This window comes from Acinetobacter ursingii DSM 16037 = CIP 107286 (assembly GCF_000368825.1).
Lineage (GTDB): Bacteria > Pseudomonadota > Gammaproteobacteria > Pseudomonadales > Moraxellaceae > Acinetobacter > Acinetobacter ursingii.
The window spans coordinates 300,726-416,068 of sequence record NZ_KB849717.1 but is presented as its reverse complement, the minus strand read 5'-3'; the positions used below and the strand labels follow the sequence as shown (position 1 = coordinate 416,068).

99 protein-coding genes and 4 pseudogenes are annotated in these 115,343 nt (G+C 39.9%); 66 read left to right on the top strand and 37 right to left on the bottom strand.

Annotation, left to right across the window (positions count from 1 at the left end; all coding sequences use genetic code 11):
- Positions 1-543: 543 nt before the first annotated feature.
- Positions 544-1,170 carry a hypothetical protein gene (locus F944_RS09490; protein ID WP_004989814.1) on the bottom strand — a complete coding sequence of 209 codons (627 nt, stop codon included), beginning with the start codon at positions 1,168-1,170 and terminating at the stop codon, positions 544-546.
- 90 nt (positions 1,171-1,260) lie between these two features.
- Positions 1,261-1,950, bottom strand: a complete 690-nt coding sequence (locus tag F944_RS09485; protein WP_004989808.1) for a putative quorum-sensing-regulated virulence factor — start codon at positions 1,948-1,950, stop codon at positions 1,261-1,263.
- A gap of 201 nt (positions 1,951-2,151) precedes the next feature.
- Here F944_RS09485 and F944_RS09480 point away from each other — a divergent pair, with 201 nt between their 5' ends.
- From F944_RS09480 to ahpF, 7 genes are all read left to right on the top strand, one after another.
- On the top strand, positions 2,152-3,387 hold the full coding sequence (locus F944_RS09480; RefSeq protein WP_004989806.1) for an alpha/beta hydrolase: 1,236 nt from the start codon (positions 2,152-2,154) through the stop codon (positions 3,385-3,387).
- Positions 3,388-3,542: 155 nt separating this feature from the next.
- On the top strand, positions 3,543-4,796 hold the full coding sequence (glyA, locus tag F944_RS09475) for a serine hydroxymethyltransferase (RefSeq protein ID WP_004989804.1): 1,254 nt from the start codon (positions 3,543-3,545) through the stop codon (positions 4,794-4,796).
- Between the two features lie 144 nt (positions 4,797-4,940).
- Positions 4,941-5,345 (top strand): nucleoside diphosphate kinase regulator, encoded by a 405-nt coding sequence (rnk, locus tag F944_RS09470; protein WP_004989803.1) that lies wholly within the window; start codon positions 4,941-4,943, stop codon positions 5,343-5,345.
- A gap of 212 nt (positions 5,346-5,557) precedes the next feature.
- Entirely contained in the window at positions 5,558-6,349 is a 792-nt protein-coding gene (locus tag F944_RS09465) for a hypothetical protein (RefSeq protein ID WP_004989800.1), read from the top strand.
- The gene (locus F944_RS09460) at positions 6,349-7,494 is read left to right on the top strand and encodes a toxic anion resistance protein (protein WP_004989797.1); all 1,146 of its coding nucleotides are present in this window, start codon (positions 6,349-6,351) and stop codon (positions 7,492-7,494) included. Before F944_RS09465 ends, F944_RS09460 begins: the two co-directional genes overlap by 1 nt.
- 42 nt (positions 7,495-7,536) lie before the next feature.
- Positions 7,537-8,451, top strand: coding sequence for a hypothetical protein (locus tag F944_RS09455; protein ID WP_004989793.1), 915 nt, complete (start codon positions 7,537-7,539; stop codon positions 8,449-8,451).
- 115 nt (positions 8,452-8,566) lie between these two features.
- Positions 8,567-10,126: an alkyl hydroperoxide reductase subunit F gene (ahpF, locus tag F944_RS09450; RefSeq protein WP_004989791.1), complete on the top strand. Its 1,560-nt coding sequence runs from the start codon at positions 8,567-8,569 to the stop codon at positions 10,124-10,126.
- Between the two features lie 178 nt (positions 10,127-10,304).
- Here ahpF and F944_RS09445 read toward each other — a convergent pair whose 3' ends face one another.
- Complete coding sequence (locus F944_RS09445) at positions 10,305-10,559, bottom strand: YfhL family 4Fe-4S dicluster ferredoxin (RefSeq protein ID WP_004989788.1); 255 nt, start codon at positions 10,557-10,559, stop codon at positions 10,305-10,307.
- 2 nt (positions 10,560-10,561) lie between these two features.
- A pseudogene (trhP, locus tag F944_RS09440) lies at positions 10,562-11,929 on the bottom strand (prephenate-dependent tRNA uridine(34) hydroxylase TrhP).
- Positions 11,930-12,119: 190 nt separating this feature from the next.
- Between trhP and F944_RS09435 the strand changes: the two are divergent.
- A complete protein-coding gene (locus F944_RS09435) occupies positions 12,120-12,944 on the top strand; it encodes a DODA-type extradiol aromatic ring-opening family dioxygenase (RefSeq protein ID WP_004989780.1) in 825 nt (274 codons plus the stop codon).
- Between the two features lie 305 nt (positions 12,945-13,249).
- Complete coding sequence (locus F944_RS09430; protein WP_004989775.1) at positions 13,250-13,918, top strand: isochorismatase family protein; 669 nt, start codon at positions 13,250-13,252, stop codon at positions 13,916-13,918.
- A 292-nt stretch (positions 13,919-14,210) separates the two neighbouring features.
- Here the strand turns inward: F944_RS09430 and F944_RS09425 are convergent, their stop codons facing one another.
- On the bottom strand, positions 14,211-14,990 hold the full coding sequence (locus tag F944_RS09425) for a ferredoxin--NADP reductase (RefSeq protein ID WP_004989772.1): 780 nt from the start codon (positions 14,988-14,990) through the stop codon (positions 14,211-14,213).
- Between the two features lie 104 nt (positions 14,991-15,094).
- Here F944_RS09425 and tsaA point away from each other — a divergent pair, with 104 nt between their 5' ends.
- A complete protein-coding gene (gene tsaA, locus F944_RS09420; protein WP_004989771.1) occupies positions 15,095-15,808 on the top strand; it encodes a tRNA (N6-threonylcarbamoyladenosine(37)-N6)-methyltransferase TrmO in 714 nt (237 codons plus the stop codon).
- A gap of 11 nt (positions 15,809-15,819) precedes the next feature.
- Here tsaA and F944_RS09415 read toward each other — a convergent pair whose 3' ends face one another.
- Positions 15,820-16,758, bottom strand: a complete 939-nt coding sequence (locus F944_RS09415; RefSeq protein WP_004989769.1) for a sensor domain-containing diguanylate cyclase — start codon at positions 16,756-16,758, stop codon at positions 15,820-15,822.
- A gap of 147 nt (positions 16,759-16,905) precedes the next feature.
- Here F944_RS09415 and F944_RS09410 point away from each other — a divergent pair, with 147 nt between their 5' ends.
- The 4 genes from F944_RS09410 to F944_RS09395 all read left to right on the top strand — a co-directional run bounded on the left by F944_RS09410 (position 16,906) and on the right by F944_RS09395 (position 21,263).
- Entirely contained in the window at positions 16,906-18,663 is a 1,758-nt protein-coding gene (locus F944_RS09410) for a type IV pilus assembly ATPase TfpB (RefSeq protein WP_004989767.1), read from the top strand.
- Between the two features lie 105 nt (positions 18,664-18,768).
- Positions 18,769-19,128, top strand: a complete 360-nt coding sequence (locus F944_RS09405; protein WP_004989766.1) for a NirD/YgiW/YdeI family stress tolerance protein — start codon at positions 18,769-18,771, stop codon at positions 19,126-19,128.
- Between the two features lie 116 nt (positions 19,129-19,244).
- Positions 19,245-19,901 carry a response regulator transcription factor gene (locus F944_RS09400; protein WP_004989765.1) on the top strand — a complete coding sequence of 219 codons (657 nt, stop codon included), beginning with the start codon at positions 19,245-19,247 and terminating at the stop codon, positions 19,899-19,901.
- Positions 19,902-19,904: 3 nt separating this feature from the next.
- A complete protein-coding gene (locus F944_RS09395) occupies positions 19,905-21,263 on the top strand; it encodes an ATP-binding protein (RefSeq protein WP_004989763.1) in 1,359 nt (452 codons plus the stop codon).
- 137 nt (positions 21,264-21,400) lie between these two features.
- On the opposite strand, the gene hemP is transcribed toward F944_RS09395, so the two are convergent.
- Positions 21,401-21,571, bottom strand: coding sequence for a hemin uptake protein HemP (gene hemP / locus F944_RS09390; protein ID WP_004989761.1), 171 nt, complete (start codon positions 21,569-21,571; stop codon positions 21,401-21,403).
- Positions 21,572-21,709: 138 nt separating this feature from the next.
- Here hemP and F944_RS09385 point away from each other — a divergent pair, with 138 nt between their 5' ends.
- On the top strand, positions 21,710-22,606 hold the full coding sequence (locus F944_RS09385) for an NUDIX domain-containing protein (protein ID WP_004989760.1): 897 nt from the start codon (positions 21,710-21,712) through the stop codon (positions 22,604-22,606).
- Between the two features lie 43 nt (positions 22,607-22,649).
- Here F944_RS09385 and F944_RS09380 read toward each other — a convergent pair whose 3' ends face one another.
- Both F944_RS09380 and mrcB read right to left on the bottom strand, forming a co-directional pair.
- Positions 22,650-23,204, bottom strand: coding sequence for a hypothetical protein (locus F944_RS09380; protein WP_026039936.1), 555 nt, complete (start codon positions 23,202-23,204; stop codon positions 22,650-22,652).
- A gap of 32 nt (positions 23,205-23,236) precedes the next feature.
- Positions 23,237-25,633 carry a penicillin-binding protein 1B gene (mrcB, locus tag F944_RS09375; RefSeq protein WP_004989756.1) on the bottom strand — a complete coding sequence of 799 codons (2,397 nt, stop codon included), beginning with the start codon at positions 25,631-25,633 and terminating at the stop codon, positions 23,237-23,239.
- 331 nt (positions 25,634-25,964) lie between these two features.
- Between mrcB and F944_RS09370 the strand changes: the two genes are divergently transcribed.
- Both F944_RS09370 and F944_RS09365 read left to right on the top strand, forming a co-directional pair.
- Positions 25,965-26,885: an NAD(+) kinase gene (locus F944_RS09370; RefSeq protein ID WP_004989753.1), complete on the top strand. Its 921-nt coding sequence runs from the start codon at positions 25,965-25,967 to the stop codon at positions 26,883-26,885.
- Entirely contained in the window at positions 26,882-27,148 is a 267-nt protein-coding gene (locus F944_RS09365; RefSeq protein WP_004989751.1) for a YeaC family protein, read from the top strand. Before F944_RS09370 ends, F944_RS09365 begins: the two co-directional genes overlap by 4 nt.
- Before the next feature lie 22 nt (positions 27,149-27,170).
- On the opposite strand, the gene F944_RS09360 is transcribed toward F944_RS09365, so the two are convergent.
- On the bottom strand, positions 27,171-28,178 hold the full coding sequence (locus tag F944_RS09360) for a glycosyl transferase family protein (RefSeq protein WP_004989749.1): 1,008 nt from the start codon (positions 28,176-28,178) through the stop codon (positions 27,171-27,173).
- Positions 28,179-28,620: 442 nt separating this feature from the next.
- Between F944_RS09360 and F944_RS09355 the strand changes: the two genes are divergently transcribed.
- Both F944_RS09355 and F944_RS09350 read left to right on the top strand, forming a co-directional pair.
- The gene (locus F944_RS09355) at positions 28,621-29,952 is read left to right on the top strand and encodes a dicarboxylate/amino acid:cation symporter (protein WP_004989747.1); all 1,332 of its coding nucleotides are present in this window, start codon (positions 28,621-28,623) and stop codon (positions 29,950-29,952) included.
- 314 nt (positions 29,953-30,266) lie between these two features.
- Entirely contained in the window at positions 30,267-32,504 is a 2,238-nt protein-coding gene (locus tag F944_RS09350; protein WP_004989744.1) for a TonB-dependent receptor, read from the top strand.
- Between the two features lie 87 nt (positions 32,505-32,591).
- Here F944_RS09350 and F944_RS09345 read toward each other — a convergent pair whose 3' ends face one another.
- The gene (locus F944_RS09345) at positions 32,592-34,046 is read right to left on the bottom strand and encodes a SulP family inorganic anion transporter (protein ID WP_004989740.1); all 1,455 of its coding nucleotides are present in this window, start codon (positions 34,044-34,046) and stop codon (positions 32,592-32,594) included.
- An 852-nt stretch (positions 34,047-34,898) separates the two neighbouring features.
- On the opposite strand from F944_RS09345, the gene F944_RS17095 reads away from it, so the two are divergent.
- The 3 genes from F944_RS17095 to F944_RS09330 all read left to right on the top strand — a co-directional run bounded on the left by F944_RS17095 (position 34,899) and on the right by F944_RS09330 (position 37,896).
- Positions 34,899-35,105: a hypothetical protein gene (locus tag F944_RS17095; protein ID WP_010588781.1), complete on the top strand. Its 207-nt coding sequence runs from the start codon at positions 34,899-34,901 to the stop codon at positions 35,103-35,105.
- 410 nt (positions 35,106-35,515) lie between these two features.
- The gene (locus F944_RS09335; protein WP_004989736.1) at positions 35,516-36,835 is read left to right on the top strand and encodes an NCS2 family permease; all 1,320 of its coding nucleotides are present in this window, start codon (positions 35,516-35,518) and stop codon (positions 36,833-36,835) included.
- 62 nt (positions 36,836-36,897) lie between these two features.
- On the top strand, positions 36,898-37,896 hold the full coding sequence (locus F944_RS09330; RefSeq protein ID WP_004989733.1) for an adenosine deaminase: 999 nt from the start codon (positions 36,898-36,900) through the stop codon (positions 37,894-37,896).
- A gap of 70 nt (positions 37,897-37,966) precedes the next feature.
- Here the strand turns inward: F944_RS09330 and F944_RS09325 are convergent, their stop codons facing one another.
- A complete protein-coding gene (locus F944_RS09325) occupies positions 37,967-38,521 on the bottom strand; it encodes a cytochrome b (protein WP_004989731.1) in 555 nt (184 codons plus the stop codon).
- A 226-nt stretch (positions 38,522-38,747) separates the two neighbouring features.
- Between F944_RS09325 and F944_RS09320 the strand changes: the two genes are divergently transcribed.
- Together F944_RS09320 and rnhB are read left to right on the top strand one after the other, a co-directional pair.
- Positions 38,748-39,137 carry a hypothetical protein gene (locus tag F944_RS09320; protein ID WP_004989728.1) on the top strand — a complete coding sequence of 130 codons (390 nt, stop codon included), beginning with the start codon at positions 38,748-38,750 and terminating at the stop codon, positions 39,135-39,137.
- 6 nt (positions 39,138-39,143) lie between these two features.
- A complete protein-coding gene (gene rnhB / locus F944_RS09315; protein ID WP_004989723.1) occupies positions 39,144-39,716 on the top strand; it encodes a ribonuclease HII in 573 nt (190 codons plus the stop codon).
- Between the two features lie 67 nt (positions 39,717-39,783).
- On the opposite strand, the gene csrA is transcribed toward rnhB, so the two are convergent.
- From csrA to alaS, 3 genes are all read right to left on the bottom strand, one after another.
- Positions 39,784-40,038, bottom strand: coding sequence for a carbon storage regulator CsrA (gene csrA, locus F944_RS09310; protein ID WP_004989721.1), 255 nt, complete (start codon positions 40,036-40,038; stop codon positions 39,784-39,786).
- Positions 40,039-40,285: 247 nt separating this feature from the next.
- A complete protein-coding gene (locus F944_RS09305; RefSeq protein WP_004989716.1) occupies positions 40,286-41,566 on the bottom strand; it encodes an aspartate kinase in 1,281 nt (426 codons plus the stop codon).
- A gap of 66 nt (positions 41,567-41,632) precedes the next feature.
- A complete protein-coding gene (gene alaS, locus F944_RS09300; protein ID WP_004989714.1) occupies positions 41,633-44,269 on the bottom strand; it encodes an alanine--tRNA ligase in 2,637 nt (878 codons plus the stop codon).
- A gap of 422 nt (positions 44,270-44,691) precedes the next feature.
- On the opposite strand from alaS, the gene F944_RS09295 reads away from it, so the two are divergent.
- The 6 genes from F944_RS09295 (at position 44,692) to F944_RS09270 (ending at position 50,291) form a co-directional block, all read left to right on the top strand.
- Complete coding sequence (locus F944_RS09295) at positions 44,692-45,714, top strand: type I glyceraldehyde-3-phosphate dehydrogenase (RefSeq protein WP_004989713.1); 1,023 nt, start codon at positions 44,692-44,694, stop codon at positions 45,712-45,714.
- Between the two features lie 230 nt (positions 45,715-45,944).
- Entirely contained in the window at positions 45,945-46,286 is a 342-nt protein-coding gene (locus F944_RS09290; protein WP_004989711.1) for a hypothetical protein, read from the top strand.
- A gap of 152 nt (positions 46,287-46,438) precedes the next feature.
- Positions 46,439-47,605: an ATP phosphoribosyltransferase regulatory subunit gene (locus tag F944_RS09285; RefSeq protein ID WP_004989709.1), complete on the top strand. Its 1,167-nt coding sequence runs from the start codon at positions 46,439-46,441 to the stop codon at positions 47,603-47,605.
- Between the two features lie 69 nt (positions 47,606-47,674).
- Complete coding sequence (locus F944_RS09280; protein ID WP_004989707.1) at positions 47,675-48,994, top strand: adenylosuccinate synthase; 1,320 nt, start codon at positions 47,675-47,677, stop codon at positions 48,992-48,994.
- Positions 48,995-49,089: 95 nt separating this feature from the next.
- Positions 49,090-49,401, top strand: a complete 312-nt coding sequence (locus F944_RS09275; RefSeq protein ID WP_004989705.1) for a hypothetical protein — start codon at positions 49,090-49,092, stop codon at positions 49,399-49,401.
- A 107-nt stretch (positions 49,402-49,508) separates the two neighbouring features.
- Complete coding sequence (locus F944_RS09270; RefSeq protein ID WP_004989702.1) at positions 49,509-50,291, top strand: M48 family metallopeptidase; 783 nt, start codon at positions 49,509-49,511, stop codon at positions 50,289-50,291.
- Between the two features lie 57 nt (positions 50,292-50,348).
- On the opposite strand, the gene F944_RS09265 is transcribed toward F944_RS09270, so the two are convergent.
- Complete coding sequence (locus tag F944_RS09265) at positions 50,349-51,395, bottom strand: NADP(H)-dependent aldo-keto reductase (protein WP_004989699.1); 1,047 nt, start codon at positions 51,393-51,395, stop codon at positions 50,349-50,351.
- Positions 51,396-51,543: 148 nt separating this feature from the next.
- Positions 51,544-52,251 carry a cAMP-activated global transcriptional regulator CRP gene (gene crp / locus F944_RS09260; protein ID WP_004989690.1) on the bottom strand — a complete coding sequence of 236 codons (708 nt, stop codon included), beginning with the start codon at positions 52,249-52,251 and terminating at the stop codon, positions 51,544-51,546.
- 149 nt (positions 52,252-52,400) lie between these two features.
- On the opposite strand from crp, the gene F944_RS09255 reads away from it, so the two are divergent.
- The gene (locus tag F944_RS09255) at positions 52,401-52,823 is read left to right on the top strand and encodes an OsmC family protein (protein WP_004989689.1); all 423 of its coding nucleotides are present in this window, start codon (positions 52,401-52,403) and stop codon (positions 52,821-52,823) included.
- Between the two features lie 95 nt (positions 52,824-52,918).
- A complete protein-coding gene (locus tag F944_RS09250) occupies positions 52,919-53,353 on the top strand; it encodes a GNAT family N-acetyltransferase (protein ID WP_010588778.1) in 435 nt (144 codons plus the stop codon).
- Position 53,354: 1 nt separating this feature from the next.
- On the opposite strand, the pseudogene F944_RS09245 reads toward F944_RS09250, so the two are convergent.
- Positions 53,355-54,157, bottom strand: a pseudogene (locus F944_RS09245) (peptidoglycan DD-metalloendopeptidase family protein).
- Between the two features lie 309 nt (positions 54,158-54,466).
- Between F944_RS09245 and clpB the strand changes: the two are divergent.
- A complete protein-coding gene (gene clpB, locus F944_RS09240; RefSeq protein ID WP_004989684.1) occupies positions 54,467-57,046 on the top strand; it encodes an ATP-dependent chaperone ClpB in 2,580 nt (859 codons plus the stop codon).
- 185 nt (positions 57,047-57,231) lie between these two features.
- A complete protein-coding gene (locus tag F944_RS09235; RefSeq protein ID WP_004989682.1) occupies positions 57,232-57,675 on the top strand; it encodes a hypothetical protein in 444 nt (147 codons plus the stop codon).
- A 59-nt stretch (positions 57,676-57,734) separates the two neighbouring features.
- Here the strand turns inward: F944_RS09235 and rlmKL are convergent, their stop codons facing one another.
- Positions 57,735-59,936, bottom strand: a complete 2,202-nt coding sequence (gene rlmKL / locus F944_RS09230; protein WP_004989680.1) for a bifunctional 23S rRNA (guanine(2069)-N(7))-methyltransferase RlmK/23S rRNA (guanine(2445)-N(2))-methyltransferase RlmL — start codon at positions 59,934-59,936, stop codon at positions 57,735-57,737.
- Positions 59,937-60,079: 143 nt separating this feature from the next.
- On the opposite strand from rlmKL, the gene F944_RS09225 reads away from it, so the two are divergent.
- The 13 genes from F944_RS09225 to F944_RS09170 all read left to right on the top strand — a co-directional run bounded on the left by F944_RS09225 (position 60,080) and on the right by F944_RS09170 (position 74,584).
- Positions 60,080-61,096, top strand: coding sequence for an aspartate carbamoyltransferase catalytic subunit (locus F944_RS09225; RefSeq protein WP_004989675.1), 1,017 nt, complete (start codon positions 60,080-60,082; stop codon positions 61,094-61,096).
- A gap of 12 nt (positions 61,097-61,108) precedes the next feature.
- Positions 61,109-62,344 (top strand): dihydroorotase, encoded by a 1,236-nt coding sequence (locus F944_RS09220; protein WP_004989673.1) that lies wholly within the window; start codon positions 61,109-61,111, stop codon positions 62,342-62,344.
- A 151-nt stretch (positions 62,345-62,495) separates the two neighbouring features.
- Positions 62,496-63,515: a hypothetical protein gene (locus tag F944_RS09215; protein WP_004989672.1), complete on the top strand. Its 1,020-nt coding sequence runs from the start codon at positions 62,496-62,498 to the stop codon at positions 63,513-63,515.
- A 94-nt stretch (positions 63,516-63,609) separates the two neighbouring features.
- The gene (locus tag F944_RS09210) at positions 63,610-64,386 is read left to right on the top strand and encodes a Rossmann-like and DUF2520 domain-containing protein (RefSeq protein ID WP_004989670.1); all 777 of its coding nucleotides are present in this window, start codon (positions 63,610-63,612) and stop codon (positions 64,384-64,386) included.
- Positions 64,387-64,514: 128 nt separating this feature from the next.
- The gene (locus tag F944_RS09205; RefSeq protein ID WP_004989667.1) at positions 64,515-65,189 is read left to right on the top strand and encodes a class I SAM-dependent methyltransferase; all 675 of its coding nucleotides are present in this window, start codon (positions 64,515-64,517) and stop codon (positions 65,187-65,189) included.
- A gap of 243 nt (positions 65,190-65,432) precedes the next feature.
- Positions 65,433-66,113 carry a paraquat-inducible protein A gene (locus tag F944_RS09200; protein ID WP_004989665.1) on the top strand — a complete coding sequence of 227 codons (681 nt, stop codon included), beginning with the start codon at positions 65,433-65,435 and terminating at the stop codon, positions 66,111-66,113.
- Positions 66,110-66,913, top strand: coding sequence for a paraquat-inducible protein A (locus tag F944_RS09195; RefSeq protein WP_004989663.1), 804 nt, complete (start codon positions 66,110-66,112; stop codon positions 66,911-66,913). Before F944_RS09200 ends, F944_RS09195 begins: the two co-directional genes overlap by 4 nt.
- 14 nt (positions 66,914-66,927) lie before the next feature.
- Complete coding sequence (locus F944_RS09190) at positions 66,928-68,592, top strand: PqiB family protein (protein ID WP_035245736.1); 1,665 nt, start codon at positions 66,928-66,930, stop codon at positions 68,590-68,592.
- Complete coding sequence (locus F944_RS09185) at positions 68,582-69,289, top strand: PqiC family protein (protein ID WP_004989654.1); 708 nt, start codon at positions 68,582-68,584, stop codon at positions 69,287-69,289. Before F944_RS09190 ends, F944_RS09185 begins: the two co-directional genes overlap by 11 nt.
- 358 nt (positions 69,290-69,647) lie before the next feature.
- Positions 69,648-73,484, top strand: coding sequence for a phosphoribosylformylglycinamidine synthase (gene purL, locus F944_RS09180; protein WP_004989652.1), 3,837 nt, complete (start codon positions 69,648-69,650; stop codon positions 73,482-73,484).
- Between the two features lie 69 nt (positions 73,485-73,553).
- Positions 73,554-73,985, top strand: a complete 432-nt coding sequence (locus F944_RS09175; RefSeq protein WP_004989651.1) for an NUDIX hydrolase — start codon at positions 73,554-73,556, stop codon at positions 73,983-73,985.
- Between the two features lie 106 nt (positions 73,986-74,091).
- Positions 74,092-74,208, top strand: coding sequence for a KGW motif small protein (locus F944_RS17465; RefSeq protein ID WP_004989648.1), 117 nt, complete (start codon positions 74,092-74,094; stop codon positions 74,206-74,208).
- Between the two features lie 61 nt (positions 74,209-74,269).
- Positions 74,270-74,584 carry a YqfO family protein gene (locus F944_RS09170; protein WP_004989647.1) on the top strand — a complete coding sequence of 105 codons (315 nt, stop codon included), beginning with the start codon at positions 74,270-74,272 and terminating at the stop codon, positions 74,582-74,584.
- Here F944_RS09170 and F944_RS09165 read toward each other — a convergent pair whose 3' ends face one another.
- Both F944_RS09165 and F944_RS09160 read right to left on the bottom strand, forming a co-directional pair.
- Positions 74,585-75,370, bottom strand: a complete 786-nt coding sequence (locus F944_RS09165; RefSeq protein ID WP_004989646.1) for a nitroreductase family protein — start codon at positions 75,368-75,370, stop codon at positions 74,585-74,587. It abuts the gene before it with no gap.
- Positions 75,371-75,605: 235 nt separating this feature from the next.
- Positions 75,606-76,406 (bottom strand): enoyl-CoA hydratase-related protein, encoded by an 801-nt coding sequence (locus F944_RS09160; RefSeq protein ID WP_004989642.1) that lies wholly within the window; start codon positions 76,404-76,406, stop codon positions 75,606-75,608.
- A 101-nt stretch (positions 76,407-76,507) separates the two neighbouring features.
- Between F944_RS09160 and F944_RS09155 the strand changes: the two genes are divergently transcribed.
- Positions 76,508-77,074, top strand: coding sequence for a nicotinate-nicotinamide nucleotide adenylyltransferase (locus F944_RS09155; protein ID WP_004989640.1), 567 nt, complete (start codon positions 76,508-76,510; stop codon positions 77,072-77,074).
- A gap of 38 nt (positions 77,075-77,112) precedes the next feature.
- Entirely contained in the window at positions 77,113-77,694 is a 582-nt protein-coding gene (locus F944_RS09150) for a YceI family protein (RefSeq protein WP_004989637.1), read from the top strand.
- A gap of 62 nt (positions 77,695-77,756) precedes the next feature.
- On the opposite strand, the gene F944_RS09145 is transcribed toward F944_RS09150, so the two are convergent.
- The 5 genes from F944_RS09145 to dapD form a co-directional block, all read right to left on the bottom strand.
- Positions 77,757-78,224: a peroxiredoxin gene (locus tag F944_RS09145; RefSeq protein WP_004989636.1), complete on the bottom strand. Its 468-nt coding sequence runs from the start codon at positions 78,222-78,224 to the stop codon at positions 77,757-77,759.
- Between the two features lie 63 nt (positions 78,225-78,287).
- A complete protein-coding gene (locus F944_RS09140; RefSeq protein WP_004989635.1) occupies positions 78,288-78,698 on the bottom strand; it encodes a hypothetical protein in 411 nt (136 codons plus the stop codon).
- Between the two features lie 16 nt (positions 78,699-78,714).
- The gene (gene queC, locus F944_RS09135) at positions 78,715-79,383 is read right to left on the bottom strand and encodes a 7-cyano-7-deazaguanine synthase QueC (RefSeq protein WP_004989634.1); all 669 of its coding nucleotides are present in this window, start codon (positions 79,381-79,383) and stop codon (positions 78,715-78,717) included.
- Between the two features lie 39 nt (positions 79,384-79,422).
- A complete protein-coding gene (gene queE / locus F944_RS09130; RefSeq protein ID WP_010588773.1) occupies positions 79,423-80,133 on the bottom strand; it encodes a 7-carboxy-7-deazaguanine synthase QueE in 711 nt (236 codons plus the stop codon).
- Positions 80,134-80,225: 92 nt separating this feature from the next.
- A complete protein-coding gene (gene dapD / locus F944_RS09125) occupies positions 80,226-81,047 on the bottom strand; it encodes a 2,3,4,5-tetrahydropyridine-2,6-dicarboxylate N-succinyltransferase (RefSeq protein ID WP_004989632.1) in 822 nt (273 codons plus the stop codon).
- 268 nt (positions 81,048-81,315) lie between these two features.
- On the opposite strand from dapD, the gene carO reads away from it, so the two are divergent.
- Positions 81,316-82,062 (top strand): ornithine uptake porin CarO, encoded by a 747-nt coding sequence (gene carO, locus F944_RS09120; RefSeq protein ID WP_004989626.1) that lies wholly within the window; start codon positions 81,316-81,318, stop codon positions 82,060-82,062.
- 91 nt (positions 82,063-82,153) lie between these two features.
- Here carO and F944_RS09115 read toward each other — a convergent pair whose 3' ends face one another.
- The 3 genes from F944_RS09115 to epmB are packed head-to-tail and all read right to left on the bottom strand — an operon-like array spanning position 82,154 to position 87,054.
- Entirely contained in the window at positions 82,154-84,289 is a 2,136-nt protein-coding gene (locus F944_RS09115) for an EAL domain-containing protein (RefSeq protein ID WP_004989624.1), read from the bottom strand.
- Complete coding sequence (locus F944_RS09110) at positions 84,271-86,022, bottom strand: hypothetical protein (RefSeq protein ID WP_004989622.1); 1,752 nt, start codon at positions 86,020-86,022, stop codon at positions 84,271-84,273. The genes F944_RS09115 and F944_RS09110 overlap by 19 nt, the downstream gene beginning before the upstream one ends.
- 15 nt (positions 86,023-86,037) lie before the next feature.
- Complete coding sequence (gene epmB / locus F944_RS09105; protein ID WP_004989619.1) at positions 86,038-87,054, bottom strand: EF-P beta-lysylation protein EpmB; 1,017 nt, start codon at positions 87,052-87,054, stop codon at positions 86,038-86,040.
- A gap of 70 nt (positions 87,055-87,124) precedes the next feature.
- Between epmB and efp the strand changes: the two genes are divergently transcribed.
- The 10 genes from efp (at position 87,125) to F944_RS09055 (ending at position 97,771) form a co-directional block, all read left to right on the top strand.
- Positions 87,125-87,694: an elongation factor P gene (gene efp / locus F944_RS09100; protein WP_004989617.1), complete on the top strand. Its 570-nt coding sequence runs from the start codon at positions 87,125-87,127 to the stop codon at positions 87,692-87,694.
- Positions 87,695-87,861: 167 nt separating this feature from the next.
- Entirely contained in the window at positions 87,862-89,967 is a 2,106-nt protein-coding gene (locus tag F944_RS09095; protein ID WP_004989616.1) for a carbon starvation CstA family protein, read from the top strand.
- Complete coding sequence (locus F944_RS09090) at positions 89,967-90,269, top strand: YbdD/YjiX family protein (protein ID WP_171063279.1); 303 nt, start codon at positions 89,967-89,969, stop codon at positions 90,267-90,269. Before F944_RS09095 ends, F944_RS09090 begins: the two co-directional genes overlap by 1 nt.
- 81 nt (positions 90,270-90,350) lie before the next feature.
- Positions 90,351-91,310 (top strand): AAA family ATPase, encoded by a 960-nt coding sequence (locus F944_RS09085; RefSeq protein ID WP_004989608.1) that lies wholly within the window; start codon positions 90,351-90,353, stop codon positions 91,308-91,310.
- A 15-nt stretch (positions 91,311-91,325) separates the two neighbouring features.
- The gene (locus F944_RS09080) at positions 91,326-92,231 is read left to right on the top strand and encodes a DUF58 domain-containing protein (protein WP_004989606.1); all 906 of its coding nucleotides are present in this window, start codon (positions 91,326-91,328) and stop codon (positions 92,229-92,231) included.
- 546 nt (positions 92,232-92,777) lie between these two features.
- On the top strand, positions 92,778-93,764 hold the full coding sequence (locus tag F944_RS09075) for an ABC transporter substrate-binding protein (RefSeq protein WP_004989605.1): 987 nt from the start codon (positions 92,778-92,780) through the stop codon (positions 93,762-93,764).
- A 43-nt stretch (positions 93,765-93,807) separates the two neighbouring features.
- Positions 93,808-94,629, top strand: coding sequence for an ABC transporter ATP-binding protein (locus tag F944_RS09070; RefSeq protein ID WP_010588771.1), 822 nt, complete (start codon positions 93,808-93,810; stop codon positions 94,627-94,629).
- Positions 94,622-95,416 carry an ABC transporter permease gene (locus F944_RS09065; protein ID WP_004989603.1) on the top strand — a complete coding sequence of 265 codons (795 nt, stop codon included), beginning with the start codon at positions 94,622-94,624 and terminating at the stop codon, positions 95,414-95,416. Before F944_RS09070 ends, F944_RS09065 begins: the two co-directional genes overlap by 8 nt.
- On the top strand, positions 95,416-96,852 hold the full coding sequence (locus tag F944_RS09060; protein ID WP_004989602.1) for an amidohydrolase family protein: 1,437 nt from the start codon (positions 95,416-95,418) through the stop codon (positions 96,850-96,852). The genes F944_RS09065 and F944_RS09060 overlap by 1 nt, the downstream gene beginning before the upstream one ends.
- Before the next feature lie 130 nt (positions 96,853-96,982).
- Positions 96,983-97,771 carry an alpha/beta fold hydrolase gene (locus F944_RS09055; RefSeq protein WP_004989601.1) on the top strand — a complete coding sequence of 263 codons (789 nt, stop codon included), beginning with the start codon at positions 96,983-96,985 and terminating at the stop codon, positions 97,769-97,771.
- A gap of 114 nt (positions 97,772-97,885) precedes the next feature.
- On the opposite strand, the gene F944_RS09050 is transcribed toward F944_RS09055, so the two are convergent.
- The gene (locus F944_RS09050; RefSeq protein WP_004989600.1) at positions 97,886-98,542 is read right to left on the bottom strand and encodes an epoxyqueuosine reductase QueH; all 657 of its coding nucleotides are present in this window, start codon (positions 98,540-98,542) and stop codon (positions 97,886-97,888) included.
- A 444-nt stretch (positions 98,543-98,986) separates the two neighbouring features.
- Between F944_RS09050 and F944_RS09045 the strand changes: the two are divergent.
- A pseudogene (locus tag F944_RS09045) lies at positions 98,987-99,604 on the top strand (TenA family transcriptional regulator); the annotation flags it as partial.
- Between the two features lie 57 nt (positions 99,605-99,661).
- Here the strand turns inward: F944_RS09045 and F944_RS09040 are convergent.
- The 7 genes from F944_RS09040 to F944_RS09010 form a co-directional block, all read right to left on the bottom strand.
- Positions 99,662-101,665, bottom strand: coding sequence for a lipase family alpha/beta hydrolase (locus tag F944_RS09040; RefSeq protein ID WP_004989598.1), 2,004 nt, complete (start codon positions 101,663-101,665; stop codon positions 99,662-99,664).
- Between the two features lie 126 nt (positions 101,666-101,791).
- Positions 101,792-102,721, bottom strand: coding sequence for an ABUW_2363 family tetratricopeptide repeat lipoprotein (locus F944_RS09035; RefSeq protein WP_004989597.1), 930 nt, complete (start codon positions 102,719-102,721; stop codon positions 101,792-101,794).
- A 111-nt stretch (positions 102,722-102,832) separates the two neighbouring features.
- Positions 102,833-103,645 carry a serine O-acetyltransferase gene (cysE, locus tag F944_RS09030; protein ID WP_004989595.1) on the bottom strand — a complete coding sequence of 271 codons (813 nt, stop codon included), beginning with the start codon at positions 103,643-103,645 and terminating at the stop codon, positions 102,833-102,835.
- A complete protein-coding gene (locus F944_RS09025; RefSeq protein WP_004989593.1) occupies positions 103,638-104,498 on the bottom strand; it encodes an RNA methyltransferase in 861 nt (286 codons plus the stop codon). Before F944_RS09025 ends, cysE begins: the two co-directional genes overlap by 8 nt.
- A 19-nt stretch (positions 104,499-104,517) precedes the next feature.
- Positions 104,518-108,081: a DNA polymerase III subunit alpha gene (gene dnaE / locus F944_RS09020; protein WP_004989591.1), complete on the bottom strand. Its 3,564-nt coding sequence runs from the start codon at positions 108,079-108,081 to the stop codon at positions 104,518-104,520.
- Between the two features lie 186 nt (positions 108,082-108,267).
- Positions 108,268-109,335 carry an asparaginase gene (locus tag F944_RS09015; protein WP_004989587.1) on the bottom strand — a complete coding sequence of 356 codons (1,068 nt, stop codon included), beginning with the start codon at positions 109,333-109,335 and terminating at the stop codon, positions 108,268-108,270.
- Positions 109,336-109,450: 115 nt separating this feature from the next.
- The gene (locus tag F944_RS09010; RefSeq protein ID WP_004989585.1) at positions 109,451-110,881 is read right to left on the bottom strand and encodes a pyridoxal phosphate-dependent aminotransferase; all 1,431 of its coding nucleotides are present in this window, start codon (positions 110,879-110,881) and stop codon (positions 109,451-109,453) included.
- A 228-nt stretch (positions 110,882-111,109) separates the two neighbouring features.
- Between F944_RS09010 and msrB the strand changes: the two genes are divergently transcribed.
- The 5 genes and pseudogenes from msrB to F944_RS08985 form a co-directional block, all read left to right on the top strand.
- Entirely contained in the window at positions 111,110-111,529 is a 420-nt protein-coding gene (msrB, locus tag F944_RS09005) for a peptide-methionine (R)-S-oxide reductase MsrB (RefSeq protein WP_004989584.1), read from the top strand.
- The gene (locus F944_RS09000) at positions 111,526-112,011 is read left to right on the top strand and encodes a glutathione peroxidase (RefSeq protein WP_004989581.1); all 486 of its coding nucleotides are present in this window, start codon (positions 111,526-111,528) and stop codon (positions 112,009-112,011) included. The genes msrB and F944_RS09000 overlap by 4 nt, the downstream gene beginning before the upstream one ends.
- Positions 112,012-112,031: 20 nt before the next feature.
- Positions 112,032-112,856, top strand: a complete 825-nt coding sequence (locus tag F944_RS08995; protein ID WP_179943801.1) for an AraC family transcriptional regulator — start codon at positions 112,032-112,034, stop codon at positions 112,854-112,856.
- 72 nt (positions 112,857-112,928) lie between these two features.
- Entirely contained in the window at positions 112,929-113,549 is a 621-nt protein-coding gene (locus F944_RS08990) for a LysE family translocator (RefSeq protein ID WP_004989576.1), read from the top strand.
- Between the two features lie 277 nt (positions 113,550-113,826).
- Positions 113,827-115,251, top strand: a pseudogene (locus tag F944_RS08985) (TonB-dependent receptor); the annotation flags it as partial.
- Positions 115,252-115,343 lie beyond the last annotated feature (92 nt).

Here is a 115,343-nt window from a genome sequence, read left to right as displayed (position 1 = left end):
ATGAGTTTTAAATTTTCTTTTATTAATCATTTCTTACTAATGCTAGGCATGTTTTGCAATTGAAAAAAACATTCATCTTTAGAGCTTGAGCGCAAGAATAAAAAATATTTGGCGGGTGATATTGAATGTATTAGAAATTAAGATAAGGCTGGATCTGGTAAAAATAGGTGATTTTTCTATTAAAAAACGAATTTACTTCACTGAAGTTTTCTAAGCCTGATTTGTTGACAAAAAAAAGCCCACCGAAGTGAGCTAAAGGGCTAAACCTATAGACTTCTTTCATCATTGTTTAAACCCGCTTTATTTTTCTCCCGTAAGAGAAATAAAAGCGACTTATGAAAGGAGTCTTATATAACGCTGAGAAATATATCATATTTATTATATGTATCTATAATACTTTGGATTAGATCAAATAGGTTTAATCTTTAGTCGTAGGCGTAGCAAAATTATGAACGGCACAGTCATCGTGCATTCAATAGTCGAAGTTTTAGAAAAAACAGTGTAGTTTTTTAATTTTTCGATTTATCTGATGATTTAATCTGTTTATTGCTCAAGCTGAAGATGTTGTAAGGCAAAATTGACTTGTTGTAATTGTTGATTCAATTGCTGCGGAGGAATGCGGGTTTCCTGTAAGTGAGTAATCCATTGCATTTGGCAAATCTTAAGCTGCTTAACATTGCTTGCATTTTTAATTTGTTCTAAAAGTTGTCTTGCCAGTAAACCACAATAGCTGGACAAGGTTTCTGCCATTAAAGTTTTGATTTCGTCAAAGGCCATTATTGCCATTGGGGTAATTTCAACTTGTTGCTGCTGAATCAAGTCATCCGAAACTCGATATTCTTGACTAGGACAAGTTGGATGATTGATAGCATCTTGAACATTGGCAAGTTCATTCTGGCGAGATAGTGCGTTACTGCTAGAGGGTGGAATGTTAGCTTCTGGTTTAGACGTGGTGATAGAGCTCGAAAACGTTTGAGATTGGATGAGTCCCATTGCTTCAAGTTGCTCTAGCAATTCAGGAGATGCAATTTTTTGCCTGAACTGATCACTTAACTTATTAAAGTCTTCAGTGCCGATTAAGAGTAATAAGCGTCGTTGTCTTACATTCAGATTAAATTGACGGTTTTCAAGCGCAGTATGACCTTGCGCAGTTTTATAATAATGAGACATCCCCAATTTATCCCTTGTTATAAATTGGTGATACCATAAAACGAGAAAATTACATTAATATGAAATAAGTTATAAATCAAAAAATTAGTTTCAAACGAGAGTCTTCTCTAGCGCTTTTTTGAGATAAGGATCAAGATCATCTTGACGAAGTAACCAATTGATATAGTCATGGGGGAGGTCTTGGATCAAGCTACCTTTATGTTTGCCGAAATTAATTTTAGTGGGAATACGTGCTTGTTCTGATGCCAGATAAAGATCATCAATATTGTGAATATTCAAATGATGTACAATATGCATCAGGATATTCGCAGTTAAAATGATATCCGCGTCGGCACGATGCGCACCTTTTAGTAGTTCTCGTGCTTTATCGCTGCCTTTAGAGATCAGATAAATTAAAGCAGAAATATTATGCGCATCTGCCTGCGGCCAAACTTTTCGTGCCAGTGCTAAAGTACAAATCGCTTTAATATCTTGTGTTTCTACACCGCAGCGCGCGATGGCAGCCATATCATAATCAACATTATGCCCAATAATATAAGTGGTATCAGCAGGCAACTCAAAAGAGGTATATAAAGGTTGATCGACGAGATCGGATTCTAAAATATGATGTACCGCCATAGCCGCATAAGAGATTGGTTGATTGACTTGATATAGCTGATCAAATAGCTGACTTTTATCCAGACTGAGTTTTCCTGCATGAACTTCTACAGGTGCGTAAGCAATTTCAATCGGTAAACCATTGAGGGTATGGGTTTCGGTGTCCAGAATAATGGCAGTCATTAAATGAATAATCTCGATGCGACAGCAAAAGTTAAATGTAGCATCTCTGATAAATTGTGAAAAGATTCAACTGTATTCATGAATGTTATGTTTCACTTTGTATAACTGTCTTGTTTATACGGTTAAACAAGGCATAATTTATAAATTGCATTACTGTGCAAAACAACAAGAATGTTGAATACCTTCAAAAGGATAAGAAAAATGAAAAAGACGTTGCTCGCAGTCTCTACGCTCAGTTTAACTCTATTTTTATCAGCCTGTAATGATGACAATGACTGGGATGATTTTTTTAAACCACCCTCAGATATTCCTGAAAATAATATTCAAAACCCTGTTGTTCGCACGGATAGCTATGGCTTAACCGATATGAGCGCTATTGCTGGTGAAAGTCTGGTAATGACTTATAAGATGTTGGGGATTAATAATAAAGAAGTGCAGGCGACAGCGCTAGTTTTCACGCCTAAAGGAGCGGCACCCGTTGGAGGTTGGCCAATTGTTGCGTGGGCGCATGGCACAACAGGCGTTGCTGATAAATGCGCACCAAGCCGCACGGCAATGAATGATTATATTAAAGGGATGATTGCTGCACTACTTGCCAAAGGTTATGTGGTGGTAGCACCTGACTATGAAGGTTTGGGCGAGCCAAGCGGACAGGAATTGCATCCATTTTTAAATGTAAAAAGTGAAGCATTTTCAATAACCGATGCGGTCGTTGCTGCACGCAATTATTTGGGCAGTAAAGTAAATAATAAATGGGTGACCGTTGGGCATTCACAAGGTGGACAAGCAGCTTTAGGCGCTGCTCAATATGCATCACGGGCCAAGCTCGATTATAAGGGAACCGTTGCTGTTGCACCTGCATCTAACCTTGATTTGATTTTGACTTTGGGCGAAGCCTCAGTTGCAAATCAACCTGTAACTACACAGATTCCTGTATATGCAAGTTTGGATACCTTTACGGCACTGATTACCGCAGGATTGCGTAATCCAAATCCGGATTTTAAATATACTCAGGTTTTTAAAGATCCAACTGCGCAGATTGCCCAAACCTACGCAGAAACAGAATGTTCAGGCGATATTGGCAATGCCTTTGCTGGCAGTATGGGGTTATATGCTCAATCTACTGGAAGTCTGAATGGTTATGGGCGTACTCAGGATAATTTCCTGAATATCCCAGTGGTGAAAAACTTTACTTCTAAAGATGGTCAGCCTTTAACGGTTAAAGTGACGTCGCCAATTACCATTTATCAGGGCAGTAATGACACCACCGTACCGCGAATCGCGACCAATACACTGGTCGGTTCAGCCCAGCAAAAGGGTACAGCTATTCAATACATTACCGATGATGGTAATGCAGTGAAATGGGATCACGGGACTGCTTATGTGTTAAATATTCCAAATATTGTGCAAGATGTTGGAACGATGCTTTCCAAATAAATCATGATGGTTCTGCCGTATGGCTCATGTATATCACATGAGCCATTTTTATTTAAAACTGAGTAAAGTTCATTCTGCTTAATCCTAAAGTTCATGCTACAATAGCGCCCAATCTTAGCACGGCTTAAAAGCCCTAATTCATAGGACCCTCGCTAATGTTTGCCAACATTTCTCTTTCTGAATTTGATCCAGAATTGGCCAAAGCAATTGACGCTGAAGACGCGCGCCAAGAAGCGCATATTGAGCTGATTGCATCTGAAAACTATTGCTCTCCTGCGGTGATGGAAGCGCAAGGTTCAAAACTGACTAATAAATATGCAGAAGGTTATCCTGGCAAACGCTATTATGGCGGTTGCGAATATGTCGATGTGATTGAACAATTAGCCATTGACCGTGCTAAAGAACTTTTTGGTGCTGATTATGCCAACGTTCAGCCACATGCCGGTTCACAGGCAAACTCTGCGGTATACCTAGCATTATTAAATGCAGGTGATACAGTATTGGGTATGAGCCTTGCACATGGTGGTCACTTGACTCACGGTGCAAAAGTAAACTTCTCTGGTAAAACTTATAATGCCATTCAGTACGGTTTAAATCCTGAAACTGGCGAGATTGATTACGAAGAAGTTGAACGTTTAGCTTTGGAACATAAACCACGCATGATCGTGGCAGGTTTTTCTGCATATAGCCGTGTGGTGGATTGGCAGCGTTTCCGTGATATCGCGGATAAAGTTGGTGCTTATTTGTTTGTTGATATGGCGCATGTTGCTGGTTTGGTTGCAGCAGGTGTTTATCCAAGTCCGGTTCAAATCGCTGACGTGACAACGACTACTACGCATAAAACACTTCGTGGCCCACGTTCTGGTCTAATCCTTGCCAAAGCAAATGAAGAAATTGAGAAAAAACTTCAATCTGCGGTGTTCCCAGGTAACCAGGGCGGTCCTTTGGTACATGCAATTGCAGCTAAAGCAGTTTGTTTTAAAGAAGCAATGGCTCCTGAATATAAAACGTATCAACAACAAGTGGTCAAAAATGCTCAAGCCATGGCTGAAGTATTAATTTCACGTGGTTATGATGTGGTTTCAGGCGGTACAGATAATCATTTATTCTTATTGTCTTTAATTAAACAAGACATTACAGGTAAAGATGCTGACGCATGGTTGGGCAACGCCAATATTACGGTCAATAAGAATGCAGTTCCAAACGATCCACGTTCTCCATTTGTGACTTCTGGTATTCGTATTGGTACTCCAGCAGTGACGACTCGCGGTTTTGGTGAAGCTGAAGTTCGTGATTTAGCGGGCTGGATTGCGGATGTATTAGATAGCAAAGGTGATGAAAGCGTCATCGCTGATGTTAAAGCAAAAGTTGAAGCAGTATGTGCAAAATTCCCTGTATATGCTAACTAAGCAAATTGCTTGAGAAGAAGCTCCCTCAAGGGAGCTTTTTTTATCTGTGAATATTTTAATCATCAGAACTAAACTCTGATATAACAATAAAATTATATTTAAGTCATTTGTTTTGAAAATTGATAGATTTAAGGAGTTTATAACATGTCTCAGCCTAATATTATTATTTCCTCGCAAGATCTACATCGTTTAGAAACGATGCTTGAACATCAAACGACTCAAAGCTCGACCATGCAGCATTTAGAAAATGAACTGGCGCGAGCAGAAGTGGTTGATCCTGAAAATATTCCAAAAAATGTGGTCACCATGAACTCCCGAGTGAGTATCACCATTGCACCTTCAACAGATTCTGTTGAGATTGTTTTAGTCTATCCACATGATTTTACAGGCGATAAAAGTCAGGTTAATATTTTGGCACCTGTCGGTGCGGCGATCTTGGGACTGACAGAAGGGCAAAGTATTGAATGGCCACAGCCTGATGGTCAATTGATGAAAATTAAAATTGAAAAAGTCATTTATCAGCCTGAACGAGAAGGAAAATATCTGTAATAGACTGCTTTCTCATGGTTTAAACTCTTTTTATTTTTCTCTCAATAGGGAGAAATAAAAAGGATTGATGAATGACGTCTAATGTCTATTTGCAAAATGGTGAGATGAAAAATTTAAGATTTAACATAAAATCATCATGTTGATATAAAAAATAGACTTTGCACTATATCGATTTGTGCCTATGATGAATTGACAAAATATATTGGTTGATTATGACTCAATTTAATTCATTGATTCCGCTAGATCAGATTGAAGTTGATCCAAAAGCAATATTGGCGATCAAACGCAATGATCTGGTGCCTTTACTGGATAATCAATATCAGCTCAATCACTATGCCGATCAACTGATTCAATCGCAGTCGGTATTGCTCAATGGTGTTGATCCCAAGCTCAATCAAGAATTGAGCAAGGTCATTTCTCAATTGATTGAAAAGTTGGCGAAATCTAACAAAGTGCTCAAGAAACGTAAATTTAATGCATTACAAAAATGGTTAGGCATTGATATCGAATATGATCATGGGCAGTTGAATTACTTAAATGAATTGGAACGTCTGATTGACCAAGCCAGTTTTTTAATTCAACGCTTGCAGATTGAAATTCAAAAATCACAGGCGCGTGTCCAACAGGTACTGGGTTTACGTGAACAGATGGCGAGATATATCGTTGCGGCTCAAGAATTTTTGCAGGAATATCCTGCTTTTATTCAGCAGCGACATCCACTGGATAATTTTGCAGAACGACTATCTAAAAAAATAAACACATTACAAACTTTGCAAGCGAGTAATGATATCGCTATTACACAGATGCAATTGGCCGAGCAACTTTCCTTTACCTTATTGGATCGTTTTAAGGAAGCGCAACAAGTCTTGATTCCTGCTTGGCAATATCACCTCAAACAGAGCATGCAAGGCAATTCAGTTGCAGAATTGCAAAAGCTGGATCATAGTCGTGAAATATTGATGAATACTTTAAAAAAATCATTAGATAAAAATAGGGTGGAATAATGTCACAATCCGAATCTAACCATAAAAATGTATTGGTTGAACAATCTACAGAGCTTCAGCAGCAAGAGTTTGAGCGTTTAAACTTAAAAGAGCTAGGTTTACGGCCTGAAGATTTTGCTCAGGTGATGGATGCACATCAGACATTGACTGATATGACGCACAGTAGTGTTTCTGAATATGGTAAGGATATTGCGACCAAAACTTCAACCTACACCGATGAACTCCTGAATCTGGTTCAAAATAAAGATTTGGATACGACAGGTCAAAAGTTAAATGAAGTGGTTCAAGTTGCCCAGCAACTCAATACATCGAGCATCTTGAATAAACCGAAAGGCTCATCGATTCCGATTTTAGGCGGTTTGTTGAATAAAATTAAAGGTGCCAAACAAAGCTTTGATCAACATTTTAATACCACGAAAGAACAAATCGATGCTTTGGTCAAAGAAATTGAACAATCACAAAACGGACTAAAATCCCGTGTGAATACTTTAGATAAAATGTTTGATGCGGTGCAAGACGAATATAAACAGCTTGGTGTTCATGTTGCTGCGGGTAAGATCAAACAGCAGGAAATTCAGCAACAGATTGCTCAATTAAATCAGCAAGAACAGAATCAACAAATGACTCAGCAGATCTATGATCTGAACCACCTTGCGAATAATTTAGAAAAACGGGTCAGTGATTTACAAGTTCTACAGCAGTCTGCCATGCAAACTTTGCCAATGATTCGTATTATTCAGTCCAATAATTTAATGTTGGTGGATAAATTTTATGCGATTAAAAATATCACTTTACCTGCATGGAAAAATCAAATCAGTCTGGCGATTTCTTTACAGGAACAAAAAAACAGCGTGCAATTGGCAAAAAGTATTGATGACGCAACCAATGATTTATTACGTCGAAATGCTGATTTATTACATCAAAATTCAGTTGATACAGCTAAAGCCAATCAACGTTCGGTGATTGATATTGAAACCCTTGAACATGTGCAAAATACCCTCATTAAAACGGTTAACGATGTGATTCAAATTCAAAAAGAAGGTATGCAAAAGCGCGATGAAGCGGCAACGAGATTACGTACACTTCAGCAAAATTTAAATCAACTGGTCATTGAGTCGAGTCATGATACTGCTTTAAAGCAGTAAATAAATTGGTACTCTTAGGTCAAACAGTATGAGGAGAGTAGGTTGCCACCCATCGAAAATGCTCCGATGAATATTCAGTCGATACAGTCTCGATTGACCCAACTCAAAAAGCGTCAACATCGTGTGATGCTGTTGAGTCTAACGGTAACAGGGATTTTTATCATTGCGTTGGTTGCATCATTTACTCAACAGGCGTTGGTCTATAGTTTTTTTGATTTAAGCCAACAAGTCGAGCAATTGCATATTCCTGTGGCGATGGCTGATCAGTTACTGCTGGATCAACAGTCTGATTATTTTAGCAATCTATTGTCATGGTTCGGTTGGCTGTTTTTAAAAATTTTCACTGCATTTTTTGGTGCTTTTATTTTTGTCCGAATTTTAAAAAAATTTAAATTTTTTCAGTTACGTTTTCGTTCACTAATTTTACGCTTTGTGGCGTGGTTAATTGGATTTATTCTTATCTGGTCAGGTTTGACTTACTTGCAATATGACCGTACTAGTGACCAAGCCAAAGCGTATGCTGAATTGGTGGCTTATGATCAAAGTATTCAGCAAAGCCAAATCGCGCATGAGTTGAAAAATGTGGATACACCTGATGCAGTGAAAGATTATCTTTTAGCGCAAACCGCTTTATTACACCGACCAGTGGATAAAGAGACAGCATTACCTTATGTTTCACATTTGATCCGTGAAGAACGTCAGGATCCGCATTTTATGGAATATAGCTTTAAACCTGAACAGCTTTGGATCATGCAGCAGCAACTTTATGGGAAAGCGGTCACGCCATTGTCACAAAGTGTTCAAAAACAAGCGGATCAAGCACAACAACTTTCTGAAATGGTGAAATTCTTATGTTGGGGAATCAGTTTATTGGCTGCATTTATTGCAATGATGACCTATGCTATAGCCTTAAATCTTAAAAATAGAACAGATCGGATTGAGCAAAAAAGTGAATAATGATTTTATGTTCGGCTAAACCGATTAAAATTATAAAAACATACTGTTTCACCTATTTAAAGTTTTATCGTAATATTCCCAACAAGTTAAAAATTTTCTCCTTTGGAGCTTGATTATGTTAGATCAAAATATCAAAACTCAGTTAAAAGCCTATTTAGAACGTTTAGAAAGTCCTATCGAATTGGTCGCTGCTCTGGATGATTCAGACAAAGCTGCCAAAATCAAAGAATTGGTCACTGAAATTGCGGAACTCTCTGATCAAGTCACGGCCCGTTTTGATGGTCAAAATACACGCCGTCCAAGTTTTGGTATTGCTAAAGTCGGTGAGCAACCACGTGTGTTCTTTGCTGGCTTACCGATGGGTCATGAGTTTACTTCATTGATCTTGGCCTTGTTACAAACTTCAGGTTATGCACCGAAAGTCTCTGATGGGGTGCTCAACCAGATTAAAGGTTTGAATCTTAAAGCAGACTTTGATGTATTTGTGTCTTTGAGCTGTCATAACTGTCCGGATGTGGTTCAGGCACTGAATCTAATTGCGATTTATAACCCCAATACCACTGCGACCATGATTGATGGTGCCTTCTTCCAGGATGAAGTGGAACAACGCAAAATCATGGCAGTTCCGATGGTATTCCAAGATGGCAATCATATCGGTCAAGGTCGTATGACCTTAGAAGAAATTGTGGCAAAACTGGACAGTGGAGCTGCTGAAAAAGATGCGGCGGCAATTAATGCCAAACAGGCTTTTGATGTATTAGTGGTCGGTGCGGGTCCTGCGGGCGGTACTGCGGCGATTTATGCAGCACGTAAAGGCATTCGTACAGGCATGATCGCAGAGCGTTTTGGTGGTCAGGTCATGGACACCATGGACATTGAAAACTTTACTTCTGTACAAAAAACTGTAGGTCCACAGTTTGCTGCGGATATGGAAAAACATGTACGTGAGTACGATGTGGACATTATGAATCTGCAACGTGTCAGTAAAATTGTCGGTGCCGATCAAACTGCTTCAGGTCTGGTGGAAGTTGAACTGGAAAATGGTGCCAAAGTTGAATCGAAAACCGTGATTTTATCGACAGGTGCGCGCTGGAGAAAGATGGGCGTTTCGGGTGAACAGGAATATGCGACTCGTGGTGTAGCGTATTGTCCACACTGTGATGGCCCATTATTCAAAGGCAAAAAAATTGCGGTAATTGGTGGTGGTAACTCGGGTGTTGAAGCGGCAATTGATCTGGCAGGTATTGTGGAGCAGGTGACTTTGGTTGAGTTTGATACCAAACTTCGTGCAGACCAAGTGTTACAGGACAAATTAAATAGCTTGCGGAATGCGACTGTAATCACCCATGCACTTTCAACTGAAGTCGTCGGTGATGGTGCTCAGGTGACCGCTTTGAAATATAAAGACCGTGCCACAGATACAGAACACAGTATTGAACTGTCAGGAATTTTTGTACAGATTGGTTTATTGCCAAATACAGATTTCTTGAAAGGTTCAGTCGAGTTAAGTCCACGTGGTGAAATTATTATCAACGAGCGTAACGAAACCAATGTAGCAGGTGTATTTGCTGCGGGTGACTGTACCACTGTGCCATATAAGCAGATCATTATTGCCACGGGTGAAGGGGCGAAAGCATCTCTGTCAGCGTTTGATTATATTATTCGGAATAGTTAAACGCACCTTTTAAAATCATGGAAAGCAAAGCAGTTTTGATTGTTTTGCTTTCTCATTTAACGGCTTGTCAATTTAAAGGCATTCATATTTAAGAGCTTTCAGATTTAGATTTATTCTAAAATTCATTTTATAGGAACTTGATCCTCTAACAGTCAAGTTCCTTTTTTTTATTTTTCAATTAATGCGAAATTATATTGAGTTGTTTAAACTTATCCATGAGCTGTGTTTGATCTTCAATATGTGCAGGATCCACTATGATGCAGTTGATCGGACAAACTGCAATACAAGTGGGTTCAGGGTAAAACCCGACACATTCTGTACAGCGATTTGCATCAATTTCATAGACCTTTTTTCCTTCAAAAATTGCAGTGTTTGGACATTCTGGCAAACACATATCGCAATTAATACATTCAGATGTGATCAATAAAGCCATTATTACTCCGCAGCATATGCCAAAGCAGAAGATGAAATCTGTTCTGTGGCATGTGGTAGGTTTCGAATCAGGAGTGCATATTTGATATCAATACTCGGATCTAATGGAATTTCAACCACATGTCCCGAGCCTTTGGCACTCTCGATTTGCTGACCTTTATTGTCCAAAATTTCACTTAGGACAAAACTTATGTTTCCTTGTGGGGTCATGAGCTCTAATGCATCACCGACATCAAAACGGTTTTTGACATCGATCTTGATATAATTGCCATTACGTTCCAGAACTTCACCACAAAATTGCTGATAATCAAAATGTGAAGAACCATCAGCATAATTTTGATAATCGCTATGCACATGACGACGCAAGAAACCTTCGGTGTAGCCGCGATTTGCTAAACCTTCGAGCAGTTTCATCAAACTTGGATCAAAAGGTTTGCCCGCCAATGCGTCATCAATGGCTTTACGATAAATCTGTGCTGTACGCGCACAATAAAAATAAGATTTGGTACGACCTTCAATTTTTAAGGAGTGAATACCCATCTGACTTAAACGCTCTACATGCTGTACCGCACGTAGATCTTTAGAGTTCATAAAATAAGTGCCGTGTTCATCTTCCTCAGCAGCAAACATTTCCTCATCATTGCGTTGTACCAAAACGGGTTGCGTTAACGGAGCTTGATGATCTTGTGGACGACAGCAACTGTGTGTGGAGGCGAGTTGCTGGGTAGGAATCACATCTCCAGTTTCATTTTCCATGGCATTATGAATTTTTTATTCCCAACGACAGGCATTGGTACACGCGCCCTGATTGGCATCACGTTTATTCATATAACCCGAAAGCAAACAACGGCCCGAATAAGCCATGCATAATGCGCCATGTACAAACACTTCAAGTTCAATATCTGGAACATGCTTTTGTATTTCCGCAATTTCCTCAATGGAAAGTTCGCGTGACAGAATGACACGAGTAAGACCGTAATCTTTCCAGAATTTTACCGTTGCCCAATTGATGGCATTGGCTTGTACCGATAAATGAATAGGTATCTGTGGAAAATGCTCACGAACCAACATGATTAAACCTGCATCAGACATAATCAGTGCGTCTGGTTGCATTTTGATAATAGGCTCTAAATCGGCGATAAAATTTTTGAGTTTACTATTGTGTGGCTGAATATTGACCACCACATAAAACTTTTTGCCTAAAGCATGTGCTTCATGAATTCCAATGGCCAAGTTGTCATGATCAAATTCATTATTACGAACACGTAAACTATAGCGCGGTTGACCTGCGTAAACTGCATCGGCCCCATAGGCAAAAGCATAACGCATATTTTTTAATGATCCAGCAGGAGAGAGCAACTCAGTTTTCATGGCAATTGAAAAGGCATAGTAAATATAAGTGATTATTTTAAAATTACTCAGTGTTTTGCTCAACCTAGCAAATTAGTCAGGATTAATCGTTCTAAAAATGCATCTGATTGTTCTGTTTTTATTATTGTTGTTGCATTGGTAAGCTTATTAAATATTAGACAATGATTGAATAAAACCTGAGGGAATATCCATGAAAATTGCAAATCATCGACAGCCTGTATTTTTTATCTCGCACGGTGGTGGACCATGGCCGTGGATGCCTGAGTATCTAAATACAGTTTATGCCAATCTGGCCCAATCACTGGGTGATTTGTTAGATTCTGTGGTAGTACGACCTAAAGCCATTTTGATGATTTCTGCGCATTGGGAGGCGGCAGAATTTACGGTTCAGACGGCATCGCAACCCGATATGATTTATGATTATGGTGGTTTTCCTGCACATACCTATCAGGTACGTTATGAATCATCTGGATCACCAGAACTGGCTGAACGTGTTGTGGAATTGCTAGAACAAGCGAATATTTCAGTGGCGACCGATGCACAACGTGGCTACGATCACGGCATGTTTTCGCCAATGCAGATCATCAACCCTGCGGCGGATATTCCAGTGGTACAGTTGTCTTTGAAAAAAGGGCTAAATCCGCAACAACATATCGAGATGGGACGTGCTTTAGCGCAGTTACGTGATGAAAATGTGTTGATTGTGGCGAGTGGACTCAGCTATCACAACTTGCGTATGTTTAATGCTCATGCGGCAGAGCCTTCACGTGCCTTTGATCAGTGGTTGTTTGAAACAGTGGTTGAGCATCAGGGCAATGCACGTAATGCATTATTAAACGATTGGGAACATGCTCCTGCGGCGCGCGTTGCGCATCCTCGTGAGGAGCATTTATTGCCATTGATGGTGGCTGTAGGTGCCGCAGAGCAGGAATCAGCTACACGTAATTATCATGAAGAGCAATTTATGGGCGGTTTGTCGGTTTCTAATTTTGCTTTTGGTGAGCTTAAATCATAGACTCAATGTATTGATCTACTCTTGAATCTTATAAGCGTAGTCAAATCAATTAGAAGCGATCTGGAGAATTCAACAGATCGCTTTTTTTCATCTTATCAGTATTTTATTTTTTGGTTGATGATTCATGTAACAACTAAAATAAATTGATATTTCTTTACAAAATTAAGCTTTTATCATTCTTTTTTGACATTACCATCAGTTGATAGCCACACTAATTCTAGACTGTTGGCTGTGTCATCAAATGAAAAATTATTAATCTAAATAATGGTTTTCATTTTTAATTTCGTAAGAATAAGGAGTGATCTATGGCTGCTACAAATGGAATGTTAGATCCAGACGATTCAGTTATTTTACTGATCGATCATCAAAGCGGTTTATTCAATACAGTAAGAGATGTTCCGGTCCCAGACTTACGCAATTACGTCATTGCCATTGCAAAGGCTGCATCATTATTAAATATCCCCGTTATTACAACGGCGTCTGTACCTGATGGACCAAATGGGCCATTAATTCCAGAAATACATCATTATGCTCCTCATGCAGTCTATGTTCCACGTACAGGGCAAATTAATACATGGGATAATCCATTATTTGTAGATGAAGTTAAAAAGACTGGTAGAAAAACACTGATTATTGCAGGTACGCTTACCAGCGTATGTTTGGCTTTTCCGGCAGTGAGCGCCCGTCAGGAAGGATACAATGTTTATTGTGTGATTGATGCTTCAGGTAACTGGAGTAAATTAGCAACTGACACAACAATTGCACGTGTGACTCAAGCTGGTGCAATTCCAACAGATACCTTTGCGATTGTGGCCGAGTTAATGCGTACTTGGAATCGACCTGAAGGCTCTCGTTTTGCTGGAATTCTTGCTGATCATGTATGTCCAGAATACAAGTGCTTAATGGAGAGCTTCGATAAAGCACAAGCGGTTGTTCGCGATGGTCCAGAAACCAACTTGGATAAATATCAATAAGATATATTAATTTTATTTGATTATAAATATAGAATCATGAGCCCAAATTCTTGCTAAGAATTTGGGTTTTTTATTTAATATTGAATAGTTTTGATAGCACCTTACAGAAAAAATTGTTTTGATCTGGAAAAACAGCAATAATTTCGGTGGTGGATGCAGCAACTTTTTAGATAAACAGACAGATACCAAGTCGCCAAATCTAGTGGATATCTTTCAAAATAAAAAGCTTCAAAAATAATGAATATAAAAAAACCGAGAAATTTTTCTCGGTTTTTTGGGTCATGAAGGCAGATTATTTTTCAACGAATGCACGTTCAATTACGTAATCGCCTAAAACGCCCATACGCGGAGATTCTTTAAGACCCGCTTTGTCTAAAAGTGCAGCTACATCAGTTAAGAAATGTGGGCTACCACAAAGCATCGCACGGTCAGTTTCTGGGTTAAATGGTGGTAAACCAATTTTTTCAAATAATGCGCCCGTTTCAATGGCAGTGGTGACACGACCTTCATTTTCAAATGGTTCACGTGTCACAGTTGGGTAGTAGATCAATTTGTTTTTGATGTCTAATTCTTCAAACCATTCATTATTTGGCAATTCATTCAAAATTAGATCTTGGTAAGCCAATTCACTAATCCAGCGTGTACCATGAACCAAAATCACTTTTTCAAATTTTTCATAAGTTTCAGGATCACGAATTAACGATAAGAATGGTGCAAGACCTGTACCTGAAGAAAGGAAATACAGGTTTTTACCTGGATTAATATCATCATGTACCAAAGTACCTGTCGGCTTTTTAGAAATCAAAATTTCATCGCCCACTTGTACTTTTTGTAAAATCGAAGTGAGTGGACCGTCTTGAACCTTAATTGAGAAAAACTCAAGTTCTTCTTCATAATTAGCACTGGCAATTGAGTAGGCACGCATTAATGGTTTGCCATTGACCTCAAGCCCGATCATGACGAACTGACCATTTTTAAAACGCAGTGCGGTGTCGCGTGTGGTTTTAAAACTAAAAAGAGTGTCATTCCAGTGGTGAACATGGGTGATGCGTTCAACGTTAAAAGCAGCCATTAAAGGTCTCAATCACGATCAAAAGAAAACAGGTTGCTATTCTAATCTAAAATCATTCTCGATAAACTGAATATATTTAATTGTGTTTATAAGAAAAAGTGATGATGAATTCTGTAAATTTGCCAATCATTGGCAGCATGCATTCGCCTTACCGTGAAAAGTTTGGTATTCCGCGCCAGCCTAATCTGGTGCAGGTCGAATCGTATATTGAAATGTATGAACCCTATAATGATCCATTGGCATTTGAAGGTATCGAGGAATTTAGTCATTTGTGGCTGATTTGGCAGTTTCATGACAATAAACATCAGCAGGAGCTTGAAAAATTTCGTCCGCAAGTGCGCCCACCGCGTTTGGGTGGTAATAAAAAAATCGGTGTATTTGCGACCCGTAGTATGTATCGACCTGCGCCGATTGGGTTATCTGTGGTGCAATTTAAATCAATTGAAAAAATAGACAAAACACTTCGTATTTATGTGACAGGCAGTGATTTACTGAATGGAACGCCTATTTTAGATATTAAACCTTATATTCATTATTCAGATGCCATCGAAAATGCGCAAAGTGGCTATGCACAGCATGAACCCGCGAGAAAAAAAGTCATGTGGACAACGGATGCTGATGCGCTACGACAAAAATATTTAGATGAGAAAAAACTGACGGTTCAGATTGTGGATGAGCTTGAACAAGTATTGTCTCTTGACCCACGACCTGCGTATCAGGACGATCCTGAGCGGATTTATAAAATGAAATTTGCTCAGTTTGATGTCAGTTTCAGTGTGAATGAACAATACATTGAGATTGTTCATTTTACTGAATGAGCAGCATTATTTTAGTCTGCTTTACACTGTTGCTTATGGATATACATTTGCTGATCAGCGTATTTACATGCGTCTTCCAGCCCCTGACTTGGATGGCGCATTGCATAACCAATCGCAGCACTGATTTTAGCATCTGCCAAATGTTCCAGTAAGCGTTGTTTTAATTGTTCCAGATGATCATGGTCATGACCCAGTATCAGGATTCCAAATTCATCGCCACCTAAACGTGCCAGTAAATCTTCCTGACGTAGTGAATTTCTTAAAATAAAAGCAGCTTGTTCAATAAAACGATCACCCTCGGCATGGCCTTGTTGGTCATTGATTGCTTTTAAGCCATTCAAATCAATCATGAAAACAGCAGCAGGATGTCCATAGGTTTTACAACGTTCTTCTTCTGTACAAATGAATTGATTCCAGCCGCGGCGGTTATAGACACCCGTCATGGCATCAATGACAGCTTCGTTTTGTAGGCGTTCATGTAAACGAATTTGTTCATTTTCGCGGATTTCACGCTGTAAAATATGGCTGAGTAAATTACCAAATAATTCAACCAAACCACCATCTTCAATAATTTTTTCAGACTTGGGCTCTGGATCAATCGCACATAAGGTACCAAATAGACTGCCATCTTCTTTAACCAGAGGTTGTCCGATATAGGCTTTAATATTGACTTGTTGGGCAATGGGTGCAGAAGCGTAAAGTGGAACATCTTCAGAACGTGGCGCAATTCGTGGTGCGTGTCCTTGTACCATATGTGAGCAAAACGAATCTGCCCAGTTAAAAACGCGGCCAGGTTTGACATCATAACCATGATCTTCGGCCTGTAATACGATCCAGTCATTGCCCTCTACACGCGTGATCATCCATAAATCAAATCCAAATTTTTGACGTAAAAAATGCAGTACTGCTTGTCCTGCGTCATGAAAGTTTTTAAATGCAATTGAACTCATTTAGCCGCCTATGATCTGGATATTTTATTGGTGCTTTTTATGGCACTTTAAAACAATTTTGGGCGGCTGCATATCCCTAATTTAAAGACTAAAAAATACATTGCAAATGAACTCTGCTATATTGTGTAGAGTGTTCGGGGTATAACAATGAAGTTTAATTTTGAAATAGATACGGTTTGGTGTTTAGAACAACTATTAAAAGATGGGCGCATCACTGAGCGTGATAAATTATTGATTCAAACCACACATCGTCAGAAAGATCAGTTGAAATGGCACCCGATTCAATGGATTGCCCAATTCAATCTTAAAGACCAACAATCACCAGATAAAGTATTAAACAGCACGCGTTTAAGTCAATGGCTCGCGGAAAAATCAGGGCTGGCATTTTATGTGATTGATCCACTAAAAGCTGATGTTGGTAAATTAACCTCGGTGATGTCACAAGAGTTTGCTTTACGCAATAAAATTTTGGCCGTAGGCATTACAGCAGATTCAGTTTTAATTGGGACAGACCAACCATTTATGACTGACTGGTTGGTCAATCTTGAGCGTAGCTTGAGTCCGAAAAAAATTGAACGGGTGATTTTGAATCCTGAACAGTTACATCGTTATCTGGTTGAATATTATCAGGTCAGTCGCGCGGTCAATTCATCGCAAAATTCGGGTAGTTATGATCGGGAAAATAAAGGCGTCGAAGCACTTTTACAATTAGGCGATACGCAAACCCCTGATGCTAATGATCAGCACATCGTCAAGCTAGTCGATTGGGTGTTGCAATTTGCTTTTGAACAGGGTGCCAGTGATATCCACCTTGAACCCCGTAAAGATACAGGTAAGGTTCGTTTCCGTATTGATGGTGTTTTGCACACCATTTATAACATGCCTGCAAATACTCTAACTGCGGTGATTGCGCGGATTAAAATTTTAGGACGACTCAATGTTGCAGAAAAGCGTAAACCACAGGATGGACGATTAAAAACCCGAACACCTAAAGGACAAGAAACAGAGCTACGTCTTTCGACTTTGCCGACTGCGTTTGGTGAAAAAATGGTGATGCGTATTTTTGATCCAGAAGTTCTGGTACGCAGTTTTCAGCAATTGGGCTTTGAAGGACGTTTACTCAATGACTGGAATACACTCACTCAGCACAGTCACGGCATTATTTTGGTTACGGGGCCGACAGGTTCAGGTAAAACCACGACACTTTATTCATCATTAAAACAATTGGCAACTGAACAGGTTAATGTCTGTACCATTGAAGACCCCATTGAAATGTTGGAACCCAGTTTTAATCAGATGCAGGTCAACCCTGCCATCGAACTTGGTTTTGCCGATGGTGTTCGAGCTTTAATGCGTCAGGACCCCGATATCATCATGGTGGGTGAGGTGCGTGATCAGGATACCGCCAATATGGCAATACAAGCAGCATTAACAGGTCATTTGGTACTTTCCACCTTACATACCAATGATGCACCCTCCAGTTTAACTCGATTGCATGATCTTGGTGTCCAGCCATTTCTGACTGCCGCAACTATTTTGGGTGTATTGGCACAACGTCTGGTCAGAAAGTTATGCCCGCATTGCAAAGTGCAAACCGAGATTAATGAACAGGATTGGGAACACCTGACTTTTGATTACATTATGGATATGCCTGAAACTGTCTATTGTGCAGTGGGCTGTGAAGCATGTCGTAACACGGGTTACAAAGGACGTGTTGGTATTTATGAGTTTATGCCTGTGAGTACTGAAGTTAAACATTTAATTAGTGCCCATGCGACCTTAAATGAATTACGTGCCCAAACTAAAAAAGAAGGTGTAGAACCATTACGCATTGCAGGTGCGCGTAAAGTGATTGAAGGCGTTACCACGCTAGAAGAGGTTTTGCGTGTTGTTCCACTCAGCTAAATAGCCTAAGCGCAAATTTTCCTAAGATTCACCTCATGTTGTTTGTTTAATTTATGCGTATTGAATGAATCAACTCGATACACCGACACCAATGAGGTCATTAAAATGAATATGATGCGTAATATCTTATTAGCTGCAACTTTAGCAACCACGGGTTATGTATCTGCACAGACACCTGTTAATCAGTCTGCTTTAGCGCCAACAAAAATGACAAGTGTGAAGCAAGCTTTGACCATGAAAGATGATGCGCCTGTAATGCTTAAAGGGCAGGTGGTTAAATCTTTGGGAGATGAAAAATATCAATTCCGAGATGCTACAGGCACGATTACAGTCGATATTGATGATGAATTATGGCAAGGTCGTGCAATTTCACCCACTACGACCGTCACTTTGATTGGTGAAGTTGATATTGACCGTATCCCGACAAAACGTGTTGAAATTGATGTGGATAGCGTTCAATTTTAACACTAGACCCTAAATGTTCTCCTCCAGAGAAACCGCATGTCTGATTTTGGATTTGCGGTTTTTTTACTTTATAGTGAAAACAGATCTATTTAATGATAAAGCACTTGAGATCGCACATGCGCATATTAATAGCTGAAGACGATTGTTCCCAAGCCGAAAGTATCAAATCATGGCTCGAAATGGATGGCTATCGTGTGGATTGGGTTGAACGTGGCGATTATGCGATTGCTGCCATTGAACAACACCAGTATGACTGTATTTTGCTAGATCGAGGTTTACCTAAAGCGACAGGGGATGATGTATTACTCGCCTTACGCAAGCATCAGCCGATCACGCCCGTTATTTTTATCACTGCCAAAGATACGATTGAAGATCGAGTGACAGGGTTGGATTTGGGGGCAAATGACTATCTGGTTAAGCCTTTTAGTCTGGATGAACTTTCTGCTCGCGTACGCGCTCAGTTACGTTCCCAACAACGTGCAAATAGCCATATTTTAGAATGGAAACAACTCAAACTGGATACCCATGCTAAAACGGTATTGCTAGATCAGCACATTGTGGATTTAACCGCTAAAGAATTTCAGATTTTATATAAATTAATGCAATACCCTGAACGGATTGTAAGGCGTGAACAACTTGAAGAATCGCTTTATGCATGGGGTGAGGAAATCGAAAGTAACGCGATTGAAGTTTATATTTATCAGTTGCGTAAAAAAATCGGTGCAACTTTGATTAAAACCATTCGTGGTTTGGGCTATCGAATGGGTGAGTAAATAATGAATCGTCCCGTCTCTTTGTCATTACAGTCCAAACTAATCAGAACAACGCTATGGAGTGGCGTGATTGCAGGCGTAATTGCTTTTATGTTGCTGGTGTTTTTGACCTGTTATCACACCATGAAAGTACAAGATGAAATCATGGACGAAGTTTCAGATATGTTGCTGCTTTCTGATGTGCATTTACCTTCAGGTCAGCAATTGGATGAATTAAGTGATGAGTTCGATCTGCAATATGTCTTGTATTGGAATCATCAACTGCTCAGCCAATCCGCAGATCATGATGCTTTAGCTCTAAATTTAGACGCCGAAACAGATTTTTCCTTGCGATGGAAAGATGGACAGCTTTGGCGTATTTATCGGCAGGATAAAGCTGAAACAGGACTCATATCTATTGTGATTCAGCCTTTATCTGCGCGCTTTGATGAGCTATGGCAAAGCCTGATCTGGTACTTGGTGGTTCTGATCATTTTATGGTTATTACAATGGGGATTGATGCGGTGGGGGATTCGCCGTGATCTGGCGAGTTTACGTAATTTATCTCAATCTATAGAACACAAATCGGCGCAGGCTTTACAACCCATTGTCACGCCACACATGCCTACAGAAATTCAACCTGTAATCAACTCTTTAAATCAACTCCTGCATCGATTGGATCGGGCATTATTGGCAGAGCAGGCATTTACTGCGGATGCTTCACATGAATTACGTTCTCCTTTATCTGCCATACAAATGCGCCTGCAATTGATTCAGCGAAAATATCATGATATTCCTCAACTTAAACAGGATTTAAGCCAAATTCAAAATGATGTCGATCGCAGTACGCAGGTTTTGGAAAATTTACTGCTTTTAGCACGTTTAGATCCTGCCCATGAACAACAACTCGCAAAAACGCGGTTATCTCTAGATGAAATTATAATAGAAGTCATCACCGCATTGTCTTTGTTTGCAGAAAATCAAGGTATTGAAATTATTTCAGATTTTAACGTATCACAGATTCAGATTTATGCGAATCATGAGCTGGTTTTTACCTGTATCCGTAATCTGCTGGATAATGCCATTCGTTATTCACCTAGTGATTCTCAAGTCCATATTCAACTTGAAAATATACCACCACAGCGCATTCGTTTAAGCATTCACAATCATGGCGAGAAAATGGATCAGCAAATTTTTGAACGTTTAGGGCAACGTTTTTTTAGGGGTTTGGGAACAGGGCAGCGCGGTTCGGGATTAGGGCTTTCCATCACGCGAAAGATTGTGATGCTGCACCATGCACAATTGGATTTTCATATCGTTGAGCAGGGTGGTTTAACGGTAGAACTTGTGTTTACTTTAGCAGAAGATTTAGATCTTTCTTAAAGTGGGAGATGCTGTTTTAAAAAGTATTTAGTAGGTAATATTTAGACTATTCACAAAGAAAAACAGTATGGCTCAAGCCATACTGTTTATATATTTTATTTGCCCACGAGTGTTATTATTTTAGACGGTTTTTCTAATTATTTAGTTAGAATCAAACGGTTGTTACGAGTTAAGCGTAAGCGGTATTCTTCACCGGCATGCATAATGCGAATTTCACGACCTAGGGCAAATAGATTGTTAGAATGCAACATTGGCAAAGATTGAGCTGTTTCGTTGCTACGAGTAAATAGGTTAAAAGGTGCGTTCATTTGTTGTGCTCCGTGGTGTTTTAGCTAACGATTCAAATGATAATCATTATCGAATAGGCCTGTCAATCAAAAAATGAATATTTTATAAAAAATAAAATTTGCTTACACTTGGGTAAAATTGAGGAAGATCTAAACGCTATGTCAAAACCTGTGATCGATATTGCTATTGGGCTGTTATTACATCGCGGAAAAGTATTGGTAGGCTGGCGCCAAGCAAAGCAACATCAAGGCAATAAATATGAATTTCCAGGTGGCAAGGTTGAATCAGGAGAAAGTCCTGAAGAGGCGTGTCGCCGTGAGATTTATGAGGAAGTAGGTATTGGGTTATCGCAGTGGTATGCGTTTGATCGTATTCAGCATGAATATGACGATATTGTGGTTAATCTTCATCTGTTTTATGCCTATGTCCCTGACGACTTAATGCAGCTGATTCAGCAACCGTGGACGTGGTATGCACGTGAACAATTAACGAAGCTCAATTTCCCCAAAGCCAATGATTCGATTATTCAGCGTTTAGTTTGGCCGCATTACATCAAAATTAGTCATCAATTATCCGACTTTCGACCAGAGGCAAAGTCACTTTTTTACTGGAGGGTAGAACCAGATCAGTTTTTAGCTGAAGATTTGCATCGATACTCATCAGAAAATTTACAAAAACTGATAATCAATATTGAGCATTTTCAAAAAATGCCCAGCGATTTAACACCCTCGATAAAGACTTTGCATCTTAAGCAACATCAATTGATGCAACTGCGAAAAGGGGATTTGCAACAAAGTAAGCGTTATATCGCTGCCTGTCATGATCTGGTTGCGTTGCAACATGCCGAGCAAATTGGCTGCGATGCGGTGTTGATCAGTCCAATCCAGACCACACAAACCCATCCAGAGCGCAAAGCTTTAGGATGGGAAACTTTGGCGCAATGGACGAAACACACTCATATTTTAGTTTTTGCACTGGGCGGGTTACATCCTGATGATCTTGTCAAAGTACAGCAGGATGGCGCTTACGGAATTGCAGGTATTCGTAATTTTTAAATTAATATAAAATTTCAGATGCTTGCAATATCTACAACAAGCCTTAAAGTGAATTTAAGGCCTGTTGAGCTTGCTGTACCGTTTGTACATGATTTTGCTTTTGCCCAGCGACTAAAATAGCTTGCCAAAGTTGTTTTTTCATTGGCGCAGATTGAGCATAACTTAAACCGCGTCGTGCCAGTGATTCTGCCGAACTGTATTGTCCTTTTTGATTGGCGACTAAAGCCAGATACATAAAGGTTTCTGCCGCTTGTGGCGCTAAACGCTGAGCCTGTAAAGCAAACCGTTCAGCATCGTCCCATTTTTGCTGACGATATGCCGTCTGAGTCTGTTGTATCAGATTTTTAAAAGCAGGAAGAGATCGTCCATCATTAAATTGCTGTTTTGCCTTTTGTTCAGGAACGACAACACGTAGTGGTTTACGTTTGATTTCTTCCTGTTCATAGGGTGTGATTTTAACCCCATCAGGTGTTTCTACCGTTTTCTTGGCAGGTTCAGCAGGCTTTTGTGGTGCTTTTTTCTGTTCTTCATGTAAAGGGAATGTCGAACATCCCACAAAAGCAGCCATTATTAATACTAAAAAACCTTGCTTCCACATACGTTTTAAATCTCTTTTACCAACCGTGATCATTAGTTTGAATAACTACCACTAGAAATGACGCGATTATTGGACAGATCATTTTGCATTTGATCTTCACTGTCACGAATATAGTTGTCCATGCTATCGTTCGCAGGGGCACTTGTATCACCGTTTTCCGTATCAGAATTGTAAGTTGGCTCAACCTGATAATGTGGTAAGCCACACACAGTTGCCTGACGCGGGACATTGTTACGCATGAGTGGGATGTACATCGCACCTTCGCAACCCTGAGCGGATAAATGACCTGTAGCAGAGTCAATCCATTGCCATTGCACATCATCTGTTTGACGTAAGTTAACGGGCTGTTGACGCAATTGTTTCATGACATTGGTCCAGACAGGTAATGCACCTGATGAACCTGTTAAACCCGTGATTTTATTGTCATCCAGACCCAGCCATACGACAGCCAGATAATTACCAGAATAACCTGCAAACCATGAATCACGTGTATCGTTGGTTGTTCCTGATTTCCCTGCAAGATTCAGATCAGGAGATAAAGTATTATAAGCGGCTTTACCTGTACCTGAACGCATGACTTGTTGCAGACCATAATTCAAAATGTAAGCAGCAGATGGATCAATGGTTTGTTGAACATTTAAGCCAAAACGTTCTAATACATGACCGTTGGCATCAACCACAGAACGAATTGCACGAGTCGGGTATTTAAAACCGCCTGTTGCGAAGTTTCCATAGATACTGAGCATTTCCATAGGCGACATATTTACCGCACCTAAAAATGCAGATGGATAGTTTGGAATATCTGAGGTGACGCCAAATTTTTTCAGGTTATTGCTAAAAGTGGATAAACCAAATTCCTGACCTAAACGCACAGCTGAAAGGTTATATGAGTGTGCCAATGCTTGTTGCAATGTAACAACACCATGCTCACCGCCACTATAGTTCTTAGGTGTCCAGCTTTTATCGCCGCCTACTGGGATATTGACCGCTGCATCTTGAATTTGACTCGCCCAGTTATAACGTCCAGACTCAATTGCACTTAAATAAATGACAGGTTTAAGCAATGAACCGACTTGACGTTTAGCATCTACTGTACGATTAAATCCTGTAAAGTCCTGAGTCGAACCAACAGCAGCAATTAACTCTCCATTTTCTGGATGTTGAACCAATACAGCGCCTTGTAAATCTTTAAGACGAGCTGGATTACGGTTTGCAATTTGTTCTACAGTCGATTTAAAGGCATTTTGAATACGAGTTTGAGCAATTGGATCAAGTGTTGTGAAAATACGTAATCCCTGATTGGTTAGGTCATTTTCCTGATATTCAGAACGGAGTTGGCGACGAACAATGTCCAGAAAATCTGGGAATTTCGCTGGCCCAAGACTTGGTTTAGCCACCACGCCTAAAGGACGTGCACTTTCTTTATCGTATTGATCCTGAGTTAAGTAACCCATCACCAACATATTATTTAGCACGATATTACGACGTTTAAGTGCTGCTTCAGGATTACGCCACGGATTATATAACGAAGGTCCTTGTACCAAACCCACCAGATAAGCTTGCTGCGCGATGTTTAATTCACGTAGGGGGAGGCCAAAATAAAACTGTGAAGCCAAGCCATAGCCATTAATAGAATAGCTGCCATTTTGCCCGAGATTCACTTCGTTTAAATAGGCTTCCAGAATTTCATCTTTACTATAATGTAGCTCTAGCAACATGGCCATAAACGCTTCATTGGCTTTACGTTTGAGTGTGCGTTCTGGACTCAAATAGAAGTTTTTGACTAATTGCTGTGTCAAGGTCGAACCACCCTGACGTCGACCACCTGTGACATTACTCACCAAGGCACGCGCAGTTCCACGTATAGAAATACCATGATGACTATAGAAGTTACGATCTTCTGTTGCGACCAGTGCTTCAATCAAGGTTTTTGGCACTTTGTCCAGTTTAATCAGGACACGGTCTTCATTGTGTTGCGGATAAATGCCGCCAATTAGGAGCGGTTCAAGTCTGGCAATGCCTGTTGATGATGGCTTGGTGGCGCGAATATCTGAAATTTGATCATTGGCAAAAGACACCTGCAAAACTTGTTCAGGTTCAGTGCTATCACCAAAGTCAAAACCACGTGTATGCACATACATGGTATTGCCCTGAACCACGTAACTCCCAGATTTAGTGTAATTCTGGGTGCTTTTATAGCCAAGCAATCCTAGCTCCTGACTAAAGTCAGTCTGAGTCACAGGTGCATTGGTATAAAGTTCCAGAGGTCGTGCAAAAACCTTTGCGGGGATGTCCCAGCGTTTACCTTCAAATTTCTCGCGAATAATATTATCCAGTCGAATTAAATAAATACTAAATGCAAGAAAACCGCCAATAATGATCACTGAAAAAATAAGCGCAAAAAAGCCGATGCCACGTTCAAACTTCATAAATCTGTCATAAAAGCCAACAAAGTGTGCTAATCATGCGATAGCTTTTATACATTTTGCAATGATAAATCTGTGAACAAGCTAAAAAACTCATTTTTTCTGCTAAAGCTTCAAATTCTTTAGATATTATTGATTGATAATCAACATTTTTATAGAGATAGATGGGGTAGATTGATTCGAGACGATTTTAGAATTACTGTGTTATATTAGTCGCACAAATCGCATATGATATGTTGATCTTAGGGTTCATCGTGATTTTGCGATGGATGAGCCTCATGTATATGATGCTTCACAGACCAACCCTATACTGGCTTTAACTTATAGGCATCCAATGCAGTCTGCAAATCTTTCAGCCAAATCTTTTCGTAATATCGGTTTAATCGGCCGTCCTGATAAATCATCAGTCGTTGAAACATTAAGTCTGATTCACGACCATCTTTTGCATTTGGGATTACATCCTGTTTTTGATCAGGAAACGGCAGCACTTGTACCTGACAATAACACGCAAAGTGTAAGTCGTAGTTTATTGGGTGAAGTGGTCGATCTCGTGATTGTGGTGGGCGGTGATGGTTCACTGTTACATGCTGCACGTGCATTGGTTCGACATAATACCCCTGTAATCGGGGTCAACCGTGGTCGCTTGGGATTTTTAACCGACATTAAACCGTCTGAGGTGATCTTTAAACTTGATCAGGTATTACAGGGACATTTCCAGTTAGATCGACGTTTTTTACTGGAAATGGAAGTCCGTTCCAAAGGTGAAACTATTTATGATGCGATTGCGCTCAATGATGTGGTTTTACACTCTGGCCGCTCCGTGCATATGATTGATTTTGAGCTGAATATTGATGGTCAGTATGTTTATCGTCAACATAGTGATGGCCTGATTGTCTCGACACCAACAGGTTCAACCGCGTATGCACTGTCAGGCGGCGGTCCGATTTTGCATCCGGGTATGGATGCGATTGCTTTAGTTCCAATGCATCCGCATACCTTATCTTCACGTCCAATCGTGGTCAGTGGACACAGTGAAATTAAACTCACGATTCGCGAAAATCGTGTTCTCCCGATGGTGAGTGCTGATGGACAAAACAGTATTTCCTTGAATGTCGGTGATACAGTGCATATCCGAAAGCATCCATTTAAGTTAAACTTATTACATCCACCCGGTTATGACTTTTATATGGCTTGCCGTACAAAGCTTGGCTGGAATCAGGATTTTGACTCATTTCAACAGCAGGATGACGCATGAATATTGAACAAATGCTTGCCGTTTTAGATCCAGATATCGTGGAGCGTTTAAAAACGGCAGTGGAAATTGGCAAATGGCCAAATGGTATCGCATTAACTCAAGAACAACGCCAAATTTGTATGCAGGCGGTCATTGCGTGGGAACATGAGAATGTCCCTGAAAAAGAGCGTACAGGCTATATTGATAAAGGTAAAAAGGAAGAAGGTGAGGAGTGCGATTCACACCTGCCAGAACCTGAATTTAAACCGATTCGTTTTATTTAAAACGTATCGGTTTTCATGGTATTTAAAGTGCTTTGTCGAATCTAGTATTCCAAAGCACTTTTGCTTTTTGCATCGCTTGAGCATAATCGTCAACCACATTCATGGTATATAGCGCGATACCCATCGTTTCAATAATTGCCATTTCACCATATTCATGACTCGTCTGACCCAACCACACTTGTTTAAATGTGGCTAAATCAAGCTCATCTTCAGTTGGGCTACGTTCTGGAGTCAATTTAGGCAATTCGTATTCATACAATTCACCATTTTTAATACCACAAATAAGCGTTTTTGCATCAGGATTACGCTCAAATTCACCGCCTTCGCCTTTAATCACCGCACTATTTTTATAGCCCAGTTGATACGCTGCTTGTTGGTGTGAATTACGGTAGGCAGGATGAAAAATGGCTTGCAGGGTAGCTTTGGCATTAAAGGGATTAATTAAGCGCGCTAAAGTATGAACAGGTGAACGAAGCCCCATGACATTCCGTAAATCGATCATATCACTCAGGACAGGGGAAATTACGTCCAAAGGTAAATAAGCAAAATGTTGTTGCTGTAACTGCTGCTGAACATCTTGTTCAGACTGACAAATTGCATAGTCCAAATATTGTAGAACTTGTTCAGTATACACACGGTTAATGGTATGACCCGCAGCGCCATGCATGACAATGTTATAGCCATGCTTTGCTAAGGTGAGTGCAGATAAGAGAAACCACGGATAATGTTTACGTTTACCCGCATAAGATGACCAATCCAGATCGACATCTAATGGCTGAAAGTTCAGTTGATCTTTGGTGGCTTGTACAAATCCAGTGAGTTCTTCAACAGATTCCTCTTTCACCCTTAGCAACATCAAAAAAGCACCCAACTGAACATCCAAGACTTCTCCTTTCAAAATCATGGAAAAAGCAGCATAAGCTTCTTCATAATTTAATGATCGTGAACCTGTTTTTCCTTTGCCGAGTATTCTTACATATTGGGCAAAAGGATGTTCACTGTCTTTATATAGATTTTTCTTAGTGTTCATATGCGGTCAATATTTCGTTGAAAAATGAATAGCATCACTATGACATAAAAATAAAATGAAAGAATTATTCTTAAGGGTATTAGACTAATGTCTACACTATTTTTGATTAAAAAATAGCCGAAAAATGGATTTTGTAACCGATAAAAAGAGGAATTGCAGTAAACTCTCGGCATTTTAGTACTGTTTAATTTTTATTAACGATTTATTCGTTACCTCCCATTTTTCTTTAAACAGATTAAGTTCTAGTTTGATCGAAACGTTTTAAGTCGTGAGACTGTTTTGAAAAACATATTGTTTTTCATCTTAAGGAAAGTTTTCTTGTAAAAGAACTTCCGCCATGAGTCATTCAGACAAGTGGGCTAAAGGGCTGTCTATAAATTTTTTATAGATATTTTTATAGATATATTTCTAAGGGCTTAGAAATATTTGTTGACGTAAAGTTATGGCTAAAAAACCGATTTACAAATCACTTTATTTTCAAGTGATCATTGCCATTATCGCAGGTGTTTTGGTTGGACATTTTTATCCAAGCACAACCCAAATCGTAGATGGTGTCAAAGAAAATATTCCGGGGTTAGGAGAACAACTCAAACCTCTGGGGGATGCATTTATTCGTCTGATTAAGATGATTATTGCACCTGTCATTTTCTGTACGGTGGTCAGTGGTATCGCGGGTATGGAGAGTATGAAATCTGTCGGTAAGACTGGCGGAATTGCATTACTTTACTTTGAGATCGTTTCAACCATCGCACTGATTGTAGGTCTTTTGGTGATTAATATTGCCAAACCAGGTGTGGGGATGAATGTCGATCCAGCGACACTCGATACAGCAGGGATTGCGAAATACGTTGCCTCTGGTCAGTCCCAGTCTACCGTCGAATTTTTGATGCATATCATTCCTGAAACGGTAGTAGGCGCATTTGCCAATGGTGAAATTTTACAAGTTTTACTGTTTGCTATCCTATTCGGTTTTGCACTGCATAAATTAGGTGATGCAGGTAAACCAGTTTTGAAACTGATTGATCAAATTTCACATGTATTTTTTAACATCGTGAATATGATCATGAAGCTTGCGCCGATCGGTGCTTTTGGTGCAATGGCTTTTACCATTGGTAAATATGGTGTTGGTTCTTTGGTACAACTTGGACAACTTATCTTGTGCTTCTATGTCACGTGTTTGTTGTTTATTTTTATTGTATTAGGCACGATCAGCCGTGTGTGTGGTTTCAGTATTTTCAAAATGTTACGCCTCATTCGTGAAGAATTACTGATTGTACTGGGGACATCTTCGTCAGAATCTGTGTTACCGCGGATGCTGAAAAAGCTCGAAATCGCAGGTTGCGAAAAGTCAGTGGTCGGTTTGGTTATTCCGACAGGTTATTCATTTAACTTGGATGGTACTTCGATTTACCTGACCATGGCTGCAATTTTCATTGCTCAGGCCACCAACACCCAGCTAGATATTCAACATCAGATTACGTTGCTAATTGTGCTATTGATTTCATCGAAAGGTGCAGCAGGAGTCACAGGTTCTGGATTTATCGTCATGGCTGCAACTTTGTCAGCGGTGGGGCATATTCCAGTTGCGGGACTTGCCTTGATTTTAGGTATTGATCGCTTTATGTCTGAAGCACGTGCTTTGACGAATTTAACGGGTAACAGTGTAGCAACGATTGTCGTTGCGAAATGGGTCGGTGCATTGGATATGCAAAAACTTCAGAATGCATTGAATAACCCTGAAGAAGTTGATCGTCAAATGCTTGAAGAAAAATAAGCCTTCAGTTACTTAACTAAGCCAAAAATGTAGAAAAAGGGATGAGATTGATCATCCCTTTTTTATTGGAAATTTTGGGGTGTAATGAATGTTTTATCGCGGATGCTTCGAAGCTTAGTGCGATATTTGTTTTGTAATTCTTAAAAATATAGTGGAATTTTCAACTTTAAAGTCAACATTATTAAAATCATCTTAATTATTTGTATCTAAAATAATCAATTTGTATAAAAATATTAATGCAAATGAGAATATTTTTTATTAGTATTCGCTTGTTTTTATTTTACTAAATATTTTAAGTCTGAGTAATTTTTCTAATGAATCATTTAAATTTAAAAATGAAGCAAGTCGGGGCTTTTAAACTGAGTTTGTTGGCTATGATGATTGTGCAAAGCCAAGTGGTTTTTGCCAAAGATATTGAAGCATCATCACATTCAGAAATGCTAGAAACGGCTAAGGCGGTATTACCGACAATTAAGATCGAAGCGATGAGTGAGCTTGATCCTATCAAAAGTTATATTGACTACGACGAAGCTAATGTTACTCGTAATGGGCTAAAAAAGAAGGATATTCCGCAAACCATCGATACCATTGATGTGCAAAAATATAAAATATATGGCGCCAATGATCTGAGTATTATGCTGCAAGGGACACCAGGCGTTTCAACAAGTTATGATACTCGCGGTGATGGTATTTATTTACGTGGTTTTGCCGCAGATGCAGGCGATATTTATCGTGATGGTGTGCGTGAAAGTGGACAGTTACGCCGTAGTACCGCCAATGTTGAACGAATCGAGATACTAAAAGGGCCAGCTTCTGTTCTCTATGGTCGAAGTCAGGGTGGTGGCGTGATCAATATGGTCACAAAATTTGCCAATTTTGATTCGAAAAGTACGCTAGGGCTTTATACAGGATCTTATAACAATGTGGGAGCAACTGTAGATCTCAATCGAGTTTTAAATGATCACTGGGCAGTCCGTTTAACAGGTGAAAAGGCCGATACCAATAGTTTCCGTAAAGGAATTGGTTCGCAAATAGAAATGCTTTCACCGAGTATTAGCTATCGCAATGATGATCAAACTTTGTTATGGACGACACAATATACCTACGATAAATTGGACCGTACTCCTGACCGAGGGCCAAGTTATGAAAACTTGCCGAAAGATGTCTCATTAAAAACAGGTTTTGCGCGTCCAACCGATTATATAGAAGATGAACTTCAAACTATTCGTACAGATCTCAAATATGAATTTGCACCTGAGTGGAAATTCCACTGGGCGGCTAGTTACCGCCAAGCCTATCAAAATTTTGACAATTTCTTTGGCGGAACATGGTGTGATTTGAACGGTAAACAAATCACGGGTGCAGCGTGTACTTGGAAGGGATATTTACGCCAAAGTTATGCATGGCAAGAAACCATGAATAAAACATTACTTAATACTTTTGATATTACAGGCAAATTCAATACAGGTCGTCTTGAACATCAAATCATGTTTGGTAGTGATTGGACACATGAGGATCGAGATCCAAAGCTTGGTAACTATTCAAGCGGTAGTCAAAGTTATTATGGTTATATCAATCCTTATAATCCTTCAGATTATTATGATGATTTGCCTGTAAATGCCCATAAAGCAACCACGACCATTAACCATCACGATGCAGAAAATCTAGCGTTTTTCTTACAGGATTTAGTGACACTTACTCCAACTTTAAAAATGATGCTCGGTATTCGCTACGATACATTTGAATTTAAAACACAGGCACAGGTTGCAAATAGTAAGCCTGTAAATGTATCGAAAAGCTATGATGGCGAAAGCTTAAGCCCAAATGTTGGCTTTGTCTGGCAGCCAACAGATCAGCATAGTTTTTATAGCTCATATAGTAAAAGTTTTGCACCTTATGGTGGGCGAGGCATGATCAGTATTGATCCAAATGTGAATAATACCAGTGTCTATGATGCAAAACCTCAATACAATGAACAATACGAAGTCGGGGTTAAAAGTGATTGGTTCGAGCAGCGTTTAAATACACAGTTATCGGTTTTTGATATTACCAAGAATAATATTCGCTATCAGCCAGATCCAACAAATCAACCTAATGAATGGCAAGTCGGACAGCAACAACAATCAAAGGGTGTTGAATTCAGTTTTATTGGTCGTGTCTTAGAGAATGTCTTTGTACGCGGTGGATATGGTTATACCGATGCCAAATGGAAAAAAGATACTCGCGCTACAGTAGCAGAAACCAGCCGCTTGAAAGGTAATCGTCTTGCCAATATCTCTGAAAATACAGGTAATTTATTTATACGTTATTTACCCGTTGAAAGAGTCTATGCTGAAATTGGTGGCACCTACGTGGGATCATTTTATACCGCAGATAACAATCTGAACAAGATTGAGGGTTGGACACGCCTAGACGCAGCTTTGGGTTATAAAGATGAGCATTGGGGGATTACTTTCGCGGTAAATAATCTCACCGATAAAGAATACTGGCGCTCTAACGCGATGCCAGGTGCGCCACGAAATTATTTGGTTCGTCTTAATTATCAGTTCTAAAGTTTCAGTTTTAAATCTCAAATAAGCTTTTAATAAAAAACCGTGCAAATGATTTGCACGGTTTTTTATCTCTTAGAGTGAGCGTTTTTAAATTCTGGCGTGTTTACCGTACTTATCGATCATGATCGAACTTGCTTCATTTAGGCCTTTTACAGTGACCTGTATATTATTTTTCTGAAACTTTTCAATAATGCTATCGAGAGAAGCGACTGTCGTCACATCCCATATGTGAGAATGCGTTAAATCAATAACGACTTGTTTAACATTTTCCTGAGAATCAAAAGCCTGAGAGAAACGTTCCGAAGAGCTAAAGAATAATTGACCACGTACATCATAAATGCGTGTGTCGCCATGACGTGAAGTTTCAATATGTACATCATTTTCAAGTTTTTGCGCCAAAAATAATGCAGAAAGGAGAACCCCAACCAAAACCCCAATTGCCAAATTATGAGTTGCAACCACCACGATGACTGTGGCTATCATGACAATATTGCTGCTTTTAGGATTATGTTTAAAGTTTTTAATCGATCCCCAATCAAAAGTGCTGATAGACACCATAATCATCACGGCAACCAATGCCGCCATAGGAATGACCCGCAACCAATCACTGATAAACACGACTAATATCAGTAGAAAAACACCAGCAACGAGAGTTGAAGGACGTTTGCGCGCGCCAGATTTTACATTAATCATGGATTGCCCAATCATGGCACATCCCGCCATACCGCCCATAAAACCAGTCACGATATTGGCAAAACCCTGACCTTTACACTCACGATGTTTATCGCTCGAGCTATCCGTCAGTTCATCCACAATAGTCGCGGTCATCATCGATTCTAATAATCCTACTGCTGCCAATGCACAGGAATAAGGTAAAATAATCCATAAAGTTTCAAGATTCCACGGAATATCTGGAATAAAGAAATGCGGTAGGCTATTGGGCAAATTGCCCATATCACCGACGGTTCGTACATGTGAGTTTAAAAATAGCGCCAAGAATGTAATGACAATAATACAGACCATGGGTGAGGGAATTAACTTGCCAATCTTGGGAACATAAGGAAATAAATAAATAATGGCGAGCCCTAAAATCACAAATACATAAACCTGATACGAAACATGTAATAATTCAGGAAGTTGTGCCATAAAAATTAAAATAGCCAAAGCATTTACAAAACCAACCACCACAGATTTGGAGACAAAGCGCATCAGTTTGGCGAGTTTAAGTTGTCCCGCAATAATTTGAATAATACCTGTCAAAATTGTTGCTGCAAGAAGGTAGTTTAGTCCATGTTCTTTGACTAGGCTAACCATCAATAATGCCATAGCGCCTGTAGCTGCGGAAATCATGGCAGGTCGACCGCCCATAAAAGCAATTACAACCGCCATGGAAAACGAGGCATATAAGCCAACTTGAGGGTCAACACCTGCGATAATGGAAAATGCAATTGCTTCGGGAATAAGAGCAAGTCCAACGACTAAGCCTGCAAGAACATCCCCGCGAATATTGGAGAACCATTCTTGACGAATTTGCTGAAACATAAATAGCCTGTAAGAGTATTTGTATATGATTAAAGGCTAGTGATGTGATATTTACACACACGACGACACCACATCACTAGACAGTGATGAATTGATAAATAAAAAACAATCAATTAAGGTGGCGTGATTTGCATAAAATGAAAGAGATTTTGAAACGAGTCGCTAGTGTAGCACCATTAGCCAGAGAAACCAAAGCGAGCAGATGAGTCACTATGTGATTGCTAAACTTGAACTTAAAAAAGTGAAGAATAAAAAAAGATGTATCTGCTGACAAAAAAAGTCACTTTATGCCAATCTGAATCATCCTAAAAATATCATGATATCAGACTGAGAATTTATCATTAAAACGGCAGAATAGTGATGCATTCATTATTTTGTCACGATAATACAATAATTTATTAGTTGAGGTATTGTAGGACATACGCTGAGTATATTTGTATTTCCCAGCTTAAGTCCTCATAATTTAATACCTAAAGATCATTTGTTGTGCTTTTAAAAGTCTAAAAATGATAGTTTTGATACTTAAGTAACCAAAATTATACGAATACAATGAATAGCGAAACAATGAAAAGTTTTTAAATTATCCGAAGGAGTTTAAGAATCAGATTGATGTTGACGCGATGGTTATCATAAATAGTTCTAAACTATTTAAATAATAATTTTAAATCAAAAGATTAACAATAAATGAGCGATCTGAATGCTGTATTGTCCAGATTAGATCATGATGCACAAAGGGTTAAAAATTTCAAAAATGCATCACATATAAAGTATCAAGAGAATGTTTTATGTGTCGCTTTTTGTTCATTTTTGGTAAAATAAATCACAAATATGTGGATAACAAGAATATCGCTTATGAGAAATATACTTATTTTGATTTTTGCGAGCCTAGTGATTCTGCTTGGTTACAGTATTTATCTTGATTCTAAAGTAAAGAAAAGAGAACAGGTGAGTCGAGTAATCACAGAAGCAGAGCATAGTCTCAAGACACTTGAAGCGAATCCAAACTACAATCAGCATTCGTCGCTTTCTGGTGTTCATCGTCAGGGTCTAATACAATAGCTTTAAAATTTTGATTTCAAGCTCATGATTTTAAATAAATTTTATAAATGTATCGAATTGGATTGCTAAAACAAAAATATAAATAATATGATATAATCTTTTCGTGGGAAGGCATTAAAGATATCAATTTATATTTTTAACATCATATTCCTTCAATTATATGTGAAGCTGCATACATCTATGCGGCTTTTTTGTGTTTTGGTCAGATGATTAAACCTTATACTTTGTTACTAATAGTGTGTATTTGGAAATAGGGAATTGCTTTTTAATAATAAGCAAATGGCATATTGATTGCTTAATCCATTATACAATCGCAATGCGTCTTAAAAGTGTATTCAAATAAATATTTCCTTTAAGACCATATACATATAGCAACACAGTATGCTCAAACTTTTTGTAGGGACTATGTTATGTCAACTCCTAACCCTTCAGCAGACTTGTTAGAGCGCTTATTTAAACTAAGCGAAAATAAGACAAGCTTTAGAACTGAAGTGCTTGCAGGTGTAACGACCTTTTTGACGATGTGCTATATCATTATTGTCAATCCACTAATTTTGTCTGAAACTGGAATGGATCATGGTGCGGTCTTTGTCGCAACCTGCTTGGCTGCCGCAATTGGCTGCTTGGTCATGGGGCTAATCGCCAATTATCCAATCGCACTTGCTCCTGGTATGGGGTTAAATGCTTATTTTACCTACTCAGTTTGTCTGGGCATGGGTGTGCCGTGGCAAACTGCCTTAGCCGCAGTTTTTATTTCGGGTCTTATTTTTCTGGCAATCAGCTTTTTAAAAATTCGTGAAGCGATTGTGAATGCCATCCCGATGTCACTCAAATTTGCGATCGGGGGGGGGATTGGCTTATTCCTTGCGTTGGTGGCACTCAAAAATTCGGGCATTATTGTAGCAAACCCAGCGACACTAGTCGGTTTGGGTGATATTAAACAGCCAACAGTTTTATTGTCACTACTTGGGTTTTTGATGATTGTAGTGATGCATCACTTTCGAATCCGTGGTGCGATTATTATCAGTATTCTGGTCATTACAGCCATTTCAACATTCATGGGTTTGAATCAATTTAAAGGTGTCGTTGGTGAGATTCCATCATTAGCGCCGACTTTCCTACAAATGGATTTTGAAGGACTATTTACCGCAAGTTTGATTGGCGTTATTTTTGTCTTCTTCTTGGTCGATTTGTTCGACAGTACTGGAACACTGGTTGGTGTTTCACATCGTGCGGGTTTATTGGTCGATGGTAAATTACCGCGTTTGAAAAAAGCCTTATTTGCAGATTCGACTGCGATTGTTGCAGGGGCTGCTTTAGGAACTTCTTCGACTACACCATATATTGAGTCTGCATCAGGTGTGGCCGCAGGTGGTCGTACGGGTTTGACTGCGGTGGTAGTCGCTTGTTTATTCCTTGCTTGTTTGTTTTTGGCTCCTCTTGCTCAATCAGTCCCAGGTTTTGCCACTGCTCCAGCACTTTTATTTGTTGGTGTGTTGATGATTCAAGGGATCACCAATATTGATTGGGAAGATATTACAGAAGCTGTTCCTGCATTTTTAACCATTGTCTTTATGCCATTTGCTTATTCAATTGCAGATGGTATTGCGATGGGCTTTATTAGCTATGCTTTGATTAAATTACTGACAGGCAAAGCTAAAACTGTCCCATATATGGTTTGGATCGTGGCAGTACTTTGGGCATTTAAGTTTGCTGTATTTGGCGGATAATTTTTATTGAAGAAAAAAGGGTGCAGGGTGTTTTCTGCGCCCTTTGCTATTTTGGAGTTATTATGAATCAAGTTGAGTTAATTCGTGTTTTACCCAAAGCCGAATTACATGTGCATATTGAAGGCACGTTTGAGCCTGAATTGATGTTTGAAATCGCACAGCGCAATCATATTCAGATTCCTTATCAGTCGGTCGAAGAAATTAAACAAGCTTATAATTTTCATAATTTACAGTCATTTTTAGACATCTATTATGCAGGCGCAAATGTTTTGGTACATGAGCAGGATTTTTACGATCTGGCTTGGGCATACTTCGAAAAATGTGCTGAAGATAAAGTCGTGCATACTGAAATGTTTTTTGATCCGCAAACGCATACTGAGCGTGGAGTTGAGTTTGCGACAGTCTTGAACGGGTTAAAACGCGCTTGTACTGATGCAAAAGACAAACTAGGCATTAGCTCTCAACTGATTATGTGTTTTTTACGTCATTTAAGCGAAGAAGATGCATTTAAAACGCTCGAACAAGCATTGGCATTTAGAGATGACATTATTGCGGTTGGATTAGATTCTAGTGAGGTTGGGCATCCACCGTCCAAGTTTGAACGTGTTTTTGCTAAAGCACGTGAAGCAGGTTTTTTAATTGTCGCACATGCAGGTGAAGAAGGTCCGCCAGAATATGTGTGGGAAGCACTGGATTTGCTTCGGGTCAATCGTATTGATCATGGCGTGCGATCAGACGAAGATCCAGCTTTATTGCAGCGTTTGATTGATGAAAAAATGCCGTTAACGGTTTGTCCGCTCAGTAATTTAAAGCTTTGTGTCGTAGAGGATATGGCTGAACACAATATTCACCGTTTACTCAAACAAGGCGTACATGTCACCATTAATTCAGATGATCCCTCTTATTTTGGTGGTTATATGAATGATAATTTTCTTGCGGTTCATACAGCTTTGAATTTATCCAATGATGAGCTAAAACAATTGGCGATCAATTCATTTGAAGCATCTTTTATCGATTCTGCTGAAAAGCAGAAATGGATTGCAACTATCCAACAGCTATAAAATAAAAATAGAATATTGAATTAAAAAACGCATCTGAATAAGATGCGTTTTTTATGGAATCTGTTTGAGATTATTTGGGTTGTCTGGTCATACTGATCAACACATGATCTTTGTCAATAAAATGATGTTTAAGTGCTGCCAAAATGTGTCCAACGACAAGAAGCCCTGCAAACCATGACAGATAAATATGCATCGGTTTCACGATCGCCATCACTTCAGGATTTTCACCAATCAGTTGAGGGATATTAAACAGGTAAAGCACAGGTGCAGGGTGTCCAGCACTCCAGCTAAACAAGCAGCCAGTAATGGGTAACGCCAATAAAATAAAATATAGGGCTAAATGACCTGCATGTGCCAGTTTTTTCATCAAAGGGGACATGCTGTCTGGAAGTTGTGGCACAGGATGGGTGTACCGCCAAAAAAGTCGAATCATGACAAGGAAAATAATGGTCGTTGCAATATTCTTGTGAAGAGTAATGACATCACCTTTAAAGCTGCCGTCAGTTTCATAGCTTAAAAAATTACCACTATAAAAACCAATGATCCACGCCGTAATAAAGATAATAGCCATAATCCAGTGTAAATATTGTGCCGTTCTGGTGTAGTACTGGCTAGAGTTAGACATGAAATGATGCCCTTTTACAATTGCGAATTATCACGCGAGAATAGACGAGAAGACACTTTGGAAAAATGGGGCTACTGTAACGAAGCGTTTTTTTAATGAAACGATCAAAACCGCTATACATATTGAGCTAGTGGTGATTGATTTAATTTAGCGCTTTTCTACAAATTAGTTATTTCATCGTAAACAGGCTTTAGGCAAAATAGCTAAAACTTTTTTGGAAACAGCGATGAAAAAATCACTATTCGGTTTGACTGCATTTGTCTTGCTTTTAACAGGTTGTGCAACAGATGGTTCGATGAATACAGCGACAAATACTACTGAGCAATTAGGCATGACTGCCTTGAAAATTGCGGTAAATAACAAATGTATGAATGAAATCAATACTATTCCTGCTTGGCAAACTGCTTCTAAACTGATGACTGATGATCAAAAACAGGATATTCAAACTGAAATTTGTGGCTGTGTCAGTGAAAAAGCACCTTATAGCGTTACTGCTGCTGATTTGGCAAATGCCACCTTTGATCCAAATGCAAGAGCCGCAATGGTAGGTCAAGTGGTGTCGAAAACGGTAACCGCCTGTGTAAATGAAACGTTCCAACAAACTTTGACGAAATAAATCATTATGATGATTGCTGGTGTAGATGAAGCAGGGCGAGGGCCATTAGTGGGGTCGGTGGTCGCTGCGGCGGTTATTCTAGATCCGAATAACCCGATTCAAGGCTTAAATGATTCTAAAAAACTGACTGAAAAAAAACGTGAAAAACTGTTTGTTGAGATACAGGAAAAAGCGTTGGCTTGGTCAATTGCGGAAGCAACGCATACTGAAATTGATGAACTCAATATTTTACAGGCGACTTTTCTGGCCATGAATCGCGCTGTAAATAACCTGAAAATTCAACCAAGTAAAGTGATTGTGGATGGTAATCAAATTCCAAAAGGAATGAGTATCAGTTGTGAGGCGATTGTTGGAGGTGACGCAAGCCATGCTGAAATTAGTGCGGCCAGTATTTTAGCCAAAGTTGCGCGAGATCGACAAATGAAGGCATTGGATGAGAAATATCCTGTCTTTGGTTTTGCCAAACATAAGGGATATCCTACCAAAGCTCATTTTGAAGCCATTGCCAGTCATGGGGTGATCGATGAACATCGTCGTAGCTATGCACCTGTAAAGAAAGCACTCGCACTGGATGTTTGATCATCTAGGCTATAGAAATATTTAAAGCGGCTTGTAAGCCGCTTTAATCATCAACAACAATATATTCTTAACGATTAAAATTGTTTTGAGAGAAATTATCATCTTCAAATGAAGGCTGATAGTCTTGATCAAGATGTTGAAGGTGTTCATGCATGGCACGTTCGTGTTGAATACGTTGGTAGATTTCTTCACGGTGCACAGATACTTCTTTTGGTGCATTCACACCAATACGAACCTGATTACCTTTAACGCCAAGCACAGTTACACTGACTTGATCCCCAATCATTAATGTTTCTCCGACACGACGGGTCAGAATCAGCATGTTTATCTCCTTGCTAAAACGCTAAACCTGCGATAGTGGTTTAAGAAACCGAAATTACAACCTCAGAATTAGAGAAATAATTAACAGAATCAATAAAAAAGATGTTGTATTTAATGATGCTGCTTAATTTTTCTAAATACATAGGTGCTAATATAACAGAGCCACTATAGAAAAAACTACAGTGGCTCTATTTTTTTGACACAAATTGTTGAAAAGTGATCTATTTCACAATTTGTTTGATCAAAGTTTATGCACGTGCACTACTTTCACCATGTTCACGATCCAGACCAAATGCGGTATGTAGCGTACGAACTGCGAGTTCCAAATAGTTTTCTTCAATCAAGACAGAAATTTTGATTTCTGAAGTCGAAATCATCAAAATATTGATACTTTCATCTGCAAGAGCAATAAACATTTTACTTGCAACACCCGCATGAGAACGCATACCCACACCGACGATTGATACTTTGACGATATCATCACGTGTTGCAACTTCACGCGCGCCAATATTTGCTGCGGTTTCTTTCAGAATTTTTTCAGCTTTGGCAAGATCACCACGATTGACAGTAAATGTGAAATCAGTCGTACCATCTTCTTCGACATTTTGGATGATCATATCGACTTCAATATTAGCAGCACTGATTGGAGCCAAAATTTTAGCAGCAACACCTGGCTCATTAGCTACACCTAAAATGGTCAGCTTAGCTTCATCACGGTTAAATGCGATACCTGAGATAATCGGTTGTTCCATATCGTCTTCTGCCTCAGTGGTAATTAAAGTACCTACGTTTTGTTTAAAGTCTTCATCAAATGCACCGTCGTCGTCATTGTCAAAACTAGACAAGACACGCAGCGGTACTTGATATTTACCTGCAAATTCAACTGAACGAATCTGAAGGACTTTAGAGCCTAAAGAGGCCATTTCCAGCATTTCTTCAAAAGAAATACGATCCACTTTTTTGGCTTTTGGTGCAACACGTGGGTCAGTGGTATAAACACCATCCACATCGGTATAAATCTGGCATTCATCTGCTTTTAAGGCTGCTGCAAGCGCAACACCCGTGGTGTCAGAACCACCACGACCTAATGTCGTGGTATTACCTTCATCATCGACACCCTGAAAGCCTGCGACAACCAATACACGACCGACATCAAGATCGGCCGACATGACATCAGTATCAATCGCTTCAATACGTGCCTTGTTATACGCGCTGTCAGTTCTAATCCCAACCTGACGACCTGTATAGGATTTAGCTTCTACACCAATTGAATTAAGTGCCATTGCTAACATGGAAATCGTCACCTGTTCACCTGTAGACACCATTTGGTCTAATTCACGTGGATCAGGTGTTTCAGTAATGGCTTTGGCAAGTGCAAGTAAGCGGTTGGTTTCACCACTCATTGCAGAAACCACCACTACAACCTTGTGGCCGTGATCATGCCAACGCTTCACACGACGAGCAACATTTAAAATGCGCTCAGGAGTCCCCATTGAGGTCCCGCCATATTTCTGTACGATTAATGCCATAGTTGTTCCATATAAGCCATGACTCTGAGAGGCTTAATTCAGAGTCAGTTACACAAAAGTGAAGTCTTAGTGCTGTTCAAGCCAGACAGGGAGAGCTGTCATAACTTGTTCAAACTTCTCGTTTAGTGGCGCGCCACCTTGTGCTAAGTCAGGTTTACCACCACCTTTACCACCGAGTTCGGTCGCAAGATATTTAATGATATCGCCTGCTTTTAGATGTGCTGTATATTGTTTGGCAACCGAAGCAATCAGACTGACTTTGTCATCTTCGACACCTGCCAATACAATCACAGCATCCTCTAATTTTGATTTCACACTGTCGTGTAGGTTGCGAAGTGATTTCGCATCCATGTTTTGAACAGTGGTGATCAGGGTAGAACGACCCGCAACGGTTTGAACTTGGCTTAAAAGTTCAGTCGCCTGAAAGTTTGCTAACTTTTGGTTAAGCTGTTCAATTTGCTTTTGCAACGCTGAGGTATGTTCTACCGCAGCCTGAACACGTTCTACTGTTTGATCTTTTTGTGCTTTTAATAAGCTGTTGATCTGTTGAATGTCACTATCGGCTTTTTGCACGATTTCAAGCGCTTTGGTGCCTGTGACCGCTTCGATACGACGGATACCCGCCGCAACACCGCCTTCAGACGTAATTTTGAATAGGCCAATATCACCTGTGCGCTGTACATGAATACCACCGCAAAGTTCAATCGAGAAGTTACGCTCGTCAATGACTGAACCCATAGAAAGTACGCGAACTTCATCACCATACTTTTCACCAAATAACATCATGGCGCCTTTGGCTTTGGCAGATTCAATATCCAGTACTTCTACGCCAACAGCTGTATTGGCAATCACTTCACGATTCACTAATTGTTCCACTTGCTGTAATTGCTCAAAAGTCACGGGTTGGTCATTGGCAAAGTCAAAACGTAAAATGTCGCTGGCAACTAATGAACCTTTTTGTTGAACATGTTTGCCTAAAATTTGACGAAGTGCAGCATGTAAAAGGTGGGTAGCGGAGTGGTTACGCGCAGTTGCAGCACGAATGTCTGCTTTAACGGTCGCTTCAACCTGTTGAGAGGCTTTTAAGCTACCCATGGTGACGATACCCTGATGCACAAATGCACCACCAGATTTTTTGGTATCTTGAACTTCAAAAATCCCTGTCTCGTTTTTGAATATACCTGTATCACCGATTTGACCACCACTTTCTGCGTAGAAAGGGGTTTGATTTAAAACGATTAAGGCTTCATCACCTTCAACGACTTCATCAACTTGCTCGCCATCTTTATAGATTGCGATAATTTGACCTTGACCTGCGGTCGCATTGTAGCCATCAAATTGTGTTTCGCCGTCCACTTTAACAATGCTGTTGTAGTCGACTGCAAATTTACCAGCATCACGTGCACGGCGACGCTGTGCTTCCATTTCACGTTCAAAACCGACTTCATCGATTTCCAGATCGCGTTCACGAGCAATATCAGCGGTTAAATCGGTTGGGAAGCCATAAGTATCATACAGTTTAAATACCGTTTCGCCCGCAATCACTTTGCCAGTAAGTTGCGCAAGTTCACCTTCAAGCAGTTTTAGGCCTTGCTCAAGGGTTTTGGCAAATTGTTCTTCTTCTTTAATTAAAGTCGCTTCAATGCGTGCCTGATCATGTTTAAGTTCAGGGTAAGCTTCACCCATGACGTCGATTAAAGGCTGAAGCATTTTATAGAAGAACGTACCTGTTGCACCAAGTTTATTACCATGACGTACTGCACGACGGATGATACGGCGCAATACATAGCCACGACCTTCATTAGACGGATTAACACCATCAGCAATCAGGAAACAGCAAGAACGGGCATGATCCGCCACAACACGAAGGGAAGGTTGAGCTTGATCTTGAACGCCAATAATTTCACAGGCAGATTTGATCAGATGCTGGAATAAATCAATGTCATAGTTTGAATTGACATGTTGCAGTACCGCACTAATACGCTCCAAGCCCATGCCAGTATCGACCGATGGAGCTGGAAGAGGGTGCAATACGCCATCCGCAGTCCGGTTAAACTGCATAAAAACGTTATTCCAGATTTCGATAAAACGGTCGCCATCTTCTTCTGGTGTACCTGGTAAACCACCCCAGATATGATCGCCATGATCAAAGAAAATTTCAGAACAAGGACCACACGGCCCAGTATCACCCATTGCCCAGAAGTTATCGGATGCGTATTTTTCGCCTTTATTATCGCCAATGCGAATGATCCGTTCAGGCGCTAAACCAATTTCTTTATTCCAGATGTCATAAGCTTCATCATCGGTATGATAAACCGTGACATAAAGTTTATCTTTCGGTAAGCCTAACCATTGTTCGCTGGTTAAAAAGTCCCATGCAAATTTAAGTGCATTTTCTTTGAAGTAATCACCAAAAGAGAAATTACCGAGCATTTCAAAGAAAGTATGGTGACGGGCAGTATAACCGACATTATCCAGATCGTTATGTTTACCGCCTGCACGCACACATTTTTGTGATGAAACAGCGCGCACATAATCGCGTTTTTCCAGACCTAAAAAGCAATCTTTAAACTGGTTCATGCCGGCATTAGTAAACAGCAACGTTGGATCGTTGGCGGGTACAAGTGAACTCGACGCGACACGTGTGTGGCCTTGCGATTCAAAATAACGCAAAAAAGCTTCACGAATTTCAGCAGATGTCATAAAACGAGTACTCACGACCAAGTCACTCCATAAATTCAAATAGGCTATATGCAGACAGCGCATCGTTTAAACAAAAACGATGAAGGATGAATGCGTGGCGTAGATTTCAAAAGTGCCAAATTATAACGGAAAAACCCTGTTCAACCAATGATTTTACCGAGAAATGATGACAATTCTATGCAAACGTTTGATCGAGAATTGTCAGCGTATGTGATCAAAAAAGCAGTAAATTTCCAGAATGCCTATATTTGTTAAGGCAATTCAGCTTAATTCACAAATCATAGGGAAACCAAATGATCGTTAATGATGATTTCTGATTGGTTAAAAAATAACAAACTCGTCTAAACTCTCGATTCAATTGTATCATCGTGATAATCAATGTTTTAACATAGAGTCTGATCGCTTATATAAAAGGATAAATCATGCAACGTATTGCCATTAATGGGTTTGGTCGAATTGGCCGAAATGTGTTACGTGCATGGTTTGAAAATCCAAAACGATTTCATTTTGATATCGTGGCGATTAATGACATCGCTGATGTCGAGACATTGGTGCATTTATTTAAATATGACACGACGCATGGTCGTTTTCACGGTGAGGTTGCGATCAAGATCGAAGATGAGAAAATCTTCTTGCATATACAGGCATTTGGTCGTGAATTAAAGCTACAGATGTTTCGTGAAGAGGCGCCTGAAAATTTACCATGGAAAACTTTAGAAGTAGATGTTGTCCTTGAGTGCACTGGACTATTTCGTTCACACGCCGATGCAATTCGACATTTAGGGGCAGGCGCTAAACGCGTCATTATTGGTGCTGCACCCTTTGATCAGGTGGATGCCGCGATTGTCTACGGAATCAATCAATCAGAAGTCAAAGCTACAGATCGTATTATTTCCAGTGTCTCATGTACCACGCAAGCGTTAGTACCTTTAGTCAAAATTATTGATGATGCCTTTGGGATAGAAACTGCGCTGATGACTGAAATTCATGCAGTGACTGCTGATCAGTCGGTACTCGATCATGCACATCGTGATTTACGTCGCGCTCGCGCATCGGGACAAAACATTATTCCGACCACATCAAGTGCTTTAAATGCGCTGAAAAGAGTGATGCCTAAAATGGAAAGTAGAATTGATGGTTATTCGATTCGAGTGCCAACGATCAATGTCGCTGCAATTGATCTCAGTTTTGTGTCGCAAAATCCAGTCAATGTGCATCATTTAAATGAAGTATTAATAAAAGCGGCAAAAAATGACTATGCCGAAATTATGTCTGTGACAGATGAAGCACTTGTTTCAAGTGATTTTAATCATTCACCTTATTCATTGATTGTCGATTTAACTCAAACTATGGTCGTGGGTCGCCAAGCAAAAGTTTTTGCGTGGTATGACAATGAGTGGGGCTATGCCAACCGATTGCTGGATTTGTGTGAATCATTTCATTAAGCTAAGTTGAATGTGTTGCTTTTTATATTTCAAAACTTAAAGCTTCTATGATTTAAATTAAATCTAAATCAACATGGATACTTTTGAGATATCTTTAATAGACTTCTTTTTATAAGTGTATAAGTGCCTTTTATTTCTCCCTATGGGGGGAAATAAAAAAAGGTTTAAACAATGATGAAAGAAGGCTAATCAACATAATTTGAATAACGCAAGAAATTCAGGGGAAAACAATGCTTATCTGGCTATTTATTATTATTTTAATGATCGCGGTTCTAATTTTAATTGTTTTGCAATTTCGCAAAGAGCAAAATTCACTCACTGACGAAACTCAGAATCGCAAGCTTGAAGAAAAAGTGGTGATGCTAGAAAGTAATTTGAAAAAGACTTTGGAAATTATGCAGGATCTTGCAAAAAGTGTTCAGGTTGATCGAGAATTGCTCAATCAAACTGTGCAAAAATCGAAACTTTTAGAGTTGCAGAATGCAGAACTAATTGCTCTGATCACTCAATATGTGGGGCATGCAGAAGATTTTAAGCGCCTCAATGAGTCTGAGAAAGATGACCTGAAATAATCATCAAATCAAAAGCCAAGCTATAAATTTAATTTTCCTAAAATTCTCAGGTGCATGGCAACTACGAACGTGTTAGACTTGGAGAAATCGGGTGTGTTCCCGATTTTTTTATGCGGATTGATTCCGCCTTGAGCAAATTTTAGGTTTGAAACATGCCGATTTCAGAGACATGGTTGTTACCTGATGGGGTAGCAGATGTATTACCAGAACAAGCGCAAGTCGTAGAAACTTTGCGTCGACATGCACTCGATTTTCTTGCATCTCGTGGTTATCAGTTGGTGTATACACCATTTATCGAATACATCGAATCGTTGTCTTTATTATCTGAATCAAATCATGATTTGGATTTAGTCACCTTTAAAGTGATAGATCAACTTTCTGGGCGCTTATTGGGTGTCCGCGCAGATATGACCCCTCAAGTTGCTCGTATTGACGCTCATGTTCGTTCTATCGAAGGTGTAGCGCGCTACTGTTATGCGGGTACAGTTCTTCATACCAAACCACAAAATTTTAATTCTTCTCGTGCACCTTTGCAGTTGGGGGCGGAGCTTTATGGTCATGACAGCATCGAAGCTGATGTTGAAATGATTGATGTGATGTTGGGTTTAATTCAACAAGCCAAAGCTTTAGACGGTGTTCATCTGGATTTGGGACATGTAGGCTTGTTCCGCAGTTTGGTAGAACGCGCTGGGTTAAATAAACAGACGGAACAAGATTTATCTGATCTGTATCAACGCAAAGCACTTCCAGAGTTAGAAGAATTTACCCAAGATTTAGCTTTTGGATCAGACTTTTATGCCCTTGGGCGCTATGCCAGTGATCTTGATGCACTTGAGCGCCATTTAAGTGATGAAGTGCTGAATGACGTTGCCTTCCAAGACGCGTTAAATGCACTTAAATCCACACTGATCCAAATTCAGTCACGCTGGCCAGCACTACAAATCGGTATCGATGTGGTCGAACTTCGTAGTTATCACTACCATACTGGTCTAATGTATGCGGTTTATGCTCCTAATCGTGCTGCACCACTGGCACAGGGTGGTCGTTATGATGGCATTGGTGAACATTTTGGTCGTGCGCGTCCAGCAACAGGGTTTAGTTGTGACTTGTACGCGCTTTGTGCAGGGCAATTTAAACAGATTGAAACGATTGTCGCACCAAATGGTCAGGATCAAAGTTTGTTAGAAGCCATAGCAGTCGCTCGCCAACAGGGTTTGGCTGTGATTCAGTTATTAGGCGAAGATGACTTAAGCTCAGTTCCTTATGCAACGCATCAGTTGCGACATGTAAACGGTACATGGCAGATCGAAAAGATTTAAGGGTTTATTTGTCAGACATGCACAGCAAATAAACGTTCAATTTTAACAGCATGATGTAATGAGGCTATTATGGGCAAAAATGTTGTGGTACTTGGTACCCAATGGGGCGACGAAGGTAAAGGTAAGATCGTCGACCTGCTCACAGATCAAGCGGCAGCTGTGGTTCGCTATCAAGGTGGGCACAATGCAGGTCATACTCTTGTCGTAGGTGGAAAGAAAACTGTTTTACACCTCATTCCATCAGGTATTTTACGTGATAACGTACTGTGCTTAATTGGTAATGGCGTGGTGCTTTCTCCAGCTGCTCTCATTGAAGAAATGGATATTTTGGAAAAAGAAGGCGTTCCAGTTAAAGAGCGTTTACGTATTTCTCCAAACTGTCCTTTGATTTTGCCAAACCATATTGCACTGGATCAGGCGCGTGAAAAGAAACGCGGCAATGCCAAAATTGGTACGACTGGTCGTGGTATTGGTCCAGCGTATGAAGATAAAGTGGCTCGTCGTGCTGTGCGTGTTGCAGACTTGGTGCGTGGTGGTGCAGCACTTGAAGAAAAACTTCAGGAAATGCTTGAGCTACATAACTTCCAATTGACTCAATTCTACGGTGTCGAAGCTGTTAAGTTTGAAGATGTATTGGCACTTTGTAATCAATGGCGTGAAGTTTTGGCACCATTAATTATCGATGTGACTCAGGTTCTACACGACTATCGTAAAGATGGTAAAGCCATCATGTTTGAAGGTGCGCAAGGTTCGTTACTTGACATCGATCATGGGACTTATCCATATGTGACCAGTTCAAACACCACTGCGGGTGGCGTAAGTTCGGGTTCGGGTATGGGACCATTGCATTTGGATTATGTTTTAGGAATCACAAAAGCATATACCACACGTGTCGGTGCAGGTCCATTCCCAACTGAATTGCACTATGATGCTGCGACTGATACAGGTGATGCGATTGGTCGTCATTTGGGTACTGTTGGACATGAGTTTGGCGCTTCAACGGGTCGTCAACGTCGTTGCGGTTGGTTTGATGCTGAAATTCTACGTCGTTCAGTCGATGTAAATTCACTTTCAGGAATTTGCTTGACTAAACTTGATGTACTAGATGGTTTGGAAGAAGTCAAAATCTGTGTCGGTTATGAAAATACTGATTCTGGTTGTATTGGTTCATCGGATGCAGTTTCATTTGAAAGTTTAAAACCGATTTATGAAACCATGCCAGGCTGGACAGATTCAACAGTAGGTTTGACCAGCGTTGATCAACTTCCTGCAAATGCATTGGCCTATGTAAAACGTATTGAACAACTAATCGAATGCCCAATTGATATTATTTCAACGGGCCCAGATCGTGCTGAAACAATTGTGCTACGTCACCCATTTTCTGCATAAACGCGTTCTTACGACTAAAGAGAGCACCTAAGTAGGTGCTTTTCTTTTATGATAAAACTGATTTTTTTTTATAAAAATGGGAAAATAACGTCGGCATGAAGCTACAACCACATATTGCACAAACGATTTTTTATTCGCTGTTATTTGCAATTGGCGGTGCGCCCACGATTGCCATGTGGATTATTTCTTTTCAGACCAATGATCCAAACCTATTTATGGTAGCTTTTATGGGCTTAACTGTGATTATTGCTTGTGTTATTTTACCTGTGATTTTATTACAAAATGCTTATTTGCTTTTTAAGCGAAACGATTTAAATCTTGAAGACAAAATTAAGCCACTATTGAGATTTTATTTTATTGTGAATGTGATTTGTTTAATTTCATGGATTTTATTTATTTTTCGATAGAATTACATAAATCTAATGATATTCATCTCATTTATTTCAAACATTTATCTATAATGCACGTCAAAACAGCAAGTTAAATAGTTTTGTCTTGTAAGGAGATGCTTTTAATGAATAAAAAAATAGTATTTAGTTTTTTAACCGCTACGATGATGACACTTGGCGGTTGTGCGACTTTTGCGGACGTGGCAGGTGCAGACTCTGCAACCCTCAATGCGACAGCAGCACAGGGCTTCAGTAAAATGACAACTGAAGCGCGACAAAAGGGACAGTTGGATACTTCTTCGATTACTTATCGTCGTATTAATACGGTGATGCAGCGTTTGGTTCCTTATGCAAATCAGATGAATCAAACGGGTCAGCCATTTCAATGGCAACTGGCAGTGTTGAAGTCAGATACAGTCAATGCTTATGTCGCGCCTGGTGGTAAAGTGGTGTTCTATACAGGTATTGTGAATAAACTGAACCTTACGGATGCTGAGATTGCTGCGGTGATGGGTCATGAAATGACACATGCGTTGGAAGAACATTCAAAAAGTAAAATTGGCGCTGAAGCTCTGACTGGTTTAGCACTCAATATCGGTAAAGCTTATGCAGGGGATAGCATTGGTCAGCTAGGCTCAGCTGCACTTGATTTGGGAAGTCAGGTTGGGGTGGGTTTGCCTTATTCGCGTAATCTTGAAAGCCGTGCAGATTTTGGTGGATTAATGCTAATGGCAAAAGCGGGTTATAATCCTCAAGCTGCGATTACTCTGTGGGAAAAAATGAACAAACTTGATGGTGCAGGCGCAGGACCATCATTCTTGTCAACACATCCATCAAATGCACAGCGAATTAACGATATGCGTAAAAATTTACCGGCAGCAATGGCTGTTTATAATAATCGTCGTTAATTTTATTCAATGTCAGAATCAGAACATAGGATGCCATCAGGCATCCTATTTTTATGCTTAAGGTGCAGGATTAGGTTGTTGGGTATGAATATCTTCAATCCCTTTTAACACTGCTTCATCCAACGTAATGTCGAAAGCTTGAATATTTTCTTTTAACTGATCCAGACTGGTAGCGCCAATGATCGTACTGTTTACAAAGAACTGCTGTTTGATAAAAGCCAGTGCCATTTGGGTCAAGCTGAGACCATGTTTTTCAGCCAGTTGAGCATATTGCTCGGTTGCCCATTCACTTTGTGGATTACTGTAGCGGGTAAAACGCGAAAATAAAGTCACACGGGCGTTTGCAGGGCGAGCGCCATGACGGAATTTGCCAGTTAAATAACCAAAGGCTAATGGCGAATAGGCAAGGAGTCCAACGCCTTCAAATTTGGCAATTTCAGACATACCAATTTCGTAGGTTCGGTTTAATAGGCTATACGGGTTTTGTACACTGACGAATTTACTCACACCTAGCTTTTCCGCAAGTTGTAGAAACTTCATGGTTCCCCACGGCGTTTCATTGGATAAGCCAATATGACGAATGCGCCCACGCTCAATTTCTTTTTGGAGAGCCAATAAAGTGTCTTGCATGGCTTCGATTTCATAATGTGCAGCGGCTTCTGCGTTTGCATAGCCCAAACCGCCAAAGAAGTTGGTATGACGTTCTGGCCAGTGCAATTGATAGAGATCAATATAATCGGTCTGTAAACGCTTTAAAGAGCCATCTAGTGCTTGTTCAATATGTTTGCCAAATTGGGTATGACCTTCACGAATATGGCTGCCACCGAAACCTGGTCCTGCAATTTTAGATGCTAGAAACACTTTTTCACGTTGGGCATGCTGTGCAAACCAGTTCCCAACAATAGTTTCGGTCGCCCCATAGGTTTCAGGTTTGGGTGGAACAGAGTACATCTCTGCGGTATCCCAAAAATATAAGCCATTTTCCAGTGCATAATTTAATTGATCAAAAGCTTCGGGCTGGGAGTTCTGTTCTCCGAAGGTCATGGTGCCTAAACAAATTTCAGGCACTTGAATGCCTGAATCACCCAATGCATGATATTGCATAACCTGATCCTTAACTTCCATTGAAAATTGACATTTTTGAACTTAAATGATTTGCTTTAAGTTGTATGTATGTTTTTGTATCTTAGATATTTTTCATAAAAAAAAGCAAACGATAAAGTTTGCTTTTCTTATCAGATAAAATGAAATTCTATTCTTCGTCATCAAAATCAGTATCATCCAGAGACTTCTCTTCTAATGATGCATCGAAAATGAGAATTGCTTTACCATCAGTTTCAATCATACCTTGTTCTTCAAGTGTCTTAAGAACACGGCCAACCATTTCGCGTGAGCAGCCTACGATACGTCCAATTTCCTGACGCGTAATACGGATTTGACGACCGTTCGGTAAAATCATGGCTTCTGGTTGAGCTGATAAATCGATGAGACAACGCGCAATACGACCAGAAACATCAATAAATGCTAAATCTGTGACTTTACGGGTCGTATTTTTCAGACGACGTACCAATTGGGCAAATACCGCGTAGCTTAAATCTGGATATTGCTTACTAAGTTCGTGGAAATTGTCATATGAAATTTCGGCAATTTCACAGACATCACGTGTACGAACTTCTGCTGTACGCTGTGGATTTGATTCAAAGAGACCCATTTCCCCAAAAAAGTCCCCAGGATTTAAATAAGCAACTACGATTTCACGTTCATCATCTTCACGTAAAATAATTGAAACGGAGCCTTTCAAAATCAAATAAAGCGATTTTGATTCGGTACCTGCGTCAACAATCGTCGTGCGTTTTGGATAGCGATTAATATGAGCACGTTTTAAAAGCGCCTTGACTGACTCTGGTAGTTGACCTGGAGATAAAGCATCGGTGCTGAGTTGTGAAAAGTTTGACGTCATGCTTAAGTTTTCCGATTAGGATATATAAAAAAGATCGCACAAGACCTAAATGAGCGTATTCACACACAAGAGATGAAATTCCTTATCAACTCATTTTATGCTAGTGTACAAGAACTATGTAAATTTATAATTTTTTTTGGGTAGTTGCAATGCAAACAAGTGTTCATTGGCTAGAGAATGTTGCTTTTGAAGCGAAATCTGAAAGTGGTCATCAAGTCGTGATGGATGGCTCTGCCGAATATGGTGGTGAAAACCGTGGCCCACGTCCGATGGAACTGATTTTAATGGGACTTGGTGGGTGTGCTTCATTTGATATTGTGACCATTTTAAAGAAAGCACGTCAAGATGTGACCAATGTCGTATGTGAGTTAAAAGCAGATCGTGCTGATGCAATTCCAGCGGTATTTACCGACATCCATTTGCACTTTGTAGTGACTGGAAAAGCAGTGAAAGAAAAACAGGTGGCAAAAGCAGTTGAGCTTTCCGCAGAAAAATACTGTTCGGCCAGTAAAATGCTGTCGGATGGTGGAGTCAATATTACGCATGATTTTGAAATTATTGAGGCTGAATAAGTTTAGTTTGAAAATAATTTGATGAGATCTGTAAGGTTAAGGCTGACAAACTGTCAGCTTTTTCTTTTAGATAAGCATAAAAAGATAAAGAAGGAATGACTGTGGTGCAAATACGTGAAGCAAAACTAGAAGATGCCCAAGCATTACAATCTCTACTGGATCAATTAGGTTATGTTCAATCGATTGATTTCATTTCACAAAAAATCAAGGCATTTATGCATGATCCTCATCAATATATTTTTGTTGCTCAAATTGAGGCTGAGGTTGCTGGTTTTTTGTCTTTGAGTATTATTCCACAAATCGCAACAGAAGGAGATTTTGCACGAGTCGCGTATCTCTGCGTACATGAACCATTTCGAGGACAGAAAATTGGTCAGGCATTGTTAGCCTCTGCCGAAGAGATTGCACGACAGCGTGGCTGTGATCGGATGGAATTACATTCAAGCGATCATCGAAAACTGGCGCATCAGTTTTATCTAGCTCAAGGCTATGACGATGCGCCAAAATATTTTCGGAAGTTCTTGGATTGAATTAAGGCTTTAAAAACAATTGCGGATCTACTCGTGCATTATTCAAGCTCATTCCCCAATGTAAATGTGGCCCAGTCACTCGTCCCGTTTTACCCACCAAGCCTAAAACTTCACCTTGATGAATCTGCTGACCTTGCTTCACTTCTATTTTACTTAAATGACAAAACATGCTGATTAACCCTTGTCCATGATCAATCAGCACAGTTTTTCCATTAAAAAATAATCGCCTGTTCGCACGACCATACCGTCGGTAGGAGCAATAACTTTTTGTCTTATGGGTGCAGGAATATCCAACCCTGAATGGGGTGCGCGTTCTTCACCATTAAAAAAACGTTTGCGCCCAAAAGAATTGCTAAATTTACCTGAAGTAGGTGCTATAAAGTGAGGCATCGACTGCCATGAACTTGCTGTAAATGAACTATAGATGTCATTTTGTTGTTTGGCTTCTTGAGCATAACGTGCGAGTTGCGCCTCTGACGGATCTACATAATCCTGATTTTGGACCTTAATCCGTTGTTCAGCATACGCGTAAGGCTTTATTTCAATTTGAATCGGTTGGGCATTTGTATCGACTGTTAAAGTGCCGATTGGCGTATTTAATGGAATCCCTAGAATGGCATAACGTTGGGTATTTTCATTGCTAATCAGAATATTTTGCTGATTAAAGCGAACACTTTTAATCTCTTGACCAAGTGGAATAACCGCGATCCCACCAGGACGACGTGAGTCTTGTGGTAACTCAGCATAGAGAGATTGTAAGGAGAGCAAAGATAAGCCTAGCATAAAACAGCTTTTTTTAAGCATAAGAAAATATCAGCAATAATTTTTTAGATTTTTATCAGATTATTTTGAAAAATTCTGCTGCTTTGCTGTGAATAACTGAATTTGTTAGGCTGATGAAATGGATATGTATCTAAGAATTAACAAAAACAGCATACAGACTTACTTGAAAATCTTGCCTAAAGAACCCATATTATAACTGAGTTATATATTATTTAATATTAATATAAGCTTATGAAAAATATAATGAAATTTTATAAAACTTATTTGAAATTTATAAAAGAGTTCCCATGTATTAAGCAAGTAACAAATTGATGATGAGGAATAACAATAATGCGTTTTGAAAAATTTACCAATCGCTTACAGCAAGCCCTGTCAGATGCGCAATCGTTAGCCACTGGTAAAGACCATACTTCTATTGATGGCATTCATATTCTTGCGGTTTTACTTGAAGAGCCATCCAATTTAAGCCTGTTGCAGCAATCAGGTGCAAGATTGCCTGAGTTAAAGAAAAAGCTGGAACAGGCGATTCAGGATGCGCCAACCATTGCCAATCCTACAGGTGACGTCAATCTGAATCCAGAAGCTGTGAAGGTTTTGAATCTGGCAGATCGTCATGCACAAAAAGCAGGTGATGAGTTTTTATCAACAGATTGGGTACTGCTGGCACTTACTGAAACTGGTAGTACCAAAAGTTTATTAAACAGCGTAGGTGTAACGACTGATGCACTACGCAAAGTGATTGAATCTATTCGAGGCGACGATAAAGTCATGAGCAATAATCACGAAGATCAACGTGACTCATTAAATAAATATACTATTGATTTAACCGAACGTGCTTTGGCAGGCAAACTTGACCCTGTGATTGGGCGTGATGATGAAATTCGTCGCACCATTCAGGTCTTGTCACGTCGTACCAAAAATAACCCCGTGTTGATTGGTGAGCCAGGGGTAGGTAAAACCGCCATTGTTGAGGGTTTGGCACAGCGTATCGTCAATGGTGAAGTGCCAGAAAGCCTGAAAAATAAACGGGTTTTATCGCTGGATTTAGGTTCATTGCTTGCAGGGGCAAAATATCGTGGTGAATTTGAAGAGCGTTTAAAAGCGGTACTTAATGATCTGGCCAAACAAGATGGGAATGTCATTTTATTTATTGATGAATTGCATACGTTAGTTGGCGCAGGCAAAACCGATGGCGCGATGGATGCGGGCAATATGCTGAAACCTGCTTTAGCGCGGGGTGAACTGCGTTGCGTCGGTGCAACGACACTAGATGAGTATCGCCAATACATCGAAAAAGATGCTGCTCTTGAACGCCGTTTCCAAAAAGTTTTGGTCGATGAACCAAGTGTTGAAGATACCATTGCGATTTTACGCGGTTTAAAAGAGAAATATGCCGCACATCATGGTGTACAAATTCTTGACTCCGCAATTATTGCAGCGGCAAAAATGTCACATCGTTATATCACAGATCGTCAGCTACCTGACAAAGCCATCGATTTGATTGATGAAGCGGCATCGCGTATTAAAATGGAGATCGACTCTAAACCAGAAGCTTTAGATCGTTTGGAACGTCGTATTATCCAGTTGAAAATGCAGCTTGAAGCGGTAAAACGTGATGAAGATGCAGGCAGTAAAGCTGAAATCAATCATCTTGAAGAACAGATTTCAATCATTGAAAAAGAATACAATGATATGGAAGAGATCTGGAAAGCCGAAAAAACCTTGGTTGAAGGTGATAAAAAGGCACAGATTGAACTTGATCAGGCGCGTATTGCGTTCGATAAAGCACAACGTGAAGGTGATTTGGCAGAAGCTGCACGTTTGCAATATGGCGTCATTCCTGAGTTGCAAAAACGTCTTGAACAAGCTGAAGTTGCTGAAGAAAACGAAGAGCCAAAACTGATTCGTACCAAAGTAACGGAAAATGAAATCGCTGAGGTGGTCAGTGCTGCAACGGGTATTCCTGTGGCGAAAATGCTGCAAGGTGAACGTGAAAAACTTCTGCATATGGAAGAGTTTTTACATAACCGTGTTGTCGGGCAGGATGAAGCTGTCGTCGCGGTCTCGAATGCTGTTCGACGTTCACGAGCTGGATTATCTGATCCGAATCGACCAAGTGGTTCATTCCTATTCCTTGGGCCAACAGGTGTGGGTAAAACAGAGTTGACCAAAGCTTTGGCGAATTTCCTGTTTGATAGTGATGATGCCATGATTCGTATCGATATGAGCGAATTTATGGAGAAACATTCGGTGAGTCGTTTGGTAGGTGCACCTCCAGGTTATGTCGGCTATGAAGAAGGTGGTGTATTGACGGAAGCTGTACGTCGTAAACCGTATAGCGTGGTATTGTTTGATGAAGTCGAAAAAGCGCATCCAGATGTGTTTAATATCTTGCTACAAGTCTTGGATGATGGGCGTTTGACCGATTCACAAGGCCGCGTGATCGACTTTAAAAATACGGTCATTGTGATGACATCGAACCTTGGTTCGCAAGATGTGCGTGAGCTAGGGGAAGGTGCAACTGACGATGAAGTGCGGGCTGTGGTGATGTCGGCTGTGAGCCAGCATTTCCGTCCAGAATTTATCAACCGTATTGATGAGTTGGTGGTATTCCACTCTCTGAAAAAATCACAAATCCGTGGTATTGCCGATATTCAACTTGATCGTTTGCGCTCACGTTTGGCAGATCGTGAAATTGGATTGACCGTGGATGATACTGCTTTTGATCTCTTGATTGATGCAGGTTTTGATCCTGTTTATGGTGCGCGTCCGTTGAAACGTGCAATTCAGCAACAGGTTGAAAATCCACTTGCTCAAAAAATTCTGGCTGGAGAATTTCAAGCTGGAGATAATATCATTATCAAAGGTGATCATGGGCATCTCGTGTTTGATAAATTAAAACTGAGTTAATTTCTGACTAAATGTGAAGCTTTATAAAGAGGATGTAGTCAATACATCCTCTTTTTTACATCTTGATAGATGGATATAACCGACAGATTATCGGGAAGTTCTGTCTAAGCATTGCAGATTAAATCAAATCTTGTTAGCGTGAAATTAAATAAGAAGAACTGAGTAAATAAAGGAAGAATCACGTGATGGAACGTCAAGGAACTGCATTCTATATAATGATTGTTTTGTTAGGAGGTTTGGGGGGCTCAGGCTATACAATTTCTGCGACACCTTTAAATGAAAATGTCTTGAGAAATGAAAGCGATTCACTCGAACGTGTAACACCACCTGTAGTAAAGGCAGTTGAACAAGACGCAAAAAAACCAGTATCTGAGCAAAAAAATCTAAACCAGAATATTGCAAAAAAGCATAGCAAACAATTGATTCAGGATAATCTAGATGCCAGTGTCTTATCTGAATATGAGGAACAGAAGAAAATTACAGAACCGACGAGAACCAGTATCTATCTGCAACAACAAATTCCAGAATTACCACCTTATGAAGAAAAAGTCCGTATGGATAAGCTTAATTTAATTGGACCACAGCTTGGTAATGCCAAAGGGGATGTTACGATTACCATCAATAAATAAAGCCCATTGAAATTTCAACAGGCTTTATTAAATGGATTACATTTTCTCAAAACATAGGTTTAGTTCGGTAGATGCTGAATTTTCCAAGCACGGTGAATTTTTTGATTTCGTTTAAAATCAGGGCCAATCGTATCGTGGGTGATTTCTTCAGCATCAAACAGGGCTTCGATTTCTTCATCAAGTTCAAAACCACGATAGTTATTGGAAAAATATAGTGTCCCTTCGGAACTTAAACGATTCATTGCTCGTTTGAGTAATGACACATGATCACGCTGAACATCAAAAGTGCCATAAAACTTTTTAGAGTTTGAAAATGTTGGTGGGTCAATAAAGATCAAGTCATATTGTTCATGACCTTCTTTGAGCCATTCAAAACAGTCACTGGCAAAGAACATATGTTGTTCATCAGCATGGTCAACCGTGAGACCATTTAAAACAAAATTTTCTTTTGACCAATTTAAATAAGTATTGGATAAATCTACGCTCGTCGTGCTGGCTGCGCCACCCAATGCGGCATGCAAGCTTGCAGTCGAAGTATAACTAAACAGATTTAAGAAGTGCTTACCGCGTGCTTCTTTAGCAATGCGCAAACGCATTTGTCTATGATCCAGAAACAAACCAGTATCCAGATAATCTGTTAAGTTGACTAAAATCTTGGCTTGACCCTCCTGAACAATAAAACGCTTGGACGCAGTGCTTTGTTTGGTATATTGGTTTTTACCTTCCTGACGCGCACGAGTTTTAATAAATATCGCTTCGCGAGATAACCCTGTTACTGCACGAACGGCAGCCAATGCTAAATTAAAACGTTTCTTGGCTTTTTCAGGATCAATGGTTTTCGGTGGTGCGTATTCCTGAACATGCAGTCGATCACCGTATAAATCTACTGCGACATTAAAATCAGGCAAATCGGCATCATAGAGACGTAAACAGAATACTTGTTCTTTTGTAGCCCATTTTTTCAAGGCAGACATATTCTTTTGTAAGCGATTGGCAAAATCTTGTGCGCCTTCAATTTCGACAGGATCAGCATGCCAGTTACTCAAAAACGGCTGGTGATTGGCGACAGGTTTAACTTGACCAAAACGAATGTAAATAGGCAATTTACCATTCATTAAGCGTAAGGTTTCTGGGTCGCTCAATGCCAATACATCAGCTTGCTCAATCTGTGCGGCAATTACGGCGGCATGCTGATTTGGAAAATGTTGCTGTAATAGGGCAGATAAACCTAAATAAAAAGCACGGTTTGAGGCTTTATCGCCAAGACGTTCGCCGTATGGTGGATTGGTTACCACGAAAGCTTTGTTATAGGTGTTTTCAAAGGATGGCCAGTCTGCAAGTGGACGTTCTTCAATCTGAATTTGATCTAGTAATTTTTCAAAACCTGCCGCAATAATATTTTGGCGCGTCGCTTTTACGGCTTCCCAGTCTGCATCAAAAGCATAAAATTTGGGTAGGGTTTTTTCTAAAGCGATCTCATGACGCTGTGCAGCCTCGGCTTTAATTTCAAGCCAGAGTTCACGATCATGTCCATGCCAACCATTAAAGCCAAAACGACGAACTAGACCAGGTGCGCGATCGGTCAAAATCATCAAAGATTCAATAATAAAGGTACCTGAACCACACATCGGGTCGAGAATTAAATCGGGTTGTAATTGTTCTAATTTAGCTTTTTGTAAAATTGCGGCTGCCAGATTTTCTTTAATCGGTGCTTCGGTCATATAGTGACGATAGCCGCGCTTATGTAGGGAATCGCCTGATAAGTCTAAGCAAAAGGTGTGTTCGGTTTTACCTGCCAATACAAACAAGGTAATTTCGGGTTGTTTAGTATCAATGCTCGGACGACGGCCAACGGCTTCCATAAAAGAATCGACTACACCATCTTTCGTTCTAAGTGTCGCAAACTGAGTATTGACCTTAATTTCACGTTCGACATGCAAACGGATGGCAAAGGTACTTTGAGGTGCAAAAATCAGTGACCAATCAAAATTTAAAGCCCCTTCGTATAGTTCTTCTGCAACATCACGGGCATCATGACTAAATTCGATCTCGTAGGTATGAATTGGCTTGAGTACGCGTGACGCTAGACGTGACCACATACAAATTCGGTAAGCTTGTTCTAAAGATCCTTGAAAAATGAGACGACCTGCAAAGCGTTCAGTCTGCTCGATGCCTAAACCTTGTAATTCTTGTTGCAATAAGGTTTCCAGTCCATCTGCACAGGTAACCCAATATGTAGAAAGACGTTGCGGTGAATTCATTCAATTTTCCAGGAGCAGCTAAAGCAATCGGTTATTTTAGCGTATTTTCAAGGGGAAAACTTGTTCATTTGCCTAAAACTTCAACTGCCCGATTGAGAAAAATATCTGTATAATGCCTTAACTTAACGTCTAAGGAATCTCTCATGCACTTGGCGGCATTGCATACACCGAGTCAGATTCAGCTCAATCAGCAGGGCAATTTAAAACACTTTTTGACCATCGAAGGTCTTTCCAAAGAAACGCTTACAAAAATTCTCGATACCGCGCAATCTTTTATAAATGATCAAAATCAATTGATCACGACGCCATTACTTGAAGGGCGTACCGTGATGAATTTATTTTTTGAAAATTCTACCCGTACACGTACTACTTTTGAGGCGGCAGCGAAACGCTTGTCTGCCAATGTGTTGAATATTGATATTGCACGTTCAAGTACCTCTAAAGGGGAAACCTTGCGAGATACGCTCTGGAACTTGGAGGCGATGGCGGCAGATATCTTTGTGGTACGTCATTCCTCTTCAGGTGCGGCACATTTTATTGCCAAAGATGTTTGTCCAAATCTAGCGATTATTAATGCAGGCGATGGACGCCACGCCCATCCAACGCAAGCCATGCTGGATATGCTGACCATTCGTCGTGATACGCATAAACCTTTTGAAGAACTTAGTGTTGCGATTATTGGTGATATTAAACATTCTCGTGTTGCGCGTTCAGATATTGCGGCTTTGCAGACATTGGGTTGTCAAGATATTCGCGTGATTGCACCAAATACTTTATTGCCAGTTGGTTTCAGTGAATATGGTGATCATGTTCGTTTGTTCAATAAAATGGATGAAGGCGTTAAAGACTGTGATGTCATCATCGCTTTACGTATTCAAAATGAACGAATTGATTCGCCTGCATTGTCTTCTCAAGCAGAATTTTATCGTATGTATGGACTGAATCAAGAACGTTTGGCGTTGGCGAAACCAGATTGTATTGTGATGCATCCGGGGCCAATGAATCGTGGTGTTGAGATTGATTCCAGTATTGCCGATGGCCCGCGCTCTGTGATTTTACATCAGGTGACCAATGGTATTGCGGTGCGTATGGCGGTTCTGGCACTCACAATGCAAGGGCAGTTACAGCAACAGGGTTTAATTGAAGCAGTCGCGGTATAAGGGATCAACATCATGAGCAATATTAAACTTGAAAATGTACGTTTACTTGATCCTGTAGAGAAAATTGACCTAATTACAACTGTTTATTTAAAAAATGGTAAACGTGTTGAATCACTTGAGCATATTGATGAAAATATCGATGCACAAGGTAAATGGTTGATGCCAACGATGGTAGATTTGTGCGCACGTGTACGTGAACCAGGTCAACAACAGCATGGTACTTTGAAGTCCGAAGGTAAGGCTGCACGTGAAAATGGTATTTTGCACGTGATTACGCCGCCAGATTCTAAACCAATCGTGCAGGACAATGGGGCCTTGATTCACGGCTTAATTGAGAAAGCATGGACAGATGGACAGTTTCATTTACACATTATTGGTGCGCAGACCCAAGGCTTAATGGGTAAACAACCTGCCAATATGGCGGCACTTAAAAAGGGTGGTTGTACCGCCGTGTCAAATGCCAATGCATCTTTTGAAGATGATGATGTGGTGATTCGTACACTGGAATATGCAGCAGGTTTGGGCTTAACCGTAGTGTTTTATCCAGAAGAAGCACAAATTGCCAAAGATGGCTGTGTGCATGAAGGATTTATCGCTTCACGTCAGGGGTTGCCAATGATTCCTGCAATTGCAGAAACCATTGCGATTGCGAAATACCTCATCATGATTGAAGCTACAGGCGTTCGTGCACATTTTGGTCTTATTTCTTCTGGAAAATCCATTGAGCTGATTGAAGCGGCTAAAGCCAAAGGCTTACCAGTCACGGCTGATGTTGCCATGCATCAGTTACATTTAACTGAATCCTTAATTGATGGTTTTAATTCATTGGCTCATGTACGTCCGCCTCTGCGTTCTGAGCAAGATAAACAACAATTACGTCAAGCAGTAAAATCAGGTGTAATTGATGCCATTTGTACGCATCATGAACCGTTGAGTAGTTCGGCGAAAATGATGCCATTTGCAGAAACATTACCGGGGATTAGTGCTTTTGATACCTATGTGGCTTTGGGTGTCCAATTGGTCAAAGAAGGATTGTTTGAACCACTTGAGTGGGTAGAGAAAGTGACCATAGCACCTGCACAAGTGGCTAACATGTTTGAACGTTGGCAGGCTGAAAAAGGTTGGGTATTAGTTGATCCTGATTTAGCGTGGACGGCGGAAAAGAAAAGTATTCTGTCTAGTGGTAAAAATACACCACTTTTAAATCAGACTTTGACTGGAAAAGTAGTACAGACGTTCTTAATTTAAATTTTAAACAATCTTAAAAAAACTCGGTAAAATCATAGCCGAGTTTTTTATTGTATGAATAAATAAAAATAGAATAAAAACTCGATTTTTAGTGATAAAGATGATTAAAATATGCCCGCTATAAATAACGACAAACAATTAGTGGAAAGCGATGAAAAAATTTATCATTTTAACAACTTTATCAACTGCAATTTTATTTAGTGGCTGTGACTACTTTAAAAATAAGAAAACTGAGAATCAGGCTCAGGATGTTGCAGATTTTAGTTGTACTAATCAGGATAATCTTAATCAAATACAGGATTATTTAAAGTCTGAATATATTAAAGCTCTTGAAAAAAGTTTGCGTCAATCCTCAGGATATTATGAAGCTGACCGTACTCTGTTAGAAAAGATTAATAAAGGACTTCGATTTGAAATTAAAACCATTCGAACTTTGACAGAAGATCCTAAAACAGCAACCGAGCTCAACTGTGAAAGCCAATTGGTGGTGCATTTTCCAAAAGGTTTAATGCAACGTGCAGAAAATGCCTATCAAGCCTACATTGAGAATAATGAAGGAGATGGCTATGCCACTGTAAAAGATTATCTGGATAATAATGAATCAGGGTTGTCAGTAACGAATGATGAATTGCGTGGTAATTTATTATATGACATTACCAAGACTGATAAAGAAGGCATAAGTTTAAGTGTTCAAAATCAAAAAGAGATATTAGAGGGCGTTGCTTTTATCACTGAGCAAGCAGTTTTATTTGAAAGTTATATAGAAAAAAATAAACAATATCAATCTATGATTCAGGATAATGATCAGAAAGAAGCTGCTCAATATAATCTGGCAAAACAAGCGATGGATATCCGAAAAAAAGAGCTGGATGCTGAAAAACAGAAACAGGTAGAACGTTTAAATCAAACTTGGGACAATTTGACTGAGGAACAGCGAGAACAACTTAAACAAGATCAAACGGACTGGTTTGAAAAACGTGATATTGATTGTAAAGTTCTTGCACAAAAGTCTGCCCATGAAATTCCTGAAAAAGAAAAGGAAACTTATCAAAAACAATCGGATTACTGGGATCAGGCTTTGAACGATCAAAATACAGAAATGCAATACACCAAATGTTTTAATCAGCGAACCATTGAACGTATTGTCTATTTAAATAACGTATTTAACTAATTTTGCATCTTTTAAATTGATACAGGTAAAGGGCGATTGATTCGCCCTTTGTTTATTGGCATGCTTAAGCCTATTGCGATCAATGGGTTGAGTTATGCGGATTAGTTTTGTGGGTTCAGGCAAAGTGGCAACACATTTGGCCAAAACATTTTCATCCCAGCATCAAATTGTTCAAATCATGAGTCGTAATCTCGAACACGCAAAAAAGCTTGCTAATCAAGTTGGAGCACAAGCGGTTAATGATATAAAACAATTTAATTCAGAAATAGATTTAGTTGTTCTCGCAGTGAGTGATCAGGCTATTGCATCTGTGATTCATGAGATTCATTTACAGTTGCCAGATGTTTTAATTGTGCATACTTCAGGAAGCACCGACCTCAGCGTATTATCAGATATACATCCAAATGCAGGGGTATTTTATCCGCTGCAAACTTTTAGTTTTGAACGTGAAATTGATTGGGCTGAAACTCCTTTGTTTATAGAGGCAAAACAACCACAGACGCTAGAAATTCTAAATCAATTAGCAAATAGCCTAAGCAAACACGTTTATCATTATTCATCATCTCAGCGTCTAAGTTTACATTTGGCAGCGGTGTTTGCCTGTAATTTTAGTAATTATTGCTACGATATGGCCAAGCAAGTCGTAGATCAGCAACAGGTCGATTTTTCATTGCTTTATCCTTTAATCTTGGAAACAGCAAAAAAAGCGACTCAATATGACCCTGTTCAAGTTCAAACAGGGCCTGCACTTCGAGAGGATCATAATATTTTGCAAATGCATCAGCATTTACTCGAACAGGCTAGTCGTCCTGATCTAAAAGAAATCTATCAGCTTTTAAGTCAAGCGATTATCACCAGACATCATATTTAAACTCGATTAGATTTTTTCATAACAGCGTAGATCATCTTTATTTTTTCTCCGATTGTGAAATAAAAACAAAGATGAAATAAATCTGTTGATAAGGCATTGATCGAGATATAAAAAAGGGATAAATCATTATGGCAAAAGATTTTAGTTCACAGCAAGTGGTAGAAGGTTACGATCAACATATTCGTAAATTGATCCCCGGATATGAGGTGGTTCATCAACAAATACAAGCATTGTTAAAAACTTATTTGCCTGAGTCTGCGCATATTTTAGTAGTAGGTTGCGGAACGGGTTATGAACTTGGTTACTTATTACAAACTTTCCCCAATTGGCACTTCACCGCAACCGATTTATCAGCCGCTATGTTAGATAAAGCGCGAACCTCTCTCCAAGATTTGAATGTTGATCATCGTGTTGATTTTCACTTGGGTGATGTACATGAATTAGAAAATATCGTGAGTTTTGATGCCGCGCTTTCTATTTTAGTGACGCATTTTGTTGCATTCCCTCAAAAGTTGAAATTTTTACTAGCTATTCAAAAACGGCTCAAAACAGAAGGTTTATTTATTACTTTTGACTTAACTGAAATTTCTTCAGAACCCCAACAACGTGCTTTAAAAAATATCTGTGAAAGTAATGGACTGACACAAACTCAAACGACTGCCATGTTAAAACGGCTTGCAGATGATTTCTATGCGTTAACGGATGAGCAAACGTTTGAATTGCTCGAACAGGCCGAATTCGATCAAGTGGCACGATTTACCCAAATTTTAAATTACCAAGGGTTTTTAGCTTTTTCAAAATAACAAAATTCAATGTAGTCTGAAACAGATCTATGATTGCTTGCGCATTGAGGATGATATATAAAATGATGATGAGCTGGACTTGTTAGAAAGGTTTGAGCATTTAAAAATGATCCTATCACAGCTCAGTGATTGCTCTGATCTAGGAAAATTTTGAAGTATTTCTCATCTGTTGGTACGTTGTTTATCGATTGAAATGCAATCTTATTATCGAAAAAATTAACAATAAAAGAGTCTTGATACATTATGAGTCAACCTTCATCACAGGATTCATTTTTGACTGAGTTAGATCAGAGTCGTTCAAATTCATCTCGTGATGTGTCACAGCGTAACTTATGTTGTTGTGAAGAATGCGATGCAATTTATCAAAAAGTGAAACTGGGACGTGGCGAACGTGCGTATTGTCATTGTTGTGGTGCAGAACTTTATCGGCAAGTTAAACCATTTAATACGCTTTTGGCGCTGGTGATAACCGCATTAATTATTTTTATTGTCGCCAATAGTTTTCCCATCGTAAGTGTTGAGCTCAATGGCAATGTTTCCCAAACCACATTGTTGGGGGCAGCCTTGATGATGTTTCATATTGATCGAGCTTTTGTCGGGGTGCTTATTTTAATTACCACATTTATTGTTCCACTCACAGATTTATTGTTACTGGCTTATATCTTTGCATCAGTCAGTGTTTTTAAAACCAGACCCAAATACTTGATCCCTGCGTTAAGAATAATCTATGTATTTCGAACATGGGGCATGGTCGAAGTTTTTTTAATTGGTGTACTGGTCACTTTGGTGAAATTAGTGGGAATGGTGGTGGTGATTCCTGGGATTGCTTTATGGGCATTTGCAATATTGAGCCTATTATTGGTTTATATCGCGTCAGTTAAAGTCCAAGATATTTGGGATGAAGTTGATCGGTGCCAACCATGAAAAAAATCAAACACATCGGGGAACAAGTGCATCAAACAAGCGATGTTGCCGATGATGCCCGTATTCATCGAGTGAATCCAAGAGCGGTTGATCTCGGACTAGTGGCATGTCATTGTTGTGGTCTGGTGAATCCACAAAGTCACCACACGGATCAAACTCAATATTGCATTCGATGTAAGAGTGCATTGCATGTTCGTAAAGATCATAGTCAAAGCCGCACCTTGGCATTGGTGATTGCTGCGACGATTTTATATATTCCAGCAAATGTATTGCCAATGACCATTACCGATTCATTATTGGGACATCAGCAAGATACCATTATGAGTGGGGTCATTTACTTCTGGCAAAGCGGTGATTATTTTGTGGCAGCCGTGATTTTTACGGCCAGTATTTTTATTCCCATGGTCAAGTTGCTAATTTTATACTTTCTGGTTTTTGTGGTGCGAATGCAATCTACTGCGCAATGGACTATATTACCTTCACATTGCAGCGTGTTATATCGTATTGTGGAGTTTGTGGGGCGCTGGTCCATGATAGATGTATTTGTTGTGGCCTTACTAACCGCGCTGATACAAATTCAATCATTGGCCACGATTTTGGCAGGGCCTGGTGCCGTGGCTTTTGGTGCAGTGGTGGTATTGACCATGTTTGCTTCAATGAGTTTTGACCCACGTATTATTTGGGATAATTATTATTTATCCCAACAGCGAATAAATACCTCAACCAATGCTTCAAAAAACAACATGGTGAATCAGGTCAATCATTTGCCATCTAAAAATGATTTTTTTCAGCCTCGTTAAAAAGAACATGCATGATGACGGAAAATAATACAACGAATAACCCCGCAGAAGCTGATCCCACTCAAACGGATCATCAGACTGAGCAACGTGTGCCACAGCCTCAGAAAAAAAAGGGCAAATGGCGACCTGCATTAATTTGGTTGATTCCGTTTATTGCCTTATTAATTGGGCTGTCTTTGGCAATCAAATCTATTCTTGCAATCGGGCCGACGATTTATGTTTCATTTCGAACGGCTGAAGGATTGGTGGCTGGCAAGACGACTGTTAAATATCGGCAAGTAGATATCGGATTGGTTCGTGAAATTGTACTGTCGGATGATCGCTCACACGTTATTGCCAAAATCGAATTACGCAAAGATGCCAGTAATTTTGCAGCGAAAGATTCGCGATTTTGGGTGGTGCGCCCTAGAGTAGGAACCAGTGGTATTTCAGGCATAGATACTTTATTTTCTGGCTCATATATTGGCGTCGATGGCGGAAAAGCAAAGGAAAAAAAAGAAGAATTTAACGGATTGGAAGTCCCACCTGTCGTGACCTCGGATGTACCAGGTAAAAGATTTTTCTTAAAAGCAAAAGATTTGGGATCGTTAGATATTGGATCTCCTATTTATTATCGACGGATCAATGTTGGTCAAATTACTGCGTATAATTTGGCTAAAGATGGTCAGCATGTTGAGCTACAAACCTTTATTCGTTCACCTTACGACAAATTTGTCACGCAAGATGCGCGTTTTTGGCAGGCCAGTGGGATTGATGTGAGTTTAAATGCATCTGGATTTAATCTGGATACGCAGTCTTTGGCAAGTATCGTGGCGGGTGGTATTGCATTTGGATACCCTGATAATTCTGATGCGCCGATTGCTCAGAATTCGAGTCACTTTAATCTATGGGACTCTAAAACAGAGGCTTTAAAAGATCCTGATGGTAAAGCGATTAATATTGTCATGTATTTTGATCAGTCGTTACGTGGTTTAAGTGCAGGTGCGCCAATTGACTTTATGGGGATTGATGTCGGAGAAATTAAAGCGATCAATGCTGAGTTTGATCACAATTATACACATGTACGTATGCGTGCTGAAGGCGTGGTTTATCCATCCCGTTTAACGCATGGTCAGGAGATGGATCCTGATGGAGAGATTTTTAAACGTTTTGTGCAAAATGGTTGGCGAGCACAAATGCGAACAGGTAATTTAATCACAGGTCAAAATTATATTGCTTTCGATCTGTTCCCTAAGGCTAAGCCTGCATCCGTAAAAGTATTGCCGAGTGGTCGCTTTGAAGTTCCAACCATGCCATCTGAATTAAAAGGATTACAGGCTCAGATTTCTCAGATTGCAGATAAATTGACTAAATTCCCACTGGTAGAAATTGGTCAGGATATGCGAAAAACACTGGGGAATATGAATAATGCGATTAACTCAACCAATCAACTGGTTCAACAGTTAGATGGCAAAGTTGCGCCAGAATTACAATCTACCTTGAATGATGTACGTGGGACTTTACGTTCGACCCAATCTATTCTCTCTAGCGATGCGCCAATGCAACAAGACGTTCGCCGAGCTTTACAGCAAATGACTCGTGCAGCAGCATCTTTACAATTAATGTCAGATTATATTGAACAACATCCAGAATCGTTGATTCGCGGTAAAACTCCTGAGGTAGATCGAAATGAAAAATAAAAATAATTTCAGATTAGGTGTCGTCATCCTGACAGGAGTATTTCTGAGCGCCTGCTCAAGCTCACCAACACCCAACTATTACACCTTGCAGGCTAAAGCAACACCGATTACACATTCGGGGGTGAGAGTCATTGAAGTTATGCCTGTTGGATTGCCTGATCGCTTAGATCGGGCATCTATTGTGGTACAGGATCATCAAGGCAGATCTAAAGTGCTGGACAATGATCGTTGGACCTCGACTTTAAGTACCCAATTAAGAGATGGTTTGTCGGCAGGATTACAGCAAAAATTGGGTGCGGTCGATCGATATAATAGTGGCATGTCTGCTGGTCAGGTGTCTTATCGAATTGCGACTGATTTTTCAAATTTTGATGTGATTGAGGATTCTGCAAATCATCCACTGACAAGTACGCATGATCACTATATGAATGTCATGGTGACATGGATCATTAAAGCAGATATTCCGCTAGCAATGGAGTCATCTGCTACGAATCAAGCTACAACTACTTTACAAAATCGTTCAATCAGTTGTCGAACTCATTTCACTGTGCCTGTTCAGGGTGAGCGTCGAAATATTAATAATATTGTGGCGGCCTCCACACAATCACTGAACCGAATTATTGAAAATATTGCTGATTCTGTAGTGATGATGAATGCGAAAAAAGTAGTGAGCATCGATGGTGTGACTTGTAGCTAAAGCTTTGATTGTTTTTTTAATGCGCTTATCGTTGTTTATTGATAAGTCATCTTCAATGGGGAGTAGCGCATAAATTGTTATTTGTGCGCTCTGATCGGTTTGTAAGTGTCACATTTGGATACATCTGAAAAAACCTATTGCAAAGTACTAAAACGGTTTATTTTTATTCAGCTTAGCTTTAGCTATGGTTTAATCGGATTAAGAACAAAGATATAAATTGGGCTAATTGTTGAATAAGATGAGAGAAATCCATGCTCTCCATCTAGCTGATTTTGCCTTTTCACAGTAGAATATGCGCTCTCTCTAAAGTCACATTGCGGTAAAGTTCAAAAGACTTGCCCGTGGAGCCAAAATCAACATGTTTATCGTGGCCGGTGCACCAGCACATTCTTCATTCAAGAAAGCTCAACTATTAACACGTTTATCGTCAATCAGTTCAGTCCAAACCTTTGACAGCCAATGGGTTTACCTGTTTGATCAAGCGCTCGACGAGCAGCAGCATCAATCTGCATTGCAACTTTTAAATGATGGTACATCGTTTGAGTTGCGCCAAGTGGCCAATGATGAACTTCAAGTTTTGGTCACTCCACGCATTGGAACGATTTCACCGTGGTCTTCTAAAGCGACTGATATTTTTAAAAACTGTAATACGCCAGTGCATCGTTTGGAACGCGGTATTTTATATACCTTAAAAGGTGTTTCTGAACTGAGTAATGAGGTTAAACAGGCTCTACATGACCGTATGACTGAAACAGTTTTCAGCCAGATCGAAGATGCCCATCGTTTATTTTTAGAAACGCCGCCAAAACCTTTAAATTCAATTGATATTTTGGGTGAGGGAAAACAAGCACTGGTCAGAGCCAATAATGAATTTGGTTTTGCCTTGTCTGAACAGGAAATTGACTATTTAACTCAAGCATTTACAGACTTGGGGCGCAATCCTAACGATATCGAATTGATGATGTTTGCTCAGGCGAACTCTGAACATTGTCGTCATAAAATCTTTGGATCAGAATGGACAATTGATGGTGAAAAACAGCCATTATCTTTGTTCCAGATGATTAAAAATACGTATAAAGAATCACCGAATGAAGTGTTGTCGGCATATAAAGACAATGCTTCTGTGATTGTAGGTTATGACACTCAGCGTTTTTATCCAAAGAAAGACAATGAAACAGGTCATTTTATATATAAATATAAGAGCCAAGCTGCTCACATCTTGATGAAGGTGGAAACCCATAACCATCCGACTGCCATTTCTCCTTTTGCAGGCGCTGCAACTGGCTCGGGCGGTGAAATTCGTGATGAAGGTGCAACAGGTCGCGGTGGTAAACCAAAAGCGGGTTTAACGGGCTTTACTGTTTCTAACCTGAATATTCCGGGTTTTGAGCAGCCATGGGAAGATAATTACGGCAAACCTTCACGTATGGCATCGCCATTACAAATTATGATTGAAGGGCCATTGGGCGGCGCGGCGTTTAATAACGAATTTGGTCGTCCTAACTTAAATGGTTATTTCCGTACTTTTGAACAAAACGTCAATGGCGAAGTCAAAGGCTTCCATAAACCGATCATGATTGCAGGTGGTTACGGCAATATTCGTCCTGACCATGTCGAAAAAGATGCCATTCAACCAGGAGATCTACTGATCGTTCTGGGTGGCCCAGCGATGTTGATCGGTTTAGGTGGCGGTGCAGCATCTTCTGTTGATAGCGGTACGATGGGTGAAAATCTGGACTTTGCTTCGGTACAACGTGAAAACCCTGAGATGGAACGCCGTTGCCAAGAAGTGATTGATACTTGTTGGCGCATGGAAGACTTTAACCCAGTTGTATCGATTCATGATGTCGGTGCAGGTGGTTTATCCAACGCTATGCCTGAACTTGTGAATGATCATGAGTTGGGCGCGATTTTAAACTTGCGTAAGATTCCATCGTTGGAACGTGGCATGAGCCCGATGGAAATCTGGTCAAACGAAGCACAAGAACGTTATGTACTTGCGATTCGCCCAGAATCGTTAGAATTGTTTGAAGAAATTTGTGCGCGTGAACGTTGTCCGTTTGCGGTCTTGGGTGAAGCAACTGAAGCACGTCATTTGACTGTTGAAGATCCATTGTTCCATGACAATGCGGTAGATATTCCAATGCAAGTCATGCTCGGTGGTACACCACGTATGCAGCGTTCGTATGAAACTGTTGAACGTACAGGCAACGAGTTTGATACATCAAAAATTGATTTAAAAGATGCAATTTTCCGTGTTTTGAAAAATCCAACCGTTGCATCCAAATCATTCCTCATCACGATCGGTGACCGCTCAATTACGGGTATGGTTGCGCGTGACCAAATGGTCGGCCCATGGCAGGTTCCAGTTGCGGATGCCGCAGTAACCACGACCAGTTTGCAAGGTTATACAGGTGAAGCAATGGCAATGGGTGAACGTCCCCCTGTGGCATTGTTAAATCCTGCTGCATCGGCACGTTTAGCGGTTGCGGAAGCAATTACCAATATTGCATCGGCAAATATTGAACAATTGGGTGATATTAAGCTTTCTGCAAACTGGATGGCAGCAGCAGGTCAAAAAGGTGAAGATCAAGCCTTGTTTGATGGCGTAAAAGCCATTGGTATGGAAATGTGTCCAGCACTTGGAATTGCAATTCCTGTAGGTAAAGATTCACTTTCTATGCGTACTACATGGAATGATGATGGCATCGAGAAAGCTGTCACTTCCCCAATGTCTGGCGTGATTACGGCATTTGCACCAGTAAGTGACGTGCGTAAAACATTAACACCTGAACTTAAACATATTGATGGTTCTGTACTGGTACGTATTGATTTATCTAAAGGTCAATTCCGTATCGGTGCATCGATTTTGACCCAAGTGTATAAAGCCATTGGTACGGTTACGCCAGATGTAGACAGTTTTGAAGATTTAAAAGATTTCTTTAATCTGATACAAGATTGGAATAATCGCGGTCTGGTACAAGCTTACCATGACATTGGTGATGGTGGTTTGTTGGCTACTGTGGCTGAAATGATGTTTGCATCACGTTTAGGTGCAGCTTTAGAACCTCAAACAATTGAAAGTTTATTTGCAGAAGAAATTGGTGCAGTTTTACAACTTAAAGCCACTGATTGGGATGCGTTACAAGCTGAAATTGAAAGCTCGAATTTAAGAGATGCTATACATTTGGTTGGACGTGTGAATAACACTGATCAACTGAGTATCAATGGTTTAATATTAGCGCGTGCCGAACTACAACAAGCATGGGCAGAAGTTTCACATCAGATCCAGCGTCTGCGTGATAACGTAGAAACAGCCGATCAGGAATTTGCACTTATTGCAGATCAAAACCATAAAGGTTTAATTGCACAAGCAACTTTCGATCTAAATGAACCTGTTGAAGCGCCATTTATCGCAACACGCCGTCCTAATATGGTGATTTTGCGTGAGCAGGGTGTCAACAGTCATGTTGAGATGGCAGCAGCATTTGACAAAGTTGGGTTCAATACTGTCGATGTGCACATGAGCGATTTATTAGCAGGTCGTGTCGACCTACAAGATTTTGAAGGTCTGGTCGCTTGTGGTGGTTTCTCTTATGGTGACGTGCTTGGTGCTGGTGGTGGCTGGGCGAAGTCAGTATTGTTTAATCCAAAATTACGTGATCAGTTTGAAAGTTTCTTTAACCGTGAAAGTACCTTTAGTTTAGGGATTTGTAATGGTTGTCAGATGTTGTCACAACTTGCGCCACTGATTCCTGGTGCAGACAACTGGCCACGTTTCCATCGTAACGTATCAGAAGTTTTTGAAGCACGTGCAGTCAATGTACGTGTCGAAAAATCGGTATCGGTATTGCTTCAAGATATGCAGGGCTCAATTCTGCCAATCGCTGTAGCACATGGAGAAGGGCGTGTGGTTGCAAGTAATGAGCACTTGGCGAGCTTGAATAGCAATAATCAAGTGACCTTGCGTTATGTAGATAGTTTGGGTCAACCGACGCAACATTATCCACTGAATCCAAACGGTTCACCTGAAGCAATTACGGGTGTAACTTCGAAAGATGGCCGCGCGACGATTATGATGCCGCATCCAGAGCGTAATTTCCGTGCTTTACAACACTCATGGAAACCAGAAGACTGGAATGAAGATGGGGCATGGTTACGTATGTTCCGTAATGCGCGTAAGTTTATTGGTTAATATAAATCAGTGATTAGAAAAAACATCTTTGATTGACTCAATCAAAGATGTTTTTTTATTAGGTCTACAATGATTAAGAAAGTCGTTCCAATTCTTATAAGAAGAAAAGCACAGACCTTAGAGATATTGGCTTTCAGGCATCCTTTAGCAGGAATGCAATTGGTGAAAGGAAGCATAGAGCCAAATGAAACCTATGAGCATGCTGCAATTCGTGAGTTATTTGAAGAATCAGGTTTGATTGCACGAGATAATCCCAAATTTATAGGGAACTTAGTACTTAAATCTAATCATCAAGATTGGTATTTTTATTGCTGTGAAGCGACTCAAGTTATACCAGATACATGGGTTCATTATTGTCTTGATGATGGTGGTTTAGAGTTTAAGTTTTTCTGGCATTGCATATACCAAGAACCAAGTGAAGACTGGCATGAGATTTTTCGAGAAGCGCTATTTTTCCTAAGAAAATTTGTCAATGATGATGAAAATGACTCAGTATTTTAAAACTTAAAGTTAGCCCACAGACTTTTTAAATTTAACTGGCTCTAAATTGGTATAGGTTTTGCTTTTATTTTATACAAGTAAAATAAAAGCAGCTTGGAGTATAGATATGGAAAAAAATAAGCTAATGCTTACTCGAAAACGTAAAGGTTGGATGTGGTTTTGCGCAGTCATTACTGCAGAATTATTATGGATTTTGGGAAATTATCTAGTTTTACAATCATAACGATTAATCCTGAAACTAAATTGTTTAAGATAAACCTAACGTGTTCATCTTATATCGGATTATGCTTAAACTGATTTATTACGTACCTGAATCTCATCTTGAAGTGACTAAACAAGCTATTTTTGAAGCTGGAGCAGGGGGGATTGGTAATTATCAACACTGTGCATGGCAAGTGAAAGGAATCGGGCAGTTTAAGCCAGTCTGCGGTGCAAATCCATTTTTAGGCAAATTGGATGAGTTAGAACAGCTTGAAGAATGGCGCGTAGAAACTATTGTTTCAGAAGAAAAAGCCAGTACCGTTGCAACAGCATTAAAAGCAAGCCATCCTTATGAAGAGCCTGCTTTTGAATTTATTCAGATTTTAGATATTCAATAATTAAACTTTTTGAATGAATAAATCACGATCAAAACGGTACTGCGGGAAAAATACACCATCACTAGCACGTTCGCCTGCACCAATGACCATCACAGGAAATTGCTGATCATTGAGTTTTAATATTTTACGAACCATTGGCTCATCAAAACCTTCCATCATACAACTATCAAAACCATAAGCGCGGAGCGAAAGCACTAGATTTTCACAAGCCAAAGCGGTGGATTTACTTGCCCAAAGTTTTGCATCGGCAGGGTTAAATGCGGTGACAGGAAGTTGTTTATCTAAGCTTCGTGCCACTTTAAAGGCGACTTTTTTAAAGTTGCCGAGTGCATTGAAATAACCAGTTTTATAGTTATACGGAATGAAACGATAGTATTTCTTAACCATTTCAGGGGCTTCAGGAAATGGAAATTCTGAAATATTCTTTTTTGCCATTTCATCGACACGATCTGTTCGCGCTACACAAACAATAAGTTCGGAAGCCGTTTTTGCTGCTAATTGTCCCAGACAAGCTTTAACTAACTGTTTTTTCTTCGCAGGGTTTTGGACCACATAAAATGTCCAAGGTTGTAGATTGGACGAGTTTGGTGCAAGAAGTGCCAAGTCAAGACATGCATCGAGCACTTCGGTTGGAATGGCTTTATCTGTGAATTTGCGTACGGAACGACGACTTTCGATCACTTTACGAAAATTTTCAACATCAATATCTTGGGGGGCAGGCTCAAAATAACGTTTTTTATCTGAAACCTGCTGAGAATTTTTTGGGAGATTTTCTGAATTTGCCATCACTATTTAAATATTTCGTTATGAAGATGATGAATGAGAATAACATTCAATCATTTTATCTAGGTAAAAAAGTGTATTCCTGAGATTAAGCTGCATCTTATTCATTGGTTTTTCAATGCAGACATTCAATCTCAGGTTTTTTTAGTGTTAGACTTCATTCATAATTGTTGAAACCCTCTTTATTTTTCTCCCATAGGGAGAAATAAAAAGGATTTATGAAAGAAGTCTATTGATTTTATCCAAATTGGGAAAAATCGGGCTTACGCTTTTCCATAAAGGCTTGAACCGCTTCTTTCATTTCAGGCGAACGGACACGTTGCATGAAAATCTCGGCTTCATCATCAACACATTGCACAATTTCATCAAGATCATGCTTCATGAGAGCTTTGGATTGTCGAATGGATGCAAGTGGTAATGCAGCCAATTGCTGAGCAGTTTGTTCGGCCAATGCGTAAACATCATCACTGATTTGATTGACCAAACCTGCTTTTTCTGCAATCTCTGCGTTAAATTTTTTGGCGGTAAATAAAAGTTCTGCGGCACGGTGATAACCTGCTTGTTTCACCAATAAACGACTTGCAGCGCCTTCTGGCGATAGACCAAGACTGACAAATGGAATCTGGAATAACGCTGTGTTGTCTGCATAGACAATATCTGCATGCAGTAAAATCGTGACACCAATTCCAATCGCAACCCCTTTAACTGCAACAATCAGCGGTTTAGAAAGTTTCGCCGCTGATTTGAGTAAAACAAAAGGAGGTTGATCTCCAGCTTTGCCTTGATAAGGTTTTTGAATAAATGACATAAAGTCTTTCATGTCATTACCCGCAGAAAAGTCTGCATCTGCGCCACGCAAAATCACCACGCGAACCTGACTGGATTGATCTGCTTCATCCAATGCCTGTGCAATCCACAAATACAATTCACCATATAATGCATTTTTTGCTTCAGGGCGATGAATGGCTAAAGTCAGTATGCCATTTTCAAGTTTTGCATTTAAATGTTGATGAGGTTGTTGAATACAGCGAAGTGTCATCGTACTATCCTTGCTTTCAATCTTGGGTTTATGTTTGCCATTATGTCGTAAATTTGATTATAAATGACTACTGGTGAGTTCATAAAAAATTAAGTTGGTTTATGTACATATTTGATTATCTCGTTTTTATTGGACGTTTTCAGCCTTTTCATCTTGCACATTTGCAAACTGTAGAAATAGCCCTCCAACAAAGCCAAAACGTTATATTGGCTTTGGGATCGGCGCAACCTGAGCGTAATATTAAAAATCCTTTTTTGGCAGCAGAAAGGGAGCAAATGATTCTTTCTAATTTTTCCGAGGAAGATCAAGAGCGGATTCACTTTGTACATGTCATTGATGTCTATGATGATCAAAAATGGGTCAATCAAGTCAAAACACTGGTCAATCAGATCACGCCACTTCATGCAAAAATTGGTTTAATTGGGCATTTTAAAGATGAATCCTCGTATTACTTAAAGCTTTTTCCTGAGTGGACCATGGTGGAGTTAGAAAGTTTGAAAGAGTCGATGTCTGCTACTCCGATCCGAGAGGCTTATTATCGTGGTGAAATCCAAAAACAGGCATTTCCACAGGGAACGATTCAGTTTTTGGAGAATTTTCAGAAAACTTCAATCTATCGGCAATTACAAAATAAGTTTGTATTAAATGACAAGTCGAATCTGGTTTAGGAGATTAAAGTAAAGTCTCTTTTCCTGTCTTGGTGTTTATGATGACTGTCATTGCAAATCAGCGATTAGCAAAAAGTTTATGGATTGGTGCGTTGATTGTGGTATCAATGAGCCAAGTTCATGCGGCAAATTGGGTATTAGCTCCAACAAGCAATGTCGGGTTTCATATCGATTCAGCTCGTGAGTCTATGGTCATCGCTAAGTTTAATACTGTACATGCGACTTTGAACTTTGATGAAAATGCGCCACAGCAGGCATCTACACGCTTTATAATGGATGTGGATAGTTTAAGTTTGAACAATCCCGCCATGAAAAGTACATTATTGGGAAAAGATTTGTTTTATGCTGCACAGTTTAAGACGGTAAGTTTTAAAAGTGATCAATTTAGAGCCTTGGGAAATAATAAGTATCAAATTTTAGGGCAATTAACCATAAGAGGGATTACCCGACCTGTCATTTTTGATAGCACACTAAAACCTGTTACGAACAATCAAAAGTTAATGAATATGGTGTCTTCAACAACGATCAATCGAGCTGATTTTGGTATGAAAAAGGCACCAGACGGGATGGGTGAAAAAATAAATATCAAGATGAACGTCGATTGGAAAGTAAAACGTTAATTGTTCATCATAAAAATTCAGATGTAGCTTATGAGCAATCAATAAGCTACATCATTCGAAATCTAATTATTTTGTTGAAGAGTTTTTAAATCTTCCAGAACTTGTTCGGCATGTCCTGCGGCTTTGACTTTACGATAACTTTTAACCAATTTTTTGTTATGGAAAATAAAAGTTGAACGTTCTATGCCCATGACTTTTTTACCATACATATTTTTTTCTTTAATCACATCAAAATGCTGGCAAAGAATCTCATCTTTATCGCTAATTAAATCAATCGTCAATGCCTGTTTTTCAGTAAAATTTTGATGTGCTTTGACTGAATCACGAGATACACCAACAATTGTTGCACCAAGAGCATCAAATTGATCTTTTAGACATGAAAACCCAACGGCTTGAGTGGTACAACCAGGTGTCGAATCTTTCGGGTAAAAGTAAAGAATTAACCATTCAGCAGAGACATCTGCCAGATTAATTTCACCCTGTGTTGTGGGGAAAGTTTGATTAGGTAATGAAATATTGTCGTTGCTCATTTATTTTCTCTCCAGAAAAAACAAGCCACATAAAGTGGCTCATTTTAAATTGATTTTTTCTGCTTATTTTTTGCCTTGAGCAGATTTCATCGCTTCTTCAGTCAAACCTTTTAACTTGCCAGTCAACTGTGGGCCAAAGCATGCTTGAAGATCTTTATTTTGCTGTTGTACAAAAGCTAAAGAACTTGGGCTTTTCTTGGCATTAATAGCACTTTGTACTTCCCATTTTTGTGCATTGGTCATTTTTCCATCGGCTTCGACTGCACAAGTACAATACTTACTCACTTCTGCCGCAGTTAATTTATTGCCTTTACCTGTTTCATCTTTACACAGATTAATTAAAGCACCTTTTACATTTGTACTTTTGTAGGCTTGTTGCAGTTTATTTTCATCAGCAGCATGTGAAACCGTTGCAGTAAAAGCAGCAGCAGCCATAAGTGAAGAAAGAAGTAGTTTTGTGTTCAATAATTTCATAAATATTACCTGATTATTATGGTATATAGCGTGTAGGATCTGCAATGCCAGCTTCCATAAACCCTTGTTTACGTAAACGACAGCTATCGCATTTCCCACATGCACGACCTTCAGCATCTGCCTGATAGCAAGAGACAGTTTGACTATAGTCTACGCCATGTTCAATACCTAAACGTATAATATTCGCTTTGGATAAATGTAACAAAGGTGTTTCAAATGTAAGAGGTTTTCCCTCTACACCTGCTTTAGTAGCCAAACGTGCCATATTTGTAAATGCTTCAATATATTCTGGTCGGCAATCTGGATAACCTGAATAGTCTACCGCATTGACCCCAATGACAATGGCTTCCGCTCCAAACACTTCAGCAGCAGCTAGCGCGTAAGATAAAAAGATGGTATTGCGAGCTGGCACATAGGTAATGGGAATGCCTTCTTGTTCATGATCTGGCACATCAATATTATGATCGGTGAGTGCAGAACCCCCTAAATTACCCAAATCAATATTAATGACACGGTGCTCTACACCTGCATTTTGAGCAATCGCTTTAGCTGCATCAAGTTCAGTCGTGGAGCGCTGTCCATACATAAAACTGAGCGCCATACATTCATAACGCGCTTGTGCCCAAGCTAGGCAAGTCGTCGAGTCTAAGCCGCCTGATAATAAAACAATGGCACGAGGGCGCATATGATATTCTCCAAAAATAACTAACAAAATAAAAGTAGATTAACGTCCCGTTTCATCATTCCAGAGCAATTTATGCAATTGCAATTGGAAACGTACTGGGAGATGGTCATCTAGAATCCATTGCGCCATATCACGCGCTAACTGGGGTAGTTTAACCGAAGCTTTTTCAACTGCAAAAGCAGGGGAAAACCAGACGGTGCTGACTTTCTCATTTAACTGATAATTCTCTAATTGCTGTTTTGACCATTCATAATCTTCACGATTACAAATCACAAATTTGATTTGGTCATGCGGAGTTAAATAATCCAAATTACTGAGCAGATTACGCTTTTCTTCACCAGACGTTGGAGTTTTTAAATCCAGTACTTTAGATACACGAGAATCGACTTTGGACACATCTAGCGCACCACTGGTTTCCAAAGATACCTGACAGCCCAAATCTGACAATCTGGTTAGTAAATGCAAACAATTAGGTTGAGCAAGAGGTTCTCCACCTGTGACGCAAATATAAGGTGTTTTAAATGATAACGCTGTTTCGATAATTTGATCGAGTGACTGACGTTCACCGCCTTCAAAAGAATAGGTCGTATCACAATATGAGCAGCGTAGTGGACAGCCCGTTAAACGAATAAAAACAGTGGGTAAGCCTGCGGTATTGGCTTCTCCTTGCAAGGAATAAAAAATTTCCGTAATCCGAAGACCCGCCGCAGGATCTGATACCGGAATAGTCGTTGAGCGTAGAGAAGTCATTGCAGAAATACCACATCTTAGAAAACAAAAATCTCTACGATCAGATTTGAACGTAGAGACGAGGAACAATTAAGCTCCGCAAATAAATGCAATTAGTCAGCGCGAAGTAAATCGTTCAAACTGGTTTTAGCGCGAGTTTTGGCATCCACTTTTTTCACGATTACCGCAGCATAAAGGCTATAAGTACCGCATTTTGATGGAAGACTACCCGCAACAACCACAGAACCTGCTGGTACACGACCATAGTGAATTTCGCCAGTTTCACGATCAAAGATTTTGGTTGATTGACCAATGAATACACCCATTGAAATCACAGAACCTTCTTCAACAATCACACCTTCAACGATTTCAGAACGTGCCCCGATAAAACAGTTGTCTTCGATAATGGTTGGGTTGGCTTGTAAAGGCTCTAAAACACCACCTATCCCTACACCGCCAGACAAGTGAACATTTTTACCAATTTGAGCACATGAACCCACAGTTGCCCATGTATCCACCATAGTGCCTTCATCTACATAAGCACCAATGTTGACATAAGAAGGCATTAACACGACATTTTTTGCCTGAAAACTACCACGACGAGCTACAGCAGGCGGTACAACACGTACACCCGCAGCTTTGAACTGTTCTTCAGTCCAGCCTGCATGCTTAGTATCAACCTTGTCATAGAAACGTAAATCACAAGATTCGATTGGTTTGTTATCATTCAATTTGAAAGATAATAACACGGCTTTTTTTAGCCATTGATGAACCATCCATTCGCCATCGATTTTTTCAGCAACACGTAATGTACCGTTGTCTAAACCCGCAATCGCTTGCTCTACAGCATCACGAATTTCTGCTGGACAATCCGTTGCGCTCAAATTCGCACGATCTTCAAACGCTTGCTCAATGATTGTAGAAAGCTGAGACATGTTCTTCCTTCCAAAAAAATTTGCATAATTTTACACTAATTAGCGTCAATAATGTTGTGAAAGAAAAGATTGATTTGAAAAAAGCCATTTAAAATCTTGATAAAAAAAATTACGAATAACTGCTTTAAAAACAAGAACCAAACTTATTTGTATCAAAACTTAACAGAAAATGATCAATTCTCGTATAAAACCAAACCATACTTTCTCCTAAGATACATCTACGCAATAAAAATTTAGATTTGAATAAAAGTCTTTTGAGGAGAGAGCAATGAAAACATTAAAACTACTTGCGGTTGCTGGTGCTTTAGCTGCTGTGGCGGGTACTACTATGGCTGATGATTCTGTAGTCCATGATCATTATGCATTTGATCAGAAACAACTTCTTCCAGTGGGTGTTCGTGCTGAAGTCGGTACAACTGGTTATGGTGGTGCTTTCCTTTGGCAAGCCAATCCATACGTCGGTTTAGCTTTAGGTTATAATGGCGGCGATATTTCATGGTCAGATGATTTGAAAATCGATGGAACAACTTATGACATGGATATGGACAATAAATTAGCCTATTTGAATGCTGAAATTCGTCCATGGGGTGCAAGTGCTAATCCTTGGGCACAAGGTTTGTATGTTGCTGCTGGTGCTGCTTATGTTGACAATGATTATGACTTAACTAACCGTGTTTCTGGTTCTAATACCTTAAAAGTGAATGGTAACTTTTACCAAGGTACTGCTGGTCAGGAAGGTTCTGTTACAGGTAAGTTAAAGTATGATAACGACATTGCACCATATGTTGGTTTGGGTTTTGCACCAAAGTTCAATAAAAACTGGGGTGTATTCGCAGAAGTTGGCGCATATTACACAGGTAACCCAAAAGTAGAGTTGACTCAATATAACCTTACTCCTGAAAATGGTGTAAGTGATATCAATGCGGATTTAAGAGCTGAAGAACATAAAATCGAAGACAAAAATAAATATGAATGGCTTCCAGTGGGTAAAGTTGGTGTTAACTTCTATTGGTAATTCAAACTTAATAAAAAGAACCGCAATTGCGGTTCTTTTTTTAACTTTGAAATAAATATTATGTCAAAAGATCTAGATGATTTTCTAAGATCTATTGATCTTGTACATCAGTCAGGCGATCTAGTTTTTTCTGGAAATAATCACCTTGTAAATAGCGCGCTTCAATGTTCCATGCATTTGCAAACAAAGTCATATCATTTAAACCCTGAGCTAAAATTTCTATAGGTTTAATTTGATGAAAGTTTTCTATCTTGTGTTGAAGAGAAGGAAGGTCTTTATCTGAAGCCAACATTTTGCATAAAGTAGGATGTAGGCTTAAATAATCCAGATTAGTCTGACTTAAAATAGAGTCGCTATACATTGAGATGCCAAAGTCACGTACAGAAATTTCCACTTCATTTTGCTTTAATTTAGCAAATTGCTGTTGAGCCAAAGGTAGGTTCTGACTAATGGATTCCTCAGAGAACTGTAATATTAATGGCGCTTTAGCGCGGCCACCGACAATGGTAAGAAGCTTGCCCATCAAATCAGGTAATTGTTTGTCATTTAAAAGAATATGACGATTTAAATTAATAATCAGCTTTGCAGTTGGATATTGTGTTAAAAAATTGTGTAATTGTTTGCAGGCTTCGACTAATATCCAGCGATCAACTTTAATAGAAAGTTCTGGATCATCACGTAAATCCGCAAGGTGATTAATATCTTGCCAACTATTGTCATAAATGAAGCCGCTCGTTACTTCATAAGTATATAAGTTACTGTCTTGTTTATCATAAATTTGTTGGTATTTTAGGTGAATATCACCTGTTTCAAGTTTTTGTTGAAGCGTTTGAAGTATCGAATGTTGAACTTTGGGAATATTTTCGGTACTGATGTCTATTTGTTTAAGAACAGCGACCTGGCCTAAATCACGTTGAGACAAACTTTGTTCCATATTAGGTAAAGGCTGATGAAATGCTTGCTCTAAAATATCATCAAAGTTTTTATCATCTGCGATACTAGGTTGATTTAATACAGAAAAACCTAAATGTAAATGTAGTGGTAAAGTTGATTTATCAACACTTAACAACTGAGGTTTTTCTAATGATTTGAGGCTGATTAATTGAGACTTAAGAACTTGGTCAGATTCTGCTTGAAATAAAGCCACGTAGAGTACGGGATTAATTCTGAAAACAGAAACGTTGACTTGTTCTTTAATAAAGCCATAAATATTGGAAAAATAAGTTTTAATCGTTTCTAGATTATGTTTAAAGACATCATCAGGACAGCTTGAAAGCGTCACTATAACAAGTGCATTGACCTCTGCGGGTTGTTTAGTTAACTGACGATTGATAGCATTTAAGGTATTGATATTGGGTGACAGCTTTTCAGTTTGACTCGCTTGCGATGCTATTGCGTTATTGGGTTGGATTGAACTAGCTGTACTGTCTTCATACTCGATAGTCAATTGAACGGCATCATCTTCATCACAAGGTAAAAATTCAATTTTAAGCGGGTTTGCAATCGTAATTGCAGAATTTCTACAAACAATATCAAAGCTGGCTTGGTCAAATATTCCTTGTGAAACACGTTTAAATTTTTGTTTAAATTGATTAGGATCTGTCGGCTGTAAAATATCAAGAATAGGAAGACCGACTAGCTCATTTTCATTTTTTAACCCAAAAAGTGCCAAGTATTCAGCATTCGCTTTGATGTGAATACCTTCTTGTAGTGTCGCAACCGCCTTGTTGCTTTCTTTTACAATAGATTGAACGTGAGACTGTGCAGTCTCTAATTCTTCAATTAAGCGTTGTTCATTTTGTTGCAAACGGCTGTAGGATAATGCTCTAACAATTGCAATATATAAATGCTCTGGTGCTTTGAGATCAATAATTTCATAGACACCTTTATGTATATAACTCAGATAATCATTAGCGCTATATTGATCAGGAGTCAGCAATAAAACAGGTAAATTGGGCTGCGTTGATACTTGAATGAGGGACAATACCTGTTCAATTTTTAAGTCATAAGCTCGCCCAAAAATGACTATATCCCAGCCGATATTTAATTGCTTTTCAAAGCTATTTAAATCATCTAGCAGTGTTGCCTGAACTTGATGATTTTTGGAGTTAAATAGCTCAATAATTTGATTATAACGAAGCTGGTTATCATCAATAATGAGTAAACGTGTTTTGCTTAATTTTAACTTTTTAGAAAGTAACGAGTTTCTCACTTTAACGCTTCCCATAAATCCTGATTATCTGAATCTTTGGCCTGTTTAAACATCAATTTTTTCAGGCTATTTTGCTGTTGATCATCCAAGAGTTCATAGTCAAATTGCACAAAGCTTTGGGTGACCAGTTGCGCTTTGAGCAAATACACTTTGAACTCTTCTTTTTCTAACCTTAAATGAACCCCTTGCTGCTCTCTGAAAATTTGTGAACCCGGTAAAATTAGTGTTGTTTTAACCTGATCCAAATTTTGGCTTTGCATGAGTAAAGCAGGGTAATAATTATGACGATGACGGTCAGCTTGTACACGAACGGCGCAAGGAAAAATATCTTGCGCTAATATTTCTAAACCAATTTCCAGGCTTTTTTCAGCCGATTGTTTAATCCAGCGAATTACTCCACCACGCCATTGGCTATGTGTATCTTCTTTAACCAGTATAAATTCACCCGTTCTTAAATTTTTAGGGGCTTCTTCAGTCCATTTAATTCGATAACCATTGACACTAATATCTAACACTTCGGTTTGATAAATAAGTTTGACCTCACGATTTAAACGCTGGTTATTGGGAACATCGCTTGATGACTCTTGTTGGGTTAAGCCAGATGATGTTTTTGAGCTATTTTGGAAACCATAATGACTCTCAAGCTGAAGCGTTTCATTAAAATTTTTAGCTTTAGATAAGTAAAAATGGGCAGTTAGCAGACCAAAACAAATTTGTAATTGTGCTGAATATTCATATCGTTCATGTTGACGTTCAGCCACTGTTCCTAAAATGTTCTGCACATGAAATTTTAGCGCAGGACTCAAATAAATTTTCTCTGTTTGAGACAGATAATCCGCATTACGATGCAAAGTAGCGGTAATGTGTTCAAGTAAATCTTGGATGACGACATAAATAGAGGGGCTAAACCCTGAGTTTTGATGTTTATTATAAACAGGCGGATGATCTTTTTGAGTATCAATCACATATTTGGATAGTGTCGTTTCTTTTGGGAAAATCTGGATCTTCTTAGCCCAATCATAACTACATTGATATAAAGCCTGAATCTCAGCCTGACGAATCTGATTGGTATTTAGAATATCCAGTAAAATCAGTTGGGCATAGGCTTGGGTAATATTATTGAGCTGATTTTGAGTGCCTTGCAATTGATTGATATTGGCCAGATGCACATGAGATTTCATTGCGACTTCATATAAATGATGAGCAATTAACCATTGCCCAGTCATTGGCTCACTGTAGAGCATGTGCTCCTGATATAGTAATTCTGTGAGCTGTTTTAAACCATAAAATATGGCAAGTGTTCGTGCCGTTTGTAGATTTTTCTTTTTATGCAATGCAAAAACAGAAAATTTATTTTGTTCGAGTTGCTCGGTACTACGTCTTACAATATCAATATAAATGCCCGCAAAGTGTTTGCGTAATAAAATGGCGAGTTCAATAATATGTTCGTTCCGATCAGTGTTGATCAGTCCTTGATTAAAAAAATGTTTTTCAAAGCTTGCCAAAACATTTTCAAGCACAGGATGCAGGGTTTGTAATAAATCAAAACGTAAAGTTTCAGAGCAATTTAATTCTGAGAGTTCAATCAATGCAGAAAATAAAGCCCGTGAAGTATCCCCAAGTTGCATAATGGATAATGATGAAACCCAGTCTGAAACTGCTTTAACATTAGACTCGCTAAAGCTTAATTCCTCTCGACTTAAGGTGGTAGATGTTTCAAAAATATCCGTAAAAGTTTGATTCATCATAGTTTATTATTCAACTCAAAATGTTGAAACCCCAAATAGCGGTGTTTTATTCTTTTCGCCCGCGATTTCCCTAACCAGCTTAGGAACCAGATAACCTGGCAAATTCGCTAAGACTTCCTGATAGATACAATCAATCTCTGATGATACAACATCAAAATGTTGAGCACCCTTTACTTTATCTAAAACATGTAAGTAATAGGGCATAACCCGAGCTTCAAACAAACGATGACTAAGATGAATCAAGGTTTGTGCGTTATCGTTCACACCCTTAAGTAAAACTGCTTGATTTAACACAGTTATTTGCCCAAATGATAACGCTGCCAGCTTGCTACAGGTGTAGTCATCTAGCTCTGAAGCATGATTCGAGTGTACCACCACTATAATGCGTAGCCTACTGTTTTTTAATAGGGAAATCAGCTCTTCATCGACACGGTTGGGAATAACAATCGGAACACGTGAATGAATTCGCAAAATTTTTATTTGAGGGAGTGATTCAATTCTTTCTAGCCAGAGTTGTAATTTACGATTGGACAACGTAAATGGATCACCGCCACTTAAAATCACCTCATTAATCGAAGGATGATCTTGGATATAAGTTTGAATATTTAACCAATCTTCATTTTTGGGCAAATTTTCCTGATAAGGGAAATGTCGGCGGAAACAGTAACGGCAATGTACTGCACAAGCACCCGTTAAAGTTAGCAAAAATCTGGAGCTATATTTATGTAAAACACCTGGAAGTTGATTGGCTTCTTCTTCGCCTAATGGATCGGTAACAAATTCAGGATGTTCTTCGAGCTCTAAATGATGTGGCAAAATTTGCAGAAGCAGGGGATCATAAGGATCAGACTTTTGCATTTTTTCAACAAAAGCACGAGGTACGCGCAATTTAAAATCGTTTGATGCAAGAATAGCGCCAGATAACAACTGTTCTTTAGACAGTTGTAATACATTTAACAGCTCTAATGGATCAATGATTAGATCATTGAGTTGTTTTTGCCAGTTTTGCTCTTGATACAAATAGTTTATCATGCGACACGGAAAAAATAATGCTAGTCTAGCATTAATACATTTAAGTTAGTAAGTTTGGAGTGTGCCAGTCATGGCCAGTTATTCTACAAATGAATTCAAGCAAGGCCTTAAAGTCATGCTTGACGGTAACCCATGTTCAATCATGGAAAACGAATATGTTAAACCTGGTAAAGGTCAGGCATTCAACCGTGTAAAACTTCGTAACCTTAAAACAGGTAAAGTTTTAGAAAAAACATTTAAGTCAGGTGATTCATTAGAAGCTGCGGATATCGTAGAAGTAGAAATGGACTACTTATACAATGATGGCGAGCTTTGGAACTTTATGGATCCTGTAAGTTTCGAGCAAATTGCAGCTGATAAAGTTGCGATGGGTGACGCGGCGAAATGGTTAAAAGATGACTCAAATGAGAAATGCACCATTATGCTATTTAATGGCGTACCATTAAATGTAAATGCACCAAACTTTGTGGTATTAAAAATCGTGGAAACTGATCCAGGTGTTCGCGGTGATACTTCTGGTGGTGGCGGTAAACCTGCAAAACTTGAAACAGGTGCTGTGGTTCGCGTACCGTTATTTGTTCAGCAAGAAGAAAGCGTTCGTGTTGATACTCGCACAGGCGAATATTTAGAACGTGCATAATGGTTTAAAAATAGACTATTATGCAGGGGATGATCAAAATCATCCCTTTTTTTATGCCAAAGTATTAGATGAAAATAAAAAGATGAGGAGTACAGTCACAAGGAAATTCTCTATATCAAGATGGATCTGAATTTTAGGGCGGTTAATCATAAAGAATGAGGTCATGAATGGATACAATTCAAAGGAAATCTACACTCCCCTCAAAAATACTCTGGAGTCTAGTCGCGATTATTGGTGCCATTTCTTTCGGGATACTGGCAGTCAGTCGTGGTGAACATGTTAATGCAGTCTGGATGGTGCTTGCTGCAATCTGTGTATATAGCATTGCTTATCGGTTTTATAGTCTATTTATTGCTACTCGTGTTTTTGAACTTAATTCAAGACGCTTAACACCCGCACATCGGTTGGCGGATGGTCTGGATTATGTACCGACCAATAAATACGTTTTATTTGGACACCACTTTGCTGCAATCGCGGGTGCAGGGCCTTTAGTGGGTCCAATCTTGGCAGCGCAAATGGGTTATTTGCCAGGAACTATCTGGTTATTGGTGGGTGTGGTTCTGGCGGGTGCAGTTCAGGACTTTTTAGTTTTATTTATTTCGACTCGACGTGATGGAAAATCATTGGGTGAAATGGCAAAACTAGAGCTTGGTTCATTCGCTGGTGTTGTGGTGATGCTTGGTGCGCTAGGGGTGATGATCATTATCTTAGCGGTATTGGCATTGGTGGTGGTCAAAGCACTGGCGCATAGTCCTTGGGGTGTATTCAGTATTGCTGCAACCATTCCGATCGCACTGTTAATGGGCGTATATATGCGTTATATACGTCCGGGAAAAATCGCGGAAGTTTCAATCATTGGTTTTGTGCTGATGATGTTGGCCATTGTTTATGGTGGGCATATCGCGGCTGATCCTTATTGGGGCCCATTTTTCACTTTAACTGGAACGCAATTGACATGGTGTTTGATCATTTATGGTTTTATTGCTTCTGTTTTACCTGTTTGGTTGTTACTTGCTCCGCGTGATTATTTATCAACCTTCCTGAAAATTGGGGTGATTGCAGGTCTTGCCATTGGTATTATCGTGGCCTTACCTGAACTTAAAATGCCAGCAGTCACGCATTTTATTGATGGTACAGGACCGGTTTTTGCGGGTAGTTTATTTCCGTTCCTGTTTATTACCATTGCCTGTGGTGCTATTTCTGGTTTTCATGCCTTGGTATCGAGTGGTACTACACCTAAACTCATTGAAAATGAAAAAGATATTCGTGTGATCGGTTATGGTGGCATGCTCATGGAATCATTTGTTGCCATTATGGCCATGATCTGTGCGACTGTGCTTGATCCAGGTGTTTATTTTGCAATTAATGCGCCAGCCGCAGTATTGGGTACAACCGTTGAAAGTGCCGCAGAAGCGGTGCGTAATATCGGTTTTGTAGTCACACCAGAAATGTTGACTTTATTGGCTCAGGAAGTTGGTGAAACCACGATTTTATCGCGTACAGGCGGTGCGCCAACGTTTGCGATTGGTATGGCACATATCATCTCTGAGATTTTCAATAATCGTTCAATGATGGCATTCTGGTATCACTTTGCGATTTTATTTGAAGCGTTATTTATTTTAACTGCGGTCGATGCGGGTACACGTGCTTGCCGTTTCATGGTGCAAGATACAGTCGGGATCGTTATTCCTGCGATTAAAAAGTCAGGCTCATTTGTAGGAAATGTGATTGGTACGGCCGTTGCAGTTGGCGGTTGGGGCTTCTTTGTCTATCAGGGTGTGGTTGATCCTTTAGGTGGGATTAACTCTTTGTGGCCTTTATTTGGTATCGGTAACCAGATGTTGGCAGCCATGGCACTGATTTTGGGTACAGTCATTTTATTTAAAATGAAAAAAGAAAAATATGTTTGGGTCACGATTGTCCCTACGATTTTCTTACTGATTACTTGTATGACCGCGGGCTGGCAAAAGATTTTCCATGAAAATCCAAAAATTGGCTTTCTTGCTCAAGCAAACCGTTTTTCAGATGCAATGGGTCGTGGTGAAATGTTAGCGCCTGCAAAAACTATGGCAGAGATGCAAACGGTGGTGTTATCTAACCAGATTAATGCTGTTCTTTGTGCGTTCTTTATGATTGTGGCAGTGGTGATGGTGATTGCATCGATTGGCGTGATTCGTCGTGCTTTAGCGAGTCGCGAACCGACCACACATGAAGCGCCCGCTGTGTATGCCGATCCTGAAACGGTAGCGCCTGCTTCAACGCGAGGTGAATGATCATGAATCTAAAAGTTGCTCAAAATGGTCGTGCGGTGATTGTTAAAATCATCAAAATGACCATTATGTCGCAAAAGGATCTATTACTTTCTCCAAAGAATTGGTCACGTATTGCGACATTATTTAAGCGTTTACAGCAAAGTTTCCGTTTAATGGTCGGTGTCCCAGATTATGACACTTATCTTGAGCATATGCGTAAACATCATCCAGATCTGGAACCGATGGATGCCAAGACATTTTATCGTCACTGCGTGGATTCACGTTATCCATCCAGTGGCAATCTAAAAAAATGTCCTTGTTGATATCTGTTTCATTTGTTTAGAAAAAAGCAAAAAGGGTGTATGTTGATTCATACACCCTTTTTTTAATTAGGAAAGCTTGTGATGTGGGGCATGGAAAAACTCAAAAAAACTGAACTCCAACAGGAAAATTCAGAAATTGACCAGAAAATTGCGCAATATAGCCCCAAGATTGAGCAATTCTTAGCTGAAATTAATCAACTCATTTTAGATAAATCTAAACAAACTCAACTTGCACTAACTTGTTTGTTGGCTGGCGGGCATGTTTTATTTGAAGATTTACCCGGTTTGGGTAAAACGACACTGGCGAGTGCATTAGCGAGATTGGCTGGACTGGATTTTGGGCGGATTCAATTTACCAATGATATGCTTGCCAGTGATGTGATTGGTATCAATATGTTTAATCAAAAAGAACATGTTTTTGAGTTTAAACAGGGACCGATTTTTACCCAGATTCTTTTAGCTGATGAAATCAATCGCTGTAGTCCCAAAACTCAAAGTGCCTTACTTGAAGCCATGGAAGAAGGTTCAGTGACCGTAGATAGCATACATTATGATCTACCGAAGCCGTTTTGGGTGGTTGCTACGCAAAATCCGTTATTTCAGAGTGGAACATACGCCTTGCCTGAGTCTCAGTTGGATCGTTTTTTGATGCGTCTTTCACTTGGTTTTCCGTCCCGAAACGCTGAAAAATTACTATTACAACAAGCCTCAAGGCAAGATTTAGTTGCTCGGATTCAGCCTGTCTTCAGTGCGGACGAAATTCTTGAGCTTCAAGAGCTGGTAAAACAAGTTTATCTCAGTGATGTGATTTTGGAGTACGTACTGGATTTGGCAGAACAAACCCGTAAGCATCGACATGGTTTGTCTACACGTGGTGTTCTGGCTTTAAAGTTGGCAGCTCAGGCTTATGCCTTGATTGAGAAAAGAAGTTATGTCACTTCAGACGATATACAAGCTGTTTTTGTGGCAGTCACAGCGCATCGTATGAATATGACTGAGCATGAAGCGCGTCAATGTCTGGATGCCGTGGATATTTTATAAGTGAGAGAATCAAACATGCCATCTGGGTTTCAGAAATGGTTTGCCAAACGTTTTCGTATAGATCATTTTAAAAGCCTAAAGCAACGCGATATTTTGGTTTTTATCTATCAACAAGGATGGTTGTATCTGACTTTGATTGTGATTACGTTCATTGCAGGGATTAACTATGCAAACAATCTTATTCTTGGTTTTTGTTTTTTAATTAGTTCCGTGCTATGTATTAGTTTTTATCTCACTTTTAAACAACTTCATCAATTACAGATTGAAATGATTTATCCAGAGGTAGGACAGTTGGGTCATTCCTTGATCCTAAAATTACACTATAAGCAAACACGTGCATCGGCTCGCTTTATTCAAATACGGGTAGAGGATCAAGTGCATACCGTTCTTATTGATCAAATAAGTCAGGAAGCGGAACTTGTATTTTCACCTGAGCAACGAGGTCAATTTAAATTTCCTGTGATTCAGATATATTCAACTTATCCATTTGGTTTGGTTCGGGCATGGACATATCTTTATTTAGAGCAAGAGATCTGGATCGCACCACAAAGTTTGAATCTTGAGCTTGAATATAAACAACAACATCAGCTCAATCAGCATGATCTGGAAGAATTCCGTGAGCTTCGTAACTTTAGAGAAGGAGATTCTTTTCAGGCGGTGTCGTGGAAACAAGTTGCGCGGGGGCAAGGCTTATTTGTCAAAATGTTTGAAGATGAATCGGATCAGCATCAGTTTGAAATTGATTATGCTCATATTCCATGTCAGGAACATGAACAGAAACTGAGTTGGATGATGGCATTGGTTGAGCTTTGTGAACAGAGGCAGATTTTCTATAGTTTACATTTACCAATTCAACAGCTTGAATATGGTGCAGGTGAAAAGCAAGTGATTGAGGCACGCAAGTTATTGGCACAAGCTTGACCTGTTTTGCGAGTCTATTTGACTGGCTGAGTTGTTATATAGCGAAAAAGAAATTTTGCACAAAAAAGATGCACTTCAATCTATCTTGTCTTGTTAAGCAGAATCGAAAAAGTATTTTAGTTGCAACAATAGGTTGTTTATTCGATGATCAATCTGACAAAGTGTAGATGCATCGATAAAAATCAGATTGATGAAGTCAAATATATTTTAATACTAAATTAATTAAGTGTTTGATAGATAAAACAAAATACTTTGACTGCTAAAAATATATCAATTTCAGAATAGTCCTATATCAATTTATTTATATCACTAGTGTGAACCTATTTTGGCATAGCCCTTGCTAATCTATAACTGAGTATAAGCGGTTAGTGCGTTCAGTCGCATGGGACATTGCTCTACAGCGCAAGCTGTTCCTCTTAGGGGGACGGGGTTTTTATTGATCATAATAAAAGCCTTGAGAGTGTGTCATAAATAAATTGATCAGCACACTTAATGCCTCCTTTGAATGAATAGCAAAAGCTTTCACCTATTCATCAGAGGTTTATTATGAAAATTTATAACTGTTTAGGCAAAACGCGTCTGGCTGTGGTTGCCGCATCATTACTTTTTACTTCTTTGGCTCAAGCCAATGATAAATTGATTTTACAAACGACGTGGTATGCGCAGGCAGAGCAAGGTGGCTATTATCAAGCATTAGCAGAAGGGATTTATAAAAAACATGGTTTAGATGTCACCATCAAAGTCGGTGGCCCTCAAATCAATAACATGACCCTGCTCTTGGCTAAACGCGCCGATGTCATTATCAATTATGATTTACAAGTCTTAAAGGGAATCGAAAGTGGTTTCCCAATCAAAGCCATTGCTGCGCCATTCCAGTTTGATCCACAAGGGGTGATTACGCATAGTGATGTAAAATCACTGGCTGATCTAAAAGGTAAAACCGTTTTGGTTTCGACCAGCGGACAAGCAAGCTGGTGGCCGTGGTTACGTGGCAAGTATAAATTAGACAATTCTCAGGCACGTCCTTATACCTTTAATATGCAGCCGTTCTTGGCAGGTAAAAATGTTGTACAACAAGCCTATGCAACTTCAGAAGTCTTTCAAGCAAAAAAAGCAGAACCATCCAGTAAATTCTTTTTATTCGCGAATGATGGCTATCCAGCCTATGGCGGAATCTTAGTGACCCGTAACGATCTTTTACAGAGCAAACCAGACGTGATGCGCCGTTTTGTAGAAGCTTCTATGGAAGGTTGGAAAAGTTATCTGAAAAATCCTGCTGCGGGAAATGCCATTATTAAAAAAGAAAATCCAAATATGGATGATCCACTTTTAGCCTTTGCTGTTGGTCAAATGAAGAAGCTTGGTCTGATTGATGGTGGTGATGCCAAAACGATGGGCATTGGTGTTATGACCGATGCGCGTTGGAAGAAAACGCGTGATTTTATGGTGCAGGCTAAATTATTGGATGCCAAAGTGGATTGGAAAGCGGCTTATACCACTCAGTTTGTTAAACCCACTGCCAAGAAAAATTAAGCCGACCAATTAGGTTGTAAAAATGCCAAAGGGGGAACCTAATATGAATTCAGCAGTTTCGGTCAGTATTGCGACAGAACCTAGTGCAAACCTGAGTAGCCCTATGTTGATGGTGCGTGGCGTAGAAAAAGTGTATCCAAATGGAACACATGCTTTGCAGCGCTTTGATCTGGATATCCAGCGCGGTGAAATTGTGTCACTACTTGGGCCATCGGGTTGCGGTAAAAGTACCTTACTCAAAATGTTTGCCGATCTTGAGCAGCCATCTGCGGGACAGGTGCGCTGGAACGGGAAAGCTGATATGCAATCTCAGTGCAAAATGGCAATGGTGTTCCAAGAAGCAACTTTAATGCCGTGGGCAAATATTCAGGATAATGTGCGTTTGCCACTGGATTTACGACATGTGTCTAAAAATATCAGCAATCAAAAAGTAACCGCTGCTTTAACTTCTGTTGGTCTGGGTAAATTCGGTGAATCTTATCCGAAAGAACTGTCTGGTGGTATGCAGATGCGCGCATCACTGGCTCGTGCATTGGTCACTGAACCTGATTTATTGCTGATGGATGAACCTTTTGGTGCTTTGGATGAGTTTACTCGCCATCGTTTGGACAGTGATATTCGGACTTTGTGGTCTGAGCGTGATTTAACCATTGTTTTTGTCACACACAGTATTTATGAAGCTGTTTTTTTATCGTCACGTGTCATTGTGATGGGTGCGCGTCCTGGTCGAGTAGTGGCTGATATCCGAATTGAAGGCCCTGATCATCGCGATGAACATTTTAGAAACTCAGATATTTTCATGAAGCAATGTGCGCATTTATCTGAAGTATTAGAGCAAGCCAGTGGAGGGGAACATCATGGTTAAACCGTTAATGAGTCATCCTAAATTTCGCCGTATCGCTGCACCATTGGCTTTGGGCGTTATTTTATTATTGATCTGGCAAATTAGCTTGCAACAGCTCAATGTCCCTGTTTATTTGATTCCAAAACCTTCCGATATTGGTCATGCTTTGGTGTCTCAGTCAGGCTTACTTTTTGGAAGTCTGTGGGTAACTTTAAAAGTGACACTACTGGCTTTTATTTGCGCCGTTGTGATTGGAACTTTGATTGCTTTCTTATTTGTACAAAGTCGTGTGATTGAAGCCTGTTTTATGCCTTATGCCATTTTATTTCAGGTCACACCGATTGTTGCAATTGCGCCTTTAGTGATTATCTGGATTCAAAACACGACTTTGGCTTTAGTGGTGTGTGCCATGTTGGTTGCTATTTTCCCAATTTTAACCAATACCACCTTAGGTTTACGCAGTGTCAATGCAGGTTTGTTGAATCTATTTCGTATCAATAAAGCCAGTCGCTGGCAGGAGTTAATGCGTTTACGTGTACCAAATGCGTTGCCATATTTCTTTGGTGGTTTACGGATTTCCAGTGGTTTGGCTTTAATTGGAGCGGTGGTATCCGAGTTTGTTGCTGGAACAGGTGGAACCAGTGCAGGATTGGCGTATCAGATTTTACAGGCAGGATTTCAGCTTGATCTACCGTTAATGTTTGCAGCACTGTTCTTGATTACTTGCACAGGATTGGTTTTATTTGTTGCAATGTCCATGTTAAGTCAAATGTTTCTAAACAAATGGCATGAGAGTGAGCAGACCTGATGAATTATCTAATTAAAAATGCACACGCAATTTTAACAGGTCTGGCTGGTGAAGCAGCGCGTATTCAGGCAGACAGTATACGTATTGGAAATGGCGTTACTACCGAGATTGGCTCATCACTCAGCTTACAGGCCAATGAAACGGTAATCGATGCACGAGATTGCGTGATTTATCCTGCTTGGGTAAATACCCATCATCATTTGTTTCAGTCACTTTTGAAAGGTGAGCCGCAAGGCCTGAATCAAAGTTTGACACCGTGGTTGGCTTCTACACCCTATCGGTTTCGTGGGGCTTTTGATGAAGAAAGCTTTCGATTGGCAGCGCGTATTGGTTTGATTGAACTGCTGCGATCAGGCTGTGGGACTGTCGCAGATCATCATTATTTATATTGGCCAAATATGCCTTTTGATGGCGCGGAAATTTTATTCGATGAAGCCGATCGACTCGGTTTACGTTTTATCCTGTGTCGTGGTGGCGGGACGTTAACCCGCGGGTTGGAAGCAGAACTTCCGCAGGCATTACGTCCAGAAAAATTTGAAAATGTGATTGCTGATATTGAACGTTTAGTCAGTAAATATCATGACAGTCGCCCGCAAGCTTTTAAAAGAATTGTCATGGCGCCAACAACGGCATTACATTCGACTACACCAGAACAATTACGTGAAACGGCACAAGTTGCAAGACGTTTAGGCATTCGCTTACATAGTCATTTGTCTGAAACGGTGGACTATCTGGATGCGGCGCGGGCCAAATTTGGCATGACGCCTGTTCAATTTTGTGCTGAGCATGATTGGGTCGGTGAAGATGTTTGGTTTGCACACTTGGTTAAACTTTTACCAGAAGAAATTCAGCTTTTAGGGCAAACTAAAACAGGGATTGCGCATTGTCCACAAAGTAATGCGCGTCTCGGCAGTGGAATTGCAGATCTGGTAACTCTAGAAAAAGCGGGAATGAATATCTCAATTGGGGTGGACGGTGCTGCCTCCAATGAAGCCGCAGATATGCTGTCAGAAACTCATGCAACATGGATGTTACAGCGCGCCCGTAAAGGTATGTTTGCCCAACCAAAATATGATGGTGGGACGTTTGAAGGCGGGGCTGATGCGGCGACCGTCGAGGATGTCATTCGTTGGGGGACGCAAGGTGGGGCACAGGTTTTGGGTCTATCTGATATTGGTACGCTTGAAGTCGGTCAGCAGGCTGACTTGGTGGTGTATCAACTGGATGATCCACGCTATATGGGGTTGCACGATATGGCAATTGGGCCTGTCGCCAGTGGTGGTCAGGCGCAAATTAAACACATGCTGATTGGCGGTAAGACAGTGATAGAAAACAATCACATTCCAAATCTGGATATGCGTGAATTAGCCGCACAGGCTCGTGAAGCTGTCAAAAAACTTCAGCAGCGCGCTGAAAAAATGGCATTAGCTTCATAAATCTGTATTAAAAAACAACAGCTCTCAATGGAGAGCTTTCTTTTTGCTATTGAAATGTAGTTGATACTTGTGTCGTGATATATACCCGCGCTAGTCTAAGCTATAGAGCAATAAATACAGGTAAATCCTTATGATACTTAATACTCATATCGTCGAATCAGATCATGCAACCAGTAACACACCAGTGGTTTTATTACATGGTTTATTTGGTAGTTTGTCGAATTTGGGTGTTATTGCTCGAGCCTTGAATACCAATCACAAAATCATTCAAATTGATTTGCGTAATCATGGTTTATCACCGCACAGTGATGAAATGAATTATGAAATTATGGCACAGGATGTGATCGATACTTTAGATGAGCTTGGTATTCAACAATTCAGCTTAATTGGTCATTCAATGGGCGGAAAAACCTCCATGAAAATCACAGGATTATATCCTGATCGTGTCGATAAATTGATTGTATTAGATGTGAGTCCCGTGGCTTATCAGGGGCATCGTCATCGAGATATTCTGGATGCCATTAATGCTGTTCGTGCAGAACCGCATGAGTTGAGTCGTAAGCAAGCGACAGAGATTATGAAACCATACATTCCACAAGATGGCGTGATTATGTTTCTACTCAAATCTTTTAATCAGGGACATTGGTTATTCAATGTCGATGCGCTTGAAAAGCAATATCCAAATTTGACTGGCTGGAATGATATTGAGCCGTGGAATAAGCCGTGTTTATTTATTCAGGGCGCGAAGTCTGAATATATTCAAACAGAATATGAAAAAAATATTCGCGAACAATTTCCACTGGCTGAAATTAAAACCATTGAGGGGGTAGGACATTGGTTACATGCAGAAAAACCTGAACAAGTGGTCAAACTTATTCAGGATTTTTTACATGAACAAGGCGAGTCACGCGCTTATTGATGCAGCATAAATCATTAAGATTTGGGCTCTAACTGAAATGAAATAAGCGTTAGAGTCAGTTTTTCTCATCATCTCGTGAAGCTTGAGTTAAGAAATGAGGCATTAAAAAATAAATTAATCAGGATCTGTCGCTGAATAAAACTTCACGCCAAGTTTAATCCGATCACGTCCCTGACTCATGCGCCAGCGATTGCTATCACGTAGCGAATAGACGCAACCGCAATATTCTTGTTGATAAAACTCTTCACGTTTACTGATTTCCAGCATTCGAGTCGCGCCGCCATTTTTACGCCAGTTATAATCCCAATACTGTATGTCTGGATAATGTGATGCAGCACGAATCCCACAGTCATTAATTTGTTGCATATTTTTCCATCGAGAAATGCCCAAGGAACTACTAAAAATTTTAAAATCATGTTCATGGGCGTACAGTGCCGTGCGCTCAAAACGCATATCAAAACACATGGTACAACGAATACCTTTTTCAGGTTCGTTCTCCATTCCTTTGGCACGTTGAAACCAGTTATCTGTATCGTAATCACAATCAATAAAAGGAATACTGTGCTTTTCGGCAAAACGAATATTTTCTTCCTTGCGAATCAAATATTCCTTAACAGGATGGATATTTGGATTATAAAAAAAGATGGAATAATCGATTTCAGAATGCAACAGAGTTTCCATGACCTCACCTGAACATGGTGCACAACATGAATGTAGTAATAATTTATCAGCTTGCGCTGGAAGTTCGAGTTTAATACGTGATTTGCTCATGAAGACAAAATAAAGAATAAAATAGTTTTTAAATTTAACTCAAATCATTCGAAGTAACCTGAAACTTATTCACGTAAAGTTGAGTGATCTTCATTGTTATGTCGTGATTAAAAAATATAGATCTTACAAATCAAAAAATTAAGATAAATTCATGATAAAGACTTACGGAAAAAGGAACTTAATCTCTATAAATATCGAATCGAGATAATAGATAGTCTTCTTTCATTCAAGTTTATTAGACTCTAAGTGTTTATTTCCTTTGATTATCTTCGACTTGGAGAAAATATCCACAAAGTCTCCATAATTTTACTATAATATAACAACTAATAATGATTCTTGTTATTGTTTCTATTTTTTGTTTCAGACATATCAGGGGATATTGCATATGTCTAGTTCTGAGTTAACACAACAGTCATCTGTTCAGGTTCAACAGGTGCCACGGTCGACATGGCCAATGGAAAATTGTCGTTGGCGTGTTTTCGTCTTGCGCTATTGAATTTTTATCCTTTGGTCGCACATTTCCCTTCTTATATGGCACTGGCTTTATCAAAAGCAACCGATTTCACTCAACCGGGTGTTACTGAAAGTCGAGATTGGCTTATTCAGAATATTAAAATTGAAGAAAGGCATCTAAATTGGTATCGAGACTGGGCGGTTGGTTTTGGGCTAACGGTCGATGAGTTGGATCGTGTCACGCCTCCAGTAGAAATGAATGCAGTGAATCATTTTTTATGGAATATGAATTATCGCAGTTCATTGGCTGAATGTCTGGCAGCAACCAACCTTGCGATTGAGTGGGCGACAGGAGATTGGTCAATTCAGGTCTATAAAGGAATTAATGCATATATCGATCATCCTGAAGTCAATATTAATAAGCGTTCACTGGCATGGCTACGTGCGCATGCACATTATGATGATCTGCATCCTTATGAAGCGATGGAACTGATTAAACGTTTATGTGACCATCAACCTGAATTACAAACAAAAGCCTTTAAGGCAGCTCGAGAAGGGCTTGAATATTATGAGTTAGCACTGGATTATTGCTATAAACAACACGCTTAATCGCTAACACAGTGTGAATAAAAAGGCTCTGTCGATTTAAACAGAGCCTTTTTTTGATTATTTGATATTGTGATCTACCAAATGTTGGCGAAGAATACGTCTGAGTTCAAGGACAGCTTCAGGAGTTTCTTGAATCGAATGTCCACCTTTAATGATAACTTCTGATGTTGCTCCATCCAGATGCGCGCTCTTATAAGGAACAATACCATCAGTCATCACATCTGGATCTTTGCTATTAGTTTTGTTGCCAATAATCGAATGGAAAACAAAGCCTTTTGGCGGGTTAATATCTTCAGTTAAAGCCATGAATTTAGATTTATGACTTAAATCACTTGGTCCATTTTGAATAAGACCTTTATCAATACGAGTCAGGATATCTTTCGCATCGATATCTTGATTGGTAATGGTATCAGTCACTGCACCGAGGAAAGCACCAGGTAACTTAATAATTTTACGAGCTGCACGAGTAAACCATAAATCTGCGAAATCAGTTCCACGATTCGGCGATGACATGAAAACAGCACGGTCAAAATTGGTAATTGGTTGAATTTTTAAACGTTCTGATACGATAGGGTGCTTTTTGAGCTTGGCTTGTTGATATGGACTCATCATCGACAAAGCTGATTGAGAAATATCGGCATTACTCACCAAAAGTCGACTGATAATACCACCCATACTGTGTCCAATCAGAACGGCATCTTTGTCGGCTGGATCATTTGGATTGAGTGCACCAAACGCTTGTTTAAGCAGAGCATATATTTGGAAACGGCTCTCCAATATCGGCATATTGGTCGAATAAAAGACCTGCCATACCTGATAATGTTCACGTAAGATACTGTCTCCCATAATATCATTGGTTAATGCAATCCAAGCTTCAGGGCTACTTGCTAAACCATGAACCAGAACAATCACTTTTTTGTTTGGATTATAGGGTTCAAGCATGTAAAGATGTGGCATGGTCAACCGTTCTTCACGGTCAATCAGGCTCAAATATGCAGCAGCGCCTAAATTATTTTCTGCAAGCCATAAACCGTATGGGGCAGAAAAATTGGCAGCCAATGGATAGCTCTTTCCTGCGATATCCACATTTTCAGTACGATATGGATCCATGACCTGCACAGTAATGTTAGGTGAATTAATAATGTCATCAACACTCTCTGCTTTGACTGGTCGCGCGACGATGGTTGCAGATAGATATCGAGCCTTGTGGATATTAGGGTTTATGCTTGTTTGGTAAGATGCATTGAGAGGATCGAGAATATATTTATTATTGTATTTTTCCTCTGATGCTGGGAAAACCGCGACAAACTCTGATCCGAAACCATCTCGACGGTTAATGGTACGTAGCCCAGAGAAATTCAAATTATAGCTTGAGATAAATCGATCTAACTCTTTATTTTTTAACAGTTGATATTGATCCAGATTGATATTGTAAATGCTATTACCAATTTTTACGCTATCAGTTGCTTTTTTCACACTTGAACGTTGCGCGCTAATCGTCACTAATTTGGCAATGGCCTGATTATAAAAATCGCGAATTTGAACTTGTCTGTTATCAAAAATACGATCTATCGGTTTGCGTTTGGTCTTAAATAAGTATGCATAACTATAACGAATACTTTTATCCAGCATTTTGAGTTGTTCAGTTTGACAGTCATCATAGGTTTGTTGCGTTTGTCGTTGATGGTCTTCTGAACGATGCTTGGTAATGCTGCTCACGGTACATGCAGAGGATTTATCCAATTGCATGGCTTTGGCTAGATAGAGTTCACTTGCCGTTGAGAGAAATTGCTCATCGACAATTTCAGGGATCATTTTGAGTTCATTGACACAGGACGTCGGTTGATCCATACAAATTTTGGCTTCACGTCCAGACATGGAAAGAACATTTAGGCTCGCTTCACTTAATTTGTCTTGCATCAAAATACTATTACGTTCATTGGCAATAGTGACATTCACTGCTTGTTGTTTGACACTAACAACCTGACATCCGCTCAGCAGTGTAATTGAAAAGGCAGAAACCAAAAATAAAGTGCTATTTTTTTTTCTAAAATTAATCATGGTTTATAAAGAGAATCTGATAGAAACTTAGTTTGATCATACGTGATCTGTGTGAATTTTCAATTCACCCCAATTATAATTCACAAAAAAGGCTGTAGAAACAGCCTCATTATGAAAGGGATGATATTAAGATGCAGGTTTAGCTGCTATGGCAGGATTATTTAACACCTGCCAGACATTCCATCGTCCTTGTTTCTCAATCTCAGTGAGCAAACGGTCAGCGACTTCTGCTTCATCTGGATATTTGATTTTGTAATTTTTTAGGGTTTGGATCGCGTTTTTCTTTTGTTCCATTGCAATGTAGTTATTGACAGAAGCTAAATAAGCTTCTTGTACACCGCCTTGCATGGCTTTATTTAAATAAGGAATAGCTTCGCTTTGACCACCACCTTCAGATAAACCAAAACCAAACCAGAAATTCGCTTCTGGGTCTTCTGGATTAATTTTGAGTAAACGTTGAGCGTAGGTCAGCGATTTAGTGGTATAGGCAGAGCCTAAATCCAGATTACGACCTAAAACACTGGCTTTGAACGCACGAATAAGCACGTCAAATGATGCATTTGGATTGGTTGCTAGCGTATCTAATTGATGTGAAACTTCTTTTAATTTGCTTTCGTAGCCTTTACGTTCCTGACGATCGGTGAAGCGTGGTGGATAATGACGGGCTTTACCTTCAACCAATTGTAAAAAGTCATCTATATCAGTGACATCAAGCTCATTTTCACCAGCAAGGGCTGCATATTTCATCGAGCGAGTGTTGCTATTGACCGTTGGAATAATCAGTTTATTGACATCAAGCGTAATACTTTTATTTGGATCGTTTGGGTCTTTAACCACCATTTTGGTTACAGGCTGAGCCGCAGCTTCTTTAAGAGCAACTTCAAAAGGAGGGGGGGCATCATAATTGAATGGATTTAATGCATAAAATGGAGGTGAAACGTCAGGTTCGGTAAAAACAAAAGGTTCAGGTGCATTATTTTTTTTGACAGCAACAGGACTACATGCAGTTAATAGCGACGCTGCGAGTAGTGTGTATGCCAAAGGCTTAAGCATCATATAAACGTCCATTCTTTGTTGTTTAAAGTTAAAAAGATGTTTGTCGAGCCAGTCTAAGAAAAGCCAGACAAACATGCAATGAGAGACGTGTTACAGTATTAAACCAATTGTTTAAGCTTTAGACGAACTGCTTTGAGCTTCACATTCGCGTCGAACTTCTTCAATGATTTTGAGTTCTTCTTCGCTAAATGGTTGCTCTTCCTGATTTTGCTTTTTAAAGGTCGGGTCGAGCAGTGATAATCGTTGGCACAAGGTATTCATACGTGCTTCGTTGTTCTGGATTCGATCCAGCAAAACACGCATACCTTCTAAAATAGGATCAGTCTGATCACTGGTCGTTGCATAAGGCTGAAAACCAATACTTTCAGCATAATTGCGACGACGTTGTTCTTCTTCATTCTCTGTGACTTTATCTTTATAGATAAAACGGGCAGGGTTACCCACCGCAGTGACGCCTGCTGGGACTTCTTTGGTCACAACCGCATTTGAGCCGACTTTGGCGCCTTTGCCGACTGTAAACGGCCCCAAAATTTTGGCACCTGCACCTACAATCACGCCATCTTCAAGTGTTGGATGACGTTTGCCTTTATTCCAAGTCGTGCCGCCTAAAGTCACTCCATGATATAGCGTGACATCATCACCAATTTCAGCCGTTTCACCAATCACCACGCCCATACCATGATCGATAAAAAAGCGTTTACCAATTTTGGCACCGGGATGAATCTCAATCCCTGTTGCGAAACGGCTAAAAGTCGATAATAAGCGCGCGCCACTTTTACAGTCTTTTTCCCAGAGTTTATGCGCGACACGGTGCATGATCAGGGCATGAATACCCGGATAGTTCGTAATGACTTCTAAGGTATTGCGAGCTGCTGGATCACGCGCAAATACAGCCTGAATATCTTCTTTGAGCTGTTTAAGCATTGGATTGATCCTCTTTATCCATTGATGTTTTTTTCCATGTGCCCTGACTCAATGCTTGGACACGGCTAAATATGCCACGAAGTAAATGATATTCCATACGATCTAATTGTATACGTCCAAACAGACGGCGCAAGCGTAAAGGTAACAGTCGTGGATTTTGGGGATCAAGGAACTCGATATCCACCAGCATTTTTTCTAAATGTGGATAGAATTCTTCCATTTGTTTATGTGTGACCAAAGGTTCATCCCAATCCATGGCTGTGTCAGCGGTCACAGGCATTTGCTCAGCATTGGCATTTTTTTCTGATTCGCTCTCATGTTCAAGCTGCTGTAAAGTTGCCATACGCATTTCATAGCAGACCACTTGAATGGCTTGCGCTACATTCAGTACACCATACTCAGTATTGACAGGAATGGTCAGATGGTAATTGGCCAATGCCAGCTCTTCATTGGTTAAGCCACGATCTTCACGACCAAATACAATTGCTATTTGCTGCTGCTTTTGTAAGACTGCCTGCATGGACAGTTCAGCGGCAGGGCGTACATCCAGCAATGGCCATGGAATGGTGCGGCTACGCGCACTGGTGCCAAACACAAGATGACAGTCTTCAATCGCTTCCTCTAGAGTGTCTACAATCTCAATCTGATCAATTAATTCCTGTGCACCTGCTGCCAATGCATCAATATCGGGATGAGGATAGGTTTTGGGTTTGACCAAAACCAGTTTGCTCAGTCCCATGGTTTTCATGGCTCTGAGTGCGCTACCAATATTGGCAGGCAAGGTGGTATTCACCATGACAATTTTTACATGCGACAAAGATTGTGAAACTGACGCATTGTCAGATGTATTCATAAATAATCCAGACTAAATTTTAAGAATATTGAGAAACTTCAGCCTGATACAAATCCATGGCTTCATCCATAGACAGATCGGTTGGCGGTGGCGCAAGTGGCGCGGTTCGTACGGGTTCGGCTGCTTTTGCGGCTTTGGACTTCACTTGGTATTCGATATACACCGATTCTTTGCCAAAATAATCACGTAATTTCACCAGTAGTTCATCCAGTGGTGCAACTTTCCAGTTTTGTCCTAAATGTAATTCCGCTGTAGCATAATTTTGCTCGATTGCGATTTGCACTGGAATGTGTTGGCACAGATCAATATTACAAAACGGTAAAATGATTTGCTGTAGATCATGTGCCAATGCTGGATTCATTAAATCTTGGGTCGGCTGAATCCGAATATGATTGGCGCGTTTTTGCCGAATTTCATTCAGGCTAAACGCTTTGCTTAAACGTGCCATTGGACGGTCAAAGCCTTCTCGTTCGTAAATTTCACCCTCAATCACCACCACTTGTTCAACTTGGACAATATCTTTGAAACGTTGAAAGCGTTCATGGTTACAACTGACTTCAATTCGGGCAGTACCATCATCCAGTGTAATCATGATTCGATTCGGAAAGTTGGCAACGTCCAGCACCAGTCCTGCAAATACGGTGGTTTGACCCCGACGCGTCGGGGTCAACTCGTTAATTTTAAGTGGAATAAACGCTTTTAACTCTGAACGATACACATCAATTGGATGGCCAGTTAAATATAAGCCCAGTATATCTTTTTCACCTTTAAGCCGAACCTCATCTGACCATGGTTTTACGGGTTTAGCAGGTTTACGTTGAACTTCTTCAACTTCACCAAACAAATCCATAATTCCAGTTTCACGGTTTTGTCGCGCTTGTTCCGCCGCCTGTACGGCTTCAGGCAATTGTGCCATTAAACTGGAGCGTTCAATACCTAAACAGTCTAGTGCACCTGCACGAATTAACGCTTCAAGAGTACGTTTATTGATTTTTTTCAGATCAATTCGATGGCAAAAATCAAACAGGTCGGTATAAGGGCCGTCTTTTTCACGCGAGTCGATCACGGATTGCATGGCTTGTTCGCCTACGCCTTTGATCGCACCTAAACCATAGACCACGGTTTTTTCGTCACTGGCATGGAAGCGATAAATCGACATATTCACAGAAGGCGGCAAAACGTCTAGACCATTACTACGGCAGTCATCAATCAAAAACACCACGTTGTCGGTGTTTTGCATTTCTGATGACATCACCGCGGCCATAAATTCAGCAGGATAATGTGCTTTTAACCACGCAGTATGATAGGCGACGAGAGCATAAGCCGCAGCATGCGATTTGTTAAAACCATAGCCTGCAAACTTTTCCATATAGTCAAAGATATGGTTGGCTGTGGCTTCATCAATATCTTTTTGGGCAGCACCTTCGATAAAGATCTGGCGTTGTTTCACCATTTCTTCAGGTTTCTTTTTCCCCATCGCTCGACGCAGCAAGTCTGCGCCACCAAGTGTATACCCTGCACAGAACTGTGCCGCCTGCATCACCTGTTCCTGATACACCATAATGCCGTAAGTCGGTTCGAGTACACTTTCGAGTAATGGATGCAAATATTCAAACTCGCCACCATGCATACGGTGAATAAAGTCAGGAATCAGATCCATCGGACCGGGACGATACAAAGATACAAAGGCAATAATTTCTTCAAATTTACTTGGGCGTGCTTCTTTGAGCATGCGCTTCATACCGACGGATTCAAACTGGAACACCGCTGTCGTATTTGCATCTGCGAAGACTTTATAGGCATCGACATCATCAAGTGGAACACGTTCAATCGCCAGCGGCTCTTTGACATCGCTACGTTTATTAATATTTTGAATCGCGTCTTCAATCACGGTCAGGTTACGTAAACCCAAAAAGTCGAATTTGACCAAGCCTGCGGCTTCAACGTCATCTTTATCAAATTGCGCAACACGGCTGGTTCCATCTGCTTCACACATGACGGCCGAATAATCTGTGATTTTACCCGGCGCAATCACCACGCCACCTGCGTGTTTACCTGTATTACGGGTAATCCCTTCCAGTTTGAGTGCCATATCCCAAATTTCACTGGCATCATCATTATCTGGATTAGAGGGATTGGTGACGATGTCCTTGAGCTGCGGTTCCATGTCAATGGCTTGCTTTAGATCGACACCTAAAGGTTTGGTCGGCACCATTTTGGAGATACGATCGGCCAAACCATAGGATTTACCCAAAACCCGCGCTACGTCTCGGATTGCACCTTTGGCCGCCATCGTACCAAAGGTTGCAATCTGGGACACGGCTTCACGTCCATAAGTACGCGATACATAATCAATCACGCGGTCACGACCTGCAATACAAAAATCGACATCAAAGTCGGGCATTGATACACGTTCTGGGTTTAAGAAACGCTCAAATAGTAGATCGTAGCGTAGGGGGTCAAGATCGGTAATTTTTAAACTATACGCCACCAATGAGCCCGCACCCGAACCCCGTCCTGGGCCAACAGGTACGCCGTTATTTTTGGCCCATTGAATGAAGTCCATCACGATCAGAAAGTAACCCGGGAAGCCCATTTTTAGAATAATATCAACTTCATATTTGATACGTTCATCGTAGGGTTTACGAATCTCATTCCAGTCTTCATCACGTTCGGCAACAGGATAGAGTAATTCCAGACGTTCTTCTAAACCGACTTTGGATAAATGCTCAAAGTAGGTATCAATGGTAAAGCCTTCTGGAATCGGATAATCAGGCAAAAAGTAAGTACCCAGTTGTAAACTGACATTACAACGCTGAGCAATATAATAGGTATTGTCTAAAGCGCTGGGAATGTCTGAGAATAATTCAGCCATTTCTTCGGCTGTTTTAAAATATTGTGCTGGACTATAGTTTCTTGGGCGGCGATCATCTGCCAGAACATAACCATCGGCGATACAGACACGCGCTTCATGCGCTTCAAAGTCATCACTTTCAATAAAGTGAACGTCATTGTGAGCCACGACTCCGACATGGTATTTTGCAGCGAGTTTAACCGCTTCCTGAATATAATCTTCTTCACCAGCACGATCGGTACGGGTGAGAGCAAGATAAACCCGATTACCAAATTTTTCTTGCCAGGCTTCAAGTAAAGCTTCAGCTTTTTGTGGATTGGAAGAACACAGCATTTTACCAACGTCACTATGTTGCCCTAATAGCACAATCATGTCTTGATGTTGCTGTAAAACCCATTCTTTTTGTACACAAGGAATACTAAGTTGCTGGCCTTCGATAAAACCACGTGACACAATTTCAGTCAGACTACGCCAGCCATCATTGGTCATGGCAAGCAGGGTAACGCGATGTTCAGCATCATTCAGACGAATTTCGCTGCCCAAAATTGGTTTAATCCCTTTAGAGAGACAACTCTCATAAAACTTGACCGCAGCATGTAAATTGGAAAGATCGGTTAATGCCAAAGCAGGCATACTTTCATTGACCGCAGCTTTGATCAGATCAGGTATCCGCACAATTGATTCGGTAATCGAAAACTCTGTATGAATACCAAGATGAACAAACTGCATAACACGATCCTGACCAAGTCCGTCGATGAATATAAGGTGCCAGTAGTTTAACATGCTCTGAGTTGAGCCGTTGTCTATTATTTTTCCAATAAAAACATAATCACTTTTTATGGGAAATACAATGTAAAAAGAAGCTCAATATGGGAAGTTGAGCTTCTTTTCAAATCATAGCTGAAAAACAGCAGATTAGTACTGCCAGAACATCCGCTGGATTTCTTTGGCATCATTGGTTTTGGTCAAAGCTAACGCTGCAAGAAGACGTGCTTTTTGTGGATTTAAATCGTGTGAGACAATCCAGCCATATTGATCATCGGGTTGTTCTGCGTTGCGTAGTACAAAGCCTTGAGGCACTCGTGATGAACGGATAATTTGAATGCCTTGTTCATCATGGAGTTGTCTTAAAGTTGGAACAATATAGTTTGCCACCGAACCGTTACCTGTACCTGCATGAATAATGGCTTTTGCGCCTGCTTTGGCGTAGGCCAAGTATGCATCAGGCAGCATTGAATCTGAACCATATACAATTTGCACCAATGGCAACTGATCACCCTTAATATTTTCAATATTAAATTCAGACGTATTGTTAAAACGTTTGACCGAGCTTCTAAACCAATAAGGTTTACCTTCTACTAGCGTCCCTAAAACGCCCCATTGGCTAGCAAATGCGTTGGTATGAATATTAATGGTTTTGGTGACATCTCGTGCAGCAAAGATGGAGTCATTCATCAGCACCATGACGCCTTTATTTTTAGCTTCATCAGAAGCAGCCAGCGCCACTGCACTATACAGATTAAGAGGGCCATCGGCTGAAAGCGCGGTTGATGGACGCATTGAACCCACCACCACAATCGGTTTATCAGTATGAATCACCAAGTTGAGGAAAAATGCAGTTTCTTCTAAAGTATCTGTGCCGTGGGTAATCACAATTCCATTCACAGATGGTTTTTTGACTAAGTCATTGACTTGACGCGCCAGTGAAAGCAATTCTTTATCGGTAATGCTTTCAGACGCAATCTGTAAAGCTTGAACGCCACTGACATTGGCGAGATCTTTGACTTGGGGAACAGCATTGATTAACGCATCGACTGGAACTTTGGCAGCAGTATAGGTTGCACTATTAGTTGAACTTGCTCCTGCACCAGCGATGGTTCCACCTGTTGCAACTACCACGACGTTATTTTTTGCATATAAAGACGCTGATGCAGCGAGCAGAGTCAGCGCAAGACCACATGATTTAAAAGTTTTACTTATCATTAACCGTTTCCTAGTTGTTAAAATTCCATTAAAAAGCAATGTCTATGCCAGACATTGCTTTAATTTATGATTTTTTAAACACCTAAGTCATTGGCAAATTATTATGTAGTCATAATTAACGCTTTGTGGCTAAGAAACGACCTAAACGGGTAATGGCTTCGCGTAGTTCATTTTCCGCAGGTAAAAACACTAAACGGAAATGATCAGGCGTTTGCCAGTTAAAGCCTGTTCCTTGCACCAAAAGAACTTTCTCTGCACGTAAAAAGTCCAGCATCAGTTGTTCATCATCTTCAACGTGATACATATTGGGATCAAGTTTTGGGAAACAATACATCGCACCTTCAGGTTTGACACAACTAACTCCTGGAATTTCATTGAGCATTTCCCAAGCAATATTGCGTTGTTCATATAAGCGACCACTTGGTCGAATCAAGTCATTAATAGACTGGTAACCGCCAAGCGCAGTCTGAATCGCATATTGAGCTTGATGATTGGCACATAAACGCATGGATGCCAACATATCTAGACCTTCGATATAATCTTTGGCGCGGGATTTATCGCCTGTAATGGCCATCCAGCCCGAGCGATAGCCTGCGATACGATACGACTTTGACAGTCCATTAAACGAAATACACAATTGATCGCCTGCTAAAGCAGCTAAGGCGACGTGTTCAATACCGTCATAAATAATTTTGTCGTAGATTTCATCGGCAAATAAAATCAGATCATGCTTTTTCGCCAAAGCGACAATTTGCTCTAAGACATGGCGCGGGTACACCGAACCTGTCGGATTGTTGGGATTAATCACCACAATCCCGCGTGTATTCGGCGTGATTTTACTTTCCATATCCACAATATCTGGATACCAACTATTTTCTTCATCACATTTATAGTGAATCGCTGTGCCGCCAGACAAATTCACTGCTGCTGTCCATAAAGGGTAGTCAGGCATTGGCACTAGCATTTCGTCGCCATCATCGAGCAGACCTTGCATAGCCATAACAATGAGTTCAGATACACCATTACCAACATACACGTCATTGACATGCATATCGCGAATGCCTTTTTGTTGATAATACTGGCAAATTGCTTTACGGGCAGGAAATATCCCTTTTGAGTCAGTATAACCAATGGCATTGGGTAAATTTAGTGCAACATCATTAATGATTTCTTGTGGTGCTTCAAAGCCAAAAGGGGCGGGGTTACCAATATTCAGTTTAATAATTTTGTGGCCTTGTTCTTCCATCTCATTGGCCGCTCGTAACACAGGTCCACGAATGTCGTAGCAAACATGCTCAAGCTTAGACGATTTTTTAATTTCTCGTGGCGTTTGATGTGTTGTGTTCATTTTGGGGCTCTCAGAAGGAGTAGGGGTCACTTTTGCATAACGATATAAATAACTTTTAAATGTTTCGGTTGTTACCAGATCAAGGTCATGTTGATCTCGAAGTAAGGCAACAATCTTTTCATGCGTAAATCCTGCCAGTTGATATTGTTTGATCACGGGCAGTAGATTTTTAAAAATAACGCTTTTTTTCTGCGACATTTTTTAATCCTGAGCAAGAATAGCGCTAAGCCTATCATATTTATGCTCACAAAAAAGCAATATTAGAAAATAAAATGCTCACCTTGTTTTATTATTTTGCTTACTTTTTGCTTTTATGAGAATTATAAGTGTTTTGTAATTTGTGAAGTAAAGACTAGAAATTTTAGAATGAATCACGTAAATATAGAATTATTCTATTTAAACAGTTAGATGAATAGGGAAATGGTCATGGGAAAACTCAATAAAACAGAACGAGAATGGCAAAGAGAGTTATCACCAGAAGAGTACCGAATTACGCGACAAAAAGGCACTGAACCTGCTTTTACCGGGCAATATTGGAACACCAAGCAGCAAGGAACGTATGTTTGTCGTTGTTGTGGTACCGAGCTTTTTACATCGGACACCAAGTATGACAGTGGTAGTGGCTGGCCTAGCTTTTATCGACCTGTCAATGCAGGCGCGATTGATGAACAGGAAGACTCAACCCATGGTATGACACGTACAGAAATTATTTGCCATAATTGCGATGCGCATTTAGGACATGTATTTGAAGATGGACCACAGCCGACAGGACTACGTTACTGCGTAAATTCGGCTTCATTACAACTAAAAACCAACGAAAAGAATGATGAGGAAACTTATCCATGACGAGTCTTTATCAGTTTGAAGCTGAATTATTAGAGGGTGACACTAAGCAGATGTCTGACTATGAGGGCAAAGTGCTTTTAATTGTCAATACTGCAAGTAAATGTGGCTTCACACCACAATTTGCGGGCTTAGAAAAAGTATACGAAAAATATAAAGATCGAGGCTTTGAGGTACTAGGTTTTCCTTGTAATCAATTTGGGGGGCAGGATCCAGGTTCGAATGATGAAATTGGAGCTTTTTGTCAGCGAAACTATGGAGTTGATTTTCCTATGTTTGCTAAAGTGGATGTCAAAGGCCCTGAAGCACATGCCATTTTTCGCTATCTGACGCGTGAAGCCAAAGGCATTTTGGGTAGCGAAAGCATTAAATGGAATTTTACCAAATTCCTTGTTAGTAAGGATGGTAAAGTGCTGAATCGTTATGCACCCACCACGAAACCTGAGAGTATAGAAGAAGATATTGAAAAAGCATTGGCTCAATAATATTTATACAGAAATTGAGTATGTCTCACTCAGATATCGCATTCTGGAGTGATCCTCGCATGCCTTATGTGGAAACACGTAAGGCATGTCAAAGTCGTATTTGCTATAAAGCGCATAGTCATCCGACTTTTTCAATTGGTGCTGTAGATCAGGGGCAAAGCCGCTTCAGTAGCTATTTACATACGACAGAGAATATTGAAGCGGGTTCAATTGTTTGTATTCCTGCATATATTGAACACGCGTGTAATCCATTGCCAGATCAGGCGTGGAGTTATCAGATGATGCATCTTGATCTGGATTGGCTTAAGCAATTATTAGAAGAATCCGTTACAGAGTGTATTTGCAACCAGATCCCTGAGTTAGTGCCAGAAATTATCAAAAAGCCTGAAATTTATCAGCATTTTTGTCAGTTGAATGATACTTTATTTGATCCAGGACGAACCATTTTAGAAAAAGAGCAATCTTTGGTTGAAACACTTACGCAGATTATTTTTCCATCATTACAATTAAAGCAAGTAGAGGAAAAACTTTATCTTCAGCAACATCTAAAACATTTAGTTGATCTTATTGTTCAGTACGAGCATTTTCTTTCACTTGAGCAATTATCCGCACAAAGTGGTATTAGCCGTTACGCGATTATTCGTTTATTTAAAAGAAACTTTGGTCTGACACCTCATGCTTTTCAACTCAATTTGAGAATTAATCAAGCGCGAGACAGGTTGAAAAGCGGGAGCTCAGTCGTCGATATCGCTTATGATTTGGGCTTTAGTGATCAAAGTCATTTCCATCGCGTGTTTAAAAGCTTAACAGGCGTAACGCCAAAACAATATCAGAGTGGCTTTTAAACGCAATTTTATACAAGAACACGATTTGACATTTGCCTAAGCTGCGATTTTTGATCTGACCGAATATTGTTTATGGAACTCTTTTTAGCGATTGCGGTGACTCATTTTGTTGCTTTACTCTCACCTGGGCCAGATTTCTTTTTAATTTTAACGACTTTGCTTGCTCGAAATAAAAAGGCAGCACAGCAGGTCTGCTTAGGGATTGCTCTCGGAAATGCTTTAATTTTATGGGTAGTTTTTTCCAGTTGGTACTTACTTGGAAAAATAGATCACTCGACTTTGAAATATTTAAAATGGGGAGGTGCATGTTACCTCTTTTATCTGTCATTTTTGTGTTTACGTCATGCGCATGCCAAGATTGAAATTTATCAAACTGAATCATCTCAATATTCTTCTTTTTCTGCTTTAAGACAATTATTACTTGGATTGCAATCCAGTTTACTTAATCCTAAAAATATCCTTTTTTATAGCAGCTTAACCTTACTCGTTTCTGAAAAATTTAATGTTTATCAAAAAATTACCATTTCAGTGTGGATGGTGATGGTAGTTTTAATTTGGAATTTATTTTTGCTGAGATTATTATCACATGAGCGCTGGATGGTCGCTTTACGCAGCCATTCTAAATGGCTTTACTATCTTTCTGGGTTAAGTTTTGTGGGGTTTGCAAGCCTTTTGATGTTGACTCCATCTTAGACATTCTTTAGAAAAAAATGATGTTTCTCATGGACTTTTTCATCAGTCTCTTTTATTTAGCCCTATGGGAGGAAATAAAGAGGGTGTAAACAATGATGAAAAGAAGTCTAATGTTGATAATGAATAAATTACATTGAAGTTTTTTACATGAAAAATTGCAATCGAATTGTGAAGTTCTATTAATAAAAACATTCTGTATTTGAGAAAAGTTATTTAAATTATTTTTATTCTCATTTAGTATCATCGCAATTTTATAAACTGTACTCGTGGAATTGTGATGATCAAACTTAAACCGCTTGTCTTGATGATGGCTTGTGCATCAGGCTATATCATTACCCATGCTGATGATCAGGTTTCTCAGCAATCAGAGTCGGATGGTCAACCCGCAACTGCTTTGGAAACTATTCGTGTGGTTGCTAGTGCAGATGCTTCTGCAACAGGGCTTATGGAAGCCTACGCAGGAGGTCAGGTGGCTAGTGGTGGACGAGTAGGAATTTTTGGTAATCAAAAAAATTTAGATACGCCGTTTAACTTGACCAGTTATACCAATCAATATATTCAGGAACGTCAAGCCAAAAGCGTGGGTGACGTTTTAAAGGCAGATCCAAGCGTTCGTGTAGGACGCGGTTATGGTAATTTTCAGGAAAACTATTATATCCGTGGTTTTAATTTAGGTTCAGATGATACCGCCTATAATGGACTGTACTCGATCTTGCCACGTCAATATATTCCAACAGAGCTTTTTGAGCGGGTTGAAGTGCTGAAAGGGGCTTCTTCATTTTTAAATGGAGCGATGCCAAGTAATGGGGGGATTGGCGGGGCAATTAACTTATTACCTAAACGTGCAGGCAATGAGCCTTTAAACAGTGTAACTGTGGGCACTGACTTTAATGGTGGCTATATTTCAAGTGATATTTCACGCCGTTTGGGAGAGGATCAACAGTTTGGTGTTCGAGTAAACACCGCCTATCACGGAGGTGATACTCCAGTTGATGATGAAGAAAAATCTTTGGGACTTGTCTCAGTCGGGCTAGATTACCGTGGCGATCGTTTGCGTCTATCTGGAGATATGGGATATAGCAATAATCGTTTAACAGCAACGCGTCCAAGTGTAACTTTGGGTAGTGGTATCACCTCAATTCCGACACCTGTTGATAGTTCAAGTAATTATGCACAAAAATGGTCTTATTCCAACGAAGAAGATTATTTTGGAAGTTACCGCGCTGAATATGATTTAACCGATGCGATTACGGCCTATGCTGCTTATGGTTTTCGTCATGGTCAAGAACAAAATAGCTTGGGTAATGTGACACTTACAAATGCAAACACGGGTGATTCTACCTTCTATCGTTTTGATAATGCACGTGTGGATATGGTGAATACGGGGGAAGTCGGTATTCGAGGAAAATTGGATACGGGTTCTGTTCAACATAACTTAGTGCTGTCTGCGTCAGCTTTTCAACAGAATACCCGTAATGCATATTTTATGGATTGGGCAAGTCAGCTAGCTACCAATATTTATCAGCCAGTCCAATATGATCAGCCTGAAGCACTAAATCCGTTATTTAATGGTAATGATATGGATTCACCAAAGCTTACGACAAGAACAAGACTTAGAAGTATTGCTATTGGTGATAATTTAAAAGCCTTTGATGATAAATTGATTGTTATGTTGGGTGGTCGTTATCAGACCATTATTAGAGGTGGATCAGGAAATTTGAACAACACTTATAAGTTATATTTTGCTCCCCAAATGATGTTATAAACATCAATATATGGAGTATTTTATGGCAC

Coding starts and splice junctions, on each gene's coding strand:
- F944_RS09335 (WP_004989736.1), top strand. CDS start 35,516: ATGTCAACTCCTAACCCTTCAGCAGACTTGTTAGAGCGCTTATTTAAA.
- epmB (WP_004989619.1), bottom strand. CDS start 87,054: ATGATAAACTATTTGTATCAAGAGCAAAACTGGCAAAAACAACTCAAT.
- efp (WP_004989617.1), top strand. CDS start 87,125: ATGGCCAGTTATTCTACAAATGAATTCAAGCAAGGCCTTAAAGTCATG.
- F944_RS09305 (WP_004989716.1), bottom strand. CDS start 41,566: ATGGCATTAATCGTACAGAAATATGGCGGGACCTCAATGGGGACTCCT.
- F944_RS09280 (WP_004989707.1), top strand. CDS start 47,675: ATGGGCAAAAATGTTGTGGTACTTGGTACCCAATGGGGCGACGAAGGT.
- F944_RS09140 (WP_004989635.1), bottom strand. CDS start 78,698: ATGAAATTATTGAACACAAAACTACTTCTTTCTTCACTTATGGCTGCT.
- csrA (WP_004989721.1), bottom strand. CDS start 40,038: ATGCTGATTCTGACCCGTCGTGTCGGAGAAACATTAATGATTGGGGAT.
- F944_RS09265 (WP_004989699.1), bottom strand. CDS start 51,395: ATGCAATATCATGCATTGGGTGATTCAGGCATTCAAGTGCCTGAAATT.
- F944_RS08990 (WP_004989576.1), top strand. CDS start 112,929: ATGGAACTCTTTTTAGCGATTGCGGTGACTCATTTTGTTGCTTTACTC.
- F944_RS09400 (WP_004989765.1), top strand. CDS start 19,245: ATGCGCATATTAATAGCTGAAGACGATTGTTCCCAAGCCGAAAGTATC.
- F944_RS09380 (WP_026039936.1), bottom strand. CDS start 23,204: ATGTGGAAGCAAGGTTTTTTAGTATTAATAATGGCTGCTTTTGTGGGA.
- F944_RS09435 (WP_004989780.1), top strand. CDS start 12,120: ATGAAAATTGCAAATCATCGACAGCCTGTATTTTTTATCTCGCACGGT.
- F944_RS09425 (WP_004989772.1), bottom strand. CDS start 14,990: ATGGCTGCTTTTAACGTTGAACGCATCACCCATGTTCACCACTGGAAT.
- F944_RS09465 (WP_004989800.1), top strand. CDS start 5,558: ATGACTCAATTTAATTCATTGATTCCGCTAGATCAGATTGAAGTTGAT.
- F944_RS09205 (WP_004989667.1), top strand. CDS start 64,515: ATGGCAAAAGATTTTAGTTCACAGCAAGTGGTAGAAGGTTACGATCAA.
- F944_RS09415 (WP_004989769.1), bottom strand. CDS start 16,758: ATGAGTTCAATTGCATTTAAAAACTTTCATGACGCAGGACAAGCAGTA.
- queE (WP_010588773.1), bottom strand. CDS start 80,133: ATGACTTCTCTACGCTCAACGACTATTCCGGTATCAGATCCTGCGGCG.
- F944_RS09360 (WP_004989749.1), bottom strand. CDS start 28,178: ATGAACACTAAGAAAAATCTATATAAAGACAGTGAACATCCTTTTGCC.
- F944_RS09275 (WP_004989705.1), top strand. CDS start 49,090: ATGAAGCTACAACCACATATTGCACAAACGATTTTTTATTCGCTGTTA.
- F944_RS09460 (WP_004989797.1), top strand. CDS start 6,349: ATGTCACAATCCGAATCTAACCATAAAAATGTATTGGTTGAACAATCT.
- F944_RS09370 (WP_004989753.1), top strand. CDS start 25,965: ATGCAGTCTGCAAATCTTTCAGCCAAATCTTTTCGTAATATCGGTTTA.
- F944_RS09480 (WP_004989806.1), top strand. CDS start 2,152: ATGAAAAAGACGTTGCTCGCAGTCTCTACGCTCAGTTTAACTCTATTT.
- alaS (WP_004989714.1), bottom strand. CDS start 44,269: ATGACATCTGCTGAAATTCGTGAAGCTTTTTTGCGTTATTTTGAATCG.
- F944_RS09010 (WP_004989585.1), bottom strand. CDS start 110,881: ATGTCGCAGAAAAAAAGCGTTATTTTTAAAAATCTACTGCCCGTGATC.
- F944_RS09290 (WP_004989711.1), top strand. CDS start 45,945: ATGCTTATCTGGCTATTTATTATTATTTTAATGATCGCGGTTCTAATT.
- F944_RS09430 (WP_004989775.1), top strand. CDS start 13,250: ATGGCTGCTACAAATGGAATGTTAGATCCAGACGATTCAGTTATTTTA.
- F944_RS09350 (WP_004989744.1), top strand. CDS start 30,267: ATGAATCATTTAAATTTAAAAATGAAGCAAGTCGGGGCTTTTAAACTG.
- F944_RS09485 (WP_004989808.1), bottom strand. CDS start 1,950: ATGACTGCCATTATTCTGGACACCGAAACCCATACCCTCAATGGTTTA.
- F944_RS09050 (WP_004989600.1), bottom strand. CDS start 98,542: ATGAGCAAATCACGTATTAAACTCGAACTTCCAGCGCAAGCTGATAAA.
- F944_RS09490 (WP_004989814.1), bottom strand. CDS start 1,170: ATGTCTCATTATTATAAAACTGCGCAAGGTCATACTGCGCTTGAAAAC.
- F944_RS09270 (WP_004989702.1), top strand. CDS start 49,509: ATGAATAAAAAAATAGTATTTAGTTTTTTAACCGCTACGATGATGACA.
- rnk (WP_004989803.1), top strand. CDS start 4,941: ATGTCTCAGCCTAATATTATTATTTCCTCGCAAGATCTACATCGTTTA.
- F944_RS09160 (WP_004989642.1), bottom strand. CDS start 76,406: ATGACACTTCGCTGTATTCAACAACCTCATCAACATTTAAATGCAAAA.
- mrcB (WP_004989756.1), bottom strand. CDS start 25,633: ATGAAGTTTGAACGTGGCATCGGCTTTTTTGCGCTTATTTTTTCAGTG.
- F944_RS09000 (WP_004989581.1), top strand. CDS start 111,526: ATGACGAGTCTTTATCAGTTTGAAGCTGAATTATTAGAGGGTGACACT.
- F944_RS09405 (WP_004989766.1), top strand. CDS start 18,769: ATGAATATGATGCGTAATATCTTATTAGCTGCAACTTTAGCAACCACG.
- F944_RS09365 (WP_004989751.1), top strand. CDS start 26,882: ATGAATATTGAACAAATGCTTGCCGTTTTAGATCCAGATATCGTGGAG.
- F944_RS09210 (WP_004989670.1), top strand. CDS start 63,610: ATGCGGATTAGTTTTGTGGGTTCAGGCAAAGTGGCAACACATTTGGCC.
- purL (WP_004989652.1), top strand. CDS start 69,648: ATGTTTATCGTGGCCGGTGCACCAGCACATTCTTCATTCAAGAAAGCT.
- clpB (WP_004989684.1), top strand. CDS start 54,467: ATGCGTTTTGAAAAATTTACCAATCGCTTACAGCAAGCCCTGTCAGAT.
- rnhB (WP_004989723.1), top strand. CDS start 39,144: ATGATGATTGCTGGTGTAGATGAAGCAGGGCGAGGGCCATTAGTGGGG.
- F944_RS09200 (WP_004989665.1), top strand. CDS start 65,433: ATGAGTCAACCTTCATCACAGGATTCATTTTTGACTGAGTTAGATCAG.
- F944_RS09255 (WP_004989689.1), top strand. CDS start 52,401: ATGCAAACAAGTGTTCATTGGCTAGAGAATGTTGCTTTTGAAGCGAAA.
- F944_RS09070 (WP_010588771.1), top strand. CDS start 93,808: ATGAATTCAGCAGTTTCGGTCAGTATTGCGACAGAACCTAGTGCAAAC.
- carO (WP_004989626.1), top strand. CDS start 81,316: ATGAAAACATTAAAACTACTTGCGGTTGCTGGTGCTTTAGCTGCTGTG.
- F944_RS09355 (WP_004989747.1), top strand. CDS start 28,621: ATGGCTAAAAAACCGATTTACAAATCACTTTATTTTCAAGTGATCATT.
- F944_RS09055 (WP_004989601.1), top strand. CDS start 96,983: ATGATACTTAATACTCATATCGTCGAATCAGATCATGCAACCAGTAAC.
- F944_RS09060 (WP_004989602.1), top strand. CDS start 95,416: ATGAATTATCTAATTAAAAATGCACACGCAATTTTAACAGGTCTGGCT.
- cysE (WP_004989595.1), bottom strand. CDS start 103,645: ATGCTTAAACAGCTCAAAGAAGATATTCAGGCTGTATTTGCGCGTGAT.
- F944_RS09085 (WP_004989608.1), top strand. CDS start 90,351: ATGTGGGGCATGGAAAAACTCAAAAAAACTGAACTCCAACAGGAAAAT.
- F944_RS09185 (WP_004989654.1), top strand. CDS start 68,582: ATGAAAAATAAAAATAATTTCAGATTAGGTGTCGTCATCCTGACAGGA.
- F944_RS09035 (WP_004989597.1), bottom strand. CDS start 102,721: ATGATGCTTAAGCCTTTGGCATACACACTACTCGCAGCGTCGCTATTA.
- F944_RS09110 (WP_004989622.1), bottom strand. CDS start 86,022: ATGATGAATCAAACTTTTACGGATATTTTTGAAACATCTACCACCTTA.
- rlmKL (WP_004989680.1), bottom strand. CDS start 59,936: ATGAATTCACCGCAACGTCTTTCTACATATTGGGTTACCTGTGCAGAT.
- F944_RS09065 (WP_004989603.1), top strand. CDS start 94,622: ATGGTTAAACCGTTAATGAGTCATCCTAAATTTCGCCGTATCGCTGCA.
- F944_RS09190 (WP_035245736.1), top strand. CDS start 66,928: ATGACGGAAAATAATACAACGAATAACCCCGCAGAAGCTGATCCCACT.
- queC (WP_004989634.1), bottom strand. CDS start 79,383: ATGCGCCCTCGTGCCATTGTTTTATTATCAGGCGGCTTAGACTCGACG.
- F944_RS09155 (WP_004989640.1), top strand. CDS start 76,508: ATGTACATATTTGATTATCTCGTTTTTATTGGACGTTTTCAGCCTTTT.
- F944_RS09215 (WP_004989672.1), top strand. CDS start 62,496: ATGAAAAAATTTATCATTTTAACAACTTTATCAACTGCAATTTTATTT.
- F944_RS09325 (WP_004989731.1), bottom strand. CDS start 38,521: ATGTCTAACTCTAGCCAGTACTACACCAGAACGGCACAATATTTACAC.
- F944_RS09040 (WP_004989598.1), bottom strand. CDS start 101,665: ATGATTAATTTTAGAAAAAAAAATAGCACTTTATTTTTGGTTTCTGCC.
- F944_RS09285 (WP_004989709.1), top strand. CDS start 46,439: ATGCCGATTTCAGAGACATGGTTGTTACCTGATGGGGTAGCAGATGTA.
- F944_RS09165 (WP_004989646.1), bottom strand. CDS start 75,370: ATGGCAAATTCAGAAAATCTCCCAAAAAATTCTCAGCAGGTTTCAGAT.
- F944_RS09445 (WP_004989788.1), bottom strand. CDS start 10,559: ATGGCTTTATTGATCACATCTGAATGTATTAATTGCGATATGTGTTTG.
- F944_RS09195 (WP_004989663.1), top strand. CDS start 66,110: ATGAAAAAAATCAAACACATCGGGGAACAAGTGCATCAAACAAGCGAT.
- ahpF (WP_004989791.1), top strand. CDS start 8,567: ATGTTAGATCAAAATATCAAAACTCAGTTAAAAGCCTATTTAGAACGT.
- F944_RS17095 (WP_010588781.1), top strand. CDS start 34,899: ATGAGAAATATACTTATTTTGATTTTTGCGAGCCTAGTGATTCTGCTT.
- hemP (WP_004989761.1), bottom strand. CDS start 21,571: ATGAACGCACCTTTTAACCTATTTACTCGTAGCAACGAAACAGCTCAA.
- dnaE (WP_004989591.1), bottom strand. CDS start 108,081: ATGCAGTTTGTTCATCTTGGTATTCATACAGAGTTTTCGATTACCGAA.
- F944_RS09080 (WP_004989606.1), top strand. CDS start 91,326: ATGCCATCTGGGTTTCAGAAATGGTTTGCCAAACGTTTTCGTATAGAT.
- F944_RS09015 (WP_004989587.1), bottom strand. CDS start 109,335: ATGATAAGTAAAACTTTTAAATCATGTGGTCTTGCGCTGACTCTGCTC.
- dapD (WP_004989632.1), bottom strand. CDS start 81,047: ATGTCTCAGCTTTCTACAATCATTGAGCAAGCGTTTGAAGATCGTGCG.
- F944_RS09150 (WP_004989637.1), top strand. CDS start 77,113: ATGATGACTGTCATTGCAAATCAGCGATTAGCAAAAAGTTTATGGATT.
- crp (WP_004989690.1), bottom strand. CDS start 52,251: ATGACGTCAAACTTTTCACAACTCAGCACCGATGCTTTATCTCCAGGT.
- F944_RS09145 (WP_004989636.1), bottom strand. CDS start 78,224: ATGAGCAACGACAATATTTCATTACCTAATCAAACTTTCCCCACAACA.
- F944_RS09410 (WP_004989767.1), top strand. CDS start 16,906: ATGAAGTTTAATTTTGAAATAGATACGGTTTGGTGTTTAGAACAACTA.
- F944_RS09385 (WP_004989760.1), top strand. CDS start 21,710: ATGTCAAAACCTGTGATCGATATTGCTATTGGGCTGTTATTACATCGC.
- F944_RS09345 (WP_004989740.1), bottom strand. CDS start 34,046: ATGTTTCAGCAAATTCGTCAAGAATGGTTCTCCAATATTCGCGGGGAT.
- F944_RS09175 (WP_004989651.1), top strand. CDS start 73,554: ATGATTAAGAAAGTCGTTCCAATTCTTATAAGAAGAAAAGCACAGACC.
- F944_RS09235 (WP_004989682.1), top strand. CDS start 57,232: ATGGAACGTCAAGGAACTGCATTCTATATAATGATTGTTTTGTTAGGA.
- glyA (WP_004989804.1), top strand. CDS start 3,543: ATGTTTGCCAACATTTCTCTTTCTGAATTTGATCCAGAATTGGCCAAA.
- F944_RS09295 (WP_004989713.1), top strand. CDS start 44,692: ATGCAACGTATTGCCATTAATGGGTTTGGTCGAATTGGCCGAAATGTG.
- F944_RS17465 (WP_004989648.1), top strand. CDS start 74,092: ATGGAAAAAAATAAGCTAATGCTTACTCGAAAACGTAAAGGTTGGATG.
- F944_RS09095 (WP_004989616.1), top strand. CDS start 87,862: ATGGATACAATTCAAAGGAAATCTACACTCCCCTCAAAAATACTCTGG.
- F944_RS09395 (WP_004989763.1), top strand. CDS start 19,905: ATGAATCGTCCCGTCTCTTTGTCATTACAGTCCAAACTAATCAGAACA.
- F944_RS09220 (WP_004989673.1), top strand. CDS start 61,109: ATGAGCAATATTAAACTTGAAAATGTACGTTTACTTGATCCTGTAGAG.
- F944_RS09170 (WP_004989647.1), top strand. CDS start 74,270: ATGCTTAAACTGATTTATTACGTACCTGAATCTCATCTTGAAGTGACT.
- F944_RS09225 (WP_004989675.1), top strand. CDS start 60,080: ATGCACTTGGCGGCATTGCATACACCGAGTCAGATTCAGCTCAATCAG.
- F944_RS08995 (WP_179943801.1), top strand. CDS start 112,032: ATGTCTCACTCAGATATCGCATTCTGGAGTGATCCTCGCATGCCTTAT.
- F944_RS09320 (WP_004989728.1), top strand. CDS start 38,748: ATGAAAAAATCACTATTCGGTTTGACTGCATTTGTCTTGCTTTTAACA.
- F944_RS09250 (WP_010588778.1), top strand. CDS start 52,919: ATGACTGTGGTGCAAATACGTGAAGCAAAACTAGAAGATGCCCAAGCA.
- msrB (WP_004989584.1), top strand. CDS start 111,110: ATGGGAAAACTCAATAAAACAGAACGAGAATGGCAAAGAGAGTTATCA.
- F944_RS09115 (WP_004989624.1), bottom strand. CDS start 84,289: ATGGGAAGCGTTAAAGTGAGAAACTCGTTACTTTCTAAAAAGTTAAAA.
- F944_RS09075 (WP_004989605.1), top strand. CDS start 92,778: ATGAAAATTTATAACTGTTTAGGCAAAACGCGTCTGGCTGTGGTTGCC.
- tsaA (WP_004989771.1), top strand. CDS start 15,095: ATGAATTCTGTAAATTTGCCAATCATTGGCAGCATGCATTCGCCTTAC.
- F944_RS09025 (WP_004989593.1), bottom strand. CDS start 104,498: ATGAATACATCTGACAATGCGTCAGTTTCACAATCTTTGTCGCATGTA.
- F944_RS09330 (WP_004989733.1), top strand. CDS start 36,898: ATGAATCAAGTTGAGTTAATTCGTGTTTTACCCAAAGCCGAATTACAT.